The organism is Novosphingobium sp. FKTRR1 (genome assembly GCF_020404405.1).
GTDB lineage: Bacteria > Pseudomonadota > Alphaproteobacteria > Sphingomonadales > Sphingomonadaceae > Novosphingobium.
Genome location: NZ_JAIZDA010000012.1, coordinates 1 through 113,766, shown reverse-complemented (window position 1 = coordinate 113,766; position 113,766 = coordinate 1). Strand labels below are relative to the sequence as shown.

Sequence of the window (113,766 nt, the reverse complement as noted above, 5' to 3'; positions counted from 1 at the left end):
GCAGCAGTGCGCGCCAAGGCCAGCGCGGGCGCTGCAAATGATCTGATCACGACATCGGCCAACAACGCGATGAGCGCGCCGCACCGCACCGCCGAGTTTGCCGACACAGTGACTGCAGCGATCATGGCCAACAGCACGATCCCGGCTGCGCTGCGACCGGTGGCGGCGCATGCGGCGGCGGGACAAGTGTGGGTTTCCGGGCTGTCGCAATCGATCCGCGATGGCGGATACGAGGCGGTGGCCAAAGAGCTGGACGCTGGCACCTTTGACGGCCTGCTGCCCGAAGGAGCGAAGGCTCAACTGATGCGCCAGATCGAGGCGGAGCGCGGCGCTTCGGCGGCGGCGACGCGCGCGGCAGCCGCAGATGTGCAGCGCCAGGCGCGCGAATCGATCAATCAGGTGAAAGTGGCGATCGACCACGGCGAGGCGGTTCCGGCGGCGACGATCGATGCGGTGATCCGCAGCGGCACAGCAGCCGGACTGCCGCCTTCGGAGATGATGGAAGCACGCTATCTGGGCGAGAAGATGACTTATGCCCAACGTGCGAAGGCGCTCGATTCGGGCGCGCTTGATGCACAGATCACGGACCTGCAGGGCAGGCGTGCGGCGGGCGGATCGGCGCAGCTCAAGCCCGCCGAGCAACGCATGCTCGACCAGTACGAGACCGAGCAGAAGGCGCGCGATGACAGCGAGGGGGCCAGGCTGAGTTCGCTGCTGAAACAGGGCGTGGAAGGGCGGGCTGCAGGCGTTGCCAGACTGGCGCAGTTGCCGCCTGAGCGGCGCTTTGCAGCGGCGCTGGCGGCAGGTGACAAGCAGGCAGCTGTGATCGCGGGGCTGGACCCTTTGGCGCAGCGCTGGGCAGTGCAAGGCGGGTTGATGCGGCGTGAGCGGCCCGACGTTTTCAAGCCTGCCGCTGTGCCGGGCAAGGACGGCGATGCACAAATCGAAGCCCTGTTCAAAGCCAAGCTGGGTGGCGTGGCCGACCATGATGGCGGGGCCTATCAGGAGATCCGCGACACTGCGCTAGATATCATGGCGGCGAGTGGTCACAAGTACGACAAGGTCAATCTGGAAGTCGCAATCGACAGGGTTTATGGTGGTTCGTTGCGCGGCGGCGTTCGCTATGGCGGAGTGCATACCGTCAACGGTTTTCAGGTGGTGATCCCGCCCTATCTGAATACGGAACAATTCGCGCAGCGCTATGCGCGGCATGACTTCAAGGGTGCCGTGCTGGCGAACGGCCAGGCCGTGAGCGCGGCGGACATCAAAGCGCATTTTCAGATGAAGCTGGTCGATCCCGCACCGGACGGGACCGAACGTTACACACTGGTCGGTCCCGACTTCAAGCTGCTGCAGCGCCGCCGCCCGGATGGTGCCATTGAACCCTATGTCCTGAACGTGCCGGTCAATCCCGGAGTTCGCGTTGCCATTCAAAAAGCGCCGGACGTGCCTGGATTGATCGAGGCCGGAAATATTGATCTTCATCACCGGCCCGTAGTTCACAACAAGGATGGCTCAATTTCAACCGTGCGATCAATCTCGATCGGTACGGACAAAGGTGAAGTCCTGATCCCAACGGTGTCACCGGATGGGCGGATCATGTCAGAAAAAGAGGCGGCAGCGGAGTATCGAAGGACCGGAAAGCATCTCGGCATATTCAAGACGCCCGAGCAGGCAACGGCATACGCGGTTAGCCTGCATAACGATCAAGCCAAAGAATATGGGGGCCGCTGATGCCGCCAATCGCACCACCCAGCTTGCGCAGCCCCGATCGCAGCGGACCGAGCGCGGGCGCGCCGCCGCCTGACCCGACATGGTGGGAGGGGATCAAGGCGAATTTCAATCTGGGCAAGGACATCCAAGACAATCTTGTCCAATCAACCCGTAACCACGACGCCTATTTCGATGCGCTGGACGCGCTGAGCAAGCTGGGGGTCGATACTTCGCAGCAAGGGCCGCTGTTTGATGACGGCGCGACATCGAGCATGGCGATGACGGTAGCCGGGCCAGTCTATGCCGGGCCGCGTGGCACCGCGCGCGTGCTGAACCATGACAAGGTGTTTGCCGAGATGCAGCGCCAGCGGGCGATCAACGCACAGTCCTTTGGCGGCCTTCCGGCAACGCGTGCAGAATGGGATCAGCAGATTGCCACACGCTTTGGCGCGCGCGCGCGCGATCAGGCTGTGGCGGCGCGTGCAGGGTTTGTGCCTTGGGCCCTTGGCGGCGCGGCGGCGGGGCTGACTGACCCTGCGCAAGTGATGACTATGGCGGTAGGCGGTGGCGGCGGTACCATTGCCCGTTTTGTGCTGGGCGAGGCGCTGGCGGGCGCGGCGGGTACGGCGCTGATGCTGCCCGATCAAAAAGCCGCGATGAACCGCATGGGCGAAAGCTTTACCGCTGCAGACATGGCAAAGGAAGTGGCGCTGGGCGCGGCGGGCAATGTCGTGGTAGCTGGAGCGGGCAAGTATGTGGCTGCGCCCGTACTGGGCGCGGCGGTCAAGGTGGCGGGCAAGGCGGTTGCCCCGGTGCTGGAAGCGGGACTTGCGCGGATCATCCCGCATCTGCCCGAAGGCATGCGGCCGAAAATCAGGGGAATTGGCGATATCCCCGACGCGGACCTTGCCAATGCGTTCGAAGCCGCCGTGGGCAAGGACCGGATGACCGAGGCCGAGCGCGGCGCGGTTTCGACGTTGCGGCGCGCAAGCGACGAGGCGGCGAGCAATCCGTTCGTGCCAGACGGGGCGGGCATCAAGGCACACCAGAGCGCTTTGCAGGATGCGCTGGACCGGATCACGACAGGCACGCCTGTTCGTTCGGTTCGTTCTGGGCTTGGCGATGCCAGCGGCTTGCAGAGCGGATCTGTGCGCGCGCCAGTTGCGGGCGATGGGCTGGGTATGACCGGGCGCGCGGCGCAAGACTATGTGGTGAATCGCATTGCGGGCAATCCGCGCGTGGAGGGCACGGGTAAGAACCCGGCGAGCAGCGCGGTGGGGCTGGGCCAGTTTGTGGACGACACGTTCGTCAACGTGTTTCGCAAGACGTTCCCGGATCAGGCTAGACTGGGCAAGGCCGCTATCCTTGCGCAACGCGGCACCGGGGTGGAACGCGCCATGCTGGAGCGGCTGACCGCCGACAATGCGCAGGCGCTGGCGCGGGCGCGGCAGCCGGTGACGCCGACCAGCCTTTACCTTGCCCACTTTCTAGGACCGGATGATGCGATCAAGGTGCTGAGCCATGGCGGCGAGACGCCGCTGGCCGGGCTGATCCGCAAGGCTTCGATCAATAGCAATGCCAGCATTCTGGCGGGAAGGACGGTGCGCGATGCGATTGCTTTTGCCGAACGGAAGATGGGGGGCAGGGATGCTGGTGGCGGTGCTGGTAGCGTTGCCGACGGGGCCGATGGGGCAGACGCGCTGGCACTGGAAGCCCAGCGCGCGACAGACGGCGTGGCCGCTGCGGAAGCTGATGTGCAGGCCGGGCAGGCCGCGCGCGGTCCGGCGATCGACAGCGAGACGGCGGCGCTTGCGCAACCGATGCGCGCCGAAGAACCGGGGCTGTCCGGCGAAAGCGCGCCCGGCCCGACGCTGCTGCCCGAATATCGCGACACGATGCCGCACACGCTGGAGACGGTGCCTGCGAGCCAGATCAACGTGGATGCCGAGACATTCCAGTTCAAATCGGGCGGCGATCAATACGGGGTGACAGACCGGCTTGCCAATGTTGACCAGTGGCAGCCGGGTTTTTCGGGGCGGGTGATCCTGTGGCAGGACAAGGCGGGCCGATACTTCGTGGCGGACGGCCACCAGCGCACCGGCCTTGCCCGCAGGATCGGCGCGAAAGAGGGCCGCGACATATCGCTTGATGCCTATGTGCTGCGCGAGGCGGATGGGGTGAGCGCGCGCGATGCCCGCACCTTTGCCGCAATGAAGAACATTGCCGATGAAAGCGGCACGATTACCGACATGGCCAAAGTGCTGCGCGATGCCGGGCCGGATGCGCTGCGCAAGGCCGGTGTGCCACGCGGGGCCAAGGCGCGTCATGCGGAGGGGGCGGCGCGGCTTTCACCAGAAGCCTTCAGGATGGTAATCAACAAGGTAATCCCTGAGGAATACGGAGCCTTGATCGGTGCGCGGCTGCCAGACAACCCCGAAGCGCACGTGGCGATGGTGCAACTGCTGGCGAAGAGCAAGCCCACCAATGCAGCCATGGCGGATGATATCGTGCGACAGGGGATCGAGGCGGGCTTTCAAGACGGCGTGCAGACTGATATGTTCGGCGAGCTTGGCACCATGTCCAGCCTGTTTACCGAGCGCGCCCGCGTAAAAGAGGCCGCAATGAGCCGACTGCGCGGACTGAAGCGCATTTTCGGCACGGCGGCCAAGGAAGCGGGTACGCTGGAAACAGCCGGTTCGAAGATCGATGTGGCAGCGAGCAGACAGGAAGTCCTGAGCAATGACGAAGCCCTTGCCCTTATCGACAAACTTGCCTGGTCTGCCGGACCCGTCAAATCGGCCATCGACCGCGCCGCAAAGCGGCTTGCCGATGGCGAACCCCTCGCCCGCGTCTCCGCCGATCTTGCGAGCGACATCCGAGCCACTGACTTACGCGCTGCGGCCATGGATGGGGCCGATGCTGGCGGAAATGCTGGCGGCGGAGGATCAGAGTCGCCGGACCTATTCGACGTAAAACCGTTCGACCCGCAGGCGCAGGCGACGCTGGCGGGGTTTGACGATCCGGTGGCCGAAGCGGCACAGCGACAGGCCGACAGCGCGCTGCATGATCTGGACCTGTTCGTCCGCGACAATCCCGAGACAATGATCACGCCGGATGCGGACGCGGAGCCGGTGCCGCTGGCCGAGTACCTGCGCCAACTGGACGAGGAAGAGGCGGTGCTCGACAAGATCGATGCCTGCCTTGCGCCGCCCGCCACAACAGGAGCCTGAGCGATGTCGATGTCCGAATGCGTGAAGGGGCTGGTAGCCGAAGGCGCGATCCGCAAGGATCAGGGCGAGAAGGCCGAGGCGCTGTATGAGCGGCACTTCAACCGGCTGAAGCACGAAAAGGGCATGATGGCCGCCGCGAGCGAGGCGACCGAGCTGACGATGAAGCATTTGCGCGGCGAGGCCAAGGCGGCGAAGCGCGCGAAGATCAGCACGGCGATGGCACAAGTGAACGCGCTGAAGGACATGCGGACCTATGCCGGGGGCATGGGCGAAGGCGGGCTGTTTGATCCGCGTTCGCTGACGTCGCTGGCGGCGTGGGACGACAAGGCGCGGTTCATGGACCTGGAAGGGCAGCACGAGGCGCTGCGGGCGACCTATCATTCCACGCTCGATTCGATGCTGCGCGAGACGCGGGCGAAGGTGCTGGGCAAGGTGCGCGCGCCCGCGCTGGAAGAGGACATCCTTGCCGCCGCGTATGGCGAGAAGGTCGACGATGTGAACGCCGTGGAAATGGCAACGGCGGCGAAGAAGGTGGCCGAGCTGGCGCGCCAGCAGTTCAACGAGGCGGGCGGGCATATTGCCGCGCGCGAGGACTGGCACTGGGTGCAGGACCATAGCGGCGACAAGTTCCAGCGCGCCGGGTTCGACCAGTGGAAGGCCGATGTGATGGGCGCGGACGAGCGCGGCGTGCCGATCCTGAATACCAGCACCATGCTGGACAATGCCACCGGCCTGCCGTTCGAGGGTCAAGCCTTCGAAGATGTGCTGGCCAAGATGTACGATGACGTGGTGACCGATGGCCGCGCCAACATGGTGATCGGCGGCATGGGTGAAGGCAAGGCGCTGTATAACCGCCACGCCGAAGAGCGGTTTTTCGCCTTCACGGATAGCAAGACGCACCTGTGGTATGCGCAGAAATACGGCAAAACCGGCATGGTGGAGGGGATGAGCCGCCACCTTGACCGGATGGCGCGCGATGTGGCGGCGATGCAGCGGTTTGGTGCGAACCCGGATGCGACGATCAAGCATGTGGGCGATGCCGTAATCGCCCAGGCCGCGCGCAAGGTGGGGCGGGAGCCAAAGCCTCGTGCGAAGCTGCTGGAAAACCCGGTGGCGGCGGTGAAACAGACCTTTGCGCCCGATGCGGTGGATAGGGCGCAGGCGGCGGCATCGGAATTGCAGGCGATGTACGACGTGTTCATGGGCAAGCATGACAACATGATCCCCAAGAGCCGCCGTGTGGCTGCGGGGTTCGATGCCTTCCGCGCCTTTGAGACGAGCGCCAAGCTGGGCGGCGCGTTCTGGTCGGCCGCGCCGGGCGATATGGCGACATCGAGCGTGACGCGCAGCTTCAACGGGCTGCCGCAGTGGTCGATGGTGGGGGACTATATCCGCATGCTGGCCCCGACCGAGGACAGTCTTGCGCAGCGCCAGATGCTGATCCGGCACGGGGCAATGGCATCGGACTGGGCGCATTCGGGCGCGGAAGCGCATCGCATGATGGGCGAGGAATTTTCGGGCGAGGCGGCAAAACGGCTTGCGGAACTGACGATCCGTGCATCGGCGCTGGCCAAACATACCGATGTGTCGCGGCAACTGTTCGTGAAAGGGTTCAACGCCGGCATTGCGGACTTTGCAGAGTTGCCATTTGAAAAGCTCGATCCGAAATTTTCCGCCGCGATCAACCGCTATGGCATCGGCTCTGCCGAATGGGACAAGATCCGCGCAACGCCGCTGGAGCCGGCGCACGGCACCCAATGGTTCAATCCGATGGCGATCGAGGATACCGCCGTGCGGGATGCCTATCTGCGCATGGTGCATACCGAGAAGAAGTTTGCCGTGCCGGAAACCGATCTGCGCACGCGAGCAATGCTGGCAGAAAACTTCAAGCGCGGCAGCGTATTTGGCGAGACGATGAAGACGCTGTTCCTGTTCAAGGGGTTCGGCTTGACATTGATGAACACACACGGGCGGCGTGCCCTTGGCCAAGGTGGATTTGCAGGTGCACGGTTTCTAGCAGCCTATGCCGTGCGCATGGGCATTCTGACCACGCTGGCGGGCGCGGCGGCGATCCAGATCAAGAACTTGCTGCGGGGGCAGGACGTGGAGCCGATGGACAATCCCGCATTTGTGGGGCGCGCGGTGGCGCAAGGCGGCGGATTTGGCATCTTTGGCGATTTCCTGAAAGCGAGCGAGAACCGTTTCGGCGGGGGCATTGCCCAGACGATTGCCGGGCCGGGCGCTTCGACGCTGGGGAACGCGATCGACCTGACCTATGGCAATGCAGCGGCGGCGGTGCGCGGCGACACGCCCCATGTGGGCAAGGACATCGTAAAGATCATGCGGCAGGAAGTACCGGTGGCCAGTTCGCTGTGGTATCTGCGCCCGGCCTATGACCGGCTGCTGGTGCATGAGATCGACAGCGTGATCAATCCGAACCACGATCAGGACGAGGCGCGGTTGCTGGAACGCTATCAGGACCAGCGCGCACCGATGTTCGTGCCGCCGGGAACGCTGCTGCCCGTACGCGCGCCAGACTGGGGCAACGCGTTCGACACGCCGGGCGCGCCAGAGAACAAGGAGGCAAAGGCCAGACAGCAGGCAAAGGCGGAGGCGGAGGCTGCTGCGGCGATGTGACTTGCGAGCTGTTGACCTGACGGCCTCGATTCGATAACACGCGGTCACCGGGGACTCCTTCCAGCCCGTCCCGGCCTTTGCCGCTCGCATGGCGTGAGCGCGATCAGGTCGGGTACGCGCTATGACGGTTTCTTCGGCAATCCTTACCCATAGCTATGTCCCCGGTTCTGCCATGCTGACGGAATCGCTGGCAGGGTTGGTGGCGCTCGATCCCAGCCACCTTGTCGTTACCGATTCGACGGGCGCGATACAGGTGCTGGGCACCGATTACACGATCACTGGCAATCTTCGCACCGGCACCGGATCAATTCGCACCTTGCGAGCCTTTAGCGCAGGCGCGGTGGTAACGGTACGGCGCATCACTGACCGCGCGCAGCAGGCTGCGTTGGTGCCGACACAGCCGATGCCCGCAAAGAGGATCGAGGCCGAGCTGGATCGCAGCGTGCTGATCGCGCAGGAACAGGATGCGCAACTGGGCCGGGCACTCAAGGTGCCGCTTGGCGAAAATGCGCCAGCTTTGGGTTCGGTCGCATTGGCCCGGACGGGGCAGGTGCTGGGGTTTGTCGGTGATCAGCTCGTGCCGATTGAGGTGGGACAATCGGATAGCAAGCGGATTGCATGGGTGACGCCTGAAATGTTCGGTGCTCTCGGCGATGCCCGCGTGACCTACGATAGCGGCGGCGTCGCTATCGCGTATGCCGGAACGGATGACACGGTGGCCGTAGCAGCGGCGTTCAGCGCGGCGATGGCGGCCGGTGCCGAAGTGCGCCTGTCGCGCTGGTATCGCATCACATCGCCCTTGCCGACGATGACCAGCCCCTATGCCATCGTCGGGATTGGCCGTTTAAAATGCGGACTGGTGATGGACGCAGCGATGGCTGGCGCAGCCCTGACCATCAGTGAATGTTGGATGGGCCGCGACACGGACGAAATCAAGGCTGGTCAGAACGTCCGCGACCCGGCTGCGATCTACTCTGGCCTGCGTCTTGAGGGATTCGGTATTCTGGGCAGCCGGTCGTCGCCCAACGTCCAGCATGGCATCGTCTTGCGTCGACATGTCGACAAATTGCGCATGCGTGATGTCGGAGCATACCACGTGCGAGGCTGCGGGCTGTGGATGGGCTACGATGATCGGGCAGTCGGTGCATCGAGCGCGTATAATCGCGAGTGCGATATCCAGTTCGAGGCTCGCTGGTGCGGTTATCTGGCGGGTGGGTATGCTGCCATCAGGTACTGGTCGTTTGCCTATGCTGCGGGTGACGATGCCAGCAACAATAATGTTTTCGATATTGATTGTTATTATTCGGACGGAATCGGCCTGCATGTGTCGTGCCGCACAACTAATACTACCGGCGCGTCCATCCGTTATGACAAATGGTCGCGGGTCATGGTCGAACTGGCGGGAAGTCACACGGTATTGATCGAGGGAAGCGTCATCAATTCGCAGTGGGAATTCATCGAGTTCAACCCGACGACTGCCGGAACTTACGGCATGCTGCTGCAAGAATGGGCCGGGCAAACGACCGCTGCGGCAGGCTTCGACAAGATGCCGCGAAACTTGGTATTCAGCGGTGTGAACGGTGGCCGTGCCGGGACCAGTGGCGTGCGCGTGATCAATGGCCTAAACATTGACTTCCACGACCTGACGCCGAGTTCTTATCGGGCGCAGGGTGGCACCGATTATCACCTGATCGTCGAAAGCACCGTTGTGGGGATTATCTCCCTAAGCGGTGCCGCGTCTGAAGGGTATCGCGCAAACATAAGCTGCGATGCCTCTGTATTGCGCCATCTCAAGGTCGATATTGGGAAGTATACGACGAATTCGGCCTCACTGTATCCAATCCTTTCGAGTGCCGGAAGTATGGTCTATGTGCCCGACGCTTTCGCCGGCTCGACCCCGGGCATGGCCTATTCGAACGGTGCGGCATGGATGATCTGGCCGGTTTCGATCCTGCCGTTTCGTTCTGACGACCAGGCGGTTGCTGCCGGAACGGCAAAATACCAGGTGCGTGACTGTGAGGTGGTTGGATCAAATACACAGGCTGCAGAGTTTCGCGTCTTCAATGGCAGTGATGCCACCTATCAGGTGATCTGGCGGACACCGACTCTCGCCGGAAACGGCACGTTAGCAACGATTGGCGTGCTGTCGCCTGTGGCCCTGAACGGTGCATTCGGCGAAGCCCCCGCACTGAGTTTCACCCCTCGTGGCCACCTGCTCGCCAATCAGGGCGTAAAGCTTGTCGTGCCGCAATACACCATCGATTCCGAGCCGAGCTTGCTTTATCGCGGCGTGATCGGCGACCTCAATCTGATCTCCTACCAGCCCGGTGCCTATGCGTCGCGGCGCGGGATCGGATGGCGCAACGGTGTGCCGACCGCTGCTGCTCCCCCCGATGCGAAGGGGGGATGGCTTGTCCTGAACACCGAGGCTGCATTGGGTGGCGTGGCTGGATGGATTTCGCTGGCCAGTGACGGATCATGGGTCCCCATCGGCATCGTCGGCGGGGTGAAAGCCGCCGCGCAGGCAGACAGCACGGCTTCCGACATCGCCACGCTCAAGGCGGATTTCAACGCGTTGCTGGCCAAGCTGCGCAGCGCAAATTTGATGGGCTAAGGAGCTGTCTCGGCATGACGAGGTATTCACCCCACTCCCAGGATGAATTGGGGCGCCGGATGGAGACGATGGAAGCCGCGCTGCGTGAGCTGCTGAGCGAGGTCCAGGGCATGCGTGGCGAAGTCGCTGCGGTGCAGACTGACGTGGCGGAAACGCGCGAGATAGTGACTGCGTGGGAAGCCGTCAAAACTGGCGGAAAATTCGTAAAGTGGCTGGGCGCGCTGGCTGCGGCCGTGGCGGCGATCGCCGTCGCGGCAAAGGCCGGGCTGGCGATGATGTTCAGGTAAAGGGGCGTTTCAAATGACCATCACAGACCTGCAACACCTGATCGGCGCGACGCCCGATGGCAAATGGGGGGCATTGTCCAAGGCGGCACTGCTAGCGCATTTTAGCGGGCGACCGGCAACGCCGCTCTCCTCGGCCGACCTGGCGGGGGCGTGCACGCGGTTGGGCTGCTCGATCCTGCAACTGCAGGCGGTGCGCGCGGTCGAATCGAGTGGTCGCGGCTTTGATGGTGGGGGCCGTCCGAAGATCCTGTTTGAGCGGCACAAGTTCCACAAGTTCACGGGTGGCCGGTTCAGTCCCGCACCGTTCAGTCTGGCACAGGCGGGCGGCTATGATGTCAATTCCTGGACCAAGCTGGCCGATGCGATCGGCACCGGGGCGGTGGATGCGGCATTCATGGCGTGCAGCTGGGGCGCGTTTCAGATCATGGGCGAGTGGTGGGATGAATGCCTGTACGCCAGCCCCTATGCGCTCGCCCACGCCTGCGCCCAGGACGAGGCGGGCCAACTGCAACTGCTGATCAAATACGTCGAGCATTTCGCGCTGCAGGACGAATTGAAGCAACTGACCAGCAACCCCGAAACCTGCCGTCCCTTCGCCGCCGCCTACAACGGGCCGCGCTATGCGGTGGGTGGCTACCATGTGAAGCTGGCGGAAAGGATGGCAGCATGAGGCTGCCGAACTGGCCGCCGCGCGACTGGCGCAAACTACTGGCGCTGCTGTTCTCGATCATGGGCGCAGTGGTATTGACCTTGTTCGTTTGGTGGGGTTCAGCGGCGCTGCTGCCCGATCAAGGCTGGACGACGGCAAGCGAGGCGGACCGGGCTAACACGCTGCGCTGGGTGCTGTGGATTGCGATCGGGGGCATCGTTGTCGTGCTGTTCGGCCTGGGCATGGCGATCAACCGGCGAACGCTGCAGGCGAAATGGGGTGACAAATCTGTGGGTTTTGATGGGGGCGAGAATAGCGACGGTGATGGTACGGGGACAGTATCGACCGAAGGCGCTGCCTGATACCGCCCGTTCTGACTTTGCGGATATTGAGCGCAAACTGAAGTATATTGCTGCAGATTAAATTATTGAAAAAACTATATATATTGCAGCTTCCCAAGCTGAATACGAGGGTTCGATTCCCTTCACCCGCTCCACTTACAGCATAGATCGCAGGAATCCGGGCTGCCGTTCGGGGTCAGGATCGCCCTGTCGATCGGGTGAGCCTGATCGCGTCCGGGCTGGTGAGCCTTGCAAGTTCGGCCGCGATCTCCGCGCTCCGCACGGGTTTGACGAGGTGCCCTTGCATACCGGCAGCAAGGCAGTCATCGATGCTTTCCTGATAGCCGTTCGCGGTGACCGCAACGATCGGAAGCATTTCTGCGGTAATGCCGCCTTCCCGCAGCAACCGGGTCGCGGTCATGCCGTCCATTCCCGGCATCTGGATATCCATCAGAACCGCCGCGAAGGGCTGCGCCGCAGCAATGGCCTCGTGGACCATCGCAATCGCCTCCTGACCAGTCCGTGCCAATGCGACATGATGGCCCAGTTTCTCGAGCATGGCGGTCACGATCATCTGGTTGGTGCGACCGTCCTCGGCCACCAGAAGACGCATCGGCGCAAGCGGTTGCAAAGTCGGCGCCGGGGCCGGCAATCGGGCGGACACGGTTGTCGCGTCCGGCAAGTTCAATCTGATCCGCAAGACCAGCGTTGTCCCGACGCCGGGCGTGCTGCTCAGGGTCAAGGTTCCGCCCATGGCCTCGGCAATCCGGCGCGAGATCGGCAGACCCAGCCCCGTACCGCCATAGCCGCTGGCGATGCCCGCCTCGGCCTGCACGAAGTCGTCGAAGACTTTTGCCTGCGACGTTTCGGCTATGCCGATCCCGGTGTCTTGCACCGCGACGACCAGCTCGTCACCCTCTGTCCTTGCGGACAGGCGAATCTGGCCTGCTTCGGTGAACTTGACGGCGTTGCCGATCAGGTTGGCGAGAACCTGGCGCAGCCGCAGGCTGTCCCCGAGAACGGACCGAGGCACCTCGGGCGCGATATCGAGATCGAGCGCCAACCCCTTGCCGACCGCGCTGGCTGTCATCAGGCTCAAGCAATCCGCCAGACAATCGTGGAGGTCGAAGGGCTCGACCGACAGTTGCAGGCGCCCGGAATCGATCTTGGCGATATCCAGAATGTCGTTGAGCAACCGCATCATGGTCGCGCCGGATTCTGAGATCAGCCGGACATAGTTGCGGCTGGTTTCGTCAAGGACGCTGTCCTGAAGAAGCTCTGCCAGCCCGATCACACCGTTCATCGGGGTGCGGATTTCATGGCTGAGGTTGGCCAGAAACTCGCTCTTCGTAGCGGCCGCCTGCTCGGCGCGGAGACGGGCCTCGATCAGATCGTTTTCGAGCAGCTTGCGCGCCGTTATGTCCCTGACCGAGGCCACGATCTCGAACGGCTGCCCCTGCCGGTTTCGCAGCAGTCGGCAATTTGCCTCAAGCCAGAGATAATCGGTGCTCGATGTCGCAGGCCGCGAACGGTAGGCCACGCTGAGATCGTCGACCGCTCCCTGCATGAGCTGGTCGAAGCTTGCGCGGACGCTGTCGATATCTTCCGGGTGAATGCGGATCAGAACCGGCATGCCGACGATTGCATGGGGATCGTGGCCAAGCACCTCGCGCACGGAAGGCGTCACATAAAGACACCGCCCGTCCAGTCCGATCCGGAACACCATGTCGTTGATGTTCTCGGTGACCAGACGCAACTCGCGCGTGCGCTGGGCCAGTTCGAGGTCGCTGGCCTTGCGCTGGGTAACATCCGTCACCGCCGCGATGTAACCGCTCAGCCGCGAGCGGCCATCGAATTCACCCGTTGCGGTAAACGTCAGCCACCGCTTGAGCCCGGCCCTGTCACAGTAGTTGATCTCGTTCTCGAAGACGGCGCCGGGTGTCATCAGCGACCGATTGATCCGGTCTGTCACTTGCGTGTTGTCGAGGCCGAGCACCTCGGCCCACGGCTTGCCGATGATCGCCCCGGCGGGCACCATTATGAGCAGCTCGATGCGCTGGTTGACATAAGTGATCAGTCCGTCGCGGTCGCAGCGCACGATACCGATCGGAGAGGTGTCGCACAGCTGGCGGAACCGCTGCTCGCTCGCTTCCAGTGCGGCCATGTAGCGCGCTTGGTCGGACACGTCGCGGATGCTGCCTGCGGTACCTTCGAACGTTCCATCCGCCGCGCGGATGATGCGTATGCTGATGTCGGCATCACGCGTCTCGCCATCGCGCCGGACATAGCTGCGCAGGATCCGCAGTTCGTCGGCATCTTCGTCGTGGGGCTGCGGGGATTGCGCCAGTCCGCCGACAAGATCGCTGAGATCGAGCACCGCTGTACCCGTTCCTTCAAGCGTGTCGGCCACCGCGTAGCCGGTTATCGCCTCCCACGCCGGATTGAGGAAAGTCCAGCGCCCCCGGGCGTCGGTGCGAAACACAACTTCCTGCATGTTGTGAAGAATCTGGGAGGTGAAGGCGAGGGTTTGCGCCAGTTCCTGTTCCAGACGGCGGCGCGCCTCCATCGACGCCGCGATCGGCAGGATGCAGCCGTAGCAGCACAGATAGGCCGTCTCGAGATAGAAATACCGGCTCTCGGCCGGTATCGCCAGCACATCGGCCGGTCCATTTCCGCTGGCTACCGCCCAGGTGGCGATCAACAAGGAAACCAGATGTGCCGCGGCGGTATCGCGGATGCCGAGCGACAGGCTGACCCAGACCAGCGCGGGACAGACGAAGAATATGTACGTGTGGCCTTCGCTCAGGAAGACCGCAGAGGTGAGCGCGCCGACAGCGGCGAAACCGGCCACGCGCCCTCGCGAGAGCAACACGGACAGATCCAGCGCCCGGTCGCCGAGCACCCCGAGAAAGATCGGCGTCGCAACGACGATGCCAAAGGCATTCGGCAGAATCCATTGGAAGGTGCGGGCGTTCGCATAGTCCGACAGGCTGGTCAGCGCGCCGGCAGTGGCCAGGGACTGAAGCGTTCCGTCGCGCAAAAGGATGACAACGCCGAAGATCAGGCTGAACAATGGCGCAATCAGAATGGCCACGACAGCAAGCTTGATCACGGCGTCAGGCCTGGTCAGGTCAAGACCGCCGGGTGCAAGTTTCCTGAGAACAGCGGAGCCGATCAGGGCCTGCGCGCCAGCCAATGCCGCGGCAAAAGCCGCGTTCGCCAAGCTGATGCCGCCCAGCATGAGGCCCAGCATCGCGGCCAGAAACATGCGCAGAATATGCTGCCATAGTACCTGTTTCCGACGTCCGGGTTGCGCCAGCCCAAACGCGGCCGCAAGCATGATCGATGGCCCCAGAACGACGGTCAGCGCACCCGAATGGCGGCGGATGAACTGCGCTTCGAGCATGGCCAGCAGAACAATCAGGCCGTCACGCGCCCAATGCGCCCGATTTGGGAACAGACTATTGGACGCCAAGGTCATGCAGCCTCGCCGCTCGCCGCCCATCGCTCGCGCTTGCGGTAAAGGGTCGATGCGCTGACCCCCAGCATTCTGGCGGCGGCGGGCAAGCTGCCGTCGGCATCCGCGATGGCGCGAGCGATGACGAGCCGCTCGATCTCGTCGAGCGTCATGCCCCGCAAGGCTGCCGCAAGATCGGGGTGCGAAGCGTTCGATCCGGATGAGGTCTCGCTCGCCAACGCCGCAGTGACCGGCAGCGGCTGCACCGCGCCGCGCTCTGCCGGAAGCGCCGCAAGCGGAAGGTCGGGGCCATCCCAGAGCACCGCGGCCCGCCGCAGCACATTTTGCAGTTCGCGCACGTTGCCCGGCCAGCGATAGGCCATCAGCGCGGCAAGCTGAGCCTGGCCCAGCGGGGCGAAGTGCTTGCCCTCCTCGCGCGCGAAGCGTTGCAGGAAGGTTTGCGCCAGTTCGGCGATGTCGCTGCCGCGTTCGCGCAGCGGCGGCATGTGCACGGGGACGACGGCAAGGCGATAATAGAGATCCTCGCGGAAGCGCCCTTCGGCCACCTCGCGCAAGGGATCGCGGTTCGTGGCGCAGACGATGCGCACGTCGACTTCATCCACGCGGCTTGTACCGACGCGCTGGACCGTTCCGGTCTGCAGGAAGCGCAGCAGCTTCACTTGCAGCGGCAGGGCCATTTCACACACCTCATCGAGGAACAGCGTTCCCTTGTGCGCCGCCTGAACGGCCCCGATGCGATCATTGACGGCGCCGGTGAACGAGCCCTTCACGTGGCCGAACAGCTCGGACTCGAGAAGATTTTCAGGGATCGCACCGCAGTTGATGGCAATGAACGCCCCGCCACTGCGCCCGGATTCGCGGTGGATGCTGTCGGCGCATACTTCCTTGCCGGTTCCGCTTTCGCCAGTGATCAGGACCGTCGCCCGGCTGCGGGCGATACAGCCGATCTGCCGATAAACTTCGCGCATGGCACTCGAGCTGCCGACAAAGCCACCGGGGTTGGCTGCGGGCAACCGGGGGTCGGCAGCCAGCGCAGGCGCACTGGTCAGGATCGTCGGCCCGGTCTCGACCGCGCTGGCGACAACGGAAATGAGCCGCTTGGCAGCCAGCGGCTTGACCAGAAAGTCATAGGCCCCAAGCCGCATCGCGTCGATCGCGCGTGACAGCGAGCCGTCTGCGGTAACCACGATGACGGGCTGTTTTGCCAGCAGATCGACGTTGGTGCGCAGCAGTTCCAGGCCATCGATATCGGGAAGCTGCAGGTCGAGCAGCAAGGCGCTGAACGCCTCTCCTTGCGCGAGGGCGCGCAGAACCGCCGCACCTGTGTCCACCACGACCGCCTCATAACCCGCCTTTTCGAGATGACCGGCATACATCAGGGCGAGAGCGGGAATGTCTTCGACGATCAGGATGCGTTTGCGAGTCATGGGCCGTACCAGCGTTTGAAGGTGTCCAGGGCCTTGAAGCAGGATGCGTGCCAATTCCCGACAAGTATGAACGGGCGCATCCGGGGAATCCCTTAGCAGTTTCTTCGCATTTTGCGCATGAAATCCTTCGCAAAATGCGAAGATCGATCGACGCAAAATGCGACGATTGCGCCTTTGCAAAACGAGAATCGGCTCGCATTCCATCAAAACCGCGGTTTTCCGACGCATTTTCGAACTGGCACGCAGATTGCCATGACCGGGCAAACCCCGGAGCTGCCCATGCCATTGATCCCTCGCCCACGACCGACCTGCACCGCCCGAGCGACGCGGACTTGCGCAATGCTGACGCTGGCGCTGACCAGCGGGTGCGCCACCATGCCACAGCCGCGCAACCTGGCCGGAGCGCAGTATCAGCCCACGCAGCATGTGCAGGCAGCCCCTGACGCGGATCGCTGCAAGGCCCCGGCGCTGCCTGCCGCACTCGGCCCCTTGTCGGCTGAACCCGCCGAGACGCTGGCCGCCTATCCCGACATTCTGGGGCCCGGTGACCGTCTGCGGGTCGACGTGAGCGGCGACCGGGATGTGCTCTCGCACGACTATGTCATCTCGGCGAATGGCAGCCTGACGATCAACGGGAGCGTGACGATCTCCGCAGCCGGACGCAGCAGCGCTTCCGTGGCGCAGGAGCTGCGCGAGCGGCTCGTGGCGGCAGGCCTGATCCGCGACATCGCCAACAACTTGCGCCTTGTCCCCACCGAACGCGCAGGCGTTGCGGTCTCGGTCGAGGGCGCGGTGTTCGAACCGGGCGTCATCGTTGCGGGCGACCGTTCGAACGAGGTGCGCGCCACAACGGTGGCCAATCCCGCTCTGGGTGATTTCAACAACGGCCGATCGCTGGCGACAGCCATCCGCGCTGCGGGCGGACTGCGGCCGGATGCCGCGCTCGATGCCGTCTACCTTGTCCGCGGCGACCGCTATGCCCGGATCGATCTCAGCCCCGTTCTGGGCGGAGTGGAAGGCAGCGACGGCAGCGGCGGCCTGCCGGTCGACCCGCAGCTTGCTCGCGGCGACCGCATCATCGTGCCATCGGCCGGCTGCTTTCAGACGCGGCTGGTCCGCCCCAGCCCGGTCACCGCGCCGGGTATCCGGGTCTACATGTCGAACCTTTCGCGCCCGGCGGCCAGCAATGCCTCGTCGGCGATCGGTCGCGATTCAACCAGCTTGCCGTATGGCACGCGCTTTCTGCAGGGTCTGATCTCGGCGAACTGTGTCGGCGGTTCGGCGATGAACGCCGGACGCAGCGCGGTGCTGATCTCGCACAATCCGTTGAACGGGCATTCGGTGGTGATTGCCCGGAAAGTGGAAGCCCTCGTTCGCGATGCCGATCGCGACGAGGTCGATCCGTACCTGATGCCTGGCGATGCGATCGCGTGCTATGACAGCACGGCGATGACTTTCGTCGATGCCGTGGGCGTCGTCGGCAATCTGCTCGGGCCGGCGGTGCTGGTGAAGAGCCTGAAGCCATGAACGCGGCGCAGGACATGATCGTCGAACGGCGCCTGATCCGCATCTGGCGGGTAGTGTGCAACGGCCTGCCATCGGTCGGCCGCTATCGGCGCTATCTCGTGATCCTTGGTCCGGTGATCGCCTCGATCTGGCTCCTGACCGTGCTTTATCTGATCGCGATGCCGCGCAGTTACACCAGCCAGTTCAGCCTGATCCTGCCCGGATCGGGCATCGGCAGTTCGATCAACGTCGAATCGATCGGACAAGCCCAGGGTACGAGCAACTCCGCCTTTGCCAGCCCCACGCTCAGCCCGACGGAAAACTACAAGCAGTTGCTGACCGCCGATGTCACCTTGCGCGCGGCCGCACGCATCGCGCATGAGAGCGAGGACGGCTTTCCGGCACCGACCATCAAGCTGATCGACCAGACCAACCTCATCTCGATCAGCATCACCGCGCATGGCGCCAAGGCTGCCCATCGCCGGGCCATGGCCCTGCAGCAAGCTTTCGTCGAGGAGCTGAGCGCATTGCGCGCAGACGAAGCCAAAAAGCGCGAGGAAACCGATCTGGCCCACCTGAGCGAGCTGTCCGAGAAGGTGAAATCGGCGCAGCGCAAGCTGATCGAATTCCAGGCCAGCCACGGGCTCGCCACCCTGGAGCAATTCAACAGCCGCATCGCTTCGGTCGATACGATCCGCGACAAGGAACGCGATCTGCGCGTGCAGATGCGCATGCAAGGCGGCACGGCCGGGCGCCTGTCGGGCACGCTCGGCGCCAGCCCCGGTAGCGCGAATGTGATCATGCGCCTCAAAGGAGACCCTGTTTTCGCCGAGCTTGCGCAGCGCTATGCCGCCGCCAACGCCGATGCCCAGCTCAAGGCCGGTACGCTTGGCCCCCAGCATAGCGCGCGGGCACAAGCCGATGCGGAAAGCGCGCAGCTGCGTGCTGCGCTGGTGCATCGCGGACAAGAGCTGACCGGCCTTTCCGAACAGGCGCTGATGCGCCACACCGATCTGCAACTGGGCGATGGCCGGTCGACCCTGATGCAGACGATGAGTGCCAGTGACGCGCAGGCGGCGGGCACGCGCAGCGCGCTTGCCGAACTCCACGGCGATCTGGCTCAGGCCCGCGCCGACGCGCCGCAATGGATCCTGCAGGCCCAGCAACTGGCCGACCTGCAGCGCGACCAGCGCGTGACCGAGGCGGTCTTTTCATCCGCGCTGGCCCGGCTTGATACCAACAAGCAAGACCCTTTCGCGTCCTATCCGCTGGTGCAGGTGCTTGCCGCGCCGTCGCTGCCCAAAGCGCCTTCGAGCCCTTCGACCATCCTCGCCCTTGCTGGCGCGCTGGCCGCGACCTTCATCACCCTCTTTGCCTTTGGACTGTTATGGCTGCGCCAACCGATCCTGCGCCGAATGCTGCAGAACGCCTGATCGCCTTCACCATCGGCGGGAGCTATTGGCTCTGGCTGGTCGGTGGGCTGTACATGGCCGGCCCGCTGCTGGGTTGGGCGCTCGCCGCCATGGCGGTCCGCGCCACCTATCTGGCGCCCGCCTTGCCGCAAGCCGAGCGGCCCGGCACCCTGCCGGTCCAGTTGTGGGCATGGCTGCTCGGCATGGGGGCGATGCTCTGCATCCTGCTGGTTGCGCACGCCAATTTCAGCTTGGGAGCCGGTCAGACGATAAAGTCGGCCGTTGGCTGGGCGAAAGGATGGGCCTTGCTCGGGCTCTTTCCGTTCGCGGGATATGCCTTGCCGATCCGGCTGAGCGTGCTGGCGCGCGCGGTGTGCCGTCTGGGGCGCCAGACGCTGATCCTGATGCCGCTGTTCCTTGCCGCCCCTTATATCCACCTGCCTTCGATCCTGTGGGTCTCGCCCTTGAAGGTTCTTGGCGGGGCAAGCGACGAGTTCTTCGCCGTCGTACTCTATACGATCGATCCTGAAATCGGCGTGGCGCGCTGGCAGTTCTTCGCGCCGTGGTCTCCTGCGGCGGGCATGGTGGCGATGATCCACTTCCTGATCGCGCGCGAAGAGCGGAAACCGGGCTGGCGCTGGATGGGCTATATCGCCAGCGTGCTGATGGCGGTGCTGTCGCAATCGCGCATGGCGCTGGTCGCGCTGGCCATCATCATCCCCATCACCATGGTGGCCGGCAGGCTGGGCAAGGCAAACACCTGGTTCGCGTTCGCCCCGATCTCGCTGCTGGCTGGCTGGCTGCTCCCGCAACTTGCGGCGCTGAGCGAACAAGGAGCCAGCAGTTTCAACGGCGCCCGCGCCTCATCATCGCGCGTCCGGGCCACGCTGGGGCGCATTGCGGTCGAGCGGTGGCAGCATGAAGCCTATTGGTTCGGCCACGGGATCGTCGAGCGGGGGCCACATCTGGTGGAATACATGCCGATCGGCAGCCACCATAGCTGGTACGGCCTGCTTTATGTGAAGGGGCTGCTGGGCGTGGTATCCTTGGGCATACCCATGGTTGCCTCGCTGATCGGCTGCGTGTTCGCGGCGACGCAAGGACGATACGGACGGCTCGCGCTGTCCATGAGCCTGACTTACTGGCTCTACAGTTTCGGCGAGAACCTTGAGGTTCTGACCTATATCTCGTGGCCCGCCCTGCTGGCGCTGGGCATCGGCTTGCGCCTTCAGGGGCAGCCAGAGCCCGCGGAATGACCTGTGCAAGCGCGTTCCTTGATGCGCGCAAGCGCGTTGCAAAACGCCAAGTCCTTCGCATTCTGCAACGACAGACGTTGCAAAATGCAATGATCTGCGAGCGAGAACGCCGCAAACGTCAACGCGCCTGCACTTTCCATGGTGTGGCATGTGACTTGCTTAACCGAACCGGAGAGCACTCCGTGACTGCTGGAACCGGGAATTTGGAATGAAGGGTGTCATCATTGCCGAACTGATCCGGTGGATGGAGCAGGCGTTCTCGCCCGCCATTGCCGACGCGGTCATTACCCGGTCCGAAGTTCCCGGCGACGGCGTCTATACGACGGTCGGCAATTATTCGCATGCCGAGGCGCTGGCGCTGATGGGCGCACTCGCCGAGATTTCGGGTGAGCCGGTTCCGGTCCTTGCCGACAGCTATGGCTTTTGGCTCGCCAGCCGGTTCATGGAGCTCTACCCCCAGATGTTCGAGGGGTATACCGACGCCGTCACCTTCCTGCGCGATGTCGACGGACAGCATCACCGCGAAGTCACCAAGCTCTATCCCGATGCGCGCACGCCCAGCATCGTGGTCGATATCGACGGCGAGGAACTGACGGTAAGCTACGGCTCGCACCGCCCGCTTGCCGACATCGCGCATGGTCTGGTGCGCGGGTACATCGCCTATTACGGCGATGATCTCGAGGTCATTCGCGACCCCGGTTCGCCCGGACCGCATGCGGCCCGTTTCCTTGTGCGGGCGCCTTCGCGCCAGCCGGTTTCGTGAACCAGCACCGATGCCCGGCACACCCCTGACACGGTATACGGTGCCAACCCCGGTCGCGATTGCGATCGAGCCCGCCGACAGCGCAGCGCAGATTGCCTTGCTCGAACGGCGGCTGGCCCGCGCCGAGGCTGCGCGGGCGGCAGCAGAAGATCTGCTCGAACAGAAAAGCCGGGTACTCGCGGCTGCCAACACCGAACTGACCGCCCGCAAGGAAAGTCTGAGCACCAGTCTTGAGCGGCGTACGCGCCAGTTGCTCGATGCCCAGCGCGTTGCCGGGTTCGGCACGATGCTGTGGGACATCCGCAGTCGGCAGCTCGAGTTGTCTCCGCAAGTCCAGGTGATGATCGGGCTTGAGCCAGGATCGGCGGTCAAGACCTATCGGTCGCTTGTGCGGCGGCTGCTGCGCGAAGACCGTCGTCGGATGCTGCACTGGATGAACCGCGAGCTGCTGGCCGGACTGACGAACGGCCGTTGCGAACGGTGCGAAGGACGGGCCGATCAGGCTCAGACCGGTTCGTGCGAGGAATCCTTGCGCGAATACCGCATCGAGGTGCGCTGCCCCAATGGGGACGTTGGCGACGACGTGCGTTCGCTTTGCGTGATGGCGCAGTTCCAGATCGACAGCCAGTGCCGCCCGGTGATGATCTTCGTGACCGTGCAGGACATTACCCGCCAGGTTCGTGCCGACAACGAGGCGGCAACCTTGCGCGCCAGAGAACTGCAGCGCCTGCAAGACCTCGAGAAGCTGAACGAGGAACTGCTGATCGCGCGCGAGCAAGCCGACATTGCCAACGATGCCAAGTCGCGGTTTCTCGCGATGATGAGCCACGACATCCGCACGCCGTTGAACGGGGTGATCGGCATGTTGAGCCTGTTTGACGAAAGCACCCTGACCGCCGAGCAGAAGCGGACGCTGGCGCTGGTTCGCTCCAGCGGCGACCAGTTGCGCGTGCTGCTGAACGATATCATCGATCTCGCCCGTGCCGAAGCCGGCAAGCTGACGCTCAGCCCCGGCCCGACCAATCTGGTCGACGTGCTGACGGATGGGGCGGACTTCTGGCGGCATCTCGCAACGGAAAAGAGCCTCTCGCTCGAAATCGTGCTGGCGCGCGACACCCCCTGCTGGATCGATGCCGACAGCGTGCGGCTGCGCCAGCTGATCGACAACATGCTCAGCAACGCGATCAAGTATACCAGCGAAGGCGGCGTGATGCTCAAGACGCGCGTGCTGCCACAACGGCGGCTCCGCATCGAAGTCGTCGATACCGGCATCGGCATCCCCGCCCATCGCCGGGCCGAACTGTTCACCGATTTCAGCCAGCTCAATCTGCTGGGCAGCGAGCCCGGCGGTGCGGGGCTGGGCCTCGCCATCTGCCAGCGCATCATCGAGGTCATGGGCGGCACGCTTGGCGTGGATGACGCCGGACGCGGCAGTTGCTTCTGGTTCGAGATTCCGGTTGCCGAAATCCCCGTGCCCAAACGGGTCGCAAACCCGGTCGTCCGGTCCTTCGCGGGACCGGACGGCCGGACACCACGCGTGCTGGTTGCCGAGGATCTGGCCACGAATCGCATCGTCATCGAAGGTTGCCTGCGCAAGCTCGGCTGCGAAGTCCGGGTGGTGGAAGATGGGCAACAGGCCCTCACCGCCGTGGAATCGGGCGACGCGTACGATCTGGTGCTGATGGATATGGCGATGCCGGTGATGGACGGGCCCGAAGCCACGCGCCGCATCCGGGCGCTGCAAGGTGCGCTCTGCGACCTGCCGATCATTGCGCTCACGGCCTTCACCCGGCCGGAGGAACTTGCTCCGATGATGGCAGCCGGGGCCAACGACAGCGTGGCAAAGCCCATCGTGATCGAAGATCTCTATCGCGCCATGAGCAAGGCACTGGCCTTTCCCGTCGCAAGCGGTAACGCGCATCGGTTCATAAACTCATCGCATTGACACAAGGCAGGGTGTGCATGGACCTGATCGATCCCGAACTGACGCTGAGCCAGTTTGAAGCGCTGCCGCCCGAGATCGTGGCCCCTCTGTGCGAGGCGACTGCAACGGATCTGCGCGATTGGGGTCAGCGTCTGCTCGACGCTGTGGCTGGGGATGATCCCGATGCAATCCGGCGCGCGCGCCATTCGCTCAAGGGACTTTGCGGCAATTTCGGGGCAAGCGCCGTGATGCGGTGCGCCGATGGCGATCTGCAGTCTGCCGACGCGCGCGCCCGCTTTCACGAATGCATCGAAGCGACGATCGCCACCATTCTGGCGCTCGCCGCTCCGCTTATCCCGCAATAGACGCCGCTCCGCGCGATTCTCAATAGGCGCCGCGTGCCGTGATCACGGCGGGCACGGTACGCACGATCAGCGCCAGATCCGCCAGGATCGACCGCGAGCGCAAGTACTTCACGTCCAGTTCGACCTGCTGCTCGAACGGAACGTTGGCGCGCCCGCTGACCTGCCAGGTACAGGTAAGGCCGGGCTTGCCCATCAGGCGTGCACGGGCATCCGGCTGATAGCCGACGACTTCGCGGGGCAAGGCCGGGCGCGGTCCGACGACCGACATGTCACCGGCAAAGATGTTGATCAGTTGCGGCAGTTCGTCGAGCGACAGCCGGCGCAGGGCAGCGCCGACCCGCGTGACCCGGGGATCGTGCTTCATCTTGAAGCACGTGCCATCGCGCTCCGAGCGTTCGCGGATGGCGGCCAGCCGGGCCTCGGCATCGATCACCATCGAGCGGAACTTCCACATCCGGAATGGCCGGCCATTGGCACCGATGCGCGTCTGGCGGAAGAACACCGGCCCGCCATCCTCAAGCCGGATCGCCGCACTCACCAGCAGCAGCAGCGGCGCCAGCAGCAGCAGCGCCATTCCCGCCGCGATCCGATCGATCCCGTGCTTGAGGGCGAGCGACGCCCGACCGGAGAGATCGCGCGCCTGCCAGGCATGAAGTACGGACGCGGCAAGGAAGAGCGGATTGCCGAGCACATAGCGCACGAACAGACGGCGCGGCTCTTGCGCCAGACGCCAGATCCATTCGCAGCCGATCTTGCGCAGCGCGGCAGGCGCACGCGGGATCGAGCCCGAGTAATAGTCGAACAGGCCGCCCACACCCATCACCACCCGCGCCATGAGGCGATCGCGGATACGGTCGATCCAGATTTCCTGCGTCGGCACGCCAAGCCCGACCAGCACGATGGCTGCACCCGAGGCATTGATCTGCGCCACCACGCGGTCTTCCTCGCTCGCGCTCCAGTAACCGTGGCGGGTTCCGGCCACCTGAAGCGCGGGGTAGCGCTCCTGCATGGCCTGTGCCGCCGCCGCAGCGATGCCTTGCTTGCCGCCAAGCAGAAAGATCGACTGCCCGCGTTCGGCGGCGCAGCGGCAAAGCTCGGGAAACAGGTCGGTACCGTTCAGGTTTTCACCCAGCGAGGTTCCCGCCAGACGGGCCGCGATGGTCAAGCCGCTGCCATCGGGCAGCAGGAAGTCGGCGCGGTCCAGAACCTCGCGGTAGGTGCGGTTGGTCTGCGCGACGTTGACGCAATGGGCATTGATGAACTGCACCGTGGCACATTCCCCGGCCTTGGCCATGGCAACCAGTTCTTCGGCGACATGGGCGCGGGTAGAGACCATCAGCTCAAGCCCGAACAGCCGCGCACGCGGGGTCTGGCGCAGCGTATCGCCGAACGGCTTGCGCCGCGCAGCAGGCGTGAAGCGGGCGTCGGGCTGACCGGAGTAAGTCTCGAAATCAAAGCGCTTGAGCATGGGATGTGTCCTGCATTGTGATGCAGGGCTCAACGCAGATATTGTGCCAATATGGATTCTTCAACTCTTTCAGAGTCTTGCGCAATTTTTGGGCGGGAGGAGACGATGAAGCATGGCACTATGCAACGTCCCGACCTTTGCACTTCGCACTGCACGTTGCGAAATGGCAAGGTCAGTATTGTTAAAAAACAGATAGATATTCCGAACGGACGCAAGGCAGCACGATGCCCACCCAGCCGCGCAGGCTGAGTGGGCAGGAAACATGATCGTGCAGCCGGGAAGCGTATCAGGTCATCATTTGAAAACCAAAATGGTACATTATAAGTGCCCGATCATGCCGCAAGGCGGGCTGGTCGGTCGGTCCCTTTGGCCGATGTCCGGTTGGCGACATGGCGGATCAGACCGGGATCTTCATCGGGCATGTCAAGGATGCCGCCCTCCAGATGCAGCGCGCGATCGAGCGCATGGGGAAACAGCACGACGTCCAGATTGCGGTCGGGAAACAGCGGCTCGCCTGGCTGGATCTCGCCGTTCAGCACGCGGGCAAAGGCTGCGGCCAGATCCACACCGATATGGCGGCCCAGATGATGGACCGGCACCGGACGCGGATTGCACTCGATCAGCACTGGCTCGCTGCCATCATCCGGGACCATGAAATCGAACGAGGCGAAACCGGTCAACCCGAGCGCCGCCACCATCTTGCCGACGGCGTCGGCCATGGACCGATCATGGCCAAGCCGGACCGAAGTGCTCGGCCCATAGGGGTGGATCTTTGCCAGCCGCACACCACACAACCCGCCGATCAGACGGCCCTGCCAGGCCAGCACACTGAACATTGCGGTGCTGCCAGCGATGCCGGACTGGACATCCATGGCCGTGACCGCCGGATACCAATCGCGGCCAAGTACCCTGCGAACGAGACGGCGGACCATCATGCCGCGTGGGCGCGCGGCCTTGCAGGCTGCGCGCAAGGCCTTGGCATCGTCGCACTTTGCCACGCCAAGGCCGGCCCAGCTGAAGGACTGCTTGAGATAGACCGGGTAACCCATGCGCTCGCCCGCACGGTGGGCTTCACCGACCGACGCCACGGTCACGCTTTGCGGCACGGAAATGCCGAGCGTTCGCGCGAGCGCGATCGTGTCGGACTTGAAGAGGCTGGCGGCAAACATGCGCGGATCGCCCAGCGACGCGGCGATCACGGCCCTGGCCTCTGGCCCGATCAAGGACGCGCAGCGCCCCTTGGCAAAGGCCTGAAGCAGGATCACGGCCTGCTCGTCTCCGGGGATGATGAGCTTGGGCGGCGCGGCCTTGATCGCTGCGGCCAGCGCCTTTGCGATGGAGCGAATATGGCGCGAGCGCGGCAACACATGCTGCGCATCGAGAAAAGCGCTTTGCGCAAGGATGTTGTCGCTGGGGCACAGCGCCGCCACGGACAGGCCCGCGTTGTGCAGCATCTGCGGGAAGCGCGCCGGACCGAAGCGTCCATCTTCGATCGCGAATACAAGAATGTCCATGTCGGCACCTTTTTGAAGGGAGCGTGCTGATGACGCACGCGGTTCAAAGCAGATGCCGTGCCATTTCTGATTATGGCTTTTTTTCAGTTCTTTAGGTGCAACCGCCTGCCAAGGGCATTGCATTTTGCAAACGCCGGGTACGTTTTTGTGCATTCTGCGGCTGCACCCGGCAATGCCCTTTGCACATTGCACAGGACCAGCAGGGCGTGGCGATCCCGCCCCGCAGGAATACGGGCTTTCCCCTAACTGGCACGCTCCTTGATTAAGCTTGGGCATTCCCCGTTGCGGAGAGCATCCCTTGCCATTGCGCCTGATCCAGAAAGCCGAAAACCACATCGGACCGCACTTCGCGCAGTTGGCGCGGGGTCTGGGCAGTTATGGCAGCGCGGAAGTGGCCACACGCATCGTGCGGCTGCTGACAACGGTGGTCATCGCGCGCAGCCTTGCGCCCGAGATCGTGGGCGAGGCCGCGCTGGCGCTTACCGTGTTCGAATTGGTCCGCGTGCTCGAACGGATCGGCACCGGTCAACAGATCGTGCAGGCCAAGGCGGACGAACTGGCGGCGACCTGCAATTCGGTCCAGCGGTTCTATGCTGGCTGGACCGGTGCGTTGATGATCGTGCAACTGCTGGTGGCGGCGCTGCTGGCGCTGGCATTCCATCGGCCGACCGCTGGCGCCATGCTTGCCGTCCTCACGCTGGTCTATCCCTTCATGGCGGGCGGCCACGTACAGTTCTATCTCGCCATGCGTGCAGGACAAGTAGCCCGCCTCGCGCGGATCGGGGCGTGCCAGTCCATCGCCGATCAGATCCTCACCGCGGCACTGCTCCTCCTCTGGCCCAATGCCTGGTCCATCGTCCTGCCCAAGCTGCTGACCGCACCGATCTGGCTGATCCTTGCACGCCGCGCCGCGCCCTGGCGGCCTGATCGCGCTGCAGGGCAACTCCCGGCTTCGCGGATGCTGCGCTATGCCGGCCCGATCATGCTGGCCGACGGGATGACCGCCCTGCGCACGCAAGGCGACAACCTGATCATCGCCGCGCTGCTGGGCACATCGGCGCTGGGCACATACTACTTCGCATTCAACGCCGGTGTCGGGATTGTCAGTTCGCTGGTGACCGCGTTCGGTTCGGTCGCCTTCCCGATGCTTTGTGCGGCGAAAGTCGGCGCAGCCCGGATGGGTGTGCTGCGCCGCCTCGTGATCGGCGGTGCCGCCGTGTTCGTGCCGATCGTCGCGCTGCAGGCGCTGGCCGCGCCGCTTTACGTCCCACTGGTGTTCGGTGCGCACTGGGCCTTCGCCGCCCCGCTCATCGCCATCCTGTGCCTTGCCGGGCTGCCGCTGCTGGTCGCGCAGATCACCGGCTGCTGGCTGCGAGCCGAAGGCCGGGTGGGCATCGACGCCGCAAACAGCACCCTGACGTGTGCGCTGGCACTGGGCGGACTGTGGCTTGGTGCGCACTTTGGCGGACTGATGCTCGCCGTCATCGGCCTGATCGCGGGCCAGACCGCAGGGGCACTGTGGAACGGCGCGCGCATCCTGCTTCCGGCCCTCGACCTGCCTCGTCGCCACGCCCTTCGTTCGGAGTTCGGCTCATGATTCTGCCTGATTTCCTGCCTGCCGGTTCGCCCGACGCATACGTCGACATCGTCCCGGAAATCTCGGTCATCGTTCCCGTCTACAACGCTGCCGCCACGATTGGCGCGACGATCGCCTCGGTCCTCGACCAGACGTTTCGCCGTTTCGAGATCGTTGCCGTCGATGATGGATCGTCGGATGAAAGCCTTGCCGTCCTGCTCGGCCTTGCCGCGCAGGATTCGCGCATCCGGGTCATCTCGCAGCGCAATGGCGGGGTGTCCTCAGCCCGCAACCTGGGAGCCGAAACAGCAATGGCGCCTCTGATCGCGTTCCTCGATTCCGACGACTTGTGGGCCCGCGACAAGCTGGCCTGCCACGTCGCTCTGCACCGCGCAGCGCCCGAACTTGCCGCAAGCTATGCCCGGATCGCGTTCATCGCGCCGGACGCCGACACGCTGGACGGCGCCCGGACGGTTTCGACCCTGACCCGCCACGCCCCGGCGCTTGCCGATCTGCTGGGCGAAAACCCGGTATGCACCGCGTCCAATCTTGTCGTGCGCCGTGACTGGTTCGCGCACATCGGCGGTTTCGACGATCGCCTCAACTTTGCCGAGGATCAGGAGTTCGTCGCTCGGCTGGTTTCGCGCGGCGGAAAGGTCGATGGCATAGACAGCGTCTTGACCGGCTATCGCTTCAGCCCGGACGGGCTGTCGATGGACCATGCGCGGATGCACGCTGGCTGGCGGGTTCTGGTCGATCGCTACATCGATGACGCCGCGATCCGCGCTTCGCTCGAAGCCCTGTACAGCCGCTACCTCGCGCGGCGCGTGCTGCGCTCGGGGGGAAGCCCTGTCGAGGCATTGCGCTTCGTCCTGCGCGGCCTTCGCCTTGATGCGCGCAGCTTCATGGCAGAGCGCCAGCGGGGCCTTGCCACCGTGCTGGCAGCCTGTGCCGCGCCGCTGATCCCGGCAGCCCTGCGCCGCCGCCTCTTCGCCTGAAAACCCGCCCGTCAGCCAGAAAGCCTGAGCCATGATCTCCTCAATCACGAACACCCGGTCCGCTCCGCGCGTTTCGGTCGTCATGCCCGTCTACAATGTCGAAGCCTATGTCGCCGAGGCGATCCGCTCGGTGCTGGCGCAGACTTTCACCGATTTCGAGCTGATCATCGTCGATGATGGCGGTGCCGACGCATCGATGGCCATCTGTCGGTCATTTTCCGACTCCCGGATCACCATCGTGGCGCAGCACAACCGCGGCCTTGCTGGCGCACGCAACACCGGTATCGCCGCTGCCCGGGGCGAATACGTCGCGCTGCTCGATTCCGATGACCGCTGGCTGCCCGAGAAGCTGATGCTGCATGTCATCCACCTCGACAATGCTCCTGCCATCGGGGTGAGCTTCGCGCCATCGCGCTTCATCGACGGCGCCGGGCAACCGCTGCGCATCGTCCAGCGGCCGAAATTGACGGCCATCTCCGCTCAGGACATCTTCTGCCGCAATCCGGTCGGCAACGGGTCGGCACCGGTGCTGCGGCGCACCGCGCTCGATACCGTCGCCTTTGCCCACCCCGATGACCGGACCCGCCCGTGCTGGTTCGATGAAACGCTGCGCCAGTCGGAAGATATCGAGATGTGGCTGCGGCTCTCGCTGATGGGCAAGGTGCGCTTTGAAGGGATCGCGCCGGTGCTGACCGAATACCGCATCGGTGGCGGCGGGTTGTCCGCGCAAATCCTCAGGCAGTATGAATCCTGGCAGGGCGTGGTCGCGCGGATGGAACGTTATGCGCCGCAATTCACCGCGCGCCATGTCGATCGCGCGCGCGCCTATCAGTTGCGCTATCTGGCGCGTCGCGCGATCCAGCTTGGCGATGCCGGGATGGCCATGGTGCTGCTGCGCGGGGCACGCGCCAGCAGCATCCGGCCTTTGCTGGAAGAGCCGGTGAAGTCACTGACCACGCTGGCAGCGGCCATTGCGGGGCGCATGATCGGGCCTGACCGGTTTGCCCGGTTCGCCGGGCACGCAGCAGGCGGGCAGTTGGTCGCGTGACGTTCGCCGAACCACAGTGCAACCGCATCCGGATTGCCAATCTGCTCGACGATTGTTCGCTGGGCGGGGTCACGCGCGCGCTTGGTGTGTTCGAAACGGCGCAATTGTGCCGGATTGCCGAACCGACGACCATCGTCCTGCCGCCGACCACGATCGTGGCGCCGCGCATCGCAGCCGACGTGATCATCACGCATTTCCCGCCCAACTGGCGCCGACTTGCGCTGCTTGCGGGGCTGAAACTGCGCAATCCCAAGGCGCGCATCGTCCATGTCGAGCATAGCTATACCCGCGCGTGGGAAGCCCTCCATGTCCCGGACCGGCCGCGCTTCCGGGCGATGCTGTGGCTGGCGATGCGGCTTGTCGACCAGATCGTGTGCGTCTCGGTCGCGCAAGCAGAGTGGCTGCAGGAAGCTGCGGGAATCGACGCCAGCCGGATCACCGTGATCCACCCTTATGCCGAAAACCCCGGACTTGCCGAATTGCCCTTGCCTGTGCCGAACCAGCGCTTGCGGATTGGTGCCTATGGCCGGTTTTGCGAGCAGAAGGGGTTCGACAGCCTGATCGCCGCTTTCCGCAACGGCTGGTTTGCGAATTGCGACCTCATTCTGGGCGGGTTCGGCGCGGATGAGGCGAAGCTGCGGGCTCTGGCAGCCGATTGCCCGGCAATCCGCTTCTCCGGCAAAGTCGCATCCGTGGCCCGGTTCCTGCAATCCTGCGATGTGATCGCTGTGCCATCGCGTTGGGAAGCGTACGGCATGGTTGCCAACGAAGCGCGCGAGGCCGGACGGCCCATACTCGTCGCGCGGGTCGATGGACTTGTCGAGCAAGCCACAGGCGCCGGGGCCGTGGTCGATTTCACCGATCAGCAGTCGATCGCAGTGGCGCTTTGCGATCTTTGGGTGGGAGATTTCAAGGAGATTGCAGAACGCGCCCGCGACACGACACACAATTGCCATCAGCTCCGCCAAGCGCAATGGACCGCGCTCTTGCGATCAGTCGCCGGAGCGTCGCCTGCGCGGGATCGTGGCTGTGCAAGGCATCTTCGGCCAGCCGCGCCTGTCGCGCAGCGATAGTGGTCCGGCTTACGGCGCCGCACCTTTCATTTCCGCGTTTTCGGCTTCGAGTTCGGCGATCCGGGCGCGCAGGCGCGTGATCTCGGCCGCAACGTCGGCCGCGTCGATCTTTTGCGGGATGTGCTGCGGGCAGTTGGTATCCCACGCCTCGACGGTGAACACGATCGCCTGCTCGGGCCGGGCGCGATAGCCTTCGGGCATCAGGCGCGCGATCAGGGCGCCATCATCCAGGACATGCGCGCGGCCCCAGACCTTGATCCGCCGACGATGCGCATAATCCATCAGGAACAGGAACGCCTTGTCGTTCTCGGCAAGGTTTCCGGTGGAGATGTACTGCTTGTTGCCGGTGTAATCGGCAAAGCCGAGCGTGTGGTCGTCGAGCACCCGGATGAACCCCTTGGGTCCGCCGCGATGCTGGGCGTAAGGTTGTCCGAGCACGTTGGTCGTCGCCAGATAGGCGGTGTCGACCTCTGCCAGGAACGCGGCAAGATCGGCGTCGATGGCGGTACGAAATCCGCCGCGCGCCTCTTGCCGCGCATAGGCTTCGCGCGAGCCGCGCGCGCTCTGGATGTTCTTTACCGTGGGCGTGAACGCGATGTCGCTGGCGGGGGGAACGGGCATGGCCTTCACACCTTTCCTTGCGGGTTCGACTGCTTTGCTGGTCAATCTGGCACAGTCTGCCCGAACTTGCCCGCGCTGGGCAGGTTTCATTTCGATCAGAGCGCGGCCAGCGCGCCGTCCGCCACCCACCGACCCAGCCATGCGCCCGCAAGCTGCACGCCTTGCGCCTCGCCATGGGCATCGACCAGCCGCGCGCAGATCGCCGTGAATGTCGCCCCGCCAAGCAGCGTGGGCGCAACCTCTGCCTCCTGCGGGTCGAGCGCGCGGAAGCAGGCAATGTCCTCCTGACGCCAGACCAGCACACGCACCGGTTCGGCAAGGAGCGCACGAGGCGGCGGTTCGCGGTTTGCCGCAAGCGCCGACCAGATCGCGGGCGCATTGCTGGCGAGCGAAAGCAGCCGTGCCGTCGGCACCCAGCGCAGCACCGCCCGATCCCAATCGACCTGCGGCACATCGCCCAGCGCCAGCGCCGCGCCGTCGGGTCCGACAAAGGCGTCGGTCAGTGCCTGCTCAAGCATGGCCAGTTCTCCCACTTCGGTGTCGTCGGGCAGTGCCTGCGCCAAAGCTTGCGGGAAATACGCCGCATAGTGATCGAGCGACCAGCTTTCGGGCGGGCGCGCGTCGATATGCGCTGCCGCGATGGCGTGAAACAGCTCCGGCCCGATCCATGCCAGCGTCTTGGCAAAGCTTTCCTCAAGGCAGGCCATCAGCGCGCAGCGGTAGTTGTTCTGATAGACCAGCAGACCGGGCGCGGCATCGGGCGAAAAGCGGGACTGTGCTTCATCGCTGCCGGTGACGAGCCAGTCGCGGAAATCCTGCTGGAGCGCGGACAGGCTCATGCCGCGACTTTCGGCAGCGCCAGCGCGCGGGCCATGTCGAGTTCGGCGAGCAAGTCGGACAGCGGCGGAATGTCATCATCGCGCTCGATCATCACCGCAACCGGCCCGACGCGCTCCATCACCCGCGCAAACAGCGCCCACACCGCAGGCGGGACAGGCCGGTCATGCGTGTCGATCAGCAGGTTTTCGCCCTGTGTGTGCCCCGCAAGGTGGATCTGGCGCACGCGGTCAAGCGGCACGCCGGCGATGTAGTCCAGCGGATCGAACCCGTGATTGACCGCGCTGACGTGGATATTGTTCACATCGAGCAGCAGGCCGCAGCCGGTCCGCGCGGTGACTTGCGCCAGAAATTCCCACTCGGTCATCTGCGATTGCGCAAAGGTGATGTAGCTGGAGGGGTTCTCCACCAGCATCGTCCGGCCAAGCGCCTCCTGCGCGCGGTGCAGGTTGGCGCACACCAGGTCGAGCGCCTCGGTGGTATAGGGCAGCGGCAGCAGATCGTGCGAATTGAAGCCGGGCGCGCGCGACCAGCTGAGGTGGTCGGACACGAACAGCGGATCGATCGCATCGACCAGCGCGCGCAGGCGGGCGAGGTAATCGGGGTCGAGTCCTTGCGCCGAGCCGAGCGACATCGACACGCCGTGCAACGCGACCGGATGGCGCTCGCGCACACGCTGGAGGATGTGCCGGGGCCGTCCGCCCGCGATCATGAAGTTTTCCGAAATGACCTCGACGAAATCGACCGGAACCGCGCCTTCCAGAAAATCGGAATAGTGCGGCTTGCGCAAGCCGAGGCCGAAGCCGGAAAACGACGGAAAGGTCATGGGCTGCTCCGCAAGCACGATGCCGTCACCCCACCTGCAGGGCGACGGCATCGACGGCCTTGGACTTACTTGGTTTCGGTCAGGCTGCCGCCTTCGGCCTTGCACTGCTTGATGGTCAGCGTCTTGAAGCCCTGCCCCTTGCATTCGTTCTGGCCCTTGCAGTCGTGACCGAACGATTTGCAGTCCGAGGTGCCCTTGCAGGTGTTGACGCCATAGCAATGGACCTCGGCCGTGTCCTTGGTGGCGGCCATCGCCGGGGTGGCGACGGCGGCGGCGGCAACGGCGATCACGGCGGCGCTGGCGGCGAAAGTAAGACCGGAAGAAAGCGTGTTCATCGGATGGCTCCTGAATGTCATGTGCCGGGTGCGGCACCTGCTATTCGGGCTGACCGAAACGATGGTTACAGCCCTGCACGAATTACCAGCGCAACAGGCGCGGCCCCACGAACGCGCCGACCGAGGCCGCCATGCCGATGCCCAGCGTGTACCAGGTCAGCACGAAGATCGCCGACACCTCGGGGCAATGCAGGCAATAGAGCGTGGCGGCCCAGGCCCCGGCGGTCAGCCCTGCGGTGGCGCCCGCCGCGCGCAGCCGCGTTGGCGCCAGACTGCGGAACGACCACAAGAGCCCGCCAAAGATCGGCAGCGACAGCAGGAACACCCGCGCCGAGCAGATACTCCAGCTTTGGCCCAGCCACATCGCCAGCCACTGCGCCGATGGCACATGGCTCATCTCGAACACACCGATCGCGGCGAGGGCCAGCACCGGCAGCGCCATCACCCACAGCCAGCCAGCCGCATCCCCGTCGGGGCGGGCAAGACGCGCCGTCGCCGCGACCGCGCAAGCCCCGAGCGACAGCGTATAGCCCCACTTCATCCAGAACGAATAATGGCGGATCGCCGTGGCCAGATCGGGATTGAAGCCCAGCCACAAGGCGACCAACAGGAAGGTGCCGAGCGCTCCTGCGGCGATACCGGCAACCAGCCGCCGACCGACGGCGCGGCGCGGAACCGGAGGCGTATCGCGCACAAGGGCTTCGATGAGTTGGTCGGTATTCACTGTCATTCGCCTCTGATCCGGGCCGCCAGCGCTTTCAGGCCGCGATGCACCGATACCTTGATGTCCGATTCCCCGATGTTCTGACGGGCCGCCGCTTCGGCCGTGCTCAGCCCCTCGATCCGGGTGGCGCGAATGGCATCGGACTGCTTGGTCGGCAGATCATCCAGCAGCCGGTCGATGTCCATCCGGGCACCGCTGGAATCCTCGAACCCTTCGGCCACGAGAATGTCCTCCAGCCCCTCGATCGTGCAGGTCCGTCCGCTTTTGCGGAAATGGTCGATCATCTTGTAGCGCGCGATCGCGAACAACCAGCCGCCGAATGGTCGTTCCGGATCGTAGGTGGCGCGGCGGGTGTGCACCGCGATCAGCGTTTCCTGCACCAGATCGTCGATATCGCTTTGGCCATGTTGCATGCGACGCCGGTAGAACGCCGTGACGATCGGGACGATCGCGCGCAGCAGCCGCGCCTGTGATGCGGCGTCGCCGTTCAGGCCGCCGATCATCCACGCCTTAAGCTGTGCTTCGCCTGCTCGCATAGTGCCTTCGCGTATCCTTACGTGCAGCCAGGGCGATTGGTTACACGGCGGGGCGCCGCGCGACAAAAACATATTCTGTAACCGGATGCCGCATTCCTCCGAAAGGCGTTGCGTCAACCGGGTCGGATCATCGGCACGGCGACATCGATCCGGTTTCCCGATTCATCCACAGGAGCACGACCATGAACTTTGCCCAAGCCGCCGCCGCCGCACTGACCCTCGCTGCCGCCGGAGCCATCTCGGCAACTGCCGCCCATGCGGCTGACGCCCCCAAGACCGAAAAGTGCTATGGCATCGCGCCCGCCGGCAAGAACGACTGCAAGGCCGGTGCCGGGACCAGCTGCGCCAGCACGTCGGTCAAGGACTATCAGGGCAATGCGTGGAAGGCCGTGAAGATCGGCACCTGCACCACTACCAAGACCCCGCACGGCTTCGGCTCGCTCACCCCCAAGGCCTGAACGCACCCAAGGCCTGAACGCACCCGTCGCTCGCCGTTGCTGACGGCCGAGCGACGGACCTGCCCAGTGCTGGAGAAAGACCCGATGCAAGCCCTGATCGCTGTCCATGGCAAAGCCGCCGCGCTTGCCCGGCGCCTGTTGCCCGAATCGCTGCTGCTGCTGGTCGCCCGGTTGGGAGCCGCTTCCATCTTCTTCATGTCGGGCCGCGCCAAAGTGGAAGGCTGGTTCACCATCACCGACGGCACGTTCGATCTGTTTGCGACGGACTATGCCCTGCCGCTGATCCCGCCGCACATCGCGGCTTATGCAGCGACGATATCCGAGCACCTTTTTTCGGCGCTGCTGTTCTTCGGCCTGTTCACCCGGATCGGCGCGCTGGGCCTGCTGGGCATGACGTTCGTGATCGAGGTATTCGTCTATCCCGACGCCTGGCCGACCCACATGAGCTGGGCAGGCCTGTTGCTGCCGCTGCTGGCCAAGGGCGGCGGCTCGCTCTCGCTCGACCACCTGCTGGGAGGCAAGACCGGCGCGGGGCGCTGATGCCCAGCCGCTCAGGTCCGGCCGCTCAGGTCCGGTCGCTCAGAACAGTTCGATGCGGGGAGCGAGGTCTGTCTGGACATCGTCTCCGGTCACTTGCGCATGCGCCGCGCGTTGGCTGTGCATGACATAGCGCGATTGCTGCGCCTGCAACCGCTCGTCGAGCGACGGGGCGGGCGGGGGCTTGCCCAGCCGCGCCGAGGCCACGCTGTCGCACACGTGATCGCCCAGTTCGCCGATCGCCTCGCCGACTTGCTCAAGCCTTTGGCAGATCACGTCCTGAAACTGCACGTGTCCCAGAATGGTCGACAGCCGCTCGACCATCTGACGGTGGCCGCCATCCATCGACTGGATCATGGACGAAAGCTCCTGCCCCGCCGTCGCCAGGTTGCCCTGAATCTCGTTCAGTTCGCTGATCAGCCGGTCAAGCTCGCAGCTCGATCCTTCCGCCTGCGGCCGAGCGCGGTCGAGTTCCTCGTGCATCCGGCGGGTGAACGTGGCGATCCCCGCGCCGATCTCTTTCGAGGCGTTCTGCGTCAGCTTGGACAGCGCGCGCACTTCACCGGCAACCAGCGCGAAGGCCGCCCCCGCAGACCCGGCGCGTGCGGCTTCGACTGCCGCGTTGATCGACAGGAAATAGGCCTGGTCGGCAATGGCCGCCATCGTGTCGATGATCGGGCGCAAGGACTGGAATTCCTGCGCAAGCTCGGACAGGCTGTCAAAATTGGTGCGGATCTGGGCGGTCCGTTCATCGAGCGTCGCCTGCAGATTGCCGATGATCTCGCGCGGTCGGGCGCTGGACCGGGCCAGCGCCTCGCTGCCATCGAGCGAGGCATGCATCCGGCCGATCTGGTCGCGCGCCTGCCCGTTGATGGCGTCCACTTCGTGAATGACCAGCGCGATACCCGCTTCGGCGTCGGTCTTGACCCCCTCGATCTGGCGCAGCAGCGTCTCGACATAGACCGGTACCGCGCCGAATTCGGCATCGAGCGCGCGCAAGGCCGAGCGGGCGGGCTGATCGTTGTCGACAACCAGCACTGGCTGCGGCGGTGCGGCGGCGGCCCAGCCAGTATCCTCGTCCGCGTCGTCCTCCGCTTCCGGCCGCGTCTCATGCTCTGTAGCGGGGCCTGATCGCACCACTTGCCTGCGCCCGGCGCGGAACGCGAGCGCATGGGTGCCAGCCAGCACCAGTGCGGCACCGCCCAGGCTCAAGCTTGCGGGCCCCAGACTTGCAAGAAGATCGATCATCGCGCTGCTATCTGCCGCTCATTTCCCTCTGTCTGAAGTCATCCGCCCGGCAGAACCTGCTTGATCACGCCGATCAGCGCCGGTCCGGCCACGGGCTTCACCAGCCAGCCGGTAGCGCCCAGTCGGCGGCCCTGATCACGGATATCGGTCTGGCTTTCGGTGGTCAGCGTCAGGATCGGGGTAAAGCGGAACGCGGGCAAGCCGCGCACATGGCGGATCAGGTCCAGCCCGCCCATGCGCGGCATGTTGATGTCGGTGATGATGAGGTCGGGCTTGATGCCTGTCGCCAGCCGATCGACCGCGGCCTGGCCATCGCTGGCCGCCTCGACCTTGTAGCCATTCATTTCCAGCGTCGAGCGCAAGGAAAGCAGCATCGTGGCGGAATCATCGACGATCATGATGGTCTTGGCCATGGGACTTCCTGTCAGTTGGCGGAAAACAGGGGGACGAGCCATGCCGCGAGTGTCGGATCATCGGGCATGGTGGCGGGGCGAATGTGCGCAGACAGCAGCACCTGCAGGCTGGCGGGGTGAAGATGGGTGCAGCGCTTCAGATCGACCCGGCGTCCGGGCTTTTCGCCAAGCCAGCCTTGCAACGCGTCGGCTTCCTCGACGCTGACCACCCCTGCAAAGGCGGCACGGGTTTTCAGCAAGCGGATCGGCATCACAGCAGCATCCTTGGATTGAGCACCAACAGCACCGCACCATCGCCCATCAGCGTGGCGCCCGAATAGGCGGGTATCCCCGCCAGCACGCCGGTCAGCGGTTTCTGGATGACATCGAGCGTCTCGCGGAAACCGTCGACCACCAGCGCGACGACATTCTCGCCCAGCCGCGCGACCAGCAGCGACTGTTCGCCATCGTCATCGATCCGCGCGGGCCGGGGAATCCCCAGCAGATCGTTCAGTTCGCGGATCGGCAGGATGCGATCGCGGCGCAGGATGGTGCGTTCGGTCTTGATCCCGCGGATCTCGGATGTGGACAGACGGGTCGTCTCGATCACCATGTCCACCGGCATGGCGAACAACTGGCCTGCCGCCTCAAGCACCAGCACCCGCGTGACCGCCATCGACAGCGGCAGGGTAAGCCGCAGATGCGTGCCGCTGCCGGTGGTGCTCGACAGCGCCACATCGCCGTGGAGCGCCTCGATCGCGCTGCGCACCGCATCCATCCCGACCCCCCGGCCCGAAAGATCGGAAATGGCCTCTGCGGTCGAAAACCCGGCGGCAAAGATCAACTGGATCGCTGCTGCATCATCCATCGCCTCGGCGGTGGCGGCGTCGACCAGCCCCTTTTCCACGGCCTTGGTCCGGATGCGCACAGGATCGATGCCGCGTCCATCGTCGGTAATGTCGAGCAGGATGCGGTCGCCTTCCTGATGCGCCCGGATGGTCAGGCGCCCGGTGGCGGGCTTGCCATTGGCGCGGCGCTCGGCCGGTGTTTCGAACCCATGATCCAGACTGTTGCGCAAGATGTGGATCAGCGGGTCGGCCAGCGCTTCGATGATCGCCTTGTCGGCTTCGGTGTCCTCGCCTTCGAGCACCAGTTCGACGTCCTTGCCCAGCTTGCGCGAAACGTCGCGGACGAGCCGGGGAAAGCGCTGAAACACCACCGAGACCGGCATCATGCGGATGCGCATGATGGCATCCTGCATTTCCTCGGTAACGCGGTTGATGACGGCGTGCTGGCTCTTGATCTCGCGCGCCATGTCCCGGTTGCCGTAAACCTTCTCGGCACGCTGGGCCAGAAACGGCAGGGCGTTGCGCGCCACCACCATCTCGCCGATCAGCCCCATCAGCCGGTCGATCTTGCCCTGATCGACGCGCAGGCTGCGGGCGTGTGACGGGTGGGGCGAGACGGCGTCGACCGGATCGTCTGCAGGTGCAGGGGCCGCAGCAGCGGCAGCGACAGGCGCGGCCGATGGCGCCGGGCTGGCCAACCGGTCGATGATCGCCAGCAGCGCGTCGCTGTTGCCTGCCAGCGCGGCCGCGCAGGCTTCGGGCAGATCGGGCGCCGGATCACCGCAAAGCGCTGCCAGATTGGCGACCACCGCGCCGGCGGCGGACAGCCGCGCCGCGCGCCAAGGCGCATCGTCGGTCAGCGCGACGATGCGCCGTTGCGCGGCCAGCGCTTCGGCGAGCACCGCCCGGTCCAGCCCGTCGTCGGCGGCCGCAGGGGTCAGCGGGCACAGAGCCACCCGGTCCATCGCATAGCGGAAATGCGCTTCGATCCCGGCCAGCGGCGCGGCGCTGAGCATCTCGAACCCGAGCAGGCAGCGGTAGGGGTCGAGTTCGCCCAAGGCAGGCAATGCGCGCGCCCCGATGATCCGCTGCCAGACCACTTGCGGGGTATGCCGGGCGGTGTGGAACGGATCGTCGCCGCGAAAGAAGCAGTCCTCTTCGGGCTGATAGCGCAGGAAATGCAGCGCGCCGCCATGCCGGGCTGCCGCAGCCATCGCTTCGGCAGGCACATCGATGCCTTGCTCCGGCGGCGGCGCTGCCGGGACCGCCACGTCCTCCTGCCCGCCCTCGCCCGACAAGGCGCGCAGCCCTTGTGCCAGCGCGGCGGCGGCCCCGTCATGGACTTCGTGAGCGGCCTGTGCGCCGACCTCGCCCCGAGTGGCCAGTTGCGCGCACATTCCGCTCACGAAATCCATTGCCGCCAGCAGCGTGTCGACATGATCGCGGGTCAGCGCCAGCTTGCCCTGGCGCACTTTGTCGAGCAGGTCTTCGGCGGCATGCAGCACGCGGGTCATGGCGGGCAGATCGAACAGCCCCGAATTGCCCTTCATCGTGTGCACCAGCCGGAACAGTTCGTTCATCGCGGCAGGCTCGCCCGGCCGGGTTTCCAGCACCATGATTTGTGCGCCGATGCCTTCGAGCAGTTCTTCGGCTTCGGCCAGAAACTGCGCGAGCAGCGGGTTGATCGGCGAATGGATCATGGCCGCAGCGCCCGTTCGGGTGGCCGCGTCGCCCCCACCAGCGCCCGCACTTGCGCCAGCAGCAAGTCACCGCGCACCGGTTTGGGCGAGAACAGATTGGCGCCAAGGCTGACCGCCGCATCGCCGACATTGGCCCCGGTCTCGTTCGACACGATCATCACCGCGCCTTGCGGCATGTCTTCCTGCCGCAGCGTGCGCAGCATCGACAGCCCGTCCATGCCGCGCATGTTGATGTCGATGATGTACAGGTCGTACGGATCGACCAGCGCCTTTTCCAGCCCCTCGATCCCGTCGATCGCCTCGTCCACGCCATAACCGGCGCGGCCCAGCACGTCGCGGTAGTACAGGCGCTGCGTCTGCGCATCGTCGACGACCAGAATGCGTGTCATGCCACCTCCTGTGGCTTTTGGTAGGCCAGCGCGTCGGGAAAGCGGCGGACGCGAAACAGCGAGGAAATCCGGCTCATCGATTCCGAATGGCCCAGCATCACGTAGCCGCCCGGATTGAGCGCCTCGTACAAGGCCTCTGCCGCGATCCGGCGCGAGGCATCGTCGAAATAGATCAGCAGGTTGCGGCAGAACACGACATCGAAGTCGCGATAGTGCGCGGTTTCCTGCGGCAGGCACAGGTTGCAGCGGCTGAACTCCACCGCGCCGCGCAAGGTGTCGTTGATCTGCCAGCCATCAGCCTTGCGCGCGAAGTACTTCTTCAGCCAGCTTTGCGGCAGGTGTTGCACCGAGCGGTCATGGTAATGGCCAATGCGCGCCTTGGTCAGGATATCGGTGTCGATGTCCGACGAGATGATCTCGACATCCCAGTCCTTGAGCCCCGCCCAGCGCTCCAGCAGCACCATCGCCACGGTATAGGGCTCCTCGCCCGACGAGGACGGCATGCACCAGATCCGGATCGGCCTGGTGTCGCGCTTGCGTGCAACCACATCGGGCAGGACCGAGCCGACCAGCGCGGCAAATTGATACTCCTCGCGCAGGAAATACGTCTCGTTGACCGTCATCACGTTGATCAGCGCCTGCATCTCGGCGCCCGACGGATCGGAGCGCAGCACCGAAAACCAACTGTTGAACGTGGTGCTGTCGGTGGCGGCCATCCGCTCGACCAGCCGCTTGTCGACGAAATAGCGCTTGGAGTTCTCGAAGTGGATACCGGTGCGGCGATAGAAGAATTCGCGGAACTTCAGGAACTCCGCGTCCGAAATGGCCTGTGGCGTGGTGGCCTTGGCGCTTGGCTGCGCCGGGCGGACTGCGTTCATGATTCAGCTTTCCGCGATCTGGCTGATGGCAAGGTCAGCGGCAAAGGCAATGAAGGGTTCGTTGGCAAAGCGCAGCCGCGCCGCGCGGATGGCGGGCAGCGCGATCGGCGTGCCCATTTCGGCCAGCAGGTCGAGCACGATGGCGCAGACATTGCTTTCGGTCTCGCGCCCAAGCAGCGCGATCAGCCAGCTTTCCACCTCGGCGTCGGGCAGGCGTTCGATGGCATCGAGCGCCCGGATGCGGATTTCGGCTGATGCATCGGCCAGCAATTGCGCCAGCCGGGGCCGCGCAAGCGTCGGCCTGATCCGGCGCAACCCGTCGACCCCGCAGGCCCGCACCGCCGGGTCAGGATGCGCCAGCAGGGCCGCAAGGGCAGCGGCGGCCTCGGGCGTGTCGATCGTCACCAGCGCGGTCACCATCTGGGCGCGCCGGGCCGAAGCCGTCTCATGTCCAATGTCGCGGGCGAGCATGTCGGCCGTCGCCGGGATGGCCGGTGGCTGAACCGGTAATCCAGGGTTGCTGCGGTCGGACCGGGTGAATGGCATGTCACGCGGCCTCCGCCCAGTTGCACAATTGCGCGGCGATGCGATGCGCGGGCAGGACCGCCTTGGCCCCGCCCCGGTCGACCAGTTCGCGCGGCATGCCATAGACGATCGCGGTTTCATCGGATTCGGCGATGGTCCGCCCGCCGCGCCGGGCGATCTCGGCAAAGCCATCGGCGCCATCGTTGCCCATCCCGGTCAGCATGACCCCGACCAGCGACGTGGCCGGGCAATGCGCCAGCGCCGAGCGCGCCAGCAGTTCGACCGACGGGTGCCACAGATGCTGCGCGCTTTCCGGGCGCGGCAGGGCGTAAAGCCCTTCCGACCGCCGCGCGACAACCATGTCTGCACCGCCCCGCGCGACATAGATCTGACCGGGGGTTATCGGGCTCGGTGCCACCACTTCCTGCACGGCCAGCGGGCACATCCGATCCAGCCGTTCGGCGAATGATTTGGTGAAGGCGCCCGGCATGTGCTGCGCCACCAGCACCGGCCAGGGGAAATCGGCGGGCAGGAAGGGCAGGATTTCGCCAAGCGTGCGAGGCCCTCCGGTGGAAACGCCGATCAGCACCAGCCCATCGCCCACCTTCTGGGCCGGACCGGGCCGGGGCGCCGCGCGCAGGCGGGAAAGCGCTTGCGATCCGGCGGAACGGGGGGCTGGCCGCGCTGCGGGCGGGGTGGCCGGCAATGGCCGCAGACGGCTTTGCGCCGCCGCCCGCACTTTGGCGATGAGGTCGCGTTCGATCTCGACGATCGACAGCGAGATCGTGCCCCCCGGCTTGGGGATGTAGTCCACCGCGCCCATGTTGAGCGCTTCGAGCGTGGCGAGCGCGCCCCGCTCGGTCAGCGAGGAGACCATCACCACCGGCACCGGCCGTTCGGTCATGATCACCGACAGCGCGGTCAGCCCGTCCATTTCGGGCATGTTGATGTCGAGCGTCACGACGTCGGGGGCAAAGCTGATGTTCTCGGCGATCGCTTCCTTGCCGGTGCGGGCCTGGCGAATCTCGAATCCACCCGCTGACGCAAACAGCGTCGACAGTTGCCGACGCATCAGCGCCGAATCATCCACGATGAGCAGCTTGATCACGGGTTCAGGCAGCTTCACGCGTCGCTTCATCGCCCGCCAGCAAGCACGCCGGATCGAGCAATTGCAGCATCCGCTTGTCGGCCGCCAGATTGGCGACTTGCGGCAGCAGGCGGCTCTGGCCTTCGGACAGGCTGGGGGCGTCCTCGATCACGCCTGCCGGAACCACCAGCACTTGCGCCACGTGATCGACGACATAGCCGGTGGCGACGCCCTTGTGCTGGAACACCATGATCCGCTGGCGCTCGTGCGCTTCGGCGCGCTCAAGGCCCATGCGGCAGCGCAGATCGATCACCGGCAGCACGTTGCCGCGCAAGTTGATGACGCCTTCGACATGCGCGGCCGACTTGGGCACCCAGAACATCTCGTCCGGCACGCGCAGGATTTCCTTCACCGCCGCAATGCTGACGCCGAATTCCTCGGCACCCAGCCGGAACACGACCAGTTGCCGGGTATCGTCGGTTGCTTCGTCGGCGCCGCCATCGTCATGGTCCATCGTCGCATCCTCCTGCGCATCGGTGGGGGCCCGATCCGCCGCGTCGAGCGCATCGCGGACGGCAGGGTGGTCGAACAGGTTGTGGCCATTGACGATCGACACCAGCCGCTTGCCGCCCTGAAGCTGGCAGACCCGCGTGATGTCGCTGTCCTCGCCGCGCGTGGCGATCAGGCCGGGCAGGTCGCGCACGTCGGCCAGCCCCACGCGCAGCACTTCGCTGACCGCATCGACCACCAGCCCGACCGAAAGCGAGCCCAGCCGCAGCACGACGATCCGGCTTTTTTCATCAAGTTCGCGGTGCGCCAGGCGGAACATCGAGCGCAAGTCCATCAGCGGCAACAGCCGCGAACGCAGCGTCATCACCCCCAGCACGTGGGCCGGGGTCTGCGGCAGAGCGGTGATCGCATCGGGCAAGTGCACGATTTCCTGCACATCGCTTATCGCGATCCCGTAATCTTGCCCATCGAGCAGGAAATTGACGAGCTGGATCTCGTCCTGCCCGCCTGCGTCGTCGTCCCGGCGCTGATCGTCGGTCTTGCGCACAAGGGCCGCGCCGTTCTGCGCCGCCCTTTGCGCCAGACCGGCGATCAGCGCGAATTCCTGCGCGATCAGGCTGGCAAACTCGACGATCATGGTGACGGCGTGGCCACCGGCATTCTTGATCATGCCCGCCAGATAGTCGACGTCGATCGCTCCGGTGCAACCGGCCACACCCTCGATCTGGTTCTGGTCGACGCTGAGCACGCTGGACACCCGATCGACCACGAAGCCGACCGGTTGGCCGACGTCGATCACCACCGCGCGCGTCGCTTCGTCAGCCTCGCGTTCCTCCAGCCCGAGCAGGCGCCGCAGCGACACGATCGGCACGACCGAGCCGCGCAAGTTGGCCACGCCATCGAGTGCGGGCGGCGCCAGCGGCACGCGGGTGACATCGGGCACGCGGATGATTTCGCGCACCGCCACCATGTTCACCGCAAAGACCTCGTTCTGCAGGTGAAAGGTCACGAACTGGCGGGTCAGCAGTTCGGCATCATCGTTGTCGGCCAGCGTGTCGCCGGTTTCGTCCGCCAGTTCTTGCGCCAGTGCCGTCGCGGCAGCGGGCGCCACGGTTTCGAGCGGCTCGCCGCCTTGTGGGTCAAGCCCCGGTATCGATTGGTCGGTCATGGGATAACGTCCCTTGAGGGAACCGGCGAAGGCGTGCGCGCCCCGGCCCGTCCCGCTGGCGATCAGGCGGCGCTTTGCAATTCGTCGGCAAGGGCCGCGATTTCCTCGATCGCGCTGACCAGTTCCTCTGCCCCCTTGGCCTGCTGCGCGGCGGCGGTGGCCGCTTCGGTCGCTGACTTGTCGGCCTGCTGGGCGGTGGCCGCGATCTGTTCGACGCTGGTTTTCACCTGAGCGATGGCCGTCGCGATCTCCAGGCTGGCGGCAAGCACCTGCTGGGCGTTCTTCTCCACCTCGGCGATATCGGTTTCGATCGTGTTCAGCGCAGCGGTCGATTGTTCTGCCTTGACCACTTCGGCCTGCGCGGCGTGGACGATCTCGGTCAGATCCTGTCCGACGACGCCGATCTGATCCTGCACCGCCTTGACCAGATCCTTGATGCGGTCGGCATTTTCGGCGCTGTCGTGGGCAAGGCTGCGGATATCGGTGGCGACCACCACGAAGCCCTTGCCATATTCCCCGGCGCGCGCCGCTTCGACCGCGCCGTTGACCGCCAGCATGTTGGTCTGGATCGACACCGTGGCGATGGCATCGACGATCTTGTCGATGCGGCGCGAGACCAGTTCCAGATCCTTGACCTGACTGATGATCGTCCGCGTCGAATCCGCCGATGCGCCGATCCCGGTGATCATGACATCCACCGCAGCCTTGTTGGCATCGAGCAGTTCGCGGATCTGGGCGATCTTTTCCGCAGCGGCGGTCGCACGATCGCGCGCGAGTTCCACCCCGCGTTCGATCTGCGCGGCGGCGGCGGCGGCCTCCTCGGTCCCGGCGCTGGCCACTTCGGTGCCTTTGCGGATCTGCTCGATGGCGGTCATGATCTGCAACCCCGACCGGCTGATCTCGTGCACGCTCGACGACAGTTCCTCTGCCGCCGAGGCGACTTCCTCGGCGCTCTTGGACACGTCGGACGAGTTCTTGAGATCGTCGGCAAGGTCGGACATCATCTGCGAGGCCTGCTCGGCTTCGGCCAGCGCATCGGCTTGCGCATTGACGGTCTTGGTCGATTCCTCGGCGGCGGTGGATTGCTGTTCGGCAGCGGCGGCGATGTCCTGCATGCCCTTGAGCGCTTGCGTGGTGGCCGCGCTGGATTGCGCCGCCCCTGCCGCGATTTCCTGCGAGGCGGCGACCACATCGCCCATGTCCGAGCGGATCTGGTTCAACTGGACGGTGATGACCTTGGCCTTCTCGACTTCGTCGTCGATGGCCGCGCTCGACTGGTTGATCCCGTTCGAGATCGTCTGCACATCGCGTTGGATCTGCGCGATCAGGCTCTGGATCTCGCGCGCGGATTGTTCGCTGGTCTCGGCCAGCGTGCGCACTTCGTCGGCGACCACGGCAAAGCCCTTGCCATGTTTGCCGGCATGCGCCGCTTCGATCGCGGCATTGAGCGCCAGCAGGTTGGTCTGGTCGGCGATCCGCCCCACCGCCTTGACGATATCGCCGATGTTGGCGGCCTGCTTTTCCAGTTCGGCGACCATCGCCACCGAGGCGACCTGGCGGTGCGCCGCCATCGACACGTTGCCGATCAGGTCGGTGATCTGGGCCCCTGCCTGCGCCACGATCACTTGCGTCGCCTCGCAGCGGGTCTGGCCGGATTCGGCGCTGGCCAGCTGCCGGTTTACCGCGCCCGAGACTTGCTGGAAGGCAACCAGCGATTCCTGCGCCGCGCCGGTCGCCTCTTCGGCCCCCACCGCGATCTGTTCGGACGCCTGCTTGAGCTGTTCGGCGGCTGAGGCCGCTTCGTTGATACCCGACACCAGCTGGGTCGTCGCCGCGGCGACCCGCTCGGCAACCTGCTGCTGCTTGGCGAGGGTGCGCGCGCGTTTGCGGCGGGCTTCGGCGTCGCGCGACGAAGCATTGGCCGTGCGCGCGGACGGCGCGGTATCGGCGGGAACGATTTTCTGGACGAGGGCCATCGAAGCATCCTTGCAATCAGGCAGGCTGCTATGCTGCCTTCGATGCCGGGATATGCCCTTCAGGGTTAATAACGGGACAAATGGCCGTCCGTTCTACGTTGTATAGGGACTACGATACAATACCTATACAATGGTAACGGACCATTGTTCTCGTTCTCATCGCCAATTGCTGTGACTTGCGCCAGACATCCCAAAGCAAAGCCACCTGCCGCGCGGTGCGACAGGTGGCTTGCACTTCGTCCGTAGCCGGAGTCCCGGTCGATCAGAGTACGAGGTCGCCGACCAGCAGGTTCACGTTGTTGTCGAGAATGATCTCGAAGTCGGCGGTCAGATCGCCCGTGGTGTTGCCGAACAAGGCTGCGTGGCCGCCATCGGTGCCGAGGCGCAACTGGCCAAGGCCGGTGAACGCCCCGGTGCCGAGGAAGGTGAAGGCCTGATCGCCCGCCAGCACATCGTTGGCATCGATCCCGCTCAGGTCGATCCGGTCGGGGCCATGAACGAAGTCGGTGATTTGGTCGGCCCCGCTGCCGAGCGGGCTGTCGAGCACGCTCAGGAAGCGGAACACATCGCTTCCGACACCGCCGGTAAGGCTATCGCTGCCCGCACCGCCGATCAGGATGTCGTTGCCCAGTCCGCCATCGAGCACGTCCGCGCCATTTCCGCCCAGCAGCACGTCGTTGCCGCCGCCGCCATTGATGTGATCCGCCCCGTTCGAGCCGGTCACCGTGTCATTGCCCGCGCCAGCGTCGATCGAGGTGATCCCGGTCAGCGTCACCCCGGTGAAGTCGATCGTGTCGTTGCCCGTGGTCAGCGCGACTTTCACCCCGGCAAAACCATTGGCGTCGATCACCTCGACATTGCTCAGCGCCGACAGGCCGATGGCGATATTGGCGGCGCTCGCCTTGATCGTGTCGGTGCCCGCACCGCCATTGACCGCATCGTACCCGGCCGAGGCGCCGACCAGGAAGGTGTCGTTGCCGTTGCCGCCGTTCAGCGTGTCGTTGCCCATGTTGCCGATGATCGTGTCATCGCCCGCGCTGCCGGTGATCGTGTCGTTGCCCGACAAGCCGTCGATCGCGGCGAGCCCGGTGAGCGTGTAACCCGAGAAGTCGAGCACGTCGGCGGTGCTGGTGCCGACCACCTTGACCCCGGCGAACCCGCCGCCCGAAATGGCCTCGATGCTGGTGAGCGAGGCGGCATAGATCGTCAGGTTGTCGACGCCCGCAACCACGGTGTCGGTGCCCGCGCCGCCGTCGATCACGTCCCTGCCGCCGCTTGCGCCGATGGTGAAGGTATCGTTGCCAAGCCCGCCGGACAGGATGTCGTTGCCCGAGCCGCCATCGATGCGGTCATTGCCGTCGCCACCGTTGATGGTGTCGTTGCCCAGACCGCCGAAGATGGTGTCGTTGCCCGCGCTGCCGGTGATCGTGTCGGCGCCCAGACCACCGTCGATCGACACGATGCCGGTCAGCGTCACGCCGGTGAAGTCGAACACATTGGCGGAGTTGTCGCCAAGGATCTTGACCCCGGCAAAGCCGCCGCTCGAAATCGCTTCGACCCCGGTGATCGCGCTCAACCCGATGACCACGTTGTCAGCCGTTGCCAGCACGGTATCGGTGCCGGTGCCGCCGTCGATGTTGTCGTAGCCGCTCGCCAGGCCGACGAGGATGGTATCATTGCCGCCACCGGCTTCGATCCGGTCGTTGCCGATGCCGCCGTCGATGCGGTCGTTGCCGTTGGTCAGCGTCACCCAGTCGTTGCCGCCCAGCAGGTTCACGGTCCAGTTGTCGTCGTCGATGAACACCACGCGGTTGGCGCCGCCGGTGCCGGTATACGTCTTGTTCTCGACCACGTTGGTCAGGTCGACGTTTACCTGCTGGACATAGCTGGCGCCCGCGCTGTCGGTGACCTGCACCTTGATCGCATAGGAGTGGACCGCCGAGTAGTCGAGCGCAGCGCCCGCCGCGACCTTGAGCACGCCCGTGGCTGCATCGATGGTGAACTTGTTCGTCCCATCGTTGAACGCCGGGTTGTTCAGCGGCAGCAACGCATAAGTGAAGCTGCTGCTGTCGATGTCGGTCGCGGTGAAAGTGCCGACCACGGTGCCCGCCGCGCTCTTTTCGGCCACCGTGTTCGACGACAGCGCAAGCGCGGTCGGCGCATCGTTGACCGCATCGAGCGTGTAACCGATCGTCGCCGCGGTCGAGCCGCCGTTGCCGTCGGTCACCGCGTAGCTGAGCGTCACCGCGCCGTTGAAGTTGGCGGTCGGCGCGATCGTGTACGTGCCGTTGCCGTTGTCGGTGACCGTGCCGTTCGAAGCGGTCACGCTGCCCACCGACAGCGTGTCGCCTTCGGCATCGGTGTAGCCTGTCAGCAATTGCGCCTTGGTCACGGTATAGGCCGTGTCCTCGGTGCCGTGCGCCAGCGTGGCGTGCGCCCCGGTCAGCGCCGCAGCGGTGTTGACGAACTGGCTGATGAGCTGGAGCTGGCCGCCTTCGACGAGGGTGGCGGCGTTGGCGCCGGTGGCAGCAGCGTGGTTCTGCGTGGTGATCAGGAATGCCTTGTGGTGGACATCGCCGAACGTGGCAGTCACGTCGAGCACGCCCGAGCTTTCCTCGTCCTGCGTCAGGAACTTGGTCGGATCGGCGACGTAGCCGGGCTGGTTGGGATCGTTGGCCTGCAGGAACAGCGCCGGATCGTGGTGCGCGATTTCGTGCAGCGAGTCGGTGGTCGGGTCATACTGCCACACCCGGCCCACGCGCACGTTGGCGCCCGGATCCTCGCACAGCGTGACTTTGCCCTGCGCGTCCACCGTGATGTTGTCGAACATCACCTGGCCTTCGGTGCCATCGAGCACCGCAGTGATCTTGCCGCCCTTGGTCGGGTCGGTGATGTCGTTGAAGGTGAACTGATAGAGCCGCGAGTGGAACGTGCCCGCCGTGCCGTTGGCGGCAACGTTGTCGGTCACCACGAAGTAGCCGCGCGCCGCGTTGGTCGGATCCCACGCGATATCCTCGGGCCGCAGGAACTGCGTCACGCCCGCTGCGTTGCTCGCCGTTTCCAGCTGCGCCCCGGTCTTGGTGCTGACATCGCCCAGCGCGGTCAGCGTGAAGTCGGCGTTCTGCAGGTTGGTCGTCTCGGTTTCCTGCGTCAGCCCGGTCACGGTGAAACCGTAGAGCTGGCCGTCGGTCAGGCCCGCCTTGTCCACTTCGGTGCCGGTTGCCTGCTTGGTGCCGATGTAGACATAGACCTGGCCCTTGCCGCCACCCGCATCGTCGGTGCCCATGACGATGGTCTTGTCCTGCGCATAGCCGTTGGCGATCGCGTTCTCGTGGGCAAACTTGCCCATCCAGGGCAGTTCATAGGCCGTGCCCGCTTCCGAGCCGGTCACCACCACACCAAGCTGCTTGCCTTCGGCGCCCGCTTCCTCGCCGGTGAAGAAGATCTTGGCCGTGCTGCCAAGCCCGGTCGCCGCGTTGTACAGCGCGCTTTGCGAGGGCAGGTCGGCCGAGCAGAACCGGCTCAGCGCCAGCGTCGAGGTCACGAAGCTCGTGCCGTTCCACAGCTTGAGCGTCTGGATCGCGTCCTGACCAGAGATCACCGACAGCGTCGACTTGTCGATCACCAGTTGCGACACATAGGAACCGTTTGCGCCATCGGCGCGGGTCGTGCCCAGCGGCGTCGCGATCTCGTGGTTGACCAGCACCGTCACCGTGCCGTCGCCGTTGTCGAACATGCCGATCCCGTCGGGGATGCCGCCGAACAAGTAGGTGCCGCCGCCGACCTTGCTCGTCGCATCGCCCGTCGTGATGATCGCCTGGACCGTCACGTTCGGGTCCGAGGACAGCAGGTAGGCCGCCTTGCTCGAATGGGTGTCGGCAATGTCGGTCACGTTGACGCTCAGCGCCTGATCGGTCGTCGCCGTGCCGTCGCTCGCGCGCACCGTCACCGCATAGCCATTGTCGTGGCCAGCGTCGGCCGGCGCTTCATAGTTCGGCGCGTTCTTGAAGCTGAGCGCGCCGGTCGTCGCATTGATCTGGAACAGCGCCGCGTCCGCACCGCCCGCAATCGAATAGGTAACCGCATCGCTTTCGGCATCGGTTGCATGAACCGTCGTCACCGCCGCCGTGTTCTCCGCCACCGAAACCGTCGCCGTCGTTCCAGCACCGTTGCTGTCGATGGCCGGTGCGGTGTTGATGCTGGCGGCGGTGATCGTGGCGTCGGCAAACTTGAGCAGTTCGACGTTGTTGAGCGTGTCGGTACCGTCGGCGCTGGTGACGGTCACCGTGGTGCCATGGCGGGCCAGCGTGGCGTCGGCGAGGTTGCCCGAGAATGCAGCCGTGTCGGTGCCCGCGCCGCCGTCGATCGCATCGTTGCCCGCACCGCCGGTGATGGTCTGCGCGCCCGCGCCTGCGGCAACGGTATCGTTGCCATCGCCGGTCGCGATGTTGCCGTTGAGCACGCCGAGGTTGGTCACCGTGTCATCGCCGCTGCCGGTGACGATATCGCCGTTGATCGTGCCGTCGGCGGCGTTGAGGATCGTGTCGCCCTGGTTGTCGGTGATCGAGATCGCCTCAAGCGTGGTGCCGGTCAGCGTGCCGTGGTTGGTGAAGTTCAGCCCCGCGAACGCGTTGCCCAGATTGCTGTCGTCCGAACGGATGCCGCGTTCGTCCGAATAGATCGTGCCGTAGTTGACGACGGTGCCGCCGCCGATGGCGAGGCCTTCGTTGTTCTCGCCGACGGTGTGGCCAAGGGCGTTGATCGTGCCGTAGTTGGTGATGTTCACCTGACCGTCGACGTCGATGCCGTCGCCATCGGTCAGGCCGTTGGCGGTGCCGGTGATCACGCCGGTGGCGGCGTTGGTGATGGTGGTGATCGTGTCACCGGCGGTGTCGAGGTTCAGCCCGCTGCCGCCGTGGCCGATGATCGTACCGGCATTGTCGAACGCGGCCGGCAGCTTGCCGGTGACGCCGTGACGCGCGCCTTCGATGTCGCCACCGCCGTGGTTGTTGATGGTCACGCCCGCGCTCGTGCCATAGTCGATGCCGTCAGCGCCGCTGGTGCCGACCGACTGGCCCTTGATCACGCCGTAGTTTTCGACCGTGGCATAGGCCGAAGGGCGCAGGCCGTCGTTGTCGTCGCCGATGATCTGGCCGGTGGCGGTGTTGGTGATCGTCACGTGCGCGGTGGCGCTGGCGAGCAGGTTGTTGAGGTCGACACCCTGTCCGCTGCCCGCGCCCAGCGCTTCGATCGTGCCGCTGTTGGAAATGCTCAACGTGCCGTCGAAAGTTGCCGCGCCGCTGACGCGGATGGCGTCGTTGGCCGAATGGATCGTCGCGCCCGCTGCGTTGGTGATGCTGATCGTTTCGGCAGCCGCAACCGCGGCGACGTCGATGGCGCGCGTGGCGGTGCCGTTGATCGTGCCGCTGTTGTCGATGGTCAGCGTGCCGCCGCCCAGACCGCTCAGCACATGGACCCCGTTGGTGGCGCCGCTGACGTTGCCGGTGTTGTTCAGCGTGAAGCTGGCCGCGCCACTGGCGGGCGCCGCCGCCGGAACCTCGATCGCCCCTGCCGCCGTGCTGATGATCGCACCGGCGTTGTCGATCACGACCCCGCCCGCCGCCGCTGCTGCCGACGCATCGATGGTGAACGGCGCGCCGCTGGTCGACAGCGTGGTGCCCGAGGCGACGGTGTAATGGTCGTCGCCCGCCAGCGTCACGTCGTCGTTGGTCAGCGTGCCGGTGCCATCGGCCACGTTGATCGAGGCGTTGCTGGCGCCCGACAGATGCAGCGTCAGCGTTTCATCGCCTTCGAGCACGGTGTCGCCGTTGACGGTGACCGCCACGGTCTTGCTGGTTTCGCCCGGCGCGAAAGTCAGCGTGCCCGAGGTGGCGACATAGTCGCTGCCCGCAGTGGCCGACCCATCGGCGGTGGCATAGTTGACGGTGACCGTCTGGACCGACGCCGAGCTGAGCGTGACGGTGAAGGTCAGCACCTTGGTGCCGCTGTTACCTTCGGCGATGCTTGGGCTGTCGACCCCGAGGCTGCCCAGCGGGGTCTGCACGAAACCGGCCGACTGCGACGAACCGTACGTCGTTTCGCTGCCCGCCGCACCCTTGGTCCAGTTGGCGACGTTGCCGAGCAGCGCGGCGTAGTCGGAGAAGTTGGGGTAGCCGCTGCGCGCGCCGGTGTAATAGGCGCTGTCGCTGCCATCGGTGACCGAAAGCTTGTACTTGGCATCGAGCGAGGCGGGGGCAACACCGTCGACCGCATTGCCGATGTTGATATAGGCCAGATGCGTGACCGGGGTGTTGACCGTGGCATCGCTGGCAGCGGTATAGGCATAGACCGCGTCGGCCGTGCTGCTGAAACCGGGGTTGGTGTTGCCGGTGAACGTCACGAAGCTGGCGCTGCCCACGGTCGCGCCGATGGCGTTGCCGAACGTGCCCGGAGGGGTCAGTTCGATCACCGTGCCCGCCGCGACGCCGCCTGCGGGCGCAACCCACTTGAAGTACGATTCACCGGCGTTGAAGGATGTTGCGCTGGCCGACGTCAGCTCGTTGTCGCTGAAGTAGATCACCTCGCCCGCGGCAATGGGATTCAGCGCCACGAAGGCAATCCAGTCGGTGCCGAACGTGTTCATTCCGACGAATGCGATATCACCTTGGCTGACAGTCATGTTCGGTCCCCAGTCTCGATCGGTTCGACGGGAACGCGCGCTCCCGCCTTGAATTCAAGCGGTCGGGCGAAAGTTGACCGACATCCGGCGGGAACGACGCGAACAGGGCGCGCAAGGTCGCGTTCGCAAGGCAGGCCTTACGAATGCGAGGTACGCCTCGGCACGGTATTCAACAGATTCCCCCCGGAAGCAGAAACCCCGTTCCGACATCCTTGACGATGGTTACCGGCGGGTTGTGTCGGCTTGGTTACATCGAGCAATCAGCAGTTTGCGCAATAAATACCAAGCAATTCAGCTTAGCGCGGCATTCAAGACTGCCGCGTGACTGCAATGTCGCCAATTCACTTGGGCGATCCGCAAAAATGTTCGGACAGATGCAGCCGCAGGAACGCAGGGCACGCTATCCCAGCCGCAGCCCCAGGTCGGCCAGCAGTTGCGCCGCCTGTTCGCGCGAGATGATCGCCCCGCGAAACAGGTTGGCGTCGATCAGGCGCAGGCCACCCAGATCGGCCCCGCGCAGATCGGCAGAATCGAACCGCGCGCCGACCACATTGGCGTCGCGCAGGCTGCACCCTTCGAGCACGGCTTCGCGGAAATCGCATTTGCGCAAGTCCGCCTGCCCCAGATCGACGCGGCGCAGGGTCTGCTTGCGAAACGAATGGCCGGTCAGCTTGGCGCTGATCAGCAGGGTTTCCTCGAAAGTCGTGTCCATCCCGCGCACGTCCGACAGGTCCGCGCCGGTCAGCTTGCAGCCGGTGAAGGCGGCTCCGTCAAGCCTTGCCCCGCGCAGGATCGCATTGTTGCAATCGCTCGACACGAAGCGGGCATCGGTCAGGTCGGCCCCGCGCAGATCGGCAAAGGCGGCGCGGCACGATTGCCAGCGCGTCCGTTCGAGCCGCGCGCCCGCCAGCCGCACATGGCGCAAGTCGCAGCGCTCGAACGACCAGCCGGTCAGGTCAAGTTCGGGGGCATCGGCATGGGCAAGGTCGCAGTCGATCAGGTGCAGCGCGCCTCCTGCGCGGGCCAGCTCGGCCAGTTCGCCGCCTTCAAGCGCGCGCCCGCTGATCGCTGCAGGGGCGGAATCGTGGCCGATGTCACGGCTGGCAAACAGATCGTCCTGCATTGGTCATCCCATTCGCCCGACCCGTCTTGTCGACGCTCTTGCCGATGCCACGCGGCGGCAGAGTATACAAGGTGAGGGCTACCGGGTCAGGGCTACCGGGTCAGGGCTACCGGGCCCCGGCTACTGGGCCCCGGCTACTGGGCCCCGGCTATTGGGCCCCGGCTATTGGGCCAGCCCTGTCAGCCCAGCGCGACGTGGCGCAACCCGTGCAGACCCGGAAGGCCTTGCTGAAGCGACTTCGCCGGATGCATGTCGAGTATCCGTTCGGGCAGGCTGGCGAGGAAGTGGGCCGAGCCATCGAGCCGGGTTGCGGCGGCGGGAAAGGCCAGCGTCACAATCGCAATCCACAGCAGCGCCGACAGCGAAACCGACCACAGCACGCAACTGCGGGCGTTGCGGAATGTCACCAAGGGGGGCCAATCGGTCATCGTCGATCCTTTCTGTCATCCGCCCGCGCGCGGGATAAACCAAGCGGAATGTAGGGGCGATGAATGGCCGGTTATCCGCCAGCAATGGTTTGCGGTTCGGCGGGAATGCGGCTCCTCCTGCGGCGGCCCGGCTCGCCCGCGCTTGCCTCGCATGGTTCAAGGCGGCATAGGCGCTAACCATGCACGACATCCGCCAGATCCGCGAAAATCCCGCCGCCTTCGACGCCGCCCTCGCCCGCCGTGGGGTGGCGCCGCAGTCGGCCACGATCCTCTCGCTCGACACCGCCCGCCGCGACGTGGCCACCCGCCTGCAAGAAGCGCAAGGCCGCCGCAACGAAGCGAGCAAGGCGATCGGCGCCGCGATGGGCAAGGGCGACAAGGACACGGCAGAGGCGCTCAAGGCCGAAGTCGCCAGCCTCAAGACCGCGCTGCCCGCGCTTGAGGATGAGGAGCGCCGCCTGACCGCCGATCTCGACGCAGTGCTGGCCGCTTGGCCCAACCTGCCCGCCGCCGAAGTGCCCGAGGGCGCGGACGAGGCCGGCAATGTCGAGGTCAGCCGCTGGGGAACCCCGCGCAGCTTCAGCTTCACCCCGCGCGAACATGCCGATGTCGGCCCGGCGCTGGGGCTCGACTTCGAGACCGGCGCGCTGATTTCGGGCGCGCGCTTCACCTTCCTGCGCGGGGCAATGGCCCGCCTGCACCGCGCGTTGGGGCAGTTCATGCTCGACCGCCAGACCGCCGAAAACGGCTACACCGAATGCGCCCCGCCGCTGCTGGTCAAGGACGAGGCGGTGTTCGGCACCGGCCAGTTGCCCAAGTTCGCCGAGGACTTGTTCCGCACCGGCGATGGCCGCTGGCTGATCCCCACCGCCGAAGTCAGCCTGACCAACGCGGTGCAGGGCCAGATCCTGAGCGATGCCGCGCTGCCGATCCGCATGACCGCGCTGACCCCGTGCTTCCGCAGCGAAGCGGGCGCGGCGGGACGCGACACGCGCGGCTTCATCCGCCAGCACCAGTTCGAGAAAGTCGAACTCGTCTCGATCACCCGGCCCGAGGATTCGGAAGCCGAGCACGAGCGGATGACCCAAGCCGCCGAATCGATCCTGCAGGCGCTCGACCTGCCCTATCGCAAGATGCTGTTGTGCAGCGGCGACATGGGCTTCACCGCGCGCAAGACCTATGATCTGGAAGTCTGGCTGCCGGGTCAGGACACCTATCGCGAGATCAGCTCGTGCTCGAACTGCGGCGATTTTCAGGCGCGGCGGATGAACGCGCGCTATCGGCCCGAGGGGCAGAAGGGCACCGCCTTCGTCCACACGCTCAATGGTTCGGGCCTTGCCGTGGGGCGCACCCTGGTGGCGGTACTGGAGAACTACCAGCAAGAGGATGGCTCGGTCGAGGTGCCGCCCGTGCTGCTGCCTTATACCGGCGGCCTGACCCGGCTGGTGCCGCAAGCCTGATGCGGCAAGCCGGGCTGGCGTTGGGCCTGATACTGGCGCTGATACTGGCGCTGAGCGCGGCCGAGACCCGACCCGCTATTGGCGCCCCGCTCCGCTGCGAGGCGGGCACGCCCCGGTTGCGCTGGCCGACTTCGGGTGCGCTGATCACGCGGTTCGGCGCGGTGGTGAAGGGCCTGCCCGCCAACGGCATCGACCTTGCCGCCTTTTCCGGGATGACCGTGCGCGCCGCTGCGCCGGGGCGCGTGGTCTTTGCCGGCAAGGAGCCCGAACGCTTCGGCCAGTTGATCGTGATCGACCATGGCCAGGGCTGGTCCACCGCCTATGCCTATCTTGGCAAAGTGATCGTGCGCGAAGGGCAGCAGGTCAGCCCGCAGACCGTGATCGCGCGGATCGGCACCAGCGGCGAAGCGAAGAAGCCGACGCTGCACTTCGAACTGCGCCGCGCCACCACGCCGCGCGACCCGCTGCCCTGCCTGCCGCTAAGGCTCTAAGGACGCCTGCCGCTAAGGCTCTAGGGACGCCTGCCGCTCAGGCCTTGAACAGCCAGAACGTCAGCCCCATCGCCAGATAGGTGACCAGCCAGTGTCCGGCGTCGATCCACGCCAGCCGCGCGCTGACGCGCTGATGGCTATGGCTGATCCACAGCGAGGGGATGACGAATGCCAGCGCAAGGCCACCCGACATCATGAAATAGAGCCAGGGCTTGATCGCCAGCGTGGCCGGTCCGACTCGGGCGAACATGTGCCCCATCATCGCGGCCGAAACGAACAGCAGCGCGGCCGAGATGGCCAGCGTGCGCAGCGGCGAAATACGGGTGCCAAGCCCGCCGGGGCCAAGCTCCTCGACACGCGCCCGCCCGTGAATCGGGCCATACCAGATCGAGGACACCACCAGAGCGGCCAGCGTTGCAAACAGCACGGCCAGCCAGTTAACCGGACCCATCGTTATCATCTCCAGCCCCGGACAATCCCTTAGGCGAAGCCACTTGGCATAGCAATTGACACTCCATGCCATCGGGCCGGATTCAGGGCCGAAACCGGGGCCGGATTCGCAGAACGTGACGAAAGCCGCAAATGGGGTTATGGGCCGCTCCAAGATGACCTCCCCCACAGAACCGCTCACGATCCCCGCAGCGCCGCGCGTCGGCATGGTCAGCCTTGGCTGTCCCAAGGCGCTTGTTGATTCCGAACGCATCCTCACCCGGCTGCGCGCCGATGGCTATGCCATGAGCCCCGACTACGCCGGGGCCGACGTGGTGCTGGTCAACACGTGCGGCTTCCTCGATTCGGCCAAGGAGGAAAGCCTTGCCGCGATCGGTGAGGCGATTGCCGAGAACGGCCGCGTGATCGTGACCGGGTGCATGGGCAACGAGGCCGAGGCCATTCGCGCCCGCTTTCCGCAAGTGCTCGCCGTCACCGGCGCGCACCAGTACGAGGATGTGGTCGAAGCCGTGCACGAAGCCGCGCCGCCTTCGCTGGGGCCCTATATCGACCTGATCCCGCAGGCCGAACCGGGCGACGTGAAGCTGACCCCGCGGCACTATGGCTACCTGAAGATTTCCGAGGGCTGCAACCACGCCTGCGCGTTCTGCATCATCCCGCAATTGCGCGGCAAGCTGGCCAGCCGCCGGATCGACGCGGTGTTGCGCGAAGCGGAAAAGCTGGTGGCGGCGGGCACGCGCGAACTGCTGGTGATCAGCCAGGACACTTCGGCCTATGGCGTCGACGTGCGGCACGAGACGCGGACGTGGAAGGGGCGCGAAGTGCGCACCCACATGACCGACCTTGCCCGCGAACTGGGCCAGTTGCGTACCCCCGAAGGCGATGTGCCGTGGGTGCGGCTGCACTATGTCTATCCCTATCCGCACGTCGACGCGGTGATCCCGCTGATGGCGCAAGGACTGATCACGCCCTACCTCGACATTCCGTTCCAGCACGCCAGCCCCAGCGTGCTGCGCGCGATGAAGCGCCCGGCCAACGAAGCCAAAGTGCTCGAACGCATCAAGGCATGGCGCGAAATCTGCCCCGATCTGGCCATCCGGTCGAGCTTCGTGGTCGGCTTCCCCGGCGAGACCGAGGCCGATTTCCAGTACTTGCTCGACTGGCTCGATGAAGCGCAGCTCGATCGCGTCGGTGCCTTCCGGTTCGAGCCGGTGGCGGGCGCTGCTGCCAACGACCTGCCCGATCCGGTGCCCGAAGCGGTCAAGGAAGAGCGCTATGCCCGGATCATGGAAAAGACCGAAGCGATCAGCGTCGCGCGGTTGCAGGCCAAAGTGGGCCGCACCATCCGCGTGATCGTCGATGAAGTGGGCGAGCCGGACGAGGATGGCGACATCGGCGCGACCGCCCGGTCACAGGCCGATGCCCCCGAAATCGACGGCGCGGTCTATCTGCGCAACGTGCCTGCCGACCTGCAGCCCGGCGACTTTGCCAGCGTGCTGGTCGAAGATGCCGACGCGCACGATTTGTTCGGGGTCATCGCCGCGCGCTGAGTGGTGCGCGCCTCAGGCGGCGTAACGGGCGGCGGTTGATCCCCCGCCTGATCCTGCGCCCGATCCCCCGCCTGATCCTGCGCCCAGATCGAAGCGCGCCACCAGCGAGCCGAGCGTGTCGGCGGCATGGGCCAAGCTGCGCGAGGCGGCGGACGATTGCTCGACCAGCGCGGCGTTCTGCTGGGTCATGCTGTCCAGCCCGCTGACCGCGCTGTCGACGTGGCGGATGGTCAGCGACTGTTCCTCGGACGTGCGCGCCAGCGTGCCGATGCTGCCCGACAAGTGCTCGATCCGCTCGACGATGCGTTCCAGCGCGCTGCGGGTCTGGCCCATCATGCCCACGCCATTGGCCACGTCGCGGCCGCTGGTGCGGATGATCTCGTTGATCTCGCGCGCGGCGTCGGCGCTGCGCTGGGCCAGCGCCCGCACTTCGGTGGCGACCACGGCAAAGCCCTTGCCCGATTCGCCGGCCCGCGCCGCCTCGACCCCGGCGTTGAGCGCCAGCAGGTTGGTCTGGAAGGCGATGCCGTCGATGATCGCGACGATCGCTTCCATCCGCGCGCTCGACCGCGCAATTTCCTCCATCGCCGCCACCGCATCGCCCATCGCGCTGTCGCTGATGCGCGCCTCGCTGCTCGCCTCGGTCGCGGTGCGGCCAGCATCGGTGGCGGCTTCGGCGGCGTTGTCGGCGCTGGCCGCCAGTTGCCGCACCGCCGCCGCCGATTCCTCCAGCGATGCCGCTTGCGTTTCGGTGCGGTTGGACAAGTCGGTGGCCGCCGCCGCGATCTCGCCTGCACCCACCCGCACGCCTTGCGCCGCCTTGACCACCTCGCCGATGGTCGCGGCCAGTTCGTCCATCGACTGGTTGAAGTCGTGGCGCAGCGTTTCATAGTCGCCGGGGAAGGTCTGGGTCAGGCGCACGGTCAGGCGGCCATCGCGCAAGGCGGCAAGCCCCTTGCCCAGCGCTCCCACCACTTCGCGCTGCATGTCCATCTGCGCGTCGGCCTCTACTTTGGCGCGGTTCGAAACGGCGGTGCGGATGGTATCGAGGGCGCGCGCGATGTCGCCGATCTCGTCGGGCTGGTCGATGAACGGGACTTGCCGGTCAAGATCGCCGCTTGCCATCACCGTCATCGCCCCGGTCATGTTGCCCAGCGGACGGATCACCCGCGCAAAGAACGCGCCGATCACCGCCGCCGAGACGAGCGCCGCCACCACCGAGATGACGATCAGCATCTCGCGCGACCCGCTGGTGACTTCGGCACCGTCCTTGTTTTCCTGCTCGGCCAGCTTCTGGTTGTATTCGACTTGCGCGTTGATGGCCGCTTCAAGCGCATCGCCCGCCGGGTTGAGCCGGGTCTGCACCAGTTGCAGGGCAACATCGGTGTGCATCTCAAGCGCGGCTTTGCGCACCGGCTTGGAGACCTCGACCCACTGCTGCCAGGCGGCGGTCGTCTTGGCAAAGATGGCGGCTTCCTGCTCGTCGGAAACCAGTTCCCGATAATCTGCCAGATCCTTGTCGGCCGCGCCGATCTCCTTGTCGATCTGGGCGTCGAGTTTGCGCTTGTCCGCCTCGACGGGTGCCAGGATTTGGCCAAGTACCGCCAGACGGGCTCCGAACACGTCGTCATCCAGCGCATTGAGCGCCTTCAGGCTGGGGATCGTGTTGTTGGTCGCATAGTCGAGATGGCCGCCGACACGCCCGACGGCGGCGATGCCGGTGACCCCGGCGATGATCGCCATCGCGGCCAGCACAAGGCTGCCCGCCACGACAAGTGTCTTGATTCGCAACCCGACCAAAATGCGCATCTTTGCAGCCTTGTTCGATGCGGAACCCGGCTCAGCCCGTGATGGGACGCGCGGTTCCGAGGCTTTAGCCAATAGCCCGCATCGGATTGAGACTTAGCGCACCGTGCCATAAGGGGATCGGTGTAGGTCGGGACCGCAGGCCATTAACCTCTGAGCATCGCGGACATCCGCGCCTGGGCCTGTTGCCACGTGGGTCGGCGTAAACCTTACAGCCAGCCGATCGCGCGGAACCGCCACCACAGGCCGGTACACGCCGCGATGATCGCGCTCAGCACCACGTAATAGGCATAGCGCCAGTGCAGTTCGGGCATGAATTCGAAGTTCATGCCATAGATCCCGGCGATGGCGGTCGGCACCGCAAGGATCGCCGCCCACGACGCCAGTTGCCGCGTCATGTCGCCTTGCCGGTGCTGTTCGAGCAGGCTGGCGGTCTCGACGATGGCGGCCAGCGTTTCCTTGAGCCCGCGCATCCGCGCCAGCGCCCGGCGGACGTGATCGAGCACATCGCGAAACCAGATCCGCGCCGATGGATCGACATGCGGCAGTTCGGCCTCGGCCAGCTTGACGCAGACTTCCTCCATCGGCCCGATGACCCGCTCGAACCGGCGCAACTGGCGGCGCAGGCGGAAGATGCGGCGGATCGTGCCGGGGGCGGGAAAGGCATCGATCGCGGCTTCCTCGATCGATTGGGCCACGTCCTCCAGCTCGTCCATCACCGGCTGATAGCCATCGACGATGAAGTCGAGCACGGCGTGGAGCACGTAGTCGGCGCCTTCTGACAGCCGCAGCGGGTCGGCCTCGAGCGTGCGGCGCAAGTCGTGGTGCGCGCGGGCGCTGCCGATGCGCACGGTGATGACGCTGTGCGCGCACAGAAAGATGGCGGTCTGCCCGTACTCGATCTGCTCGTCGGCGCCGAGCGTGGCGGTGCGCGCCACCACGAACAACTGGCGGCCATAAGCCTCGACCTTGGGCAACTGCTGCGGGTTGAGCGCATCCTCGACCGCCAGCGGGTGCAAGTCATACTGGCGGCGGACCTGCTCCATCTCCTCGGGCGTGGGATCGGTCAGCCCGATCCAGTCGAAGGTGTTGGCCGGTGGCACGTGGTGCACCAGCCCATCGATGGACACCGGCGCCGGGTGCGCCTTGCCTTGCGAGTAACGTCGTGCAGCCGCGATCATGGCGCCGTTGTGTCGGCTTGCGCGTCATTGCGCAACCGGCTTGGCAAGCGGGGCCAGCGCTATTAACATCGGTTTCAATAAGAAATGGAGAGGTCATGGGATACGAATCGCCAGTTGCGGGCAACGGTGCCGCATCATCGCCGGGTTCACCCGCCGTCGCCGAAGTCGATGTCGCCATCATCGGCGCGGGCATTTCGGGCATCGGCATGGCCGCGCACATGCAGATGCGCTGTCCCGACCGCAGCTATGCCGTGCTCGAACGGCGCCCGCGCATCGGCGGCACCTGGGATCTGTTCCGCTATCCCGGCGTCCGTTCGGACAGCGACATGCACACGCTGGGCTTCGTGTTCGAACCGTGGAAACACGAAAAGTCGATCGCCGACGGCCCCTCGATCCTCGACTACCTCAACCGCATTGCCGATGAACGCGGCATCCGTCGCCACATCCGCTTCGGGCGCAAGGTGCTGACCGCCGACTGGGACAGCGCCACCGCGCGCTGGACTTTGGTGAGCGAGACCGACGACGGCGCGCGCGATGTGCTGGTGGCGCGGTTCCTCTACCTCGGCTCGGGCTACTACGACTACGACCAGCCCTATGAGGCGGCGATTCCCGGCAAGGAGGATTTTGCCGGCAAGCTGGTGCATCCCCAGTTCTGGCCCGCCGACCTCGACTATGCCGGCAAGAACGTGGTGGTGATCGGCTCGGGCGCGACGGCGATCACCGTGGTGCCCGCGATGGCGCGCGAGGCGGCGCACGTCACCATGTTGCAGCGCACTCCCACCTGGTGCGGCATCCGTCCGGCCAAGGACGGCATCGCCAACTTCCTGCGCCGCATCCTGCCCGAACGCACCGCCTATGCCATCACCCGGTGGAAGAACGTGCGGGTGCAGAACATCGTGTTCAAGCGCGCCCGTGAAAAGCCCGAGCAGGTAAAGGCGTTCCTGACCGACAAGATCAAGGCCGCGCTGGGCGACAAGTTCGACGCCAAGGCCTTCACCCCGCCCTATGATCCGTGGGATCAGCGGCTGTGTCTGGTGCCCGATGGCGACTTGTTCGACGCGATCCGTGCGGGCAAGGCCAGCGTGGTGACCGACCACATCGACCGGATCGACGCCACCGGCATTCGCCTGCAATCGGGCGAACACATCGCCGCCGACGTGATCGTGACCGCCACCGGGCTGAAAATGAACATGGCCGGGAACATCACCGTGCGGGTCGATGGCGCCGAAGTCGACTGGTCGCAGCACTATTACTACAAGGGCTGCATGTTCTCGAACGTGCCCAATCTGGCGGCGGTGTTCGGCTATCTCAACGCCTCGTGGACGCTGCGCGCCGACATCGATTCGGAATATGTGTGCAAGCTGCTCGACACGATGAAGCGGCGCGGGGCCGACGTGGCGACCCCGGTGCTGGCCGCCGATCACGGGATGACCGACGACAACGTCTATGACTTCTCGTCCGGCTACATCCAGCGCGCGCGGCATCTGCTGCCCAAAAGCGCCACCGACATGCGCTGGCGGCTCAATCAGGATTACGTCCGCGACCGCGCGTGGATGGCCTCCGACCCGATCGAGGACGGCGTGCTGCACCTGACCAAGGCCACGGCGCAGGCCGCGCCAGCCCTGCTCGAAGCGGCCGAATGACGCTCCTTGCGCGCAGGCGCCCTTCGGGGTGCTTGCGCGCGGGCGCCATTGCGCTATCGCTTGGTGCATGACCACCGCACCGCGCATCTGGACCGCCGCCCTCATCGTCGTGGGCGATGAAATCCTCTCAGGCCGCACGCAGGACAAGAATATCGCGCAAGTCGCGACCTGGCTGGGCGTGCAGGGCATCCGCCTGCGCGAAGTGCGGGTGGTGCCCGATGTGATGGACGCCATCATCGAGGCGGTGAACACCTTGCGCGCACGCAACGACTATCTGTTCACCACCGGCGGCATCGGCCCGACGCATGACGACATCACCGTCGATGCCGTCGCCGCCGCGCTGGGCGTGCCGGTGGTGATCCATCCCGAAGCGCGCGCGGTGCTCGAATCCTACTATGCCTCGCGCGGCGGGCTGAACGAGGCGCGGCTGCGCATGGCCCGCGTGCCCGAAGGCGCCGGGCTGATCGAGAACCGCCTGTCGGGCGCGCCGGGCATTCAGGCCGAGAACATCTACCTGATGGCGGGCGTGCCGCACATCACCGCGCAAATGCTCGACGGCCTGACCGGCACGCTGGAGGGCGGGTTGCCGCTGATCGCCACCACCATCGGCTGCTGGGTTGCCGAAAGCGAAGTGGCCGACCTGCTGCGCGAAACCGAAAAGACGCACACCGCCTGCCAGATCGGCAGCTATCCGTTCTTCCGCGAAGGCCGCGTCGGCGCCAACTTCGTGATCCGCTCCACCGACGAGGACGAACTGGCCACCTGCGCCCGCGTCCTGACCGAAGGCCTGACCGCCATCGGCCGCGAAGCCGTGGCAGGCGGCATCTGACGGGCCAGCCCTGCTCTGCCCGCTGCCCCTGATTGCCAGCGGATGCGCCTTTTTCGGCCAGTTCGGTGCAATATCCAGGGCCTGCCGCTTGCGACGACCTTCGGGTGTGATACCGCTGCCTGCTACCGCCGGGGTTGGGGAGCAAGCATTTGATCCGACGTGACGTTTGGGCTGGATTGGCGCTTGCGGCGATGCCGTTGCCGCTATTGGCCGCCCCTGCAGATACGGTCATGGTCGGCAAGCCCGGCAGTTGGGTGATGCCGCCCCCGGCGGTGCCGCCTGCCCCGCCGGAAGAGGCCACCGCGATGCGGTTCGCCTATCTCGACAACCAGATACTGGCGGGCCCGGCCGGGCTTGAGACGTATTCCGCCTGGCGGATCAAGGTGCTGCGTCCCGAGGGGCTGGCGGTGGGCAATATCGTGCTCAGCTGGCGACCGGACAGCGGCGCGGTCCACCTGCACGGCTTGCGCCTGATCCGCTCGGGCAGCGTCACCGACCTGACCCAGTCGGCCCGGTTCACCGTGCTGCGGCGCGAGGACAATCTCGAACAGGCGACGCTCGACGGCAAGCTGACCGCCGTGTTCCAGGTTCCCGGCCTGCAAGTGGGGGACGAGCTGGAATTTGCCGCCACGATCGGCGTCAAGGATCCGACGCTGCCCGATGTTCGCGCCGCCTTGGCGCTGCTGCCGCAGGCGGGGATGCCGGGTGCTTTCCGGCTGCGCGTGGCCTGGCCGACCGGCACGCCGATGCGCTGGCAATCCACCCCGGACCTTGCGCTTGCCGCGCCCGTCTCGGCGAACGGGGTAGATGCCCTGACGGTGGAGATGCGCGATCCGGCCGCCCCACCGCCGCCCGTCACCGGTGCGCCGCTCCGCTACAGTTTGCGCCGCATGGTCGAGTTCACCAACCTGAAGGACTGGGCCGACCTGTCGCGCCGGCTTGCCCCGCTCTATGCCAAGGCCGCGCAGTTGCGGCCGGATTCCCCGTTGCGGGCCGAAGCGGCGCGGATCGCGGCGGCCACACCCGACCCCGAACGGCGCGCCAGCATGGCGCTGCGGCTGGTGGAGGACAAAGTCCGCTACGTCTATGTCGGGCTCGATGGCGCGAACATGACCCCGGCCAACGCCGACGAAACCTGGCAGCGCCGCTTCGGCGATTGCAAGGGCAAGACGGTCCTGCTGATCGCGCTGCTGCGCGAACTGGGCATCGCTGGTACGCCGCTGCTGGTCAACACAAAGGGTGGCGACCCGCTGGCCGACCGGCTGCCCGATCCGGCGCTGTTCGACCATGTGGTGGTGCGTGCGATGATCGCGGGCAAGCCCCGGCTGCTCGATGGCACGCGGCTCGGCGATGGCGAACTGGCGACCCTTGCGCCCAACGAATGGCGCAACGGCCTGCCGCTGACCGAGGCAGGCGACGGCCTGCTGACGCTGCCGCAACCGCCCGCGCCCTGGCCGCTGCGGCTGACCGTGCTCGACGTCGACCTTACCGCAGGCTTCGGCGACCGGGCGCCCGTGAAGGCGACGCGCGTCGTGCGCGGGAACGAAGCGATGGCCATCGGCGGTGCGCTGCGCAGCATGCCCCTCGATCAGGCCGAACAGGCATTGAAGCGCTATTGGAACGAGGCCGAGGGCTGGTTCGAGCCGACCCGTGTGACCTGGCACGCGGACGAGGCCAGCGGTGCCGTGGTGCTCACCGCAGCGGGCGAAGGCGATGTCGAATGGGAGGGCGGCGGCAAGAACGACGACCAACCGGCCAACCAGCAACCGGCCAACCGGCAACTGGCCATCTGGGGCGCAGGATTCGTCCCGCCCGCCAAGTTCCGCCGCCCGCGCGAACAGGACCAGACTTTGCCGTGGCAGACCGATTTTCCGGCCTACTCCTGCTGGATCACGACCCTGCGCCTGCCGCCCCAGACGCCGACATGGCATTGGGAGTTCAACGCCGAGCCCGTCGACCGCACGCTGGGCGGCGTGGCCTATTGGCGCCGGGCCGCGCTGCAGGGCAATGTCATGCGCACGGTGATGAGCCGCCGCACGCTTGTTCCCGAAATCTCCGCGCAAGACGCCGAGGCGGTGAACAAGGCGCTGCCCGACTTCGACAACGCCATTTCGCATGTCCGGCAGGCGCCGACCTTCAAGGGCGCGGCAAGCTGGCCCGCCCGGCCGCTGCCGTTCACCGACGCCACCGACTGGACCAGCCCGCAAGCGCCGTGCGCGGCTCCGGTGGCAAGTGCCTCGCCAGCACCATGAGCAGGGCGGATGCCGCGATCCGGGTCGCGCCACTGGCAGCTTGCGCGCTGCTGCTGGCCGGCTGTGCATCGCCGCAATTGCCCCGGTTCGAGGCCGTGCTCGCCGCGCACGACAGCGCCACGCAAGCCTTGGGCGAATGGTGCGCGGCGCAAGGCATCGCCCGGCCAGCCACGATCCGCGCGCTGGCCGACCGGGGCGCCGCGTTCGCTGCCACCCCCGCCATCCGCCAATCGCTCGGCGTCGGTGCGGACGAGGCGCTGGCCTATCGCCACGTCCGCCTGACTTGCGGGAACACCGTGCTGTCCGACGCGCGCAACTGGTATGTGCCTGCAAGGCTGACGGCAGAGATGAACCGCACGCTCGAAACCACCGACACCCCGTTCGGCAAAGTGGTGATGCCGCTGGGCTTCCGGCGCGAACGGCTGGCGCAGCGGCGGGGCCGCATGGCCGAGTGCCCTGCCGCAACCGTGCTGTCGCATCGCGCCTTGCTGCGCGTACCGACTGGACAGGCCATCAGTCTGGTGGTCGAATGCTACACCGACAATAATCTGATGAAGAGGCGGGGATGACCGAACAACTGGTGCTGGTGGACAAGGCCGAAGGCGTGGCGCTCGTCACGCTCAACCGTCCGCAGGCGATGAACGCGCTGTCGCAGGCGCTGCGGCAGGCCATCGTCGATGCCTTTGCCGACGTCAGCGCCGATCCCGCCGTCAGCGTGGTGGTCTTGACCGGAGCGGGCACCCGCGCGTTCTGCGCCGGGCTTGACCTCAAGGAACTGGGCACCGCCGGGGGGCTGGGTGCGGTCGCGCCGGGTGCGGATGCGCCTGCCGACGCCGCCGGTGCCATCGAGCGCTGCCCCAAGCCGGTGATCGCGGCGGTCAACGGCGTGGCCATCACCGGCGGGTTCGAGATCGCTCTGGCCGCCGATGTGCTGATCGCCAGCAGCAATGCGCGCTTTGCCGATACCCACGCCCGCGTCGGCATCCTGCCCGGCTGGGGCCTGTCGCAAAAGCTGCCGCGCATCATCGGCATGAGCCGGTACAAGGAGCTGGCCTTCACCGGCAACTTCATCGACGCCGCCACTGCCGAGCGCTGGGGACTGGTCAACCGCGTCGTCGCGCCCGACGAACTGGTCGCAACCGCGCTGGGTCTGGCGCGCGAAATGGCTACGGTTCCGGCGGCCACGCTGGTCGCCTACAAAGCGCAGATCGAGGGCGGCAACGCGCTTGCCTATGCCGCGGGGCGCAGTTTCGAAAAGGACGCCAGCCGCGCCTTTTCCGCCGCGCTGACGCCCGACGAGATCGCCGGGCGCGTCGGCGCGGTGCAGGCGCGCGGGCGCCAGCAGGCCGGCTGAGCGGACTTGTTCGGAGGGCGCAGGCCATGCGGATATTGCTGACCGGATCGTCGGGCTGGCTGGGCCGCCACCTTGCCCCGCTGTTGCGCGCAGCCGGGCATCAGGTGACCGGGCTTGACGTGGTGGCGGGGCCCGAAACGCAAGTGCTCGGCTCGGTCGCCAACCGCGCGGTGGTCGATCGCGCGATGGGTTTCGGGATCGAGGCGGTGATCCACACCGGCGCCTTGCACAAGCCCGACATCGCCCGCCATCCGGCGCGCAGCTTCGTCGATGTCAACGTTACCGGCACGCTCAACTTGCTCGAATCGGCAAAGGCGGCGGGGTGCAGCCGCGTGGTGATGACCTCGTCCACGTCGCTGATGATCAGCCAGTCGATCCGCGATGAACGCGGCGATGCGGCGGTGTGGCTGGACGAGAGCGCCGGACCACTTGCGCCGCGCAACATCTATGGCGTGACCAAGCTTGCCGCCGAGGGGCTGTGCCGCCTGTTTGCCGAGGCGCATGGCCTGCCCGGCGTGGTCCTGCGCACCAGCCGGTTCTTTCCCGAAGACGACGACACGCTGGTTCGCCCCTCTGGCGAGAACCTCAAGGCCATCGAACTGCTCCACCGCCGCCTGACCGTGGAGGACGCCGCCCGCGCGCATATCGCCGCGCTGGATAAAGCGCCCGCGCTGGGCTTCGGCTGCTTCGTGGTATCCGCGCCGCCGCCGTTTGCCCGCAGCGATCTGGCCGAGCTGAAGCGCGATGCCGCCGCCGTGATCGCGCGGCTGTTTCCCGATGCGCCCGGCTTGTTCGCCGCCAAAGGCTGGACCCTGCCGCGCAGCATCGGCCGCGTCTATGACCCGGGCCTTGCCGAAGCCGCGCTGGGCTTTCGCTGCCGGACCGATTTCGCCAGCGTGCTGGATGCGTTGCGCGAGGGCCGCCCGCTGCCTTTCGCGCACGACCCGGCCTATGTCTCGCCGATGGTGCGCGGATAGCGGTGGTGGCGTTGCGCCCCGCTCCGCTGTAGAGGGGCCGCGCAAGTTCCCGCAATTCAGGCAGACCCATGGCGCGCAAGCACCCCAAGCACGGCCCCTATGACCTTCCCGACACCGACGAGGACGCGCCTGCGCCGGTGGTGCCGTGCTGGCTGTGCGGCCGTCCGACGGGCAAGACGGTGGTCTGGCACCACCCCATCCCCAAGAGCCGGGGCGGGCGCGACACGGTGCCGATGCACCCGATCTGCCAGAACACGCTGATCGCCAACTTCACCAATTCCGAATTGCAGCGCTATGGCATGGACGTGGAAGGCCTGCTGGCCAACCCGGCGGTGCGCAAGTTCGTTGACTGGGTGGCCAACAAAGACCCCGACTTCAACGCCAGCATCGCCAAGAAGGGCCGCTGAGCGCGGAAGGCATTGCGCGCGGAAGGCGTTGCACGCGGAAGGCGGACACGCGAAAAATCCGGGCGCTACCCCGGACCATGTGCGAAGAATAACCAGATAGGATCACGCGACCGGAGCGGCGCCAGCAATGGCGCTGCGGGCAGGAGCGTGCGTTGCCGTGTGTGTGCGAATGTCCGGGCCCCGCCAACGCGCGCTGGCCCGGATCGGCCTTTGGTGTGATCAAACCGCGCGTGGGCAGCGCTGAAAAGACCGGCGGCGGCTCGCAAACGGCCGGTCCGGCGGAAGGCATTGGAACCAAAGGGTTCCGGTCCTTCCCGGGCGCAGCACATGGCTCGCCCGTCCACCCCGCGCGGGTCTGGCAGCAGATTGCCCGGCCTGGGACTTGAGGGGGGAGAAACGCCCACACAAGACCCGCAGCAACCCACCCCGGTCGCGCCGATCAGGCTATGACCCCTGACCGAAAGAGCCGTGAGAACAAGACCGGCCTTGGCCCCGCCTCTCGATCCTTGCGCGGGGAGTTATCCTATATGGTTCGTTTTGTCAAGGTGGGTCGTGGCAGATTGGCTGTGCGGCTGCTGTCGGGCGAGGCCGTCTGGCGCCGAACCCCCTCCCCCACCCCTCCCCACCGGGGAGGGGAGTCAGATCACCACTCGCCCCCGCACCGTTCCCCCCTCCCAGTGGGGAGGGGTCGGGGGAGGGGGTTCGCCCTATCTGGCAAGAGGACTTGAATAGAAGAGAAGTATACTGTCCCAGTCTTATATTTTTCTGCAAAGTGAATATTTGATAAAAATTTCATATTTGGAACAGCCACCATGGTTTTGCAAATAAATGTGCAAAAGGCAGATCAAGGTGGAGCAATCGACGTTTCCGTCGGATTACCTTTGACTTGTCGGGCAATTATCTCTTCTGGATATTCATTTCGTTCGACAGATTCCAGCGGTCGGCCGATCAGATTTTTTGGCACACCCAGATTGTTTTCAGCAGATCCAAATTCGATCGCCGCCGAAAGCCCCCTCACCCCAGCAACTTAGCGCCCTTTTCGCGGATCGTGCCTTCGATCATGCCGCGGGCGAAGCCGAGGCCTGCGGGGATTTCGACGTCGAACACCAGCGCGGCGTCCTCGATGTCCAGCGAGCAGGGGATGGAAAAGCCCATGGCTGAGACGTCCATGGCGAGGCGGTCGTCGGTTTCCCAGCGCAAGTCGACGCTGGCCAGCGCGCCCAGCGATTCGCGCGCCTTGTCCGGGGCGTCGCCCATGCGCGCTTTCAGGCGGCGGCGAACTTCATCCTTGCCGAGGGTGTGGGGGATGGCGACGCGCATCAGGTTTCCTTCGGGGGCGATAGCTGCGGGGACTGCAATTGCGGCGCCTCCCCAAGCGCATCGCCGTACTTGTAGTCAAGATAGCGGCCACGCACCGCCAGCGCGTCCAGGTCACCGGCGGCCAGTTGGCGCGAAATCTCGTCGATCTCGCCGCTGACTTTGCCCAGCGCATCGGCCAGTTGCTGGTCGGCGCTGCGCCCGCCGCGCTGTTCGTTGCGCAAGTGCGCGGGGATGCGGCGATAGCTTTCGACCATGCCGGGCAAGTGTTCGCCCACCAGCTTGCGCACTTCGGCCACGGCAGGCTCGGCGGGGTCGAGCCCTTCCAATTGCACGCCAAGGCTATCCAATTGCACGCCGATCCGGTCGACCAGCCGCACTGCCGGCGCGGGCAGCGCGGGGCGCTGCGCTTCGAGCCACAGCTCGGTGCGGCCCACCATCGTGCGCACATCGCCGCTGTTGAGCGCGCGCAGATCGGGCACTTTGAGCCGGGGAAACGTGCTGAAGAACGCCAGCACGGCAAGGCCCGCCAGCACGGCGGCGAACAGGCCGACCACGCCGATGCCGCCGATCACCAGCCCGGCGATCATCGTTGCCAGCATGACCGCGCCGATGGCCAGCGCCACCCGCGCCGCCTTGCGCGCCAGATGCCGCCGCTTCAGCTCGGCCGAGCGCCGCCCGATCGACCCCCGGCGCCGTCCGCCCGCGCGCTGGTGCGTCAGCGATTGGCGCGCCGATGCCAGTATCGCCGCGCTGTCGTGTGCCTCGCCCGCCATCAGCCCTCAAGCGTCAGCAGCGGCGAGGATTCGGGACCGGCCAGTTGCGCCTGGGTGGCGCCCTGGGTGCGGGCGATGTAGCCCTTCGACTTCTCGACTTCGCCCGAAAGCGTGTCGATGGTCTGCTTCATCGCGTCCAAAGCCTTGATCTTGAAGGTGTCGATGGTGTCCATCGTGTCATAGATATTCTGGAAGGCGCGTTGCAGCGTTTCCAGCGGGATCGTGCTGGACACCGCCATCTCGTGGATCTTGCCGGTCTGTTCGCGCAACAGCTTGCCGGTGGAATCGATGATGTTGGCGGTGGTGGTGTTGAGCGCGGTGATCTGTTGCAGCACCAGCCGCTGGTTGGTCATCGCCTGCGCCACGGTCACGGCGGTGCGCAGCGCGGCGACGGTGGTGGTGCTGGCGCGATCGACGCCCTTGACCAGTTCGACGTTGTTTTTCTTGACCAGATCGAGCGCGAGATAGCCCTGCACCGTCACCGCCATCTGGGTCAGCAGATCCTGCGTACGCTGGCGGGTATAGAACAGCGCGGATTCGCGGATCGCCTTGGCCTTGGCCGGATCGGTGTGGTCAAGATCGAGCGCGGCATCTTCAAGCTTGCTGTCGAGTACTTTGGAGATGTGGATCATCTGTTCGATGTTGCCCATCGCCTCCCACAGCTTTTGCCGTTCGACGTCGATGGTGGCGTTGTCCATCAGCAGCTCGTCCTTGCCCGAGGCCAGCCGGTCGAGGATCGCCTTGATGTGCCCTTGCGCCGAGACGTAGCCGTCGAAGTACTTCTTCACGCTGTTGCCGAAGGGGATGATGCCAAGGAACTTGCGCCCCGACGACAGGTTGCCCTGACGGCCGGGATCAAGCTCTTCGACCGTGCGGCGCAGCGCGGCCAGATCGGCGCCGACGCCGCTGTCCTTGTCCATCGCGCGGATCGGGCGATCGAGAAAGCGGTTGGACATGCCCGCCGCCGCCGCGATCTCCTTGCGCCCCATGTTGGTCAACTGGTCGACGCGCTTGCCGAATTCGGGGCTTTGCGCGTCTTGCGCCAGCAGATCGGCGACGAAGGCATCGACCTTCGCCTCAAGCTTGCTCTTGGTGTCGTCGCTGACCGGCACCAGCCCGGCGGCCTGCGTGGGCGCCACCACCGGCACCGGATCGGGCGGCGTCAGGGTGATCGCCGGGGCGGTTGCAGTTGCGCTTGCGGTGTCGGTACTGGTGCTGGCCATGGCTCGTTTCCGGTAGAAGTGGCGTAGAGATGGGGCCCCGGCCAACCGCATGCAAGCTGCACCGTCGATGCAGGATGGCGGTTGGTCGATCCGCATGATCGGTCGGAAGGGGAGGCTATCGCACCGCGCGGCTTGCCGCTAGCCTGCAAAGCGATGAAGCGGCGCGATGTTCTGGGCAGTCTGGCAGCGGCTTTGGCGAGCAACCTCGCCTTGCCTGCGCTGGCGCGTCCGGCGGTGCGCGTGCCCGCCGGGATCAAGGCGCTGCGCCAGTTGGAACAGCGCAGTGGCGGGCGGCTGGGCGCGTTCGTGCGCGATACCGCAAGCGGGCAGGGCTTCGGCTGGCGCGAGGGCGAGCGGTTCGCGCTGTGCTCCACCTTCAAGCTGTCGCTGGCGGCGCTGGTGCTGCGCGAAGTGGCGGCGGGGCGGCTGGATGGCGGGCAGGTGCTGCCCTATTCGGCGCTCGATCTGCTGCCCGCCTCGCCGATTACCGGGGCGCATGTCGCGCGCTATGACCTCAGCGTGCTGGCGCTGGCCGAGGCGGCGCAGACCACCAGCGACAACACCGCCGCCAACCTGCTGCTCGACCGGCTGGGCGGCCCTGTGGCGCTGACCGCGTTCTGGCGCGAACTGGGCGATGGGCTGACCACGCTCAACCGCAGCGAGACCGCGCTCAACCGCACCGATCCGCGCAGTGGCGAGGACAGCACGACGCCCATGGCGATGGCGACCACGCTGACCACGCTGATGCGCACCGGGCCGGGATTCCCGCTGGCGGCGCGCGACACGCTGCTGGGCTGGATGCGCGCGACCACCACCGGCGGCAACCGCATCCGCGCCGGGATTCCTGTCGGATGGAGCGCGGGCGACAAGACCGGCACCTTCAGCGATCCCGCCTTTGCCAGCCGGATCAACGACATCGCGTTGATCGAGCCGCCGGGCCGCGCGATGCTGGTGGTGGCGGTCTATTACGAAAGCGCGGGGCCGCCCGGCGCCTTGCGCACAGGCGACGAAGCAGTGCTGGCCGAAGTTGGCCGCATCGCCTGTGATCCCGGTTCGTGGAGGTTGAAGCGACCATGATGCGCTGTGCAGTATTCGGCGCCTCGGGCGGGGTTGGTGCGGCGCTGGCGCGCGCTCTGGCTGCGCGCGATGACGTGGCCGAGGTTCACGTCGGTTCGCGCGGCGCGGGCGGGGTGCCGCAAGGGGACAAGTTCCGCCCCTTCGCCTTCGACCTGACCGACGAGGACAGCATCGCCGCCGCCTGCGCCCGGATCGGCGCACCGCTCGACATGGTGCTGATCGCCACCGGACGGCTGACCCGCGCCGACGGCAGCGGCCCGGAAAAGGCGTTCCGCGCGGTGACGGCGCAGGGCCTTGCCGAACTGTTCGCGATCAACACCATCGGCCCGGCGCTGATCGCCAAGCATGTGCTGCCGCTGCTGCCCCGCGAGCGGCGGGCGGTGTTCGCGGCGCTCTCGGCGCGGGTCGGCTCGATCGGTGACAACCGGCTGGGCGGCTGGCACGCCTATCGCGCCAGCAAGGCCGCGCTCAACATGCTGGTGCGCAATCTGGCGATCGAGCTTGGCCGCACCCACCCGCAGGCGCTGGCGGTCACGCTCCACCCCGGCACGGTCGACACCGCGCTGTCCGCCCCGTTCCAGAAGGGCGTCACCCCGGAAAAGCTGTTCACGCCGGACCGCAGCGCAGCAGCCTTGCTGGCGGTCCTCGACGGCCTGACCCCCGCCGACAGCGGCAAACTGTTCGCATGGGACGGCGCGGAAGTGGCGTTTTAGGGGCGGGATTGTGCAGTTTGCCTGCTGAAAGCCGCCGTTCCGGATGCGACACCATTGCGGACATCCACAATCGCAACCGCACGCCCCCAACCGTCACCCCGGGCTTGACCCGGAGTGACCGCAAAGGGCGCGGACGCGTGGTGCCGCGCACCCGCCGACCCCTCACTTCTTCGGGGCGGTCATGTCCTGTACGGCGATGATCTGCCATTGGCCGGCGCGGCGCAGCACGGTGTCGGTCCAGATCAGTTCGCGCGGAGCGGCGTTGCCCTTGGCATCCTGCACGATGGCGCTTTCGCTGCCATAGATGACGGCAAGGTCGGGGGTGAAGAAGCGCACTTTGGCGCCCAGCACCTTGCAGTCGCGCTCGACCGGTGCGGTCGTGCCGGGCTTGGGCAGCATGTCGGCCTTGGTATAGAGCGGGCCCGCCGGGCTGGTGCCGACGAAGTCATCGGCGATGAACTTTTCGACGAAGGCCTTGTTGGCGGCATAGCGAGCATCGGCGGGCACGCAGGCCAGCGTCGCCCAGACCCGCTCCATTTCGAGCAAGTCGGCGGCCACCGGATCGCCCGGCGCTGCCCAGTGCCCGTCGGCGGCCTGCGCCTGTGCGGGGCCGGGGACGGCCAGCGCGAGGCTGGCGATGGTGGCGATGGCCAGGAACCTGCCCGGCAGGGTGCGCGATTTCATGGAACTGCCTCTCCCGCTGACGCATGAGCGTCGATGCGGTGAGTACCAAGCTCTGCCGAAGGGCGCGACGCCCTTTTTCCCGCCGCTTACGCCGCCAGTTGGTAAGGCTCGATCTCGCCGGTCAGGTACAGCTTCTTGGCCTTGCTGCGGCTCAATTTGCCGCTGCTGGTGCGCGGCAGGGTGCGCGGGGGGACCAGTTCGACCACGCAGTTCATGCCGGTGATGGCGCGGACCTTTTCCCGGATGGCTTCGCGCAGCTTCAGCCGTTCCGCCGGATCGCTGACGCGGCAGTGGACGAGCACGGCGGGGGTTTCCTCGCCATTTTCAGCCTCGACCGAGAAGGCCGCGATATCGCCCTGATGGAAGCCGGGAAGCTGCTCCACCGCCCATTCGATATCCTGCGGCCAGTGGTTCTTGCCGTTGATGATGATCATGTCCTTCGCCCGGCCGACGATGAACAGATAGCCCTCGGCATTGAGGTAGCCCATGTCGCCGGTGTCGAGCCAGCCATCGACCATGCAGGCGGCGGTCGATTCGGGATCGCGGAAATAGCTGTGCATCACCGACGAGCCACGGCACCAGACTTTGCCGATGTGATGGTGGCTGACCGGCTTGTCGTCCTCGCCGCGAATCTGCACTTCCATGCCGCGCACCGCCACGCCGCAATTGACGATGGCGCGATAGCGGGCCGGGCGCGACAGATCGCGCGGAGTGCCCGACAGGCGCTCTTCCTCGACCAGCTCGACGCGGATGCCTTCGCCCGGCGGCATGATCGTCACCGCCAGCGTCGCTTCGGCCAGACCATAGCTGGGCAGGAAAGCGGCCGCCTTGAACCCGGCGGGCGCAAAGGCATTGACGAAGCCCTGCATCACGTCGGGGCGGATCATGTCGGCGCCGTTCCCGGCAATGCGCCAGCGCGACAGGTCGAACCGTTCGGCCACGTGCGTCTGGCTGGAAATGCGGCGGGCGCAGATGTCATACCCGAAGGTGGGCGAATACGACAGCGAGGCGCCCTGGTTGCGGCTGATCAGGTCGAGCCACGCCAGCGGGCGGCGGGCAAAATCCTCGGTCCGCAGGTAATCGGCCGACATCTGGTTGGCGATCGGCGACAGGAAGCAGCCGACCAGCCCCATGTCATGATACCACGGCAGCCAACTGATGCAGCGATCGCCCTCGACAAAACCCATGCCGTGGGCGTGGCCGGCCAGATTGGCCATCAGCGCGCGGTGGGTGACCGCGACGCCATGCGGAAAGCGGGTGGAGCCGCTGGAATACTGCAAGTAGCTGATCGCATCGGGATCGGGATCGGGCAGCGCGGTGTCAGCCGGTGCGACTTCGGCAAATGCCTCCCACGTCAGGCCGGGGCAGCCGTGGCGTTCGGCGGCAGCGGCGCACATCGTGGCCAGTTCGCCGGGGAACAGCAGCATCCGGGGATCGGAACTGCCAAGCTGGACGCACAACTGGTCGATGTAGTTTTCCTTGCCGCCAAAGCTGGTCGGCAGCGGCAGCGGCACCGGCCATGCGCCCGCGTACATCGCACCGCAGAACAGCGCGGCGAATTCGGGGCCGGTTTCGGCAACCAGCGCCACCCGGTCGCCCGGCTGAACGCCATGCGCGACCAGCCGCCGCGCCGCGATCAACGCATCGGCGCGCAGCTCGCTGAACGGGTACGGGCGCACCAGCGTGCCGCGCGGATCGTGGAAGTTGAAGCCGCGCAACCCTTGCGCAGCGAAATCGAGCGCGTCGCAAAAGGTCGGAAAATCGGCGAACCGGCGCGCACGGCCATCATCGTTGGGGGTGGCAACCAGCGCATCGCGCGCCGCTCCACGATCAACGACAGCTTCCAGTACAGTCATGCGATACCCCGAATTCGTTGTTGTGCGGCGGGCGATGTCCTGCCCTGCCGCAGCTGGCGCCGACAACCTTGTCCCCCGTCTTGCGAGCGGATGCAGAGCTGCCGGTGTTCTCATTGTTCCGCGACTGTGGCACGAATATGGCCAATGCACGATGAACAGAACCGGCCACGCCGCGCGCGTCCCATTCCGCCACAGCTCGATGATGCGCAGCTTGAAGAACTGGCGCTGGGCTATGTCGCACGCTTTGCCACCAGCACGGGCAAGCTGGCCGACTATCTGAAGCGCAAGTTGCGCGAGCGCGGCTGGGATGAGGACACGCCCGCGCCCGATATCCCGGCGCTGCTTGCCCGCTTTGCCGAGCGCGGCTTCATCGATGATGCGGGGTACGCCCAGGCGCGCAGCGAAACCTTGCGCCGCCGCGGACTTGGCGACCGCCGCATCGATCAGACGCTCAATCAGGCCGGGATCGGCGCCGACTTGCGCGCCGCCAACCGCAGCAGCGAGCGCGCCGCCCGCGAAGCCGCGCTGGCCTTTGCCCGCAAGCGACGGCTCGGCCCGTTTGCCGGCAGGGGTGATCCCGGTGCCGCGCCAAGCGATCCCAAGACGCGCGAGAAACACATTGCCGCGCTGTTGCGTGGCGGCCATGCGCTTGGCAACGCGCGGTTCATCGTCAATGCCGTTGACGTGGCCGAGATCGAGGAATGGGTACTTGAAGGGATCGACGACGATGAACCTGCACAAGATCACGGGTAAGCTGGCGGCCTTTGCAGCCGCCTTGGTTCTCGCGGCGTGCTCACCCGCAACGGCAGACAGCAAGCCGACTGCGCAGCCCGGCACGACCTCTACCCAAGCGCCAGCGACCCCCACCCTGCACCCGATCTCGGGCCTTGCGGTCATTCCGCTGACCGTCACGACCGCCAATGGCCCGCGCGTGCTCAAGGTCGAACTGGCCGCCAGCGCCGAGGAGCAGGAACACGGCCTGATGTTCCGCACCGCGATGGGGCCGGATGAAGGCATGATCTTTCCGATGAACCCGCCGCGCCGCGCCGCGTTCTGGATGCGCAACACCGTGATCGGGCTGGACATCATCTTCATCGGTCCCGACCACAAAGTGCTCAACATCGCGGCGAACGCCGTGCCTTACGATGAAACGCCGCTGCCTTCGGCGGGGGCGGCCAGCGGCGTGCTCGAATTGAACGCGGGCCGCGCGGCGCAGATCGGCTTGCGGCCGGGCGACCTGGTTACATGGTAATCGCCGCCCTTTTCGATGCTTTTGCGGCGAATGCAGGCGCGCGCGTACCATCCGCGCTTGCCGACTCCCCCTTCCAGCGGCTAAGCGCTGCGGCATGAGCATCCTTGGCAAGATCTTCACCTGGTGGGACGGTGCCACCATCGGCACCCTGTTCGACAGCGCGCGCAATGGCGAGCAGGTCGGCACCGACGTTCAGGGCAACGCATACTTCCGCGCAAGGAAGCCCTTTCCCAAGGGTCATCCCTTCGCCGGGCGTGAGCGTCGCTGGGTGATCTACAACGGTCCCAACGATGCCAGCCGGGTTCCGGCGGAATGGCACGGCTGGTTGCACGGCAGCTTTGACAGCGTGCCCGAAAGCAATCTGCCGCCGCCGCACATCTGGGAAGTGGACTACACCCCCAACGCCACCGGCACCTCGGCCGCCTATCGCCCGCAAGGCGCTCTGGAACGCGGTGGCAAGCGCGCCGCCGCTACCGGCGATTACGAAGCCTGGTCACCGGAAGGCTGATGCGGCCCCGGTCAAGGCCGCTTGCCGCGCTGGCTTTCGCCTGGGCGGTTGCGCTGCCGGGCCTGTCTGCATGCGGTAGCCAGAACGAGGCGCCACCACCGTCCGAGGCGACGGCCAGCGCCGGGCCGGTCGATTCGGCCAGCGGCGTCGTCGAAAGCGAATATGGCACCCCGGTCAAGGACCGCGTCGCCACGCTCGGCTTTCTCAACAAGCGCAACAACATCACGCAGGAACTGGTGCTGCGCACCGGCGAATCGCGGCGCATCGGCAATGTCATCGTCAAGCTGGCGACGTGCGAAAAGACCGCGCCGTGGGAAGACCCGCCGGAAACCGGCGCCTTCGTGCAACTGTTCGTGCAGGAACGCGCGACCACGCAGGAAAAGCTGGCCTGGCACAAAGTGTTTTCGGGCTGGCTGTTCCGCAACGCCCCCTCGCTCAACGTCGTGCAGCACCCGGTCTATGACGTGTGGGTCAAGGACTGCGCGATGAAGTTCCCCGGCGAGGAGGACAGCCCGACCGCCGCCGCATCGGCCAAAAGCGCCGAAAAGCCTTCGGGCACGGCGCCTCCCGATGAAGCGCCCGCCATCGAAACCGCGCCCGAACCCGGCGACGATGCCCCGGTGGTTGAGGAAGCACCAACCCGGTAACGCGGCGCAAGGCCGGTCCGCTGCGCCTCTTGCAGCAGGCCAAGGTATTGCGATTGCGGGATTTCGACTGCCCCCAGCGAGGTCAGGTGCGGGGTCGTGAACTGACAGTCGAGCAGGCGCGCACCGCCCCGGCGCATGGCCGCAACCAGCCAGCACAGCGCCACCTTCGACGCATCGCTGGCGCGGCTGAACATGCTTTCACCGCAAAACACCGCGCCGAAGCCGACGCCGTAGAGGCCACCGACCAGCCGTTCGGCGCGCCCGCCTCCCGCTCCCTCTTCGACCTGCCACACCTCGATCGAGTGGGCGTGGCCGAGCGCGTGCAACTCGCGATAGCTTTCGCGGATGCGGCGGCTGATCCAGCTGTCGGGCGCATCGGCGCGTGGCGCGGCGCAGGCATCGATCACCGCATCGAACGCGCGGTTGCAGGTCACGCCAAAGCGCCCGCGCCGCAAGGTGCGCGCCAGCGAATGCGACACATGGAATCCGTCGAGCGGCAGGATCGCGCGCTGGCGTGGCTCCACCCAGTACACTTCGGGATCGTCACGACTGTCCGCCATCGGGAAAATCCCGGCGCGGTAAGCCCGCAACAACAAGTCGGGCGGGATGATCTGTGGGTCGTCACGGGCCATGGCGGATAAAAACGTTCTGGGTCGGTTGCATCCCCCGCGTCAACCCATTAAGGGCGCGTTCTCCGACGGCAATGCTGTCGGCGCAGGAGTGTAGCTCAGTTGGTAGAGCATCGGTCTCCAAAACCGAGGGCCGTGGGTTCGAGTCCCCCCACTCCTGCCATTTTCCAATAAGTTTGGCCATTTTCCGAAAAGGTTGGCCACTTTCCCAAGATTGCCGCCGCGGCAGTCTGCCCGCCGCTGCCGATCGCGGGCCGATTCGGTCAGTCCGCTGCCCGCAAGCCGCGGTTTCGGGTGGGTCTTGCCATCGCGGCGCATGTCGCTTACATGACAGCCAACTTCCGACATCGGAGATTTCGCAGCCCCTCCCGGACCCGTCCGGGGCGGCGATGTCCCCTAGGCGGAAGACGTGACAACCTTTTTCATTGCAGACAGGCAAGCCATGGCCAAGACCAGTCCAAGCGAGTTCGTCAACCAGGTCCGCGCCGAAGCGCGCAAGGTCGTCTGGCCGACCCGCCAGGAAACGACCACGACCGCGATCTTCGTGGCATTGATGATGATCCTGCTCTCGGTGTTCTTCCTGGGCATCGACAGCATCTTCGGCTTCATCGTCAGCTGGCTGCTTTCGCTCGCCTGACCCGCCTGCCCGATCAGACTGCATAACAGGAAACGACCCGACCATGGCCCGCTGGTACATCATCCACGCCTATTCCGGCTTCGAAAACAAGGTTCGCGACGCGATCATCAGCGAGGCTGAACGCATTGGCCTGTCGCAACTGGTCGAAGCGGTTGAGGTTCCGACCGAGACCGTCACCGAAGTGAAGCGCGGCAAGAAGGTGGCCGTCGAGCGCAAGTTCATGCCCGGCTACGTGCTGGCCAAGCTGGCGATGAACGACGACATCTACCACCTCGTCAAGAACACGCCCAAGGTCACCGGTTTCCTTGGCACCAACTCCAAGCCGCAACCGATCTCTGAAAAGGAAGCGGCCCGATACTTCGGCGCCCGCGAACAGGCCGCTGCCGAACCGCGCAAGCAGGTGCTGGTCGATTACGAGATCGGCGATTCGGTCAAGGTCAACGCCGGCCCGTTCGCCTCGTTCAACGGCATCGTCGAGGAGCTCGATTTCGACAAGAGCCGCGTCAAGGTCTCGGTGTCGATCTTCGGCCGCGCCACCCCGGTGGAGCTGAGCTTCGAGGAAGTCGAACTGGTAAAGTAAGGGCGCGGTCGCAAGCCGCGGCCGAATCCTTGCATTTGCCGCGCGTTCCCTGTAGGGGCGCGCGCTTCCATGGGGTTTTCCCCGTGGGTTTCGCGCGGGAGAGGCCTTCGGGCCTTGTTTGACCGCTTACTCTGCGCCCACCCGGGCAACAGGAAGATAGGAGGCCCGCAATGGCCAAGAAAATCGACTGCTACATCAAGTTGCAGATCAAGGCCGGTGAAGCCAAGCCTTCGCCGCCGATCGGCCCCGCGCTCGGTCAGCGCGGTGTGAACATCATGGGTTTCTGCAAAGAATTCAACGCATCTACCCAGGAAATTGAAAAGGGCACGCCGCTGCCCACCGTGATCACTGTCTATGCCGACAAGTCTTTCACCTTCATCACCAAGACGCCGCCGGCAACCTTCTTCATCAAGAAGGCGCTGGGCCTGAAGTCTGGTTCGAAGGCGCCGGGCAAGGATTCGGCCGGCCAGATCACCCGTGCGCAGCTTACCGAAATCGCTTCGTCCAAGATGAAGGATCTGAACGCGAACGATCTCGAGCAGGCAGCGAAGATCATCGAAGGCTCCGCGCGTTCGATGGGCATCCAGGTTGTGGAGGGCTGATCCGATGGCCAAGCAGACCAAGAAGCAGAACGCCCTTGTCGAAAAGCTGGGCGACAACCAGAAGCTCTATGGCGTCGATGATGCCATCCAGCTGCTCAAGGACCTCAAGAGCGCCAAGTTCGACGAAACGCTGGAAGTTTCGCTGAACCTCGGCGTCGATCCGCGCCACGCCGACCAGATGGTCCGCGGCATGGTCAGCCTGCCCGCAGGCACCGGCAAGGACGTGAAGGTCGCCGTGTTCGCACGCGGTGACAAGGCCGAAGCGGCACTGGCCGCCGGTGCCGATCGCGTCGGCGCCGAAGACCTGCTCGAAGAGATGCAGGCCGGCAACCTCGACTACGGCCGCGTCATCGCCACGCCCGACCTGATGGGTCTGGTGGGTCGTCTGGGCAAGCTGCTGGGCCCGAAGGGCCTGATGCCGAACCCGAAGCTCGGCACCGTCACGCCGAACGTCGCCGAAGCGGTCAAGACCGCCAAGGCCGGCCAGATCGAATTCCGCGTCGAAAAGGCCGGGATCATCCACGGCGGCATCGGCAAGCTGTCGTTCTCGAACGAATCGCTGCGCGCCAACTTCGACGCGTTCGTCGATGCGATCGTCAAGGCGAAGCCTGCTGGCGCCAAGGGCAAGTACGTCCGCAAGGTCGGCCTTTCGACCTCGATGGGCCCCGGCCTGAAGGTTGACGTGGGCCAGGTCTACGGCGGCTGAGGCTGTCGGGATTGCGACCATTCATGGGGCCGGGGGGCAACCTCCGGCCCTTTTGATTCGATACAACCGGGAAACCCTGCGATGGCTGACAGCGACAGTGAACCACCGGCAAACCCGGTAACCCGCGCGCGCATCGAAGTTGAAGCACAGATCCCGCCCGAACGGCGTGGCCCCGGCTGGGACCGGCATTGGCGCGAACTGGAACACTACGCCGCCGAGGCAATGGACTGGACGGTGCAGTCGCCCCCGCCTTCGCCCAAGAAGAAGCGGCAAAACTGACCCTCTGCGCTGACTCTCAGCGCAGATCCTTGCGCTCAAGCTCCAGCAGTTCCTGCGGCAGACGCAAGGTGCTGGCCACCAGCCGCGTTTCCAGCAGCAGATAGATCAGCGCGACCATCAGCAGCGATATCGCCAGAAAGAACGCGACTTGCGTGGCGATGCGCAGTTCCTGACCCAGCATTTCGCCGAGGAACAGGATGCCCACCGTCACCCCGATTCCGATCCCGCTGAGCACCAGAATCAGCAGCGCATGACCGATCAACTGGATGCGGCGGTCGACATTGCGCATTTCGACGACCACCGCATCGTGCGCAACGCCGGTCGTTTCGGCGTGCAGCTTCTTCAACGCGCGCGAGCGGTCGACGATGCGGCCCAGCCGGGTCGTCAGGATGTTCATGATGTTGCCGATCGCCACCAGCACGAACACCGGCGCCAGCGACAATTGGATGGTCTGTGCGATCATGCCAACGAGTTTAGCCGATCTGCGCGCGCTTGTCTGCGCATTGCGCGATTTCGGGCCATTCCGCAGCCGACTGGCGCCGCTGGCCCCGCAAGACCTTCAGGGCGTGTAGAAAAAGCGCTGTTGCCAGCCGTAATCGGCGGCGATGGCCGCGCCGTTCTGGTCCTGCGCAGGGCGGAAGCGGAAGCGCTCGACCGCAAGGCGGCAGGTGATCGCGTCCGCTGCCGGATCGCCGCTGGGATGGTGGACCCGGCAGGCGCTGGCACGGCCATCGCTGGCAACGCTCAGCACCACGATCACCATTGTCCCCAACCGCTTGGCGCGGCCTTCGCGCGGGTAGTCGGCTTCGGTCAGGTCTCCGGCGATCTTGACCGGCTTGACCGCAACATAGCGCCCGCCCGCGCCAGCGCCGCTGCCGCCGCTGCCCGGACCATTGCCCGCACCCGCTCCGCCGGTGCCCACGCCCGCGCGGGCAGCGCCCGACTGCACGTCATCGCCGGTTCCGGCAGCGGGAGCCGCAGGTGGCGACGGTGGAAGCGGCAGGCGCGCGGGCGGTGCCACGGTCTGGGTGGCGGCCGCCTTGCGCCCGCTCGCCCCTTGCGCGCCCTCGGCTTCGTGCGCGGTGGTGGTGCGCGGCGGTTCGGGCGGTTGGGGCTTGTCGGGCAAGTTGATCGCGGGCGTCACCACGGCGGGCGGGGCGGCCGTGACCAAGGGAACATCCCCCGCCAGTCCGCGCACCAGCAGCAGCGCCAGCAAGGCCTCGATCGCCAGCACGCCGAGCCCGATCGCCCCGCGCGTGCGGCCTTGCAGCGCGGAACCTTCGGCATAACGGGAGGAAACAGGTGCGACCATCGCACCGGCTTCTAGCAGGCTATGAGCAGACTGTCGTCGCGCGCCAGACTGACCAGCCCCAGCCCGTGTGCCCGCGCCTGTTCGACCGCAAGCGTCGAGGGTGCGGAAATCGTCACCAGCAGCGGGCACCCGGCAATGATCGCCTTCTGCACCAGTTCGAAGCTGCACCGCGCGGTCAACAGGATGAACCCTTCGCCGGGGGAAAGCCCGGCGCGGGCGAGCGCGCCCAGCAGCTTGTCGAGCGCATTGTGGCGGCCAACATCCTCGCGCACGCACAAGACCTCACCCGCCGGCGAACAGAACGCGGCGGCGTGGGCGGCGCGGGTCTCGCGCCCCAGCGGCTGGGCATCGCGCAAGGCGGTGAGCGCGCGGAAGATGGCGGGCGGATCGGGATCGAGCCGCGCGGTGACAGGTGGCAACGGGCGCAGCACTTGCTCCAGACTTTCGATCCCGCACAGCCCGCAACTGCCCTCAGCCAGCCGCAACCGGGCGCGGTCGAGCAGCGGGGCGGCATCGCTGGCGGCAAGTTGCACGCGCAGCATCCAGCCGCCTGCAGGCACTTCCACCGCATCGGCCGACACGAAGCCCGCCGCGCTGTCGATCAACTGTTCGGACAGGCAAAAGCCCAGCGCGTAGTCGGCAAGATCGGTCGGCGTCGCCATCATCACGGCATAGCCGATACCGTTGATCTCGATCGCGACGGGAGCTTCCACCGCCAGCGCGCGGTCGAGCGTCCGGGGTGGCGCTGCGTCGGCAAAGTGTTCGCGAAAGGCGAACGGGGCAGCGCCGTCAACCGGCATCGGCACCCTGCTGCAACCGCTGCAGCGCCGCCAACGCCACCGGATCGAGCCCTTCACCGCCGTGCTGGTCCAGCCATGTGGCGATCTGCGCGCGCATCCGTCCGCTCCAGAACGCGGCGACATGGTCGGCCACGGTCGCCACCGGATCGGCCTCGTGCGTCACGTTGCGGGCAATCTGGTTGACCATGCGCACCAGATTGGCGGTCGAATCTCCGCTCATTCCGCCGCCTCCATCGCCGATCCGGCGATGCGGCGCGAACGCTGGCTCAGCGCCTCATAGCCTTCTTGCCAGTCGCTCGGCCCGTTCGACGGGGTGATCTGCACCGCCGTAACCTTGTATTCGGGGCAGTTGGTCGCCCAGTCGGAAAAGTCGGTGGTGACGACGTTGGCCTGCGTCGCCGGGTGGTGGAACGTGGTGTAGACGACGCCCGGCGCCACCCGGTCGGTAACCGTGGCGCGCAAGGTCGTTTCGCCCGAACGGCTGGCCAGCCGCACCCAGTCGCCGCTTTTGATCCCGCGATTTTCGGCGTCGGTCGGGTGGATTTCGAGCAAGTCTTCCTCGTGCCACACGACATTGGCCGTGCGCCGGGTCTGCGCGCCGACGTTGTATTGCGACAGGATGCGCCCGGTGGTCAGCAGCAGCGGGAAGCGCGGCCCGGTGCGCTCGTCGGTAGGCACGTAGTCGGTCACCACGAACTTGCCCTTGCCCCTGACGAAACCGTCGATGTGCATGATCGGGCTGCCATCGGGCGCGGCGGCGTTGACCGGCCATTGCAACGACCCATCGGCATCGAGCCGGGCATAGTTGACCCCGCTGAACGAAGGCGTCAGCCGCGCGATCTCGTCCATGATCTCGCGCGGGTGGGTGTAGTTCCAGTCGAGCCCGATCGCCTGCGCCAGCAATTGCGTGACCTGCCAGTCCTCGTAACCATTGAGCGGCTCCATCACCTTGCGCACCGGCTGGATGCGGCGCTCGGCATTGGTGAAAGTGCCGTTCTTTTCGAGGAACGTCGAACCCGGCAGGAAGATATGCGCGTAATTGGCGGTTTCGTTGAGGAACAGGTCATGCACGATCACGCATTCCATCGCGGCAAGGCCTGCGGCGACATGCTTGGTGTCGGGATCGGACTGGAGGATGTCCTCGCCCTGGATGTAGATCGCCTTGAACACCCCGTCGGTGGCGGCATCGAGCATGTTGGGGATGCGCAGGCCCGGTTCGGGATCGATGGGAACGCCCCAGTCGGCTTCGAACAGCGCGCGCGCGTCGGGGTCGGAAACGTGGCGATAGCCCGACAGTTCGTGCGGGAAGCTGCCCATGTCGCACGCGCCCTGCACATTGTTCTGACCGCGCAAGGGGTTCACGCCGACGCCGCGACGGCCGATATTGCCGGTCGCCATGGCCAGATTGGCGATGGCCATGACGGTCGAGGAGCCCTGACTGTGCTCGGTCACGCCAAGGCCGTAATAGATCGCGCCGTTGCCGCCGGTGGCAAACAGCCGCGCCGCCTCGCGCACCGTCGGCGCATCCACGCCGGTGACGGGGGCGAGGAATTCGGGGCTGTTGCGCTCAAGCGCCACGAATTCGGCCCAGTGCTGGTATTCGTCCCAGTCACAGCGCTCGCGCACGAAAGCCTCGTCGGCAAGGCCCTCGGTCACGATCACGTGCGCCATCGCGGTCAGCACGGCCACGTTGGTGCCGGGGCGCAGCGGCAGGTGATGGTCAGCCACGACATGCGGGCTGCGCACCAGGTCGGTGCGGCGCGGATCGATCACGATCAGCTTGGCACCCGGTTTTCCGTTATTGGGACGAAGACGCCGCTTCATCCGGCTGGCAAAGACCGGGTGGCCGTCGGTGGGATTGGCGCCGATCACCAGAATCACGTCCGAATCCATCACGCTGTCGAAGTCCTGCGTTCCCGCCGACGTGCCGAACGTGGTCTTCAGGCCATAGCCGGTGGGCGAATGGCACACCCGCGCGCAAGTATCGACGTTGTTGGTGCCGAACCCCGCCCGCACCAGCTTTTGCACAAGGAAGGTCTCCTCGTTGGTGCAACGGCTCGATGTGATGCCGCCCAATGCATTAGCGCCGTACTTGGCCTTGATCCGGGTGATCTCGCTGGCGGCGTGGCCCAGCGCCTGTTCCCAACTGACTTCCTGCCAGGGCTGGTCGATGCTCGAGCGGATCATCGGCTTGAGCATGCGCTCTTCATGCTGGGCATAGCCCCAGGCGAAGCGGCCCTTGACGCACGAATGGCCGCGATTGGCCTTGCCGTCCTTCCACGGCACCATGCGCACGACCTGTTCGCCGCGCATCTCGGCGCGGAAGGTGCAGCCGACCCCGCAATAGGCGCAAGTGGTGACGACCGCGCGTTCGGGCTTGCCGATCTCCTTCACCGCCTTTTCCTGCAAGGTGGCGGTGGGGCAGGCCTGCACGCAGGCACCGCAACTGACGCATTCGGACGAGAAGTAGGTGTCGCTGGCAAGGCCTGCGCTGACCTTGGATTCAAAGCCGCGCCCCTCGATCGTCAGCGCGAACGTGCCCTGCACTTCATCGCAAGCGCGCACGCAGCGCGAACAGGCGATGCACTTGCTGGGGTCGAAATCGAAATAGGGGTTGGAGGTGTCGGTCGCCTCACCCAGATGGTTGGCGCCTTCATAGCCATAGCGCACATCGCGCAGGCCCACGGCGGCGGCCTGATCCTGCAGTTCGCAGTCGTTGTTGGCGCTGCAGGTAAGGCAGTCGAGCGGGTGGTCGGAAATGTAGAGTTCCATCACCCCCCGGCGCAGCTTTTGCAGCCGCGGCGTCTGGGTGTGGACGTTCATGCCCGGCGCCACCAACGTCGTGCAACTGGCCGGCGTGCCGCGCATGCCATCGACTTCGACCAGACACAGGCGGCACGATCCGAACTGCTTGAGGTTGTCGGTCGCGCACAGCTTGGGGATCGACCCACCGGCCAGGGCCGCGGCGCGCATTACCGTGGTGCCCGCAGGCACGCTCACCGCGCGGCCGTCGATCTGCAGCGTCACTTGCGTGTCGGACACCACTTCGGGCGTGCCGAAATCGGGCTGCTTGCGATACTCATGGCGTTCAAAGCCCATGACGGTATTCCCCAGGTTTGGACTGCAACGCGGCAAAGTCTGCCAGCGTGTTGATATTGGCCGGAATGGTGGCGGTCTCGATCGCGCGCGCACCCACAAGCTCGGCAAAGGCGCGCATCGAATGGCGCGCCGTGCTGTGCAGCAGCACATCGAGCGTTCCCAGACAGCGCGCTGGCCACAGGCCGACGACCGGTTGCGCCGCCAGATAGGCGGGCGCCGGGCTCAACACTTCGCGCAAATCGTCGGGCAGGCCCAGACTGTCGACGCCCACGCTCAACACCGCGTCAAAGCCGTTGTCCAGCGCATGGGCCAGCGCCCCGGCGATGCCGCCCAGCGGCCCCATGCCCGGCGCGGGATGGTCGGCGATGCACGGTGCCGGGCCGACCGCGCGGCCAACCACCACCACCGCCTCGCACTGGCGCTGCAATTGCGCCACCGCGCGCGCCAGCAAGGTCTGCCCGTCGAGTTCGGCCAGCGCCTTGTCGCTGCCAAAGCGGGTGGACAGGCCCCCGGCAAGCACCGCGCCAAGGATCATGGAAAGCCCCGCCCGATCATTCCGCCGCGTCCTGCACCGGCACCACAGCGCCGAAGTCCTCGGGGAAATGCCTGAGCGCAGACAGCACCGGATAGGGCGTGAACCCGCCCAGCGCGCAGAGCGAGCCGAACTTCATCGTCTCGCACAGATCTTCCAGCAAGGTGATCTCCTCGGCCAAGGAGCGCGCGCCTTTGCGGGCATTGTGCATCTGGGGCAGCGCCTCGACCTTGTCCGCACTGCGGGTAAAGTCAGACCCCCGACGCGCGCGGATGCGGTCGATCAGTTCGACCCCGCGCGTGCTGCCGATGCGGCAGGGGGTACATTTGCCGCACGATTCGGCGGCGCAGAAGTTCATCGCAAAGCGGGCCAGCGCGCTCATGTCGGCGCTGTCGTCGAACACCGTCAGCCCGGCATGGCCGATCAGCCCTTCGGCTTCGGCAAAGGCCTCATAGTCGAAGTTCAGGCCAAAGTCTGCAGGCGGGTGATAGGCACCCAGCGGTCCGCCGACCTGCACCGCGCGCACCGGTCGGCCCGATGCGGTACCGCCGCCGATGTCGTTCACCAGTTCGCCCAGCGTGATGCCGAAGCCGACCTCGAACAGCCCCCCGTACCGGACGTTGCCCGAAATCTGGATCGGCATCGTCCCGCGCGACCGGCCAAAGCCGACATCGGCGTAAGCCTTTGCCCCGTTGGCCAGAATCCACGGCACGGCGGCCAGCGTCAGCACGTTGTTGACCACGGTCGGCTGGCCGAACAGCCCTTCGAGCGCGGGCAGCGGCGGCTTGGCCCGCACCTCGCCACGCTTGCCTTCAAGGCTGTTGAGCAGCGAGGTTTCCTCGCCGCAGACATAAGCGCCCGCGCCGACGCGGATCTCGACCGCAAAGGGCGCGATCAACGGCGCGGCAAGCTCTGCCGCCGCCTGCATCTTGGCGATGGCGTGCGGATATTCGCTGCGGATATAGACATAGCCCTTGCCCGCGCCAACCGCGACGGCCGCGATCGCCAGCCCCTCGATCAGCATGAAGGGATCGCCTTCCATCACCATGCGGTCGGCAAACGTGCCGCTGTCGCCTTCGTCGGCGTTGCACACGATGTACTTGGTCGAACCGGCCGCCTTGGCCACGGTGGACCACTTGATCCCCGCCGGAAAGCCCGCGCCGCCGCGCCCGCGCAGGCCCGACTGGGTGACTTCGGCAATGGTGGCTTCAGGCCCGAGTTCGCGCGCGCGCGCCAGCCCGGCCCAGCCGCCGGTCGCGCTGTAATCGGCAAGGCTGAGCGGCCGGGTCTTGCCGGCACGGGCAAAAGTGAACCGCTGTTGCCGAGCGATGAAAGGATGCTCGGCAATCGCACCGATGCCCTTGGCGCTGGAGCCATCGAGCACCGCCGCCACGTCGCCGGGTTCGAGCGGGCCGAAGCCCTGCCCGCCAATATCGGCCAGCGGCTCCAACCAGTGCATGCCCCAACTGGACACGCGCTCGACCGTGCAGCCCGCCGCAGCAAAAGCCGCCGCCACTTCGTCCGCCCCGCAGGCAAGCGCCAGCGCGTCATCGCTGATCCGCACGATTGGCTGAACCTTGTCCGTCATGCCAGCGCCTCCACCAGCGCATTGAGCTTGGCCGCATCGAGCCGGGCGTGGAGCCGGTCCCCAACCATCGCGTTGGGGCCCACACTGCACAGGCCAAGGCAATAGATGGTTTCGATCTTGACCCGGTCCTGCACCGGCAGCGCGGCGGCCAGCGCCTCGACCCCGCGCGCCTGACAGCTTTCGGCGCGGCACAGCTTGAGCACCGGACGGCTTTCGGGGTGATCGTGGAAATCGTGGTAGAAGCTGACCACCCCGTGCACTTCGGCGCGGGTGAGGTTCAGCGCCTGCGCAATCGTGCGGATGGTGGCTTCGGACACATGCCCGAATGCGGCCTGCACATCGTGCAGGATCGGCAGCAGCGGCCCTTCACGGCTGGCGTGTGCGGCGATGATACGGGCGAGTTCGGCAGCGTCTTCCATGGCTGTGCAGCCAACGCAAAAGCCGCGCCAATTGCAAATCGATTTGCCGGATGGCTGATAGAGCTACTCTATCACAAGGCCCCGAGCGGCGGTCAGAGCCGCGCGCGACAGCGGGGCCATGGGATCGCGGTCCATCACGACAAGGCCGATCCGCCGCGCCACTTCGGGTTCATCGAACGGCACGAAGCAGGCCCAGTCCAGCCCGCTGAGCAACTGGGCATAGCCATCGGGCACGATCGCGCAGAACCCGCCCGAACGGACCATCGCGAACAGCGCGACGTGGCTGTCGGCGGTCGCGCGCGGGGCGGCGACCAGCCCGCGCGCCGCCAGCCGCTCGTCCAGAATGCGGCGGTACTGCATGCCGGTGTGCAGCAGGCACAGTGGCTGTGCCACCGCTTGTGCCCAACCGATCGCGGCGCGATCATCGAACCCCGCACCGCGCCGGGCAAGGAACAAGTACTGTTCCGCCGCCAGTGGCACCGCCAGCGTATGCGCGGGCGGTTCATGGTCGAGGTAGGTCAGCCCGGCATCGATCTCCAGCGCCGCCAGCGCATGCTCGATCTCGCGCGAGGTGGCCGACCTGACCGAAAGGGCAAGGCCGGGGTTCTGTTCGAGCAGCGCTTCGGCCAGTTGCCCGACGAGCGGCAGCGCGGCGGGAATCGCGGCCAGCGTGAATTCGCCCTGCACCGGTGCGCTCGCCACGGCGCTGGCCATCATGTGCATCGCGCCCAGGATCTGCTCGGCCCAGGGCAGCATCGCCGCCCCTTGCGCGGTCAGCCCGATGAAGCGCCGCTCGCGCTCGATCAGCCGGTGCCCGCATTCCTGCTCCAGCGCGACCAGCCCCGCCGACAGCGTCGGCTGCGACACGCCGCATTCGCTGGCGGCGCGGGCGAAATGCCTCACCCGCGCCAGTGTCACGAAATAGCGCAAATGGCGCAGTTGCAAGGTCTGCCCTCCGGTGAAAGGCTTTCTCTATCAGCCCTTGTGGACGTGTTCCAAGTACCACGCGACGAAATTGGCCACACCTTCGCGCACGCTGGTGGCCGGCTTGTAGCCAAGGTCGTTCACCAGATCGGACACGTCGGCAAAGGTATCGGGCACGTCGCCCGCTTGCAGCGGCAGCAGGTTGCGGATCGCCGTGCGGCCCAGCGAGTGCTCCAGCGCTTCGATGTATTCGGTCAGCTTGACCGGGTTGTTGTTGCCGATGTTGTAGATGCGATAGGGCGCGTCGCTGGTGGCGGGATCGGGGTTGAAGGCGTCCCAGTCCGGGTTGGGCTGCGCGGGCCGGTCGCAGGCACGGATCACGCCTTCGACGATGTCGGTCACATAAGTGAAGTCGCGCGTGTGGTTGCCGTGGTTGAACACGTTGATCGGCTCACCCGCCAGAATCGCCTTGGTGAACAGGAACAGCGCCATGTCGGGCCGCCCCCACGGGCCATAGACGGTGAAGAAGCGCAAGCCGGTGGTGGGCAGGCGATACAGGTGGCTGTAGCTGTGCGCCATCAGCTCGTTCGCCTTCTTGGTGGCGGCATAGAACTGCAGCGGGTGGTCGACCCCCTTGTGCTCGGTGAACGGCATCGCCTTGTTCGCGCCATAGACCGAACTGGTCGAGGCATAGACCAGATGCTCGACCCCGCCGTGGCGGCAGGCTTCGAGGATATTGGTGAACCCGACGATGTTGCTTTCGACATAAGCGTGCGGGTTTTCAAGGCTGTAGCGCACGCCCGCTTGCGCGGCGAGGTTGATCACCCGGCGGATGTCATGATCGGCAAACATCTTCTCCACCGCAGGCCGGTCGGCCATGTTGGCGCGCACGAAGCTGTAACGCGCATTGGTGCGCGCGGCGGTTTCTTCAAGGATATTCAGCCGCGCTTCCTTGATCGTCGGGTCGTAATAGTCGTTGACCACGTCGATCCCGACCACGTCATCGCCGCGTTCGAGCAGGGTCTTTGCGGTGTGAAAGCCGATGAAGCCGGCGTTACCGGTAACCAGAATTGCCAAATGCCGTACTCCGGATGGGAAGATTTCAAGTGGGCCTTACAGGCTCCAGTACCGCAAGCCTTCGGGCAATGCATCGGGCGTCAGCGCTGATTTCACGTCGATCACCACGCCGCCCGGGCTGAGCATCGCGCCGATCGCGGCACTGCCAAGGGCAAGGTAATCGGCGTGGCTGACCGCAAAGATCACCGCATCCAGATTGTGGAAATCGTCGAGCGAGGCCAGTTCCAGCCCAAACTCGTGCAGCGCGGCCTGCGGCGAGGCGAGCGGATCGTGGACCAGTGGCACGATGCCGAATTCGGCCAGTTCGCGCACGATATCCTCGACCTTGGAATTGCGGATGTCGGGCACGTTTTCCTTGAAGGTCAGGCCCAGAATGCCCACCCGCGCCTCACGCAAGGGCCGCCCGGCATTGGCCAGCAGCTTGACCGTACGCTGCGCTACATAGGCGCCCATGCCATCGTTGATCCGCCGTCCGGCCAGAATCACTTGCGGGTGATAGCCAAGCTGTTCGGCCTTGGCGGTCAGGTAGTAGGGGTCGACGCCGATGCAGTGCCCGCCGACAAGGCCGGGATAGAACTTGAGGAAGTTCCACTTGGTTCCCGCCGCCGCCAGCACATCCTTGGTGCGGATGCCGACCAGATCGCAGATCTTGGAAATCTCGTTCATCAGCGCGATGTTGATGTCGCGCTGGGTATTCTCGATGACTTTGGCGGCCTCGGCCACCTTGATCGAGGCGGCGCGGTGGATGCCCGCCGTCACCACCGACCCGTACAGGTCCGCCAGCCGGTCGAGCGTCGGCCCGTCCTGCCCGGCCACGACCTTGACGATCTTCTCGAACGGATGCTCCTTGTCACCCGGATTGATCCGTTCGGGGCTGTAGCCCAGCGTGAAGTCGACCCCGCTTCTCAGGCCGGAAACCTGCTCGATGATCGGCGCGCAGACTTCTTCGGTGGCGCCGGGATAGACGGTCGATTCGAATACCACGGTGGTGCCGGGCACGATCACCTTGCCCACCGTGCGGCAGGCGCCTTCCAGCGGGGTGAAGTCGGGGCGGTGGCCCTCATCGACCGGGGTCGGCACGGTGACGATGATCACCGGGCACCCAGCCAGCGCCTGCGGATCGTCGGTCACCTCCAGCGTCGAGGCAGCCAGTTCTTCGGGGCTGATCTCGTTGGTGTAATCGGTGCCCGCGCGCAGCGTCGCGATGCGGTGCGCGCTGATATCAAAGCCGGTGACGGCATACTTGCGGGCAAACGAGACAGCCAGCGGCAGGCCGACATAGCCCAGCCCGACCACTCCGATACGTTCGACGGCTGCCATGATCGTTACAGGTCCAATTCAAGCTTGTGCCCCCGGCTTTGCAGGAGCGGTTCATGCCCGAAGGCTTTAGCGGCCAAACCCTTCCGGTCCGGTAAACAGCGGGCAATGTGCTGCAATCTCTACCGCATGGTGAAACGCGACGATGCATTTTTCGGGTGCATGAACCATAATTTTGACTAAACGCTGCGGCCAAATCCGTTTGTGATGGCCAAATCCGTTTGTGATGGAGAGTTGACGATGAACGCGCCCACCCGGATCGATGCCACCGGCACCAGCGATGCCGCCGTTCCCGCCGTGCGCACCGACTGGACGCGCGAGGAGATCGCCGCGCTGTTCGACCTGCCCTTCACCGAACTCGTGTTCCGCGCCGCCGAAGTTCACCGCGCGCGCCATCGCGCCGACGAAGTGCAACTGTGCACACTGCTGTCGATCAAGACCGGCGGCTGCCCCGAGGATTGCGGCTATTGCGCGCAATCGGTCAAGGCCGACAGCGGGGTTCAGGCAACCAAGCTGATGGAAGTGCAGGCGGTGTTGCAATCGGCCGCTCAGGCGCGCGACAATGGCTCCAAGCGGTTCTGCATGGGCGCCGCCTGGCGCAACCCCAAGGACCGCGACATGCCCGCGATCATCGCGATGGTGAAGGGCGTGCGCGAGATGGGCATGGAAACCTGCATGACGCTCGGCATGCTGACGGCCGAGCAGACCGCCCAACTGGCCGAAGCGGGCCTCGATTACTACAACCACAACATCGACACATCGCCCGAACGCTATGGCGACGTGATCACCACCCGCACCTTCGCCGACCGGCTCGATACGCTGGCGCAAGTCCGCGCCGCCGGGATCAATGTCTGCTCGGGCGGGATCGTCGGCATGGGCGAAACCCGCGCCGACCGCGTGGGCTTCATCCACGCGCTGGCAACGCTGGAAGCGCATCCCGAAAGCGTGCCGGTCAACGCGCTGGTGCCGATCAAGGGCACCGTGCTGGGCGACATGCTGGCCGATACCCCGCTTGCCAAGATCGACGATATCGAGTTCGTCCGCACCGTTGCCGTCGCGCGGATCACCATGCCGCTCAGCATGGTGCGCCTGTCCGCCGGGCGCGAGAGCATGAGCGAGGCGACGCAGGCGCTGTGCTTCATGGCCGGGGCCAACTCGATCTTCACCGGCGACCGCCTGCTCACCGCCGCCAATGCCGGTGACGACGCCGACGCCGCGCTGTTCGCCCGGCTGGGGTTGAAGCCGATGCAGGGTGAAGAACCGTTGCGCGCGATGAAGGCCGTGGGCGGCTGTTCGGGCGGCTGCGCGGCCTGACCGGCATGGCTGACGGCATGACGACCACGCGCGCAGCCTCGCTTTGGGATGCGCATCGGGCAGACTTGTCCGCGCTGTCGGCCAAGGCGCGCCTGCGGTCGTTGAGCGCGCGCCGGGGCACCGATTTTTCGTCGAACGACTACCTTGCCATGGCCGGTGCCCCACGCCTCGCCCAAGCGGTGGGGGCGGCCATTGCGCGCGGGGTGCCGCTCGGTTCGGGCGGATCGCGGCTGCTGCGCGGCAACGACCCCGAACACGAAGCGCTCGAAACCGAAGCCGCCGCGTTCTTCGGCAGCGAGGCGGCGCTGTTCTTCTCATCGGGCTACGCCGCCAATGTCGCGCTGCTGTCCACCCTGCCCCAGCGCGATGACCTGATCGTCCATGACGAACTGATCCACGCCTCGATGCACGAAGGGCTGCGGCTGACGCGGGCGACCGCCGTGGCCGCGCCGCACAACGATGCGCAAGGCTTTGCCGACGCCGCGCAGGAATGGCGCGCTGCCGGACATACCGGCCGCATCTGGCTGGCGTTCGAATCGCTCTATTCGATGGACGGTGATAGCGCGCCGCTGGCCGATCTGGTGGCGGTGGCCGAACGCTACGACGCGGTTCTGCTGATCGACGAGGCCCATGCCACCGGCGTGTTCGGCACCAACGGACGCGGCCTTGCGGGCGGGCTCGACGGACGCCCCGATACGATAGTGCTGCGCACGTGCGGCAAGGCGCTGGGCTGCGAAGGCGCGCTGGTGCTGGGGCCGCAAGTGGTGCGCGACTTTCTGGTCAATCGGGGCCGCCCCTTCATCTTCTCGACCGCGCCGTCGCCGCTGGTCGCCGCCGCTGTGCGCGAGGCGTTGCGCATGCTGGCCGATGAGCCCGAACGCCGTACCGACCTGCACGCGACGATCGCGCATGCCGAACGCGTGCTGGCGCCGCTGGGCGCGCAGGCCACCGGCACGCAGATCCTGCCGCTGATCCTGCACGACGATGCGCGGACCATGGTAGTGGCTGGCAAGCTGCAGGCCGCCGGGTTCGACGTGCGCGGCATCCGCCCGCCGACCGTGCCACAGGGCACCAGCCGGTTGCGCATCTCGCTGACCCGCAACGTCGCCACCGCCGATGTCGATGCACTGGCGCTGGCGCTGAAAGAGGCCTTGGCATGACCGCGTTCGTCGTCACCGGAACCGACACCGGCATCGGCAAGACCGTGTTCGCCGCTGCCCTGGCCGGGGCGCTGGGCGCGCATTACTGGAAGCCGGTGCAATCCGGCCTGGCCGATGGCGCCGACAAGGATGAAGTCGCGCGGCTGGCCGGCCTTTCTGCTGACCGCATCGTGCCCGAAGCCTATCGCCTGACCGAGCCACTGTCGCCGCACCGCGCTGCCGAGTTGGACGGCATTGCCATCGACCCCGACCGGCTGACCCTGCCGCCGCAGCGGCCGCTGGTGGTCGAAGGCGCTGGCGGCGCGCTGGTGCCGGTAACACGCACCGTGCTTTATGCCGATGTGTTCGCGCGCTGGGGTCTGCCGGTTATCGTGGTCGCGCGCACGGCGCTTGGCACGATCAACCACAGCCTGCTGACCATCGAGGCGCTTCGCGCGCGCGGCGTTCCCATCCACGGCGTAGCCTTCGTGGGGGAGGCGAACGAGGACAACGCGGCGACGATCGCTCAGATCGGCAAAGTCCGCCGTCTGGGCTGCCTGCCGGTGCTGCCCGACCTTAATCCGCATGCGCTCGCCGAAGCCTTTGCCGCGCACTTCCTGCGGGACGATTTCATATGAGTGCGGTCTGGCACCCGTTCACCCAGCACGGGCTGGAAGAGCCGATCCCCACGGTCGTGCGCGCCGAAGGGGCCGCGCTCTACACCGCCGACGGCACCCGCGTGATCGATGGCATTTCAAGCTGGTGGGTGACCACGCATGGCCACAACCACCCGCGCATCGTCGCCGCCATTCAGGCTCAGGCGGCCAAGCTCGACCAGTTGATCTTTGCCGGGTGGACGCATGAACCGGCCGAGGCAGTGGCCGCCGGTCTGACCGCGCTGCTGCCGCCCGAATTGACCCGCGTGTTCTTTTCCGACAGCGGATCGACTTGTGTCGAAGTCGCGCTGAAAATGGCGCTGGGCTTTCACGCGCATACCGGGACCGGGCGCAGCCGCATTCTGGTGCTGGAACACAGCTATCACGGCGATACCATCGGCGCGATGTCGGTCGGCGCGCGCGGGGTATTCAACGCGCCTTATGCGCCGCTGTTGTTCGATGTGGGGACCATTCCGTTCCCGTTGGGCGATGGTGCCAACACGCTTGAGGCGCTGGAGCAGGCCTGCCGCGCCGGTCCTGCCGCATTCATCGTCGAGCCGCTGGTGCTCGGTGCTGGGGGCATGCTGATGTATTCGCCCGCGTTGCTGGCGCAGATGGCGGCCATCTGCCGCGCACACGGCGTCTTGCTGATCGCCGACGAAGTGATGACCGGCTGGGGCCGCACCGGCACGTTGCTCGCCTGCGAACAGGCCGATGTCGTGCCCGATATCCTGTGTCTGGCCAAGGGGTTGACCGGCGGGTCGATGCCGCTGGCGGTGACCATGGCGCAAGAACCCATCTTCCGCGCGCACTGGTCGACCGACCGGGCCAGGATGTTCTACCATTCGTCCAGCTATACCGCCAATCCGATCGCCTGCGCGGCGGCCGTCGCCAACCTGGCGCTGTGGCGCGAAGAGCCGGTGCGCGAGCGCATCGCCGTGCTGGGCGCGCGGTTGCAAGCCTTGCTCGACAGTCTGGCCGACCTGCCCGGCGTCACCAATCCGCGCCGCACCGGCACCATCGCCGCGTTCGACCTTGCCGTGCCCGACGGCGGCTATCTCTCGGCTCTGGCCCCACGCCTGATGGCCAGCTTCCGCAAGGCCGGGGTGCTGCTGCGCCCGTTGGGTAACACGATCTACCTGATGCCGCCCTACTGCATCGACGAGAATGACCTTGCCACCGTGCGCGCGGCGATCGTCGGTGCGATTGCGGAAGCGGCTGACCAGGCGGTTTGATCCGCTCGGCAGTCAATCCAGGCACTTTCCCTTAGCGCCTATTCAGTTAGAATAAACGAAGAAAACCAGTGCATTAATTGCATCCTTGCGGCGCGCGTTAAAGCCCGCGCTGCCATTTCATCGCTCGAAAGTGGATGAAGTGGAGCCTTGCGCAATGAAGCCCGGACACCGGATCATGCCGGTCATGCTCAGCACTCTTGTTTCGATGGCGGCCTATGCTGCGGTGGCCCTGAACACCAGCTCCGGCGGGTCAGGCGCCAAGCCGGTCGTACTGGCGACGCTGGCGGCAACCGCTGCTGCCGTCGCCCCAGTGCCCAACGCCACGCCGCTCCCGCCGGCGTCCTCGGCCAACACGGCAACGGCGGGGATGCAATTCGGCACGCAGACGCACTTTTCCCAAGGCTGGTCGCAATCCGCGCTGGCGCAGGCGACCCAGCTTGGCGCGCCACTGCTGCGCGATTCGTTGGCGTGGAGCGCAGCAGAGCCGACCCCCGGCACCTACAACTTCACCGGCCCGGCGGCACAGGCGCTGCAAGCGGCGTGTGCCCGTGGCTTGCGCCTGATCGTGACCGTGCCGCCCGCCAACCCGCTGTACGATGGCGGCAAATGGGTGACCACCGCCACCGGGCAGGCCGCCTATGCCGCTTATCTCGATGCGCTGGCCACACGTTTCGGCACTTGTCTTGCGGGCATCCAACTGGGCAACGAGTTGAACGGCGGCAGCAACATGGCCTTTCCCGCAGGAACCGACGCACCGAAGGCCTATGTCGCCTTGGCCCACGCGGTGAAAGCACGGTTGGGCGGCCGCGTGCCGGTGGTGGCGGGATCGACCAACATGATCGCCACCGGCTTCCTCAAGCCGTTCTTCGCCGCTGGGCTGCTGGCGCACGTCGATGCCATCTCGGTCCATCCCTATCGCCTGCGCGGCGAAGGGCTTGATATCGAACTGGCCAATCTGGACGCGGCGATGACCGCCGCCGGGCGGCGCGTGCCGGTGTGGGCGACCGAGTTCAGCGTCGACAGCCCCGACACCGCCTTTGCGGCGGGCGAACTCGTCAAGCAGGCCACGTTGCTGGCGGGCGCCGGGGTGCCGGTCGCCTCATGGTATGCCCTGCTCGACCAGACGTGGTTTCCCGACATGGGGCTGATTCACGATGGCGGGGTCAAGCCACAGGGCCGGGCCTTTGCCGCGCTGCAACCCGTTCTGGCGCTGGGGCGGCCGACACGGGTCGATCTGGGTGATCCGCTGCTGTTTGCCTGGCGCTTTGGCGCCGAGACCACGGTGATCTGGGGCGCACCGCGCAGCCTTTTCATCGGCGCCGGCGGGAGCGTGACCGATGCAATGGGGAGCGCGGTGAGCGGTCCTGTCATGATCGGTGAGGCACCGCTGATCGTGCGCGGCACCACCGCCTTGCAACCCGGCGCAAGCGACTGGGTGGCCGATTCGCTGATGGGTTGGGCCACCGCGCAATGGCGCGCCTATGCCGTCGGTGGGCCACCGACCAAGCTCGCCTACACTCCGTTGGCATTGTTCAACGATCAGTTCGACAGCTATTTCGGCGCCAAGGGCTTGCGTCCTTTGCGCATCGGTACGACCAGCGCCGCCCCGGCAGGCGACGGCACCAACCCTGTCCGCACCGGGCTGCGCTACACCGCACCGCAAACGCAGGCGCTGGAACTGCGCGGTTGCATGGTCAAGGCGGCGAGCGGCGATGGGGTCGACCTGACCGTGCTGCGCAATGGCAAAGTGCTGTTTGCCCGCGTGGTCACGGCCTCGCTGACGATCGATCCGGTTCCGCTCGACCTTTCCTTGGGCGACAAGGTAGACGTGCTGGTCGGGCCCAACCGTACCTTTGGCGGCGATGCCTACCGCTATCGCTTCGTGCTGTTCCGCAAGGGGCAAGGCACGCCGGTCGACTGCCCTTCGTGAAGGTCTTGCCCGGTCAGGGCGCCGGTTGAACCACCGGCAGGGGCGCGCGCCGCACCGTCAGCATCTTGACCGGGGGGCTGAGCATCTGGCCCTTGAGCGCGCCCTCCCCCTCGGTCGCGCTGCGTGGCGCGTCCCAGATCTTGCGCACCACATCCATGCCCGCGACCACGTGGCCGAACACCGCGAAGCCCGCTTGCGCCTCGGGGTCGGTCGCCTTGGGATCGGCGTCGAGCCCCTGCATGTCCGACAGCAGGATCGAGAAGTCCGACGTTGCCGTGCCCGGCGCAAAGCGCGCCATCGAGACTGCGCCCGCCTTGTGCGAAAGGCCGGTCTGGCTGGTGGGTTCGTGCGCGATCGGCGGCAGCAGCTTGCGTGGATCGCGCACGCCCGCCTGCACCAGTCCGCTCGGCTGCTCTCCCCAGGCCAGATGCATCGCCCGATAGAACGTCATCCCGTCATACCGGTGCGTGTCGACATAGCGCAGAAAGTTGGCGGTGGTGACAGGCGCGTGCTTGCCATCCAGCTCCAGCTCGATCGGCCCAAGATCGGTGGTCACGACGACCCGCACCGTATCGGCCAGCGGGATCGGCGCGGGCACGGGCGCCGCATGGCGAACACCTCCACGCGGCGGGGCAGCGGCCACAAGGGCCAGAAAGAGCGGCAGCGCAACAAGCGCGAATCGACGGTTCATTGCGCCATCGTGCCGGGCCTGTGGTCCCGTGCCAACCACCGATCGTCCATTCGAGTCCGGCTGGTTAACCGCTCCCCCGCACGGATACGCAGGTCGGTCCTTACCCTTCGGCGACCGGCACATGGGTAGAGCGCGCCTTCAACAGGCCTGAGGTCGCTGCAGGAGCCAGACCGGTGCGGTTCAATATCTCGGCAAAGATCCTTGCCGCGTTTTCGCTGTTGCTCGCTGTGGTGGCGGCAACCGGACTGGTTTCGATCGAGAAGATCGGCGAGGTCAACGCGCTCTCGGCCGAAATGCGCACCCGTTGGCTGCCTTCGGCGCAGGCGCTGGGCGATATCCATGCCTATTTGTCGCAATATCGGATCAAGCAGGTCGATCTGGTCGCCGCGCCATCGCCGCGCACCGAAAAGCTGGTCCGCAACGCCCAGGCCGTGATCGACGGCCTGCTCGGTGACTACGCCAAACACGCCGAATCGCCGCAGCAAAAACAGTCGCTTGGCCAGCTCAAGCAAAGCTGGACCGCCTATACCAGCCGTAACGAGGAACTGACCCGGCTGGCTCAGGCACACGATGCCAACGCCAGGGCAATGCTCGATGGCGAGGCACTCGATCAGTTCTACGCGATGGAAGACACCGTGCTGGCCATGATCGATCAGGACAGCAAGGCTGCCTCGGCGGTGTCGGCGCAAAGCGCGGCGATCTATGATCAGGCCCGCATGTTCATGTTCGGCGCCATCGGCGCAGGGCTGGCCGTCGCGGTCCTGCTGCTGGTGCTGTTGATGCACAACATCGCCCGCCCGCTCAAGCGCATGAGCGAAGCCGTCGGCCAGTTGGTCGGCGGTGACAGGGAAGTGGCCTTGCCCGGCCTTGGCCGAAGCGATGAAATCGGGGCGCTGGCTGGCGCGCTCGATCGGTTCAAGGATCTGTTCGCCGCCGATCAGCTACGCGCCGACGAGGAGAAGGCGCGCGCAGCCCAAACGCGCGCCACGATCGACGCCATCGGCGGTGGCCTTGCCGCACTGGCTGAAGGCAAGCTCGACTATCATGTGCCTGAAACCGGCGGCGGCGCACTGGCCAAGCTGCATGCCGATTACAATGCGGCGGTCGGTACATTGGCCGGTGCGCTGGGCAAGATCGTGACCGGTTGCGGCACGATCCGGGTCGGCACCCACGAAATCGCCGCCGCCGCCCATGATCTGGCCAACCGCAGCGAACAACAGGCCTCGTCCATCGCCGAAACCGCCAAGACGCTGTCCGAGTTTTCCGGCGCGGTGAAGATCACTGCCGACAACGCCCGCCAGACCAGCAGCCGACTGGCTGTGGCCCGCGCCACTGCGGGCCGGGTCGAAGGCATCTCGCACGAGGCGATCGGGGCCATGCGCTCGATCGAGGCATCCTCGCGCGAGATGGCCGAGATCGTCAACGTGATCGACGGCATCGCCTTCCAGACCAACCTGCTGGCGCTGAACGCCGGGGTCGAGGCGGCGCGCGCGGGCGAATCGGGCAAGGGCTTTGCCGTTGTCGCCACCGAAGTGCGCGCACTGGCGCAGCGCAGCGCCGATGCCGCCAAAGACATCAAGGCGCTGATTTCCACCAGCACCGAACAAATCGTCGGCGGGGTCACGCTGGTCGAATCGAGCGGCGAGGCGCTGCGCCAGATCGTCGGCGAAGTCGGCTCGGTATCGGGACTGGTCGACGAAATCGCCGAAGCCGCAGAAAAGCAGGCCAGCGGCATCGCCGAAATCTCGGGCATGGTCGCGACGATGGATCAGTTCACCCAGCAGAACGCCGCGATGGTCGAGGAGACCTCGGCCGGAACCCGCAACCTGTCGGAGGAGACCGAGGGGCTGATGGCGCAGCTCGAACGGTTCAGCCTGGGTGGCAGCGGGTCCGCGCTCAATGCCCGGCACGATCCCTTCCAGCCAAGGGCCACGCTGCGCCCGGATGCATATGCCCCGCAGCCATCGGCCCCGCCTTCACCGCCCCCGCCATCACCGCCACCATCGCCCGCACCGACCCGTGCGGCACCCGCGTTCCAAGGCAACGCAGCAGTCAAGGCAGACACCGACGACTGGTCCGAGTTCTGAACGGCTGGGTTGGTGTTAAGGGCCCATCCCTAGGCACTGCTTTGCCGCAAGCTAACGGCCATGCTGCAAAGCAGCATTTGCGAAGGGTCCACCTGCTGATCGCCGCTTTGCGGTGGTCGGGCCGATCTGCACGCCCGCCCATTCCGCTGCCAAACTTCCAAGGAATGCTGCCCATGATGTCGCTTTCCCGCCGCCTGATGTTCGCATTTTCCGCCGCCGGTCTGGCGCTTGCCGCCACCGCCACGCCCGTGCTTGCCCAGTCGGCCGATTGGGTGAAGTCGGTCGCCCGCGCGATTGCCGCCAAGCAGACCTATCCCCGCAGCGCCCAGATGCGCGGCGAGGAAGGCACCGCCAAGGTCAAGGTCTTCATCAATGCAGGCGGCGGGGTTGACCGCACCGAACTGGTTACCCCCTCGGGCTCGTCCACGCTCGACAAGGAAGCGCTCGCGCTGCCGGCCCGCGCCGGTCAATTGCCCGCCCCGCCGGGCGGCGCGACCTCGGTCACAGTGCCGATCACCTGGAAACTGCTCTGACCGCTTCTCGATCTTTCGGTCACAGCAGAACGACTGGGGGTGGAGCGATCCGCCCCCCTTTTTCGCTCTGAAACCGGAACGACAGGCTACAAACCGGCTCTTCGCAGCAGGGCCAGCACGTGCAGCCATTTCTGGTATCGCGCCCAGCCTCGCAGCGTCATCTTGTCGGCTGGGCGCACCGCATTCAATTTCATCCCGGCATCGATCAGCGCAAGCGCGGTCGCTTCATCGTCTATGCTGAAAATGACCGGCTCCCCATCATCGTCCCGATAATTCGGGTCAGCCCCGGCCTTGAGCAGCATTCGTGCAACATTGGCATCGCCGACGAATTGGAGCACGCTTTGCCGATAATCCGACCGCGTCAGCACTGGATCGGCGCCAGCATCCAAAAGCATTCGGACCACGCCGGCACGATCACACTTCGCCTTCGCGCGATCATCAGAACAACTGCCGCTTGCTGCTTCGAACAGTGCCGTTTTCTGCGCGGTGGCCTGATCATAGCCGTCAACCTCGGGGTGCAGCGTCAGCAGCCATGCCACCATGGCTGCGTTGCCGTTGCCTGCCGCCATCCGTAGCATCACCGTGGCAGCGTCGGACGTGATCGCCGCTGGATCGACCCTGGCCCGGATGACATCGTAGCTGCCCTGACTGTCGCTCTGGATCGCCGCGCGAAGGGCGTTGCGCAAATCGCTCTGGCGCTTTCCTGCGCCATGATCGAGCAACCATGATAACGCCGTAGGTTGCTCGCGCGCGGCGGCTATTTCCAGCGGGTCGCTGGCGTCTGGCGCAACGCCAAGGTGTTGAAGCCGCGCCATCATGTCCAGATCGCCGCGCGCTGCGGCAGCCAGCATGAGTTGCGCACCCACCGGGCCATCGAACCTTGTGCCTTCGGCTTGCAACAGCGGAATGACCTCGGCGGTCCCCTCGATCCAGCGGCGCGAGCCAGCCGTCGCGTCGATCGCGTTCTCGATGTCGGTCACGGCCTGCGGCATGCCAACCTCTCGCCCGACGTAATCGATCACCCGTTTCGCGCCATTCCCGGTGTCGATGGACACCACATAAGTCGGGCTATCCGTCACGCTCGCCCGATATTCGCCCTTCAAGGCGAAGAAATTCCCTTCGCGGAATTGCTGTAGCAGCGCATCGATTTGCGCCCGGTCGATGCGGGCAAAGTGTTTGCCCGTAACGCGCACGAAGGCGGCCGCCGAGTTTTGGCGATGACGATGCGCCACGCCATCGACCGCCTGCTCCTGCGTGGAGAACTCGACCAGTCCATCACCACGGATAACCAAACGATAATCCGGACAAGTCCCAAAACAGGCCGACCGCGTGAGCGTGATGCGCAGCTTCGTGTAATCGACTTCAGGCAAGCGCGCCTGTGCAGAACAGGCGGACAGGATCAAGATCGCCACCGCACCGGGTCTGGCACGCCAGATCGCGCGCATGATCAGGCTGAACCAGCGTTGCTGTGTGGTTGGTCGGGACATGGACGAATGGCTATTGAAGTGCAGCCATCACGGCAATCCTGCGACTGACCGGCGACAGACTTTCAATCTTTGGCCAAGGCTGCGCCGCGATCCAAGGCTTGGCCAGTCACCTGTCAAAGCTCCTCGATCCGCTCGGGCGTCAGGCGGCCGCGCAAGGCATCGACCAGACCAAGCCAGTTGCCCTTGACCCGGCCGACGCGATCGACCCACGGTTCGGGAGCGAGGCTGCGCAGATGGTTGGCCATCAGGTTGCGCAAGATCAGCTTGCGGGCGAACCGCGCGCTCATTGTGCCCTTGCCCCACAAGTACAGCGGGTTCTGCACTTGCGAATAACCGAGCCGCAGCCCCGAAGCGCGCGCGCCCTTGGTCCCCAGATGGACCCCGACAAAGGCGTCTGTCGCCACCGTGCGACCACGCCGTCCGGCCTGTACGGCGAAGTCGATATCCTCCTGCCAGCCATAGAGCTTGAGCCGTTCGTCAAAGGCCAGCCCGGCAATGCTGGCCGCGCGATAGGCCATGTTGCAACCGTAAAGACCTTCGACGCAGCGCGCGTCGCCATGCGGAGGCGGCGCTTCCCGGTCATAGTCGCGCAGCATGCGTTCGGCGGCCCCGAGCGGCACGCCGGTGGTCCGCGCCCCGTCGGCCAGCAGCCTGCCGGTTGCACCGGCAACGTCGGGATGGCTTTCGAGAAATGCCTCTAGCCGTTCAAGGCAATGCCGCGAGGGGAGGTAGTCATCGTCAAAGAACGCGATGTAATCCGCCTTTCCCTCGACCAGCCGCAGCGCGCGATTGCGCTGGGCAGGCAGCCCGCGTGGACCGCTCACGACCGTGCAGCCTTCGCGGGCAGCGGCGCCGGGCAGATCACGGTCGCTGACTACCGACAGGATGATCCGGTCGGCCTTCCGGCTTTGGCGCCGCCAGTGGTGCAGCGCCGCCGAAAGCATGTCGGGCCGACCGGTGCTGGCCAAGATCACGACAAGGCGGGGTGAGGCAGTGGGCTTCAACGTGGTCACTCCGAAATTTGGCGGAAATCTTCAAGAAAACCCGCGTGAGGCAAGCAGATGCCGCCCGACACGGGTCAATGCCTGCCCGACGGCATAGGCACTCAGGAGCATCAGGCAGGCTGCCGTCAGCGCCGAAGCGCCGGGGGCAAGTGCCGCTGATGACTGGAAGGTGGCTGCAATCGTGGCGGTGATCGCGCCCGCGAGGCTGGGCAACATCGCCCACGCCAACGCCGATCCGGATAGCCGCGCATCGCGCACCAGCATGCCCATCGCCGGACCAAGCGATACCACCGCAGCCAACAAGCCCGCCGCGGCCACTCCCATGATCCCGAAGGGCACCGCGACGACCAGCGCAAGGACGTTGGCGGCCAGCGTAACTTGCGCCAGCTGCTGCGTCAGGTCCGCCCGGCCGATCAGCGGCAAAAGGGGATCGGTGGTCATTGTCACCAGACGACCGATCGCGCCAAGCGCCAGCAGTGTCAGGATCGGTGCGGCATCTTGCCAGGCCGATCCCAGCAACAGAGCCACGATCGGTCGGGACAGCAACGCCAACAGCAGCAGCGGCGCACATGCGACACTGAGGGTTGCATCAAGCAAACGCAGCGCCGCGATCGGCACGCAGGCCCGGTCATGCTCTGCGGTGCGGCGCAGAAAGGCCCAGCCGAATACGCGCGCGGGCTCACCGATCACGTCCTGCACCAACCCGGCCAGCCGAATGGCCGCACGGTACAACCCCACTGCGGCAGGGGCAAAGGCCAGGCCCGCCAGCAACGTGGCAAGATTCCACTGGAGAAAATTGAGCACTCTTGCGCTGCGCACCTGCCGTGAGAAGCACCGCATCTGTCCGATCACTACGGGTTCCGCATGCGCGCGCCAGACGCCACCGCCAGCCAGCACAAGCCCAGCCAATTCGACGCCGAGCAGCGTCAGTTTGGCCCCGGCCAGCGCTGTCAGGCCAGCCCCGTCGGCCAGCAACACCAACCCGGCGAAGCATGACGCCACTTCGGCCAGCGACGTTATCAGTGCCAACGCATTCAGTCGTGCAGACCGGGTCAGTACGCCTTCGCGCACCGCTGCAAGCGGGCGCAGCACGACCCACGGCAACAGCAAGATCCCTACGGCAAGCACCGCCGAACCGACCTTGCCGCTGATGGCCGCCATGGCCAGAGCCGCTGCGCCCCAGCTTGCCCAGAACGCCCCGTCGCGCAAGGCAAGGCCATGGACGACGCCGACGGTCCGCGCATCCTCGCAAGCCACCACTTGTTCACGCCAGCCGCCTTCGGCCAGCACCGCAAGCCCCGTGGCGATCGCAAACAGCAGGCTGAACCAGCCGAAGTCGGCCACGCTCAACACGCGCGCGGCGCTGATGAACAACACGAATTGCAGCCCCTGAGCCCCCAGCCTGGCCACACCGATCGCTCCTGCTCCGACAAGCGCCACGCCCCGTGTGCGGCCCATCTCGGCCGCGCGGAGCCGCGCGGAGAAGACCGGCGCAAGTCGCGCTCTCGTCGGCCAGAGCGACAGCGGCGTTGTGGCGGTTTTCATGCCGTTCAACCGAACTGGGCGGTTGCGAACGCTTCGCTGAGCCCGCCACCGATCCCTTCGGCGACCGCTGCCCGGATCTGCGCGTCGAACACCTCGGGCGCAAACCGCCGGGCATTGGTTACCGCTGCGGCAGGATCGAAATGCGGCTGCCAGGCTTCGAACCGTTCGACCGCATCGATCAGCGCTTCGGCCGACTGGTCGTGAAAGAACAGACCGGTCTGGCCATCGATGATCGTCTCCCCGGCGCCGCCGCCACCAAAGGCGATCACCGGCCGCCCCGAAGCGTTGGCTTCAACCGGAACCAGTCCGAAATCCTCCTCCGCCGGGAAGATCAGGGCACGGCATTCGGCATAGGCGCGGCGCAGTTCGTCAAACGGCAGGTGTTCGACGATGGTGATGTTAGGTCCGGCGCGCGCGGAAATCTCGGCCGCGCATTCCCCGGTGCCGACCATCAGCAGGGGAAGGCCCAGCCGGTTGAACGCTGCGACAACAAGATCCGCGCGCTTGTACGGCGTCATCTGGCCGACCCAAAGATAGCGCTCGCGCACAATCGCCGCTTGCGAGAACAACGCGACATCGACCGGCGGATGCACCACCGTCGCATCCCGGCCCCAGGCCTTGCGCACGCGCCGGGCGATAAACGCGCTGTTGGCGATAATGCGGTCGGGCCGCTGCGCCGAACTGGTGTCCCACTGGCGCAAGCCATGGAACATCACCGGCATCATCTGTCGCGCCAACCAGCCGGCCTTGATGCGATAGGGGTGGTAATGGTCCCACAGATACCGCATCGGCGAATGGCAATAGCACAAGTGGAACGCATCGGGCGCGGTGATCACCCCCTTGGCAGGTCCGGATTCGCTGCTGATCACAAGATCATAGCCACGCAAATCAAGCTCTTCGAGCGCGCGTGGCATCAACGGCAGATACTTCTGGTAATGCCGCTGCGCCCCCGGCAGCCGGTTGATGAAGGTGGTGTAAACCCGGCGCGCGCGGATCAGGTCCGACACCTGATCCGGCGCGTAGACGTGCGTGAAGATATCGGCTTCGGGATAAAGCCGCAGCAGGCGTTCGAGCACACGTTCGCCACCGCGCATGCCCACCAGCCAGTAATGCACGATGGCCACGCGCGGTGCGCGGCGTGGACCGATCCCCGACCGCAGCGGCGCGTGCATCGCAAAAGCGTGGTGTGTCATCCGGGTATCCCGTTGCTGGCCGTCGGTTCTGCAGGGCCCTGGCCTGCTTCGCGCAGATCAGGCCTCCGCTCCGACCATCGCGCGCTTCCCCGCAACCCGGCAACGCCGTCCACCTCCGAACTGGACCGATAACGTCCAGCCGCATCCAGCCATCCGGCCGATGTTCCGCCAAGCCCTGTTGCGCTGCAGCACGAAAGGAGCGGGTGCGCGGCAGTATTGCTGTCCCAACGCGAGCCATTGCCGAACTTGCGCTCGACCGATTTTGGTGCAAACCCGAAGCAAATTCGCAACGTTGTGTGAGTAGCGGCGTCTCGTCGCGGCGTTTGCAGCCGCGCAAGCTTGTTTGCGGCACGGCTTGAAACCGCTTGGCGCAATGCACCATGGCTGGCAGGAAGCAGGCGCTCGCCGCCGCCCCCCGCGCGGCGAACTGGCCTGGCCCTGCAAAGGGTCGATACTAGGTCGAAATAGGAGATATCGTGTGACGGTAACCACGGTTCGCGACTTGATGCAGGAAAGCGGCGTAGCCTTTGGCACCAGCGGCGCGCGTGGGCTGGTCAGCGCCATGACCGACCGGGTCTGCTACGGCTATACCCTTGGGTTCCTGCAATACATGGCCGAGCAGGGCGAGTTCGCCAGCGGCGGCGAGGTGGCGCTGGCCGGAGACTTGCGCCCATCGAGCCCGCGCATTCTGGCCGCCTGCGCACGCGCCGTGCGCGATGCCGGTGGCGTGCCGGTGTTCTGCGGCTATGTGCCGACCCCCGCGCTTGCGTTGTTTGCGTTTGGCCGCGGCATCCCCTCGTTGATGGTCACCGGCAGCCACATTCCCGCCGACCGCAACGGCATCAAGTTCTACCGCTCTGCCGGAGAAGTGCTCAAGTCCGACGAAGCGGGGATGAGCCGTCAGGTGCTCGACCTTGGCAGCGACCGCTTCGATGCCGCCGCGATGCTGGCTATGCCCGAGACGCTGCCGCCGATCACCGACGCCGTGGAAGCTTATGTGCAGCGCTACCTCGACCATTTCGGAGCAGGCGCGTTGGCTGGCAAGAAGGTCGGAATCTACCAGCACTCGGCCGTGGGGCGCGACATTCTGGCGCGAATCGTGCGCGAACTGGGCGCCGAAATCGCGCTTCTGGGCCGTTCCGAAGTGTTCGTTCCGGTCGATACCGAAGCCATCCGCCCCGAAGACGTCGAACTGGCGCAAGGCTGGGCGGCCGAATTTGGGCTTGATGCGATCGTTTCGACCGACGGCGATTCGGATCGGCCGCTGATCTCGGATGAGAGCGGAAAGTGGCTGCGCGGCGACGTGCTTGGCATCCTGTGCGCCAGCGCGATCGGTGCCACCAGCGTCACCACGCCGGTCAGCAGCAACACCGCGCTGGAAAAGTCGGGTCGCTTTGCCCGCACCCGGCGCACCCGGATCGGATCGCCTTATGTGATCGCCGCGATGACCGAGGAACTGGACGCGGGCGCAAGCGTGGTCTGCGGGTATGAGGCCAACGGCGGCTTCCTGCTGGGCAGCGCGGTTCCGGGCAAGACCGGACTGACGCGCGCTTTGCCCACCCGCGATGCGGTCCTGCCGATACTTGCGGTGCTGGCCGCCGACGCTCCCTCGGTTTCGGCGCAATTGGCCGACCTGCCGCAGCGCTTCACCTATAGCGACCGGGTCATTCCGTTCCCGCCCGAAGTCAGCAAGGCGCTGTTCGCCCGCCTGACCGACGGCGATGAAGCGGCGCAGCAGGCGCTCCAGACCGGGCTGTTCGGCAGCTTTGCCGGGCCGTGCACCACCATCGACCACACCGACGGCGTCCGTGCGACCTTTGCCGGGGACGCGGTGATCCATTTGCGCGGATCGGGCAACGCGCCTGAACTGCGCTGCTACACCGAAGCGGGCACCGAAGCCGATGCCGTGGCGATCAATGCCAGCGCCGTCGCCGCGATCAAGGCGCAACTGGGCCTATGAGCGTTGCGTTCCGGCGTGAAGGCGATGACGAACATCTTGAGCCCAAGTTCGAACTGCCGATCCCGCCCGGCCCCAACCGCGTCACCGCGCGCGGCGCGGCGCTGATCGGCGCGCGCGTGGCCGAGCTGGCGACGCAGATCGCGCAGCCGCATGACGAGGCCGCGCTGACGGCGCTCAAGCGCGACCTGCGCTATTGGCAGACGCGGCAGATCACCGCCGAAGTGATGCCGGTGCCTGCGGGCGATGTGGTGGAATTCGGCACCACGGTGGCGTTTCGCTTGGGCGGCAAGATGCGCACGCTGTCGCTGGTGGGGGATGACGAGGCCGACCCCGCCGCCGGGCTGATCGCGTTTTCGGCGCCGCTGGCCCGCGCGCTGATGGGCGCGGAAGCGGGCGAGCTGCTGCCGTTTGGCGGCAAAGACGAGGCAATCGAGGTGCTGGCGGTGGCCGCCATCGCGCCAGACGGCGCGCCACGATGACGCAGATTCTGGTCGATGCCGATGCCTGCCCGGTGAAGGAGGAGATCTACAAGGTCGCCTTTCGCCACGCGGTGCCGGTGACCATCGTCAGCAACAGCCCGATCCGCGTGCCCGCGCATGATCTGATCAGCCGCGTGGTGGTCAGCGACGGGTTCGACGCCGCCGACGACTGGATCGCCGAGCGAGCCGATGCGCAAACCGTGTGCATCACCGCCGACATCCTGCTGGCCGACCGCTGTCTGAAGGCGGGCGCCACGGTGATCTCGTCCAATGGCAAGCCGTTCACCCACGCCTCGATCGGCTCGGCCATCGCCACCCGCGCGATCATGGCCGACTTGCGCGCGGGCGGCGAGGCGATCGGCGGACCGCCGCCGTTCAGCAAGACCGACCGGTCGCGGTTCCTGTCAACGCTGGATGAAGCGCTGGTCCGGCTGCTGCGCCGCCGCTAAGGCGGGTGGCATGACGCTGCACAACTTCGACCCCGCCACTTTCCTGCGCGACCATTGGCAGCAGCAACCGCTGTTGATCCGACAGGCCTTTCCCGGATGGGTCAATCCGCTTGAACCCGATGAACTGGCCGGACTGGCGGGCGAGGCGGGAGTGGAAGCCCGCCTGATCACCGGGGGCACCGGCACATGGGCGGTGGAACATGGGCCAATCGCGGCAAAGCGCTTCTCCCGGCTTGGCAACAAGGACTGGACCTTGCTGGTGCAGGCGGTCGACCATCAGGTGCCCGACGTGGCCGCGCTGATCGCGCCGTTCCGCTTCATTCCGAACTGGCGGATCGATGACGTGATGGTCAGCTATGCCGCCGATGGCGGGGGCGTCGGCCCCCATTTCGACCAGTACGATGTGTTTCTGGTGCAAGGATCGGGCAAGCGGCGCTGGCGGATCGGCCAACGCTGCGACGATGCGACGCCGCTGCTGCCGCACGCGGACTTGCGCCTGCTCGCCGAGTTTCAGGCAACCGAAGAATGGCTGCTCGAACCCGGCGACGTGCTCTACCTGCCGCCCGGCGTGGCGCACGATGGCGTGGCGGTGGGCGATGATTGCATGACCTATTCGATCGGGTTTCGCGCGCCATCGCGGCACGAACTGATCGGATTGTGGGTGGACGAGATCCTGTCGGGGCTGACCGAGGACGACCGTTACGCCGACCCCGGCCTTGCCGCTCAGCCCAATCCGGGCGAAATCATCCCCGACGCGCTCGCCCGGCTGCAGGCGATGGTGATTGGGGCGGTTGCCGACCGCACCGGCTTTGCCGACTGGTTCGGACGGCACACCACCGAGCGCAAGTATCCCGAGGTCGACTGGCGCCCCGAGGCACCCGCCAGCGCACATGAGGTCCGTCAGGCACTTGCCGAAGGTGCAGCGCTGGAGCGCAACCCCGCCAGCCGCTTCGCCTTTGTCGAGCAAGGCGAGCGACAGGACGGCAGCGCGGTGCTGCTGTTCGTCGATGGTCAACGCCACGCTTGTACCGGGCTGGTGGCCGACCTTGCCCGCCAGTTGTGCGCAAGCGATCTTGTCGAAATCGCGCCTGCACTGGCAAGTTCCGAGGCAGCAGTCGCGCTGATGACGACGCTGATCAACGAAGGCAGCATCGCCTTTGCCGCCGAGGATGATGACCGGGACTGACCTTCAGCGCGGCACCGCGCCCTCACGCCACTCGCCTTGCGGCACATCGGCCACGGTCCAGTCGCCGATGCGCCAGCGCACCAGCCGCAGCGTCGGCAGCCCGACTGCCGCGGTCATGCGGCGGACCTGACGGTTGCGGCCTTCGCGGATGGTCAGCGAAATCCAGCTGTCCGGCACGCTCTTGCGAAACCGGACCGGCGGATCGCGCGGCCACAAATCGGGCGCGGCGATCGCCTCGGCTTCTGCGGGCAGGGTCGGCCCGTCGTTCAGGACCACACCGCACCGCAGCCGGTCAAGCTGCGCCTCGTCCGGCTCGCCTTCGACCTGCACCAGATAGGTCTTGGGCAGCTTGAAACGCGGATCGGCAATGCGCGCCTGCAGGCGGCCATCATCGGTCAGCAGCAGCAGCCCTTCGCTGTCACGGTCGAGTCGCCCGGCCGGATAGACCCCCGGCACCGCGACATAGCGCGACAGCGTGGGCCGGGCGGTAGCGGTGCCGCCATCGGTGAACTGCGACAGCACGCCATAGGGTTTGTTGAACAAGAGCAGGCGCGGCATTGGCTGATCGGTCCTGAAAGCGAAAGAGCCCCCCTGTGCCCCGGCGCTACCGCCTTGCGCAAGGCTTGAGGCTCAGGGTGGCCCGGCGTCAGCCGCCGTGATGGTTCGGGTCTCCGTAGATCGGATTGTCCTGATTGCGGATTCCGAGGTGATCGCGCGCGGTGTTCCGATTTGATGGCGCGCGGGATTCCGAGGTGATGGCGCGCAGCGTTCCGAGAATTATCCGCGCAGCATTCCGAGGTGATGGCGCGCAGTTTGAGGT

Annotated in this window: 99 protein-coding genes, 2 tRNA genes and 1 pseudogene (1 of these 102 only partly in view); 53 read left to right on the top strand and 49 right to left on the bottom strand. The window is 65.9% G+C overall.

The genetic code is table 11. The annotated features are described in order from the left end of the window. The 8 genes from LDN95_RS12965 to LDN95_RS12930 all read left to right on the top strand — a co-directional run. A protein-coding gene (locus tag LDN95_RS12965) for a hypothetical protein (protein ID WP_226018104.1) crosses the window boundary here: on the top strand, nt 1-1,734 show its 3' portion. 402 nt of this gene lie to the left of the window's left edge; 1,734 of the gene's 2,136 nt are visible here — the last part of the coding sequence; its start codon lies beyond the left edge, outside the window; its stop codon occupies nt 1,732-1,734. Continuing rightward, nucleotides 1,734-4,943: a hypothetical protein gene (locus tag LDN95_RS12960; RefSeq protein WP_226018103.1), complete on the top strand. Its 3,210-nt coding sequence runs from the start codon at nt 1,734-1,736 to the stop codon at nt 4,941-4,943. Before LDN95_RS12965 ends, LDN95_RS12960 begins: the two co-directional genes overlap by 1 nt. A 3-nt stretch (nt 4,944-4,946) precedes the next feature. Continuing rightward, nucleotides 4,947-7,580, top strand: a complete 2,634-nt coding sequence (locus LDN95_RS12955) for a hypothetical protein (RefSeq protein ID WP_226018102.1) — start codon at nt 4,947-4,949, stop codon at nt 7,578-7,580. A gap of 121 nt (nt 7,581-7,701) precedes the next feature. After that, nucleotides 7,702-10,194, top strand: coding sequence for a hypothetical protein (locus LDN95_RS12950; RefSeq protein WP_226018101.1), 2,493 nt, complete (start codon nt 7,702-7,704; stop codon nt 10,192-10,194). Between the two features lie 14 nt (nt 10,195-10,208). Beyond that, a complete protein-coding gene (locus LDN95_RS12945) occupies nt 10,209-10,481 on the top strand; it encodes a hypothetical protein (protein WP_226018100.1) in 273 nt (90 codons plus the stop codon). 13 nt (nt 10,482-10,494) lie between these two features. Beyond that, a complete protein-coding gene (locus LDN95_RS12940) occupies nt 10,495-11,151 on the top strand; it encodes an N-acetylmuramidase domain-containing protein (protein WP_226018099.1) in 657 nt (218 codons plus the stop codon). Continuing rightward, nucleotides 11,148-11,492, top strand: coding sequence for an alkaline shock response membrane anchor protein AmaP (locus LDN95_RS12935; protein ID WP_226018098.1), 345 nt, complete (start codon nt 11,148-11,150; stop codon nt 11,490-11,492). Before LDN95_RS12940 ends, LDN95_RS12935 begins: the two co-directional genes overlap by 4 nt. A gap of 19 nt (nt 11,493-11,511) precedes the next feature. Further along, nucleotides 11,512-11,626 (top strand) — tRNA-Ser (locus tag LDN95_RS12930). A 41-nt stretch (nt 11,627-11,667) separates the two neighbouring features. On the opposite strand, the gene LDN95_RS12925 is transcribed toward LDN95_RS12930, so the two are convergent. Together LDN95_RS12925 and LDN95_RS12920 are read right to left on the bottom strand one after the other, a co-directional pair. Continuing rightward, nucleotides 11,668-14,952: a PAS domain S-box protein gene (locus LDN95_RS12925; protein ID WP_226018097.1), complete on the bottom strand. Its 3,285-nt coding sequence runs from the start codon at nt 14,950-14,952 to the stop codon at nt 11,668-11,670. After that, nucleotides 14,949-16,376, bottom strand: a complete 1,428-nt coding sequence (locus tag LDN95_RS12920) for a sigma-54 dependent transcriptional regulator (RefSeq protein ID WP_226018096.1) — start codon at nt 16,374-16,376, stop codon at nt 14,949-14,951. Before LDN95_RS12920 ends, LDN95_RS12925 begins: the two co-directional genes overlap by 4 nt. Before the next feature lie 339 nt (nt 16,377-16,715). On the opposite strand from LDN95_RS12920, the gene LDN95_RS12915 reads away from it, so the two are divergent. The 6 genes from LDN95_RS12915 to LDN95_RS12890 all read left to right on the top strand — a co-directional run bounded on the left by LDN95_RS12915 (nt 16,716) and on the right by LDN95_RS12890 (nt 23,602). Next, nucleotides 16,716-17,903 (top strand): polysaccharide biosynthesis/export family protein, encoded by a 1,188-nt coding sequence (locus tag LDN95_RS12915; RefSeq protein WP_226018095.1) that lies wholly within the window; start codon nt 16,716-16,718, stop codon nt 17,901-17,903. Beyond that, nucleotides 17,900-19,315, top strand: a complete 1,416-nt coding sequence (locus LDN95_RS12910; RefSeq protein WP_226018094.1) for a hypothetical protein — start codon at nt 17,900-17,902, stop codon at nt 19,313-19,315. Before LDN95_RS12915 ends, LDN95_RS12910 begins: the two co-directional genes overlap by 4 nt. Continuing rightward, nucleotides 19,270-20,550 carry an O-antigen ligase domain-containing protein gene (locus tag LDN95_RS12905; RefSeq protein WP_226018093.1) on the top strand — a complete coding sequence of 427 codons (1,281 nt, stop codon included), beginning with the start codon at nt 19,270-19,272 and terminating at the stop codon, nt 20,548-20,550. Before LDN95_RS12910 ends, LDN95_RS12905 begins: the two co-directional genes overlap by 46 nt. Before the next feature lie 208 nt (nt 20,551-20,758). Next, entirely contained in the window at nt 20,759-21,313 is a 555-nt protein-coding gene (locus LDN95_RS12900; protein WP_226018092.1) for a heme NO-binding domain-containing protein, read from the top strand. A gap of 10 nt (nt 21,314-21,323) precedes the next feature. Next, nucleotides 21,324-23,258: an ATP-binding protein gene (locus tag LDN95_RS12895; RefSeq protein WP_226018091.1), complete on the top strand. Its 1,935-nt coding sequence runs from the start codon at nt 21,324-21,326 to the stop codon at nt 23,256-23,258. 17 nt (nt 23,259-23,275) lie between these two features. Continuing rightward, a complete protein-coding gene (locus tag LDN95_RS12890) occupies nt 23,276-23,602 on the top strand; it encodes an Hpt domain-containing protein (RefSeq protein ID WP_226018090.1) in 327 nt (108 codons plus the stop codon). 19 nt (nt 23,603-23,621) lie between these two features. Here LDN95_RS12890 and LDN95_RS12885 read toward each other — a convergent pair whose 3' ends face one another. Together LDN95_RS12885 and LDN95_RS12880 are read right to left on the bottom strand one after the other, a co-directional pair. Then, the gene (locus LDN95_RS12885) at nt 23,622-25,070 is read right to left on the bottom strand and encodes a WecB/TagA/CpsF family glycosyltransferase (RefSeq protein WP_226018089.1); all 1,449 of its coding nucleotides are present in this window, start codon (nt 25,068-25,070) and stop codon (nt 23,622-23,624) included. 332 nt (nt 25,071-25,402) lie between these two features. After that, nucleotides 25,403-26,584 carry an ATP-grasp domain-containing protein gene (locus tag LDN95_RS12880; protein ID WP_226018088.1) on the bottom strand — a complete coding sequence of 394 codons (1,182 nt, stop codon included), beginning with the start codon at nt 26,582-26,584 and terminating at the stop codon, nt 25,403-25,405. Nucleotides 26,585-26,882: 298 nt separating this feature from the next. On the opposite strand from LDN95_RS12880, the gene LDN95_RS12875 reads away from it, so the two are divergent. The 4 genes from LDN95_RS12875 to LDN95_RS12860 are packed head-to-tail and all read left to right on the top strand — an operon-like array spanning nt 26,883 to nt 31,279. Next, nucleotides 26,883-28,181, top strand: coding sequence for an oligosaccharide flippase family protein (locus LDN95_RS12875; protein WP_226018087.1), 1,299 nt, complete (start codon nt 26,883-26,885; stop codon nt 28,179-28,181). Then, on the top strand, nt 28,178-29,158 hold the full coding sequence (locus tag LDN95_RS12870) for a glycosyltransferase family A protein (protein ID WP_226018086.1): 981 nt from the start codon (nt 28,178-28,180) through the stop codon (nt 29,156-29,158). The genes LDN95_RS12875 and LDN95_RS12870 overlap by 4 nt, the downstream gene beginning before the upstream one ends. Before the next feature lie 31 nt (nt 29,159-29,189). Beyond that, nucleotides 29,190-30,206, top strand: coding sequence for a glycosyltransferase family 2 protein (locus LDN95_RS12865; protein ID WP_226018085.1), 1,017 nt, complete (start codon nt 29,190-29,192; stop codon nt 30,204-30,206). Further along, the gene (locus LDN95_RS12860; RefSeq protein WP_226018084.1) at nt 30,203-31,279 is read left to right on the top strand and encodes a glycosyltransferase family 4 protein; all 1,077 of its coding nucleotides are present in this window, start codon (nt 30,203-30,205) and stop codon (nt 31,277-31,279) included. The genes LDN95_RS12865 and LDN95_RS12860 overlap by 4 nt, the downstream gene beginning before the upstream one ends. A 9-nt stretch (nt 31,280-31,288) precedes the next feature. Here the strand turns inward: LDN95_RS12860 and LDN95_RS12855 are convergent, their stop codons facing one another. From LDN95_RS12855 to LDN95_RS12830, 6 genes are all read right to left on the bottom strand, one after another. After that, complete coding sequence (locus LDN95_RS12855; RefSeq protein ID WP_226018083.1) at nt 31,289-31,900, bottom strand: pyridoxamine 5'-phosphate oxidase family protein; 612 nt, start codon at nt 31,898-31,900, stop codon at nt 31,289-31,291. Nucleotides 31,901-31,995: 95 nt separating this feature from the next. Further along, complete coding sequence (locus tag LDN95_RS12850) at nt 31,996-32,739, bottom strand: putative DNA-binding domain-containing protein (protein ID WP_226018082.1); 744 nt, start codon at nt 32,737-32,739, stop codon at nt 31,996-31,998. Next, nucleotides 32,736-33,563: a DUF692 domain-containing protein gene (locus LDN95_RS12845; protein ID WP_226018081.1), complete on the bottom strand. Its 828-nt coding sequence runs from the start codon at nt 33,561-33,563 to the stop codon at nt 32,736-32,738. The genes LDN95_RS12850 and LDN95_RS12845 overlap by 4 nt, the downstream gene beginning before the upstream one ends. Before the next feature lie 65 nt (nt 33,564-33,628). Next, entirely contained in the window at nt 33,629-33,898 is a 270-nt protein-coding gene (locus LDN95_RS12840; protein WP_226018080.1) for a hypothetical protein, read from the bottom strand. Nucleotides 33,899-33,980: 82 nt separating this feature from the next. Next, on the bottom strand, nt 33,981-34,622 hold the full coding sequence (locus tag LDN95_RS12835) for a DUF1109 domain-containing protein (protein WP_226018079.1): 642 nt from the start codon (nt 34,620-34,622) through the stop codon (nt 33,981-33,983). Nucleotides 34,623-34,624: 2 nt separating this feature from the next. Continuing rightward, nucleotides 34,625-35,158: a sigma-70 family RNA polymerase sigma factor gene (locus LDN95_RS12830; RefSeq protein ID WP_226018078.1), complete on the bottom strand. Its 534-nt coding sequence runs from the start codon at nt 35,156-35,158 to the stop codon at nt 34,625-34,627. Between the two features lie 182 nt (nt 35,159-35,340). On the opposite strand from LDN95_RS12830, the gene LDN95_RS12825 reads away from it, so the two are divergent. Then, a complete protein-coding gene (locus LDN95_RS12825; RefSeq protein ID WP_226018077.1) occupies nt 35,341-35,616 on the top strand; it encodes a DUF2282 domain-containing protein in 276 nt (91 codons plus the stop codon). An 84-nt stretch (nt 35,617-35,700) separates the two neighbouring features. Further along, the gene (locus tag LDN95_RS12820) at nt 35,701-36,156 is read left to right on the top strand and encodes a DoxX family protein (protein ID WP_226018076.1); all 456 of its coding nucleotides are present in this window, start codon (nt 35,701-35,703) and stop codon (nt 36,154-36,156) included. 39 nt (nt 36,157-36,195) lie between these two features. Here the strand turns inward: LDN95_RS12820 and LDN95_RS12815 are convergent, their stop codons facing one another. The 13 genes from LDN95_RS12815 to LDN95_RS12755 all read right to left on the bottom strand — a co-directional run bounded on the left by LDN95_RS12815 (nt 36,196) and on the right by LDN95_RS12755 (nt 55,104). Continuing rightward, nucleotides 36,196-37,401, bottom strand: a complete 1,206-nt coding sequence (locus tag LDN95_RS12815) for a methyl-accepting chemotaxis protein (protein WP_226018075.1) — start codon at nt 37,399-37,401, stop codon at nt 36,196-36,198. 38 nt (nt 37,402-37,439) lie between these two features. Beyond that, entirely contained in the window at nt 37,440-37,814 is a 375-nt protein-coding gene (locus tag LDN95_RS12810; protein WP_226018074.1) for a response regulator, read from the bottom strand. Between the two features lie 11 nt (nt 37,815-37,825). Then, on the bottom strand, nt 37,826-38,065 hold the full coding sequence (locus LDN95_RS12805; protein WP_226018073.1) for a hypothetical protein: 240 nt from the start codon (nt 38,063-38,065) through the stop codon (nt 37,826-37,828). After that, the gene (locus tag LDN95_RS12800) at nt 38,065-40,341 is read right to left on the bottom strand and encodes a chemotaxis protein CheA (RefSeq protein WP_226018072.1); all 2,277 of its coding nucleotides are present in this window, start codon (nt 40,339-40,341) and stop codon (nt 38,065-38,067) included. The genes LDN95_RS12805 and LDN95_RS12800 overlap by 1 nt, the downstream gene beginning before the upstream one ends. Further along, nucleotides 40,338-40,730, bottom strand: a complete 393-nt coding sequence (locus tag LDN95_RS12795) for a PleD family two-component system response regulator (protein ID WP_226018071.1) — start codon at nt 40,728-40,730, stop codon at nt 40,338-40,340. The genes LDN95_RS12800 and LDN95_RS12795 overlap by 4 nt, the downstream gene beginning before the upstream one ends. Next, nucleotides 40,727-41,608 carry a protein-glutamate O-methyltransferase CheR gene (locus LDN95_RS12790; protein ID WP_226018070.1) on the bottom strand — a complete coding sequence of 294 codons (882 nt, stop codon included), beginning with the start codon at nt 41,606-41,608 and terminating at the stop codon, nt 40,727-40,729. The genes LDN95_RS12795 and LDN95_RS12790 overlap by 4 nt, the downstream gene beginning before the upstream one ends. A gap of 3 nt (nt 41,609-41,611) precedes the next feature. Beyond that, on the bottom strand, nt 41,612-42,154 hold the full coding sequence (locus tag LDN95_RS12785) for a HEAT repeat domain-containing protein (protein ID WP_226018069.1): 543 nt from the start codon (nt 42,152-42,154) through the stop codon (nt 41,612-41,614). Between the two features lies 1 nt (nt 42,155). Beyond that, nucleotides 42,156-43,271: a chemotaxis-specific protein-glutamate methyltransferase CheB gene (gene cheB / locus LDN95_RS12780; protein ID WP_226018068.1), complete on the bottom strand. Its 1,116-nt coding sequence runs from the start codon at nt 43,269-43,271 to the stop codon at nt 42,156-42,158. Continuing rightward, nucleotides 43,246-44,898: a chemotaxis protein CheW gene (locus LDN95_RS12775; RefSeq protein WP_226018067.1), complete on the bottom strand. Its 1,653-nt coding sequence runs from the start codon at nt 44,896-44,898 to the stop codon at nt 43,246-43,248. The genes cheB and LDN95_RS12775 overlap by 26 nt, the downstream gene beginning before the upstream one ends. A 62-nt stretch (nt 44,899-44,960) precedes the next feature. Then, the gene (locus tag LDN95_RS12770) at nt 44,961-46,874 is read right to left on the bottom strand and encodes a methyl-accepting chemotaxis protein (protein WP_226018066.1); all 1,914 of its coding nucleotides are present in this window, start codon (nt 46,872-46,874) and stop codon (nt 44,961-44,963) included. Nucleotides 46,875-47,136: 262 nt separating this feature from the next. Beyond that, nucleotides 47,137-53,553: a cadherin-like domain-containing protein gene (locus LDN95_RS12765; protein WP_226018065.1), complete on the bottom strand. Its 6,417-nt coding sequence runs from the start codon at nt 53,551-53,553 to the stop codon at nt 47,137-47,139. A 400-nt stretch (nt 53,554-53,953) separates the two neighbouring features. After that, nucleotides 53,954-54,676, bottom strand: a complete 723-nt coding sequence (locus tag LDN95_RS12760; protein ID WP_226018064.1) for a pentapeptide repeat-containing protein — start codon at nt 54,674-54,676, stop codon at nt 53,954-53,956. A gap of 179 nt (nt 54,677-54,855) precedes the next feature. Beyond that, nucleotides 54,856-55,104, bottom strand: coding sequence for a hypothetical protein (locus LDN95_RS12755; protein ID WP_226018063.1), 249 nt, complete (start codon nt 55,102-55,104; stop codon nt 54,856-54,858). A gap of 179 nt (nt 55,105-55,283) precedes the next feature. Between LDN95_RS12755 and serS the strand changes: the two genes are divergently transcribed. Further along, nucleotides 55,284-56,564: a serine--tRNA ligase gene (gene serS / locus LDN95_RS12750; protein ID WP_226018062.1), complete on the top strand. Its 1,281-nt coding sequence runs from the start codon at nt 55,284-55,286 to the stop codon at nt 56,562-56,564. Continuing rightward, entirely contained in the window at nt 56,564-57,055 is a 492-nt protein-coding gene (locus tag LDN95_RS12745; protein ID WP_226018061.1) for a murein hydrolase activator EnvC, read from the top strand. Before serS ends, LDN95_RS12745 begins: the two co-directional genes overlap by 1 nt. A 37-nt stretch (nt 57,056-57,092) precedes the next feature. Here LDN95_RS12745 and LDN95_RS12740 read toward each other — a convergent pair whose 3' ends face one another. Then, on the bottom strand, nt 57,093-57,506 hold the full coding sequence (locus LDN95_RS12740; RefSeq protein WP_226018060.1) for a DUF1761 domain-containing protein: 414 nt from the start codon (nt 57,504-57,506) through the stop codon (nt 57,093-57,095). A gap of 139 nt (nt 57,507-57,645) precedes the next feature. Between LDN95_RS12740 and rimO the strand changes: the two genes are divergently transcribed. Continuing rightward, nucleotides 57,646-59,055: a 30S ribosomal protein S12 methylthiotransferase RimO gene (gene rimO, locus LDN95_RS12735; protein ID WP_226018123.1), complete on the top strand. Its 1,410-nt coding sequence runs from the start codon at nt 57,646-57,648 to the stop codon at nt 59,053-59,055. 12 nt (nt 59,056-59,067) lie between these two features. Here the strand turns inward: rimO and LDN95_RS12730 are convergent, their stop codons facing one another. Continuing rightward, nucleotides 59,068-60,864, bottom strand: a complete 1,797-nt coding sequence (locus LDN95_RS12730) for a methyl-accepting chemotaxis protein (protein WP_226018059.1) — start codon at nt 60,862-60,864, stop codon at nt 59,068-59,070. A gap of 206 nt (nt 60,865-61,070) precedes the next feature. Then, a complete protein-coding gene (locus LDN95_RS12725; RefSeq protein WP_226018058.1) occupies nt 61,071-62,042 on the bottom strand; it encodes a magnesium and cobalt transport protein CorA in 972 nt (323 codons plus the stop codon). 95 nt (nt 62,043-62,137) lie between these two features. Here LDN95_RS12725 and LDN95_RS12720 point away from each other — a divergent pair, with 95 nt between their 5' ends. The 7 genes from LDN95_RS12720 to LDN95_RS12690 all read left to right on the top strand — a co-directional run bounded on the left by LDN95_RS12720 (nt 62,138) and on the right by LDN95_RS12690 (nt 69,504). Next, nucleotides 62,138-63,685 (top strand): NAD(P)/FAD-dependent oxidoreductase, encoded by a 1,548-nt coding sequence (locus LDN95_RS12720; protein ID WP_226018057.1) that lies wholly within the window; start codon nt 62,138-62,140, stop codon nt 63,683-63,685. A gap of 67 nt (nt 63,686-63,752) precedes the next feature. After that, nucleotides 63,753-64,514: a molybdopterin-binding protein gene (locus LDN95_RS12715; RefSeq protein WP_226018056.1), complete on the top strand. Its 762-nt coding sequence runs from the start codon at nt 63,753-63,755 to the stop codon at nt 64,512-64,514. Between the two features lie 149 nt (nt 64,515-64,663). Further along, complete coding sequence (locus tag LDN95_RS12710; RefSeq protein WP_226018055.1) at nt 64,664-66,766, top strand: DUF3857 domain-containing protein; 2,103 nt, start codon at nt 64,664-64,666, stop codon at nt 66,764-66,766. Continuing rightward, nucleotides 66,763-67,335: a hypothetical protein gene (locus tag LDN95_RS12705; RefSeq protein ID WP_226018054.1), complete on the top strand. Its 573-nt coding sequence runs from the start codon at nt 66,763-66,765 to the stop codon at nt 67,333-67,335. Before LDN95_RS12710 ends, LDN95_RS12705 begins: the two co-directional genes overlap by 4 nt. Further along, nucleotides 67,332-68,120: an enoyl-CoA hydratase gene (locus tag LDN95_RS12700; protein ID WP_226018053.1), complete on the top strand. Its 789-nt coding sequence runs from the start codon at nt 67,332-67,334 to the stop codon at nt 68,118-68,120. The genes LDN95_RS12705 and LDN95_RS12700 overlap by 4 nt, the downstream gene beginning before the upstream one ends. 26 nt (nt 68,121-68,146) lie before the next feature. Continuing rightward, nucleotides 68,147-69,097 carry an NAD(P)-dependent oxidoreductase gene (locus LDN95_RS12695; protein ID WP_226018052.1) on the top strand — a complete coding sequence of 317 codons (951 nt, stop codon included), beginning with the start codon at nt 68,147-68,149 and terminating at the stop codon, nt 69,095-69,097. A 68-nt stretch (nt 69,098-69,165) separates the two neighbouring features. After that, nucleotides 69,166-69,504 carry a hypothetical protein gene (locus tag LDN95_RS12690; protein WP_226018051.1) on the top strand — a complete coding sequence of 113 codons (339 nt, stop codon included), beginning with the start codon at nt 69,166-69,168 and terminating at the stop codon, nt 69,502-69,504. A gap of 1,014 nt (nt 69,505-70,518) precedes the next feature. Here LDN95_RS12690 and LDN95_RS12685 read toward each other — a convergent pair. Genes LDN95_RS12685 through LDN95_RS12675 form a run of 3 tightly spaced genes read right to left on the bottom strand, consistent with a single transcriptional unit; the run spans nt 70,519 to nt 72,820 of the window. Then, on the bottom strand, nt 70,519-70,824 hold the full coding sequence (locus LDN95_RS12685) for a polyhydroxyalkanoic acid system family protein (protein ID WP_226018050.1): 306 nt from the start codon (nt 70,822-70,824) through the stop codon (nt 70,519-70,521). Beyond that, on the bottom strand, nt 70,824-71,597 hold the full coding sequence (locus LDN95_RS12680) for a hypothetical protein (RefSeq protein WP_226018049.1): 774 nt from the start codon (nt 71,595-71,597) through the stop codon (nt 70,824-70,826). The genes LDN95_RS12685 and LDN95_RS12680 overlap by 1 nt, the downstream gene beginning before the upstream one ends. Continuing rightward, a complete protein-coding gene (locus LDN95_RS12675) occupies nt 71,597-72,820 on the bottom strand; it encodes a toxic anion resistance protein (protein WP_226018048.1) in 1,224 nt (407 codons plus the stop codon). Before LDN95_RS12675 ends, LDN95_RS12680 begins: the two co-directional genes overlap by 1 nt. 153 nt (nt 72,821-72,973) lie before the next feature. Here LDN95_RS12675 and bla point away from each other — a divergent pair, with 153 nt between their 5' ends. Together bla and LDN95_RS12665 are read left to right on the top strand one after the other, a co-directional pair. After that, nucleotides 72,974-73,897 (top strand): class A beta-lactamase, encoded by a 924-nt coding sequence (gene bla, locus LDN95_RS12670; protein WP_226018047.1) that lies wholly within the window; start codon nt 72,974-72,976, stop codon nt 73,895-73,897. Beyond that, a complete protein-coding gene (locus tag LDN95_RS12665) occupies nt 73,897-74,610 on the top strand; it encodes an SDR family NAD(P)-dependent oxidoreductase (protein WP_226018122.1) in 714 nt (237 codons plus the stop codon). Before bla ends, LDN95_RS12665 begins: the two co-directional genes overlap by 1 nt. 162 nt (nt 74,611-74,772) lie before the next feature. Here LDN95_RS12665 and LDN95_RS12660 read toward each other — a convergent pair whose 3' ends face one another. Together LDN95_RS12660 and LDN95_RS12655 are read right to left on the bottom strand one after the other, a co-directional pair. Beyond that, a complete protein-coding gene (locus LDN95_RS12660; protein WP_226018046.1) occupies nt 74,773-75,294 on the bottom strand; it encodes a nuclear transport factor 2 family protein in 522 nt (173 codons plus the stop codon). An 86-nt stretch (nt 75,295-75,380) separates the two neighbouring features. Further along, complete coding sequence (locus LDN95_RS12655) at nt 75,381-77,150, bottom strand: fatty acyl-AMP ligase (RefSeq protein WP_226018045.1); 1,770 nt, start codon at nt 77,148-77,150, stop codon at nt 75,381-75,383. 144 nt (nt 77,151-77,294) lie between these two features. Between LDN95_RS12655 and LDN95_RS12650 the strand changes: the two genes are divergently transcribed. The 4 genes and pseudogenes from LDN95_RS12650 to LDN95_RS12635 form a co-directional block, all read left to right on the top strand. After that, nucleotides 77,295-77,903: a RecX family transcriptional regulator gene (locus LDN95_RS12650; protein WP_226018044.1), complete on the top strand. Its 609-nt coding sequence runs from the start codon at nt 77,295-77,297 to the stop codon at nt 77,901-77,903. After that, the gene (locus tag LDN95_RS12645) at nt 77,878-78,402 is read left to right on the top strand and encodes a DUF192 domain-containing protein (protein ID WP_226018043.1); all 525 of its coding nucleotides are present in this window, start codon (nt 77,878-77,880) and stop codon (nt 78,400-78,402) included. Before LDN95_RS12650 ends, LDN95_RS12645 begins: the two co-directional genes overlap by 26 nt. Nucleotides 78,403-78,496: 94 nt before the next feature. After that, a complete protein-coding gene (locus LDN95_RS12640; RefSeq protein ID WP_226018042.1) occupies nt 78,497-78,910 on the top strand; it encodes an NADH:ubiquinone oxidoreductase subunit NDUFA12 in 414 nt (137 codons plus the stop codon). Further along, a pseudogene (locus tag LDN95_RS12635) lies at nt 78,910-79,332 on the top strand (DUF2155 domain-containing protein); the annotation flags it as partial. The gene LDN95_RS12640 and the pseudogene LDN95_RS12635, both read left to right, overlap by 1 nt. 35 nt (nt 79,333-79,367) lie before the next feature. Here the strand turns inward: LDN95_RS12635 and aat are convergent. Further along, nucleotides 79,368-80,189, bottom strand: a complete 822-nt coding sequence (gene aat, locus LDN95_RS12630) for a leucyl/phenylalanyl-tRNA--protein transferase (RefSeq protein WP_226018041.1) — start codon at nt 80,187-80,189, stop codon at nt 79,368-79,370. Between the two features lie 84 nt (nt 80,190-80,273). Between aat and LDN95_RS12625 the strand changes: the two genes are divergently transcribed. The 6 genes from LDN95_RS12625 to LDN95_RS12600 all read left to right on the top strand — a co-directional run bounded on the left by LDN95_RS12625 (nt 80,274) and on the right by LDN95_RS12600 (nt 82,990). Then, a tRNA-Trp gene (locus LDN95_RS12625) sits at nt 80,274-80,349 on the top strand. Between the two features lie 279 nt (nt 80,350-80,628). Further along, nucleotides 80,629-80,823 carry a preprotein translocase subunit SecE gene (secE, locus tag LDN95_RS12620; RefSeq protein ID WP_226018040.1) on the top strand — a complete coding sequence of 65 codons (195 nt, stop codon included), beginning with the start codon at nt 80,629-80,631 and terminating at the stop codon, nt 80,821-80,823. Nucleotides 80,824-80,866: 43 nt separating this feature from the next. After that, on the top strand, nt 80,867-81,403 hold the full coding sequence (nusG, locus tag LDN95_RS12615; RefSeq protein WP_226018039.1) for a transcription termination/antitermination protein NusG: 537 nt from the start codon (nt 80,867-80,869) through the stop codon (nt 81,401-81,403). A gap of 170 nt (nt 81,404-81,573) precedes the next feature. Further along, a complete protein-coding gene (gene rplK, locus LDN95_RS12610) occupies nt 81,574-82,005 on the top strand; it encodes a 50S ribosomal protein L11 (RefSeq protein ID WP_226018038.1) in 432 nt (143 codons plus the stop codon). A gap of 4 nt (nt 82,006-82,009) precedes the next feature. Further along, complete coding sequence (gene rplA, locus LDN95_RS12605) at nt 82,010-82,711, top strand: 50S ribosomal protein L1 (RefSeq protein WP_226018037.1); 702 nt, start codon at nt 82,010-82,012, stop codon at nt 82,709-82,711. 81 nt (nt 82,712-82,792) lie between these two features. After that, on the top strand, nt 82,793-82,990 hold the full coding sequence (locus tag LDN95_RS12600) for a hypothetical protein (protein ID WP_226018036.1): 198 nt from the start codon (nt 82,793-82,795) through the stop codon (nt 82,988-82,990). 16 nt (nt 82,991-83,006) lie between these two features. Here LDN95_RS12600 and LDN95_RS12595 read toward each other — a convergent pair whose 3' ends face one another. The 11 genes from LDN95_RS12595 to LDN95_RS12545 all read right to left on the bottom strand — a co-directional run bounded on the left by LDN95_RS12595 (nt 83,007) and on the right by LDN95_RS12545 (nt 94,061). Next, entirely contained in the window at nt 83,007-83,453 is a 447-nt protein-coding gene (locus LDN95_RS12595; protein ID WP_226018035.1) for a DUF2721 domain-containing protein, read from the bottom strand. A 96-nt stretch (nt 83,454-83,549) separates the two neighbouring features. Continuing rightward, nucleotides 83,550-84,302 carry a TonB family protein gene (locus LDN95_RS12590; protein ID WP_226018034.1) on the bottom strand — a complete coding sequence of 251 codons (753 nt, stop codon included), beginning with the start codon at nt 84,300-84,302 and terminating at the stop codon, nt 83,550-83,552. 11 nt (nt 84,303-84,313) lie between these two features. Beyond that, nucleotides 84,314-85,102 carry a formate dehydrogenase accessory sulfurtransferase FdhD gene (fdhD, locus tag LDN95_RS12585; protein WP_226018033.1) on the bottom strand — a complete coding sequence of 263 codons (789 nt, stop codon included), beginning with the start codon at nt 85,100-85,102 and terminating at the stop codon, nt 84,314-84,316. Next, nucleotides 85,092-85,322, bottom strand: coding sequence for a formate dehydrogenase subunit delta (locus LDN95_RS12580; RefSeq protein ID WP_226018032.1), 231 nt, complete (start codon nt 85,320-85,322; stop codon nt 85,092-85,094). The genes fdhD and LDN95_RS12580 overlap by 11 nt, the downstream gene beginning before the upstream one ends. Continuing rightward, nucleotides 85,319-88,201, bottom strand: a complete 2,883-nt coding sequence (fdhF, locus tag LDN95_RS12575; RefSeq protein ID WP_226018031.1) for a formate dehydrogenase subunit alpha — start codon at nt 88,199-88,201, stop codon at nt 85,319-85,321. The genes LDN95_RS12580 and fdhF overlap by 4 nt, the downstream gene beginning before the upstream one ends. Further along, nucleotides 88,191-88,736, bottom strand: a complete 546-nt coding sequence (locus LDN95_RS12570; protein WP_226018030.1) for a molybdenum cofactor guanylyltransferase — start codon at nt 88,734-88,736, stop codon at nt 88,191-88,193. The genes fdhF and LDN95_RS12570 overlap by 11 nt, the downstream gene beginning before the upstream one ends. Before the next feature lie 16 nt (nt 88,737-88,752). Next, nucleotides 88,753-90,321 carry an NADH-ubiquinone oxidoreductase-F iron-sulfur binding region domain-containing protein gene (locus LDN95_RS12565; protein ID WP_226018029.1) on the bottom strand — a complete coding sequence of 523 codons (1,569 nt, stop codon included), beginning with the start codon at nt 90,319-90,321 and terminating at the stop codon, nt 88,753-88,755. Beyond that, nucleotides 90,318-90,740, bottom strand: coding sequence for an NAD(P)H-dependent oxidoreductase subunit E (locus LDN95_RS12560; RefSeq protein WP_226018028.1), 423 nt, complete (start codon nt 90,738-90,740; stop codon nt 90,318-90,320). Before LDN95_RS12560 ends, LDN95_RS12565 begins: the two co-directional genes overlap by 4 nt. 63 nt (nt 90,741-90,803) lie before the next feature. Then, nucleotides 90,804-91,685: a LysR family transcriptional regulator gene (locus LDN95_RS12555; protein WP_226018027.1), complete on the bottom strand. Its 882-nt coding sequence runs from the start codon at nt 91,683-91,685 to the stop codon at nt 90,804-90,806. A gap of 30 nt (nt 91,686-91,715) precedes the next feature. Beyond that, nucleotides 91,716-92,741 (bottom strand): NAD-dependent epimerase, encoded by a 1,026-nt coding sequence (locus tag LDN95_RS12550; RefSeq protein WP_226018026.1) that lies wholly within the window; start codon nt 92,739-92,741, stop codon nt 91,716-91,718. A 36-nt stretch (nt 92,742-92,777) separates the two neighbouring features. Further along, on the bottom strand, nt 92,778-94,061 hold the full coding sequence (locus tag LDN95_RS12545) for a nucleotide sugar dehydrogenase (protein WP_226018025.1): 1,284 nt from the start codon (nt 94,059-94,061) through the stop codon (nt 92,778-92,780). Nucleotides 94,062-94,298: 237 nt separating this feature from the next. On the opposite strand from LDN95_RS12545, the gene bioB reads away from it, so the two are divergent. From bioB to LDN95_RS12520, 5 genes are all read left to right on the top strand, one after another. Beyond that, a complete protein-coding gene (bioB, locus tag LDN95_RS12540; protein WP_226018024.1) occupies nt 94,299-95,372 on the top strand; it encodes a biotin synthase BioB in 1,074 nt (357 codons plus the stop codon). A 17-nt stretch (nt 95,373-95,389) separates the two neighbouring features. Continuing rightward, nucleotides 95,390-96,532, top strand: coding sequence for an 8-amino-7-oxononanoate synthase (locus LDN95_RS12535; protein WP_370631689.1), 1,143 nt, complete (start codon nt 95,390-95,392; stop codon nt 96,530-96,532). After that, nucleotides 96,529-97,149 (top strand): dethiobiotin synthase, encoded by a 621-nt coding sequence (gene bioD / locus LDN95_RS12530; protein WP_226018022.1) that lies wholly within the window; start codon nt 96,529-96,531, stop codon nt 97,147-97,149. Before LDN95_RS12535 ends, bioD begins: the two co-directional genes overlap by 4 nt. Then, on the top strand, nt 97,146-98,402 hold the full coding sequence (locus LDN95_RS12525; protein ID WP_226018021.1) for an adenosylmethionine--8-amino-7-oxononanoate transaminase: 1,257 nt from the start codon (nt 97,146-97,148) through the stop codon (nt 98,400-98,402). The genes bioD and LDN95_RS12525 overlap by 4 nt, the downstream gene beginning before the upstream one ends. Nucleotides 98,403-98,586: 184 nt before the next feature. Continuing rightward, nucleotides 98,587-100,332: a glycosyl hydrolase gene (locus LDN95_RS12520; RefSeq protein ID WP_226018020.1), complete on the top strand. Its 1,746-nt coding sequence runs from the start codon at nt 98,587-98,589 to the stop codon at nt 100,330-100,332. Nucleotides 100,333-100,345: 13 nt separating this feature from the next. Here LDN95_RS12520 and LDN95_RS12515 read toward each other — a convergent pair whose 3' ends face one another. Beyond that, a complete protein-coding gene (locus LDN95_RS12515; protein WP_226018019.1) occupies nt 100,346-101,023 on the bottom strand; it encodes a peptidylprolyl isomerase in 678 nt (225 codons plus the stop codon). 173 nt (nt 101,024-101,196) lie between these two features. Here LDN95_RS12515 and LDN95_RS12510 point away from each other — a divergent pair, with 173 nt between their 5' ends. Both LDN95_RS12510 and LDN95_RS12505 read left to right on the top strand, forming a co-directional pair. Next, entirely contained in the window at nt 101,197-103,110 is a 1,914-nt protein-coding gene (locus LDN95_RS12510; protein ID WP_226018018.1) for a HAMP domain-containing methyl-accepting chemotaxis protein, read from the top strand. A 173-nt stretch (nt 103,111-103,283) separates the two neighbouring features. Further along, nucleotides 103,284-103,643, top strand: a complete 360-nt coding sequence (locus LDN95_RS12505) for an energy transducer TonB (RefSeq protein ID WP_226018017.1) — start codon at nt 103,284-103,286, stop codon at nt 103,641-103,643. An 86-nt stretch (nt 103,644-103,729) separates the two neighbouring features. Here the strand turns inward: LDN95_RS12505 and LDN95_RS12500 are convergent, their stop codons facing one another. The 4 genes from LDN95_RS12500 to LDN95_RS12485 form a co-directional block, all read right to left on the bottom strand. Beyond that, nucleotides 103,730-105,130, bottom strand: a complete 1,401-nt coding sequence (locus tag LDN95_RS12500) for a DUF6438 domain-containing protein (RefSeq protein WP_226018016.1) — start codon at nt 105,128-105,130, stop codon at nt 103,730-103,732. A gap of 113 nt (nt 105,131-105,243) precedes the next feature. After that, complete coding sequence (locus tag LDN95_RS12495) at nt 105,244-106,143, bottom strand: glycosyltransferase family 2 protein (RefSeq protein WP_226018015.1); 900 nt, start codon at nt 106,141-106,143, stop codon at nt 105,244-105,246. 21 nt (nt 106,144-106,164) lie between these two features. Next, nucleotides 106,165-107,679, bottom strand: coding sequence for an oligosaccharide flippase family protein (locus LDN95_RS12490; protein WP_226018014.1), 1,515 nt, complete (start codon nt 107,677-107,679; stop codon nt 106,165-106,167). 5 nt (nt 107,680-107,684) lie between these two features. Beyond that, a complete protein-coding gene (locus LDN95_RS12485; RefSeq protein ID WP_370631688.1) occupies nt 107,685-108,872 on the bottom strand; it encodes a glycosyltransferase in 1,188 nt (395 codons plus the stop codon). A 505-nt stretch (nt 108,873-109,377) separates the two neighbouring features. Between LDN95_RS12485 and LDN95_RS12480 the strand changes: the two genes are divergently transcribed. Genes LDN95_RS12480 through LDN95_RS12465 form a run of 4 tightly spaced genes read left to right on the top strand, consistent with a single transcriptional unit; the run spans nt 109,378 to nt 112,946 of the window. Further along, on the top strand, nt 109,378-110,832 hold the full coding sequence (locus tag LDN95_RS12480; RefSeq protein ID WP_226018120.1) for a phosphomannomutase: 1,455 nt from the start codon (nt 109,378-109,380) through the stop codon (nt 110,830-110,832). Beyond that, on the top strand, nt 110,829-111,311 hold the full coding sequence (locus LDN95_RS12475) for a GreA/GreB family elongation factor (protein ID WP_226018013.1): 483 nt from the start codon (nt 110,829-110,831) through the stop codon (nt 111,309-111,311). Before LDN95_RS12480 ends, LDN95_RS12475 begins: the two co-directional genes overlap by 4 nt. After that, nucleotides 111,308-111,760 carry a YaiI/YqxD family protein gene (locus tag LDN95_RS12470; protein ID WP_226018012.1) on the top strand — a complete coding sequence of 151 codons (453 nt, stop codon included), beginning with the start codon at nt 111,308-111,310 and terminating at the stop codon, nt 111,758-111,760. Before LDN95_RS12475 ends, LDN95_RS12470 begins: the two co-directional genes overlap by 4 nt. A 10-nt stretch (nt 111,761-111,770) precedes the next feature. Then, nucleotides 111,771-112,946, top strand: a complete 1,176-nt coding sequence (locus LDN95_RS12465; protein WP_226018011.1) for a cupin domain-containing protein — start codon at nt 111,771-111,773, stop codon at nt 112,944-112,946. 3 nt (nt 112,947-112,949) lie between these two features. On the opposite strand, the gene LDN95_RS12460 is transcribed toward LDN95_RS12465, so the two are convergent. Beyond that, complete coding sequence (locus LDN95_RS12460; RefSeq protein WP_226018010.1) at nt 112,950-113,504, bottom strand: pseudouridine synthase; 555 nt, start codon at nt 113,502-113,504, stop codon at nt 112,950-112,952. Nucleotides 113,505-113,766 lie beyond the last annotated feature (262 nt).

Bases quoted from the DNA above. Each gene is read 5' to 3' on its own strand.
- LDN95_RS12960 (WP_226018103.1), top strand. From the start codon at position 1,734: ATGCCGCCAATCGCACCACCCAGCTTGCGCAGCCCCGATCGCAGCGGA.
- LDN95_RS12955 (WP_226018102.1), top strand. From the start codon at position 4,947: ATGTCGATGTCCGAATGCGTGAAGGGGCTGGTAGCCGAAGGCGCGATC.
- LDN95_RS12950 (WP_226018101.1), top strand. From the start codon at position 7,702: ATGACGGTTTCTTCGGCAATCCTTACCCATAGCTATGTCCCCGGTTCT.
- LDN95_RS12945 (WP_226018100.1), top strand. From the start codon at position 10,209: ATGACGAGGTATTCACCCCACTCCCAGGATGAATTGGGGCGCCGGATG.
- LDN95_RS12940 (WP_226018099.1), top strand. From the start codon at position 10,495: ATGACCATCACAGACCTGCAACACCTGATCGGCGCGACGCCCGATGGC.
- LDN95_RS12935 (WP_226018098.1), top strand. From the start codon at position 11,148: ATGAGGCTGCCGAACTGGCCGCCGCGCGACTGGCGCAAACTACTGGCG.
- LDN95_RS12925 (WP_226018097.1), bottom strand. From the start codon at position 14,952: ATGACCTTGGCGTCCAATAGTCTGTTCCCAAATCGGGCGCATTGGGCG.
- LDN95_RS12920 (WP_226018096.1), bottom strand. From the start codon at position 16,376: ATGACTCGCAAACGCATCCTGATCGTCGAAGACATTCCCGCTCTCGCC.
- LDN95_RS12915 (WP_226018095.1), top strand. From the start codon at position 16,716: ATGCTGACGCTGGCGCTGACCAGCGGGTGCGCCACCATGCCACAGCCG.
- LDN95_RS12910 (WP_226018094.1), top strand. From the start codon at position 17,900: ATGAACGCGGCGCAGGACATGATCGTCGAACGGCGCCTGATCCGCATC.
- LDN95_RS12905 (WP_226018093.1), top strand. From the start codon at position 19,270: ATGGCTGCGCCAACCGATCCTGCGCCGAATGCTGCAGAACGCCTGATC.
- LDN95_RS12900 (WP_226018092.1), top strand. From the start codon at position 20,759: ATGAAGGGTGTCATCATTGCCGAACTGATCCGGTGGATGGAGCAGGCG.
- LDN95_RS12895 (WP_226018091.1), top strand. From the start codon at position 21,324: ATGCCCGGCACACCCCTGACACGGTATACGGTGCCAACCCCGGTCGCG.
- LDN95_RS12890 (WP_226018090.1), top strand. From the start codon at position 23,276: ATGGACCTGATCGATCCCGAACTGACGCTGAGCCAGTTTGAAGCGCTG.
- LDN95_RS12885 (WP_226018089.1), bottom strand. From the start codon at position 25,070: ATGCTCAAGCGCTTTGATTTCGAGACTTACTCCGGTCAGCCCGACGCC.
- LDN95_RS12880 (WP_226018088.1), bottom strand. From the start codon at position 26,584: ATGGACATTCTTGTATTCGCGATCGAAGATGGACGCTTCGGTCCGGCG.
- LDN95_RS12870 (WP_226018086.1), top strand. From the start codon at position 28,178: ATGATTCTGCCTGATTTCCTGCCTGCCGGTTCGCCCGACGCATACGTC.
- LDN95_RS12865 (WP_226018085.1), top strand. From the start codon at position 29,190: ATGATCTCCTCAATCACGAACACCCGGTCCGCTCCGCGCGTTTCGGTC.
- LDN95_RS12855 (WP_226018083.1), bottom strand. From the start codon at position 31,900: ATGCCCGTTCCCCCCGCCAGCGACATCGCGTTCACGCCCACGGTAAAG.
- LDN95_RS12850 (WP_226018082.1), bottom strand. From the start codon at position 32,739: ATGAGCCTGTCCGCGCTCCAGCAGGATTTCCGCGACTGGCTCGTCACC.
- LDN95_RS12845 (WP_226018081.1), bottom strand. From the start codon at position 33,563: ATGACCTTTCCGTCGTTTTCCGGCTTCGGCCTCGGCTTGCGCAAGCCG.
- LDN95_RS12840 (WP_226018080.1), bottom strand. From the start codon at position 33,898: ATGAACACGCTTTCTTCCGGTCTTACTTTCGCCGCCAGCGCCGCCGTG.
- LDN95_RS12830 (WP_226018078.1), bottom strand. From the start codon at position 35,158: ATGCGAGCAGGCGAAGCACAGCTTAAGGCGTGGATGATCGGCGGCCTG.
- LDN95_RS12825 (WP_226018077.1), top strand. From the start codon at position 35,341: ATGAACTTTGCCCAAGCCGCCGCCGCCGCACTGACCCTCGCTGCCGCC.
- LDN95_RS12820 (WP_226018076.1), top strand. From the start codon at position 35,701: ATGCAAGCCCTGATCGCTGTCCATGGCAAAGCCGCCGCGCTTGCCCGG.
- LDN95_RS12815 (WP_226018075.1), bottom strand. From the start codon at position 37,401: ATGATCGATCTTCTTGCAAGTCTGGGGCCCGCAAGCTTGAGCCTGGGC.
- LDN95_RS12810 (WP_226018074.1), bottom strand. From the start codon at position 37,814: ATGGCCAAGACCATCATGATCGTCGATGATTCCGCCACGATGCTGCTT.
- LDN95_RS12805 (WP_226018073.1), bottom strand. From the start codon at position 38,065: ATGCCGATCCGCTTGCTGAAAACCCGTGCCGCCTTTGCAGGGGTGGTC.
- LDN95_RS12800 (WP_226018072.1), bottom strand. From the start codon at position 40,341: ATGATCCATTCGCCGATCAACCCGCTGCTCGCGCAGTTTCTGGCCGAA.
- LDN95_RS12795 (WP_226018071.1), bottom strand. From the start codon at position 40,730: ATGACACGCATTCTGGTCGTCGACGATGCGCAGACGCAGCGCCTGTAC.
- LDN95_RS12790 (WP_226018070.1), bottom strand. From the start codon at position 41,608: ATGAACGCAGTCCGCCCGGCGCAGCCAAGCGCCAAGGCCACCACGCCA.
- LDN95_RS12785 (WP_226018069.1), bottom strand. From the start codon at position 42,154: ATGCCATTCACCCGGTCCGACCGCAGCAACCCTGGATTACCGGTTCAG.
- cheB (WP_226018068.1), bottom strand. From the start codon at position 43,271: ATGAAGCGACGCGTGAAGCTGCCTGAACCCGTGATCAAGCTGCTCATC.
- LDN95_RS12775 (WP_226018067.1), bottom strand. From the start codon at position 44,898: ATGACCGACCAATCGATACCGGGGCTTGACCCACAAGGCGGCGAGCCG.
- LDN95_RS12770 (WP_226018066.1), bottom strand. From the start codon at position 46,874: ATGGCCCTCGTCCAGAAAATCGTTCCCGCCGATACCGCGCCGTCCGCG.
- LDN95_RS12765 (WP_226018065.1), bottom strand. From the start codon at position 53,553: ATGACTGTCAGCCAAGGTGATATCGCATTCGTCGGAATGAACACGTTC.
- LDN95_RS12760 (WP_226018064.1), bottom strand. From the start codon at position 54,676: ATGCAGGACGATCTGTTTGCCAGCCGTGACATCGGCCACGATTCCGCC.
- LDN95_RS12755 (WP_226018063.1), bottom strand. From the start codon at position 55,104: ATGACCGATTGGCCCCCCTTGGTGACATTCCGCAACGCCCGCAGTTGC.
- serS (WP_226018062.1), top strand. From the start codon at position 55,284: ATGCACGACATCCGCCAGATCCGCGAAAATCCCGCCGCCTTCGACGCC.
- LDN95_RS12745 (WP_226018061.1), top strand. From the start codon at position 56,564: ATGCGGCAAGCCGGGCTGGCGTTGGGCCTGATACTGGCGCTGATACTG.
- LDN95_RS12740 (WP_226018060.1), bottom strand. From the start codon at position 57,506: ATGGGTCCGGTTAACTGGCTGGCCGTGCTGTTTGCAACGCTGGCCGCT.
- rimO (WP_226018123.1), top strand. From the start codon at position 57,646: ATGGGCCGCTCCAAGATGACCTCCCCCACAGAACCGCTCACGATCCCC.
- LDN95_RS12730 (WP_226018059.1), bottom strand. From the start codon at position 60,864: ATGCGCATTTTGGTCGGGTTGCGAATCAAGACACTTGTCGTGGCGGGC.
- LDN95_RS12725 (WP_226018058.1), bottom strand. From the start codon at position 62,042: ATGATCGCGGCTGCACGACGTTACTCGCAAGGCAAGGCGCACCCGGCG.
- LDN95_RS12720 (WP_226018057.1), top strand. From the start codon at position 62,138: ATGGGATACGAATCGCCAGTTGCGGGCAACGGTGCCGCATCATCGCCG.
- LDN95_RS12715 (WP_226018056.1), top strand. From the start codon at position 63,753: ATGACCACCGCACCGCGCATCTGGACCGCCGCCCTCATCGTCGTGGGC.
- LDN95_RS12705 (WP_226018054.1), top strand. From the start codon at position 66,763: ATGAGCAGGGCGGATGCCGCGATCCGGGTCGCGCCACTGGCAGCTTGC.
- LDN95_RS12700 (WP_226018053.1), top strand. From the start codon at position 67,332: ATGACCGAACAACTGGTGCTGGTGGACAAGGCCGAAGGCGTGGCGCTC.
- LDN95_RS12695 (WP_226018052.1), top strand. From the start codon at position 68,147: ATGCGGATATTGCTGACCGGATCGTCGGGCTGGCTGGGCCGCCACCTT.
- LDN95_RS12690 (WP_226018051.1), top strand. From the start codon at position 69,166: ATGGCGCGCAAGCACCCCAAGCACGGCCCCTATGACCTTCCCGACACC.
- LDN95_RS12685 (WP_226018050.1), bottom strand. From the start codon at position 70,824: ATGCGCGTCGCCATCCCCCACACCCTCGGCAAGGATGAAGTTCGCCGC.
- LDN95_RS12680 (WP_226018049.1), bottom strand. From the start codon at position 71,597: ATGGCGGGCGAGGCACACGACAGCGCGGCGATACTGGCATCGGCGCGC.
- LDN95_RS12675 (WP_226018048.1), bottom strand. From the start codon at position 72,820: ATGGCCAGCACCAGTACCGACACCGCAAGCGCAACTGCAACCGCCCCG.
- bla (WP_226018047.1), top strand. From the start codon at position 72,974: ATGAAGCGGCGCGATGTTCTGGGCAGTCTGGCAGCGGCTTTGGCGAGC.
- LDN95_RS12665 (WP_226018122.1), top strand. From the start codon at position 73,897: ATGCGCTGTGCAGTATTCGGCGCCTCGGGCGGGGTTGGTGCGGCGCTG.
- LDN95_RS12660 (WP_226018046.1), bottom strand. From the start codon at position 75,294: ATGAAATCGCGCACCCTGCCGGGCAGGTTCCTGGCCATCGCCACCATC.
- LDN95_RS12655 (WP_226018045.1), bottom strand. From the start codon at position 77,150: ATGACTGTACTGGAAGCTGTCGTTGATCGTGGAGCGGCGCGCGATGCG.
- LDN95_RS12650 (WP_226018044.1), top strand. From the start codon at position 77,295: ATGCACGATGAACAGAACCGGCCACGCCGCGCGCGTCCCATTCCGCCA.
- LDN95_RS12645 (WP_226018043.1), top strand. From the start codon at position 77,878: ATGAACCTGCACAAGATCACGGGTAAGCTGGCGGCCTTTGCAGCCGCC.
- LDN95_RS12640 (WP_226018042.1), top strand. From the start codon at position 78,497: ATGAGCATCCTTGGCAAGATCTTCACCTGGTGGGACGGTGCCACCATC.
- aat (WP_226018041.1), bottom strand. From the start codon at position 80,189: ATGGCCCGTGACGACCCACAGATCATCCCGCCCGACTTGTTGTTGCGG.
- secE (WP_226018040.1), top strand. From the start codon at position 80,629: ATGGCCAAGACCAGTCCAAGCGAGTTCGTCAACCAGGTCCGCGCCGAA.
- nusG (WP_226018039.1), top strand. From the start codon at position 80,867: ATGGCCCGCTGGTACATCATCCACGCCTATTCCGGCTTCGAAAACAAG.
- rplK (WP_226018038.1), top strand. From the start codon at position 81,574: ATGGCCAAGAAAATCGACTGCTACATCAAGTTGCAGATCAAGGCCGGT.
- rplA (WP_226018037.1), top strand. From the start codon at position 82,010: ATGGCCAAGCAGACCAAGAAGCAGAACGCCCTTGTCGAAAAGCTGGGC.
- LDN95_RS12600 (WP_226018036.1), top strand. From the start codon at position 82,793: ATGGCTGACAGCGACAGTGAACCACCGGCAAACCCGGTAACCCGCGCG.
- LDN95_RS12595 (WP_226018035.1), bottom strand. From the start codon at position 83,453: ATGATCGCACAGACCATCCAATTGTCGCTGGCGCCGGTGTTCGTGCTG.
- LDN95_RS12590 (WP_226018034.1), bottom strand. From the start codon at position 84,302: ATGGTCGCACCTGTTTCCTCCCGTTATGCCGAAGGTTCCGCGCTGCAA.
- fdhD (WP_226018033.1), bottom strand. From the start codon at position 85,102: ATGCCGGTTGACGGCGCTGCCCCGTTCGCCTTTCGCGAACACTTTGCC.
- LDN95_RS12580 (WP_226018032.1), bottom strand. From the start codon at position 85,322: ATGAGCGGAGATTCGACCGCCAATCTGGTGCGCATGGTCAACCAGATT.
- fdhF (WP_226018031.1), bottom strand. From the start codon at position 88,201: ATGGGCTTTGAACGCCATGAGTATCGCAAGCAGCCCGATTTCGGCACG.
- LDN95_RS12570 (WP_226018030.1), bottom strand. From the start codon at position 88,736: ATGATCCTTGGCGCGGTGCTTGCCGGGGGCCTGTCCACCCGCTTTGGC.
- LDN95_RS12565 (WP_226018029.1), bottom strand. From the start codon at position 90,321: ATGACGGACAAGGTTCAGCCAATCGTGCGGATCAGCGATGACGCGCTG.
- LDN95_RS12560 (WP_226018028.1), bottom strand. From the start codon at position 90,740: ATGGAAGACGCTGCCGAACTCGCCCGTATCATCGCCGCACACGCCAGC.
- LDN95_RS12545 (WP_226018025.1), bottom strand. From the start codon at position 94,061: ATGGCAGCCGTCGAACGTATCGGAGTGGTCGGGCTGGGCTATGTCGGC.
- bioB (WP_226018024.1), top strand. From the start codon at position 94,299: ATGAACGCGCCCACCCGGATCGATGCCACCGGCACCAGCGATGCCGCC.
- LDN95_RS12535 (WP_370631689.1), top strand. From the start codon at position 95,390: ATGACGACCACGCGCGCAGCCTCGCTTTGGGATGCGCATCGGGCAGAC.
- bioD (WP_226018022.1), top strand. From the start codon at position 96,529: ATGACCGCGTTCGTCGTCACCGGAACCGACACCGGCATCGGCAAGACC.
- LDN95_RS12525 (WP_226018021.1), top strand. From the start codon at position 97,146: ATGAGTGCGGTCTGGCACCCGTTCACCCAGCACGGGCTGGAAGAGCCG.
- LDN95_RS12520 (WP_226018020.1), top strand. From the start codon at position 98,587: ATGCTCAGCACTCTTGTTTCGATGGCGGCCTATGCTGCGGTGGCCCTG.
- LDN95_RS12515 (WP_226018019.1), bottom strand. From the start codon at position 101,023: ATGAACCGTCGATTCGCGCTTGTTGCGCTGCCGCTCTTTCTGGCCCTT.
- LDN95_RS12505 (WP_226018017.1), top strand. From the start codon at position 103,284: ATGATGTCGCTTTCCCGCCGCCTGATGTTCGCATTTTCCGCCGCCGGT.
- LDN95_RS12500 (WP_226018016.1), bottom strand. From the start codon at position 105,130: ATGTCCCGACCAACCACACAGCAACGCTGGTTCAGCCTGATCATGCGC.
- LDN95_RS12490 (WP_226018014.1), bottom strand. From the start codon at position 107,679: ATGAAAACCGCCACAACGCCGCTGTCGCTCTGGCCGACGAGAGCGCGA.
- LDN95_RS12485 (WP_370631688.1), bottom strand. From the start codon at position 108,872: ATGACACACCACGCTTTTGCGATGCACGCGCCGCTGCGGTCGGGGATC.
- LDN95_RS12480 (WP_226018120.1), top strand. From the start codon at position 109,378: ATGCAGGAAAGCGGCGTAGCCTTTGGCACCAGCGGCGCGCGTGGGCTG.
- LDN95_RS12475 (WP_226018013.1), top strand. From the start codon at position 110,829: ATGAGCGTTGCGTTCCGGCGTGAAGGCGATGACGAACATCTTGAGCCC.
- LDN95_RS12470 (WP_226018012.1), top strand. From the start codon at position 111,308: ATGACGCAGATTCTGGTCGATGCCGATGCCTGCCCGGTGAAGGAGGAG.
- LDN95_RS12465 (WP_226018011.1), top strand. From the start codon at position 111,771: ATGACGCTGCACAACTTCGACCCCGCCACTTTCCTGCGCGACCATTGG.
- LDN95_RS12460 (WP_226018010.1), bottom strand. From the start codon at position 113,504: ATGCCGCGCCTGCTCTTGTTCAACAAACCCTATGGCGTGCTGTCGCAG.